At 56.2% G+C, this 106,742-nt stretch carries 94 protein-coding genes, 6 tRNA genes and 2 other RNA genes (1 of these 102 only partly in view); 58 read left to right on the forward strand and 44 right to left on the reverse strand.

Annotated elements, in window-relative coordinates; genetic code table 11:
• Together MT962_RS16635 and ypfH are read left to right on the forward strand one after the other, a co-directional pair.
• Positions 1–1,759: the 3' portion of a GNAT family N-acetyltransferase gene (locus MT962_RS16635; protein ID WP_247366080.1), read on the forward strand. 251 nt of this gene lie to the left of the window's left edge; the window shows 1,759 of its 2,010 coding nt (coding positions 252–2,010); its start codon lies beyond the left edge, outside the window; it ends in the stop codon at positions 1,757–1,759.
• 73 nt (positions 1,760–1,832) lie between these two features.
• On the forward strand, positions 1,833–2,531 hold the full coding sequence (gene ypfH, locus MT962_RS16640; protein WP_024558705.1) for an esterase: 699 nt from the start codon (positions 1,833–1,835) through the stop codon (positions 2,529–2,531).
• Between the two features lie 70 nt (positions 2,532–2,601).
• Here ypfH and MT962_RS16645 read toward each other — a convergent pair whose 3' ends face one another.
• Genes MT962_RS16645 through MT962_RS16655 form a run of 3 tightly spaced genes read right to left on the reverse strand, consistent with a single transcriptional unit; the run spans position 2,602 to position 4,307 of the window.
• Positions 2,602–2,790, reverse strand: a complete 189-nt coding sequence (locus tag MT962_RS16645; protein ID WP_024558704.1) for a YpfN family protein — start codon at positions 2,788–2,790, stop codon at positions 2,602–2,604.
• A gap of 28 nt (positions 2,791–2,818) precedes the next feature.
• Complete coding sequence (gene dapE, locus MT962_RS16650) at positions 2,819–3,946, reverse strand: succinyl-diaminopimelate desuccinylase (RefSeq protein WP_024558703.1); 1,128 nt, start codon at positions 3,944–3,946, stop codon at positions 2,819–2,821.
• 1 nt (position 3,947) lies between these two features.
• Positions 3,948–4,307, reverse strand: a complete 360-nt coding sequence (locus tag MT962_RS16655) for an ArsC family reductase (RefSeq protein WP_024561443.1) — start codon at positions 4,305–4,307, stop codon at positions 3,948–3,950.
• Between the two features lie 532 nt (positions 4,308–4,839).
• Here MT962_RS16655 and ypfM point away from each other — a divergent pair.
• Positions 4,840–4,899, forward strand: a complete 60-nt coding sequence (gene ypfM, locus MT962_RS16660; protein ID WP_100207200.1) for a protein YpfM — start codon at positions 4,840–4,842, stop codon at positions 4,897–4,899.
• Between the two features lie 116 nt (positions 4,900–5,015).
• Here the strand turns inward: ypfM and acrD are convergent, their stop codons facing one another.
• The 3 genes from acrD to narQ form a co-directional block, all read right to left on the reverse strand.
• Positions 5,016–8,132: a multidrug efflux RND transporter permease AcrD gene (acrD, locus tag MT962_RS16665; RefSeq protein ID WP_247366081.1), complete on the reverse strand. Its 3,117-nt coding sequence runs from the start codon at positions 8,130–8,132 to the stop codon at positions 5,016–5,018.
• A gap of 149 nt (positions 8,133–8,281) precedes the next feature.
• Positions 8,282–8,926 (reverse strand): nitrate/nitrite response regulator protein NarP, encoded by a 645-nt coding sequence (narP, locus tag MT962_RS16670; protein ID WP_048888575.1) that lies wholly within the window; start codon positions 8,924–8,926, stop codon positions 8,282–8,284.
• A gap of 16 nt (positions 8,927–8,942) precedes the next feature.
• Positions 8,943–10,673, reverse strand: a complete 1,731-nt coding sequence (gene narQ / locus MT962_RS16675; RefSeq protein ID WP_247366082.1) for a nitrate/nitrite two-component system sensor histidine kinase NarQ — start codon at positions 10,671–10,673, stop codon at positions 8,943–8,945.
• Between the two features lie 343 nt (positions 10,674–11,016).
• On the opposite strand from narQ, the gene napF reads away from it, so the two are divergent.
• The 8 genes from napF (at position 11,017) to MT962_RS16715 (ending at position 18,263) form a co-directional block, all read left to right on the forward strand.
• A complete protein-coding gene (gene napF / locus MT962_RS16680) occupies positions 11,017–11,499 on the forward strand; it encodes a ferredoxin-type protein NapF (protein ID WP_071788511.1) in 483 nt (160 codons plus the stop codon).
• Positions 11,489–11,764, forward strand: a complete 276-nt coding sequence (locus tag MT962_RS16685) for a chaperone NapD (RefSeq protein ID WP_024561448.1) — start codon at positions 11,489–11,491, stop codon at positions 11,762–11,764. The genes napF and MT962_RS16685 overlap by 11 nt, the downstream gene beginning before the upstream one ends.
• Positions 11,745–14,231, forward strand: coding sequence for a nitrate reductase catalytic subunit NapA (gene napA, locus MT962_RS16690; RefSeq protein WP_247366083.1), 2,487 nt, complete (start codon positions 11,745–11,747; stop codon positions 14,229–14,231). The genes MT962_RS16685 and napA overlap by 20 nt, the downstream gene beginning before the upstream one ends.
• A gap of 85 nt (positions 14,232–14,316) precedes the next feature.
• Positions 14,317–14,763, forward strand: a complete 447-nt coding sequence (gene napB / locus MT962_RS16695; protein ID WP_024558690.1) for a nitrate reductase cytochrome c-type subunit — start codon at positions 14,317–14,319, stop codon at positions 14,761–14,763.
• 8 nt (positions 14,764–14,771) lie between these two features.
• Complete coding sequence (gene napC / locus MT962_RS16700) at positions 14,772–15,371, forward strand: cytochrome c-type protein NapC (protein WP_024558689.1); 600 nt, start codon at positions 14,772–14,774, stop codon at positions 15,369–15,371.
• A gap of 107 nt (positions 15,372–15,478) precedes the next feature.
• A complete protein-coding gene (gene nudK / locus MT962_RS16705; RefSeq protein ID WP_024558688.1) occupies positions 15,479–16,054 on the forward strand; it encodes a GDP-mannose pyrophosphatase NudK in 576 nt (191 codons plus the stop codon).
• A gap of 133 nt (positions 16,055–16,187) precedes the next feature.
• Positions 16,188–17,240: a DUF1176 domain-containing protein gene (locus MT962_RS16710; RefSeq protein ID WP_247366084.1), complete on the forward strand. Its 1,053-nt coding sequence runs from the start codon at positions 16,188–16,190 to the stop codon at positions 17,238–17,240.
• A 96-nt stretch (positions 17,241–17,336) separates the two neighbouring features.
• The gene (locus MT962_RS16715; RefSeq protein WP_247366118.1) at positions 17,337–18,263 is read left to right on the forward strand and encodes a hypothetical protein; all 927 of its coding nucleotides are present in this window, start codon (positions 17,337–17,339) and stop codon (positions 18,261–18,263) included.
• 41 nt (positions 18,264–18,304) lie between these two features.
• Here the strand turns inward: MT962_RS16715 and tkt are convergent, their stop codons facing one another.
• Both tkt and tal read right to left on the reverse strand, forming a co-directional pair.
• Positions 18,305–20,299 carry a transketolase gene (gene tkt, locus MT962_RS16720; RefSeq protein ID WP_247366085.1) on the reverse strand — a complete coding sequence of 665 codons (1,995 nt, stop codon included), beginning with the start codon at positions 20,297–20,299 and terminating at the stop codon, positions 18,305–18,307.
• Positions 20,300–20,318: 19 nt separating this feature from the next.
• Positions 20,319–21,269 (reverse strand): transaldolase, encoded by a 951-nt coding sequence (gene tal, locus MT962_RS16725; RefSeq protein ID WP_024558684.1) that lies wholly within the window; start codon positions 21,267–21,269, stop codon positions 20,319–20,321.
• A 291-nt stretch (positions 21,270–21,560) separates the two neighbouring features.
• On the opposite strand from tal, the gene maeB reads away from it, so the two are divergent.
• Entirely contained in the window at positions 21,561–23,840 is a 2,280-nt protein-coding gene (gene maeB / locus MT962_RS16730; protein WP_024558683.1) for an NADP-dependent oxaloacetate-decarboxylating malate dehydrogenase, read from the forward strand.
• A 659-nt stretch (positions 23,841–24,499) separates the two neighbouring features.
• Here maeB and fepC read toward each other — a convergent pair.
• The 3 genes from fepC to fepD are packed head-to-tail and all read right to left on the reverse strand — an operon-like array spanning position 24,500 to position 27,281.
• Entirely contained in the window at positions 24,500–25,291 is a 792-nt protein-coding gene (gene fepC, locus MT962_RS16735) for an iron-enterobactin ABC transporter ATP-binding protein (protein ID WP_024558682.1), read from the reverse strand.
• Positions 25,288–26,277: an iron-enterobactin ABC transporter permease gene (fepG, locus tag MT962_RS16740; RefSeq protein ID WP_247366086.1), complete on the reverse strand. Its 990-nt coding sequence runs from the start codon at positions 26,275–26,277 to the stop codon at positions 25,288–25,290. The genes fepC and fepG overlap by 4 nt, the downstream gene beginning before the upstream one ends.
• Positions 26,274–27,281: a Fe(3+)-siderophore ABC transporter permease gene (gene fepD, locus MT962_RS16745; protein ID WP_024561522.1), complete on the reverse strand. Its 1,008-nt coding sequence runs from the start codon at positions 27,279–27,281 to the stop codon at positions 26,274–26,276. Before fepD ends, fepG begins: the two co-directional genes overlap by 4 nt.
• A gap of 107 nt (positions 27,282–27,388) precedes the next feature.
• On the opposite strand from fepD, the gene entS reads away from it, so the two are divergent.
• Positions 27,389–28,633, forward strand: a complete 1,245-nt coding sequence (gene entS, locus MT962_RS16750) for an enterobactin transporter EntS (protein WP_247366087.1) — start codon at positions 27,389–27,391, stop codon at positions 28,631–28,633.
• Positions 28,634–28,658: 25 nt separating this feature from the next.
• On the opposite strand, the gene fepB is transcribed toward entS, so the two are convergent.
• On the reverse strand, positions 28,659–29,618 hold the full coding sequence (fepB, locus tag MT962_RS16755; RefSeq protein WP_029697066.1) for a Fe2+-enterobactin ABC transporter substrate-binding protein: 960 nt from the start codon (positions 29,616–29,618) through the stop codon (positions 28,659–28,661).
• A 188-nt stretch (positions 29,619–29,806) separates the two neighbouring features.
• On the opposite strand from fepB, the gene entC reads away from it, so the two are divergent.
• The 7 genes from entC (at position 29,807) to MT962_RS16790 (ending at position 37,557) form a co-directional block, all read left to right on the forward strand.
• Complete coding sequence (gene entC, locus MT962_RS16760) at positions 29,807–30,991, forward strand: isochorismate synthase EntC (RefSeq protein ID WP_247366088.1); 1,185 nt, start codon at positions 29,807–29,809, stop codon at positions 30,989–30,991.
• Positions 30,988–32,592, forward strand: coding sequence for a (2,3-dihydroxybenzoyl)adenylate synthase (locus MT962_RS16765; protein WP_247366089.1), 1,605 nt, complete (start codon positions 30,988–30,990; stop codon positions 32,590–32,592). The genes entC and MT962_RS16765 overlap by 4 nt, the downstream gene beginning before the upstream one ends.
• A gap of 9 nt (positions 32,593–32,601) precedes the next feature.
• Entirely contained in the window at positions 32,602–33,465 is an 864-nt protein-coding gene (locus MT962_RS16770) for an isochorismatase (protein WP_247366090.1), read from the forward strand.
• Positions 33,462–34,214 (forward strand): 2,3-dihydro-2,3-dihydroxybenzoate dehydrogenase EntA, encoded by a 753-nt coding sequence (gene entA, locus MT962_RS16775; RefSeq protein ID WP_024558674.1) that lies wholly within the window; start codon positions 33,462–33,464, stop codon positions 34,212–34,214. Before MT962_RS16770 ends, entA begins: the two co-directional genes overlap by 4 nt.
• Positions 34,215–34,628, forward strand: coding sequence for a proofreading thioesterase EntH (gene entH / locus MT962_RS16780; RefSeq protein ID WP_024558673.1), 414 nt, complete (start codon positions 34,215–34,217; stop codon positions 34,626–34,628).
• 549 nt (positions 34,629–35,177) lie between these two features.
• Positions 35,178–37,283, forward strand: a complete 2,106-nt coding sequence (gene cstA, locus MT962_RS16785; RefSeq protein WP_024561515.1) for a pyruvate/proton symporter CstA — start codon at positions 35,178–35,180, stop codon at positions 37,281–37,283.
• A gap of 76 nt (positions 37,284–37,359) precedes the next feature.
• Positions 37,360–37,557 (forward strand): YbdD/YjiX family protein, encoded by a 198-nt coding sequence (locus MT962_RS16790; protein WP_024558671.1) that lies wholly within the window; start codon positions 37,360–37,362, stop codon positions 37,555–37,557.
• 7 nt (positions 37,558–37,564) lie between these two features.
• Here MT962_RS16790 and MT962_RS16795 read toward each other — a convergent pair whose 3' ends face one another.
• The 4 genes from MT962_RS16795 to MT962_RS16810 all read right to left on the reverse strand — a co-directional run bounded on the left by MT962_RS16795 (position 37,565) and on the right by MT962_RS16810 (position 40,855).
• Complete coding sequence (locus MT962_RS16795; protein WP_024558670.1) at positions 37,565–37,945, reverse strand: helix-turn-helix transcriptional regulator; 381 nt, start codon at positions 37,943–37,945, stop codon at positions 37,565–37,567.
• A gap of 12 nt (positions 37,946–37,957) precedes the next feature.
• Positions 37,958–38,218, reverse strand: coding sequence for a type II toxin-antitoxin system RelE/ParE family toxin (locus tag MT962_RS16800; RefSeq protein WP_247366091.1), 261 nt, complete (start codon positions 38,216–38,218; stop codon positions 37,958–37,960).
• A 182-nt stretch (positions 38,219–38,400) separates the two neighbouring features.
• Positions 38,401–39,645: an MFS transporter gene (locus MT962_RS16805; protein WP_247366092.1), complete on the reverse strand. Its 1,245-nt coding sequence runs from the start codon at positions 39,643–39,645 to the stop codon at positions 38,401–38,403.
• Positions 39,646–39,763: 118 nt separating this feature from the next.
• Positions 39,764–40,855: an oxidoreductase gene (locus MT962_RS16810; protein ID WP_024558667.1), complete on the reverse strand. Its 1,092-nt coding sequence runs from the start codon at positions 40,853–40,855 to the stop codon at positions 39,764–39,766.
• A 261-nt stretch (positions 40,856–41,116) separates the two neighbouring features.
• On the opposite strand from MT962_RS16810, the gene MT962_RS16815 reads away from it, so the two are divergent.
• The 8 genes from MT962_RS16815 to MT962_RS16850 all read left to right on the forward strand — a co-directional run bounded on the left by MT962_RS16815 (position 41,117) and on the right by MT962_RS16850 (position 50,416).
• On the forward strand, positions 41,117–42,622 hold the full coding sequence (locus MT962_RS16815) for a sugar ABC transporter ATP-binding protein (protein WP_247366093.1): 1,506 nt from the start codon (positions 41,117–41,119) through the stop codon (positions 42,620–42,622).
• Positions 42,619–43,614, forward strand: coding sequence for an ABC transporter permease (locus tag MT962_RS16820; protein ID WP_188724184.1), 996 nt, complete (start codon positions 42,619–42,621; stop codon positions 43,612–43,614). Before MT962_RS16815 ends, MT962_RS16820 begins: the two co-directional genes overlap by 4 nt.
• 24 nt (positions 43,615–43,638) lie before the next feature.
• The gene (locus MT962_RS16825; protein ID WP_048888563.1) at positions 43,639–44,703 is read left to right on the forward strand and encodes a sugar ABC transporter substrate-binding protein; all 1,065 of its coding nucleotides are present in this window, start codon (positions 43,639–43,641) and stop codon (positions 44,701–44,703) included.
• Positions 44,703–45,947 (forward strand): LVIVD repeat-containing protein, encoded by a 1,245-nt coding sequence (locus MT962_RS16830; RefSeq protein WP_247366094.1) that lies wholly within the window; start codon positions 44,703–44,705, stop codon positions 45,945–45,947. Before MT962_RS16825 ends, MT962_RS16830 begins: the two co-directional genes overlap by 1 nt.
• Positions 45,948–46,661: 714 nt before the next feature.
• Positions 46,662–47,888, forward strand: coding sequence for a dGTP triphosphohydrolase (gene dgt, locus MT962_RS16835; RefSeq protein WP_247366095.1), 1,227 nt, complete (start codon positions 46,662–46,664; stop codon positions 47,886–47,888).
• Positions 47,889–48,393: 505 nt separating this feature from the next.
• Entirely contained in the window at positions 48,394–49,278 is an 885-nt protein-coding gene (locus tag MT962_RS16840; protein ID WP_247366096.1) for a restriction endonuclease, read from the forward strand.
• Between the two features lie 11 nt (positions 49,279–49,289).
• Positions 49,290–50,000, forward strand: coding sequence for a HAMP domain-containing sensor histidine kinase (locus MT962_RS16845; protein ID WP_247366097.1), 711 nt, complete (start codon positions 49,290–49,292; stop codon positions 49,998–50,000).
• Complete coding sequence (locus tag MT962_RS16850) at positions 49,997–50,416, forward strand: hypothetical protein (RefSeq protein WP_247366098.1); 420 nt, start codon at positions 49,997–49,999, stop codon at positions 50,414–50,416. Before MT962_RS16845 ends, MT962_RS16850 begins: the two co-directional genes overlap by 4 nt.
• Before the next feature lie 584 nt (positions 50,417–51,000).
• Here MT962_RS16850 and mtnK read toward each other — a convergent pair.
• Positions 51,001–52,200: an S-methyl-5-thioribose kinase gene (mtnK, locus tag MT962_RS16855; RefSeq protein WP_247366099.1), complete on the reverse strand. Its 1,200-nt coding sequence runs from the start codon at positions 52,198–52,200 to the stop codon at positions 51,001–51,003.
• Between the two features lie 105 nt (positions 52,201–52,305).
• Between mtnK and mtnA the strand changes: the two genes are divergently transcribed.
• Positions 52,306–53,325, forward strand: coding sequence for an S-methyl-5-thioribose-1-phosphate isomerase (mtnA, locus tag MT962_RS16860; protein WP_247366100.1), 1,020 nt, complete (start codon positions 52,306–52,308; stop codon positions 53,323–53,325).
• Between the two features lie 28 nt (positions 53,326–53,353).
• Here the strand turns inward: mtnA and hemF are convergent, their stop codons facing one another.
• Together hemF and amiA are read right to left on the reverse strand one after the other, a co-directional pair.
• On the reverse strand, positions 53,354–54,256 hold the full coding sequence (gene hemF, locus MT962_RS16865) for an oxygen-dependent coproporphyrinogen oxidase (RefSeq protein WP_247366101.1): 903 nt from the start codon (positions 54,254–54,256) through the stop codon (positions 53,354–53,356).
• Between the two features lie 3 nt (positions 54,257–54,259).
• Positions 54,260–55,132: an N-acetylmuramoyl-L-alanine amidase AmiA gene (gene amiA / locus MT962_RS16870; RefSeq protein ID WP_024559083.1), complete on the reverse strand. Its 873-nt coding sequence runs from the start codon at positions 55,130–55,132 to the stop codon at positions 54,260–54,262.
• A gap of 213 nt (positions 55,133–55,345) precedes the next feature.
• Here amiA and MT962_RS16875 point away from each other — a divergent pair, with 213 nt between their 5' ends.
• Complete coding sequence (locus MT962_RS16875) at positions 55,346–55,771, forward strand: GNAT family acetyltransferase (protein ID WP_024559082.1); 426 nt, start codon at positions 55,346–55,348, stop codon at positions 55,769–55,771.
• Positions 55,772–55,804: 33 nt separating this feature from the next.
• Here MT962_RS16875 and MT962_RS16880 read toward each other — a convergent pair whose 3' ends face one another.
• Entirely contained in the window at positions 55,805–56,197 is a 393-nt protein-coding gene (locus MT962_RS16880) for a YgiW/YdeI family stress tolerance OB fold protein (RefSeq protein ID WP_024559081.1), read from the reverse strand.
• Positions 56,198–56,297: 100 nt separating this feature from the next.
• On the opposite strand from MT962_RS16880, the gene MT962_RS16885 reads away from it, so the two are divergent.
• From MT962_RS16885 to cysM, 8 genes are all read left to right on the forward strand, one after another.
• The gene (locus tag MT962_RS16885) at positions 56,298–56,735 is read left to right on the forward strand and encodes a DUF2919 domain-containing protein (RefSeq protein WP_024559080.1); all 438 of its coding nucleotides are present in this window, start codon (positions 56,298–56,300) and stop codon (positions 56,733–56,735) included.
• A gap of 61 nt (positions 56,736–56,796) precedes the next feature.
• Positions 56,797–57,372, forward strand: a complete 576-nt coding sequence (locus MT962_RS16890; RefSeq protein WP_247366102.1) for an RpoE-regulated lipoprotein — start codon at positions 56,797–56,799, stop codon at positions 57,370–57,372.
• A gap of 92 nt (positions 57,373–57,464) precedes the next feature.
• Positions 57,465–58,364: a Dyp-type peroxidase gene (locus tag MT962_RS16895; protein WP_024559078.1), complete on the forward strand. Its 900-nt coding sequence runs from the start codon at positions 57,465–57,467 to the stop codon at positions 58,362–58,364.
• Between the two features lie 149 nt (positions 58,365–58,513).
• The gene (locus MT962_RS16900) at positions 58,514–59,530 is read left to right on the forward strand and encodes a sulfate ABC transporter substrate-binding protein (RefSeq protein ID WP_247366103.1); all 1,017 of its coding nucleotides are present in this window, start codon (positions 58,514–58,516) and stop codon (positions 59,528–59,530) included.
• A complete protein-coding gene (gene cysT / locus MT962_RS16905) occupies positions 59,530–60,360 on the forward strand; it encodes a sulfate/thiosulfate ABC transporter permease CysT (protein WP_024559076.1) in 831 nt (276 codons plus the stop codon). Before MT962_RS16900 ends, cysT begins: the two co-directional genes overlap by 1 nt.
• Entirely contained in the window at positions 60,360–61,235 is an 876-nt protein-coding gene (cysW, locus tag MT962_RS16910) for a sulfate/thiosulfate ABC transporter permease CysW (RefSeq protein ID WP_024559075.1), read from the forward strand. Before cysT ends, cysW begins: the two co-directional genes overlap by 1 nt.
• Complete coding sequence (gene cysA / locus MT962_RS16915) at positions 61,225–62,310, forward strand: sulfate/thiosulfate ABC transporter ATP-binding protein CysA (protein WP_024559074.1); 1,086 nt, start codon at positions 61,225–61,227, stop codon at positions 62,308–62,310. The genes cysW and cysA overlap by 11 nt, the downstream gene beginning before the upstream one ends.
• Before the next feature lie 69 nt (positions 62,311–62,379).
• Positions 62,380–63,291 (forward strand): cysteine synthase CysM, encoded by a 912-nt coding sequence (cysM, locus tag MT962_RS16920; protein WP_024559073.1) that lies wholly within the window; start codon positions 62,380–62,382, stop codon positions 63,289–63,291.
• A 30-nt stretch (positions 63,292–63,321) separates the two neighbouring features.
• Here cysM and MT962_RS16925 read toward each other — a convergent pair whose 3' ends face one another.
• The 6 genes from MT962_RS16925 to cysZ all read right to left on the reverse strand — a co-directional run bounded on the left by MT962_RS16925 (position 63,322) and on the right by cysZ (position 68,771).
• Positions 63,322–63,849 carry a hypothetical protein gene (locus MT962_RS16925; RefSeq protein ID WP_247366104.1) on the reverse strand — a complete coding sequence of 176 codons (528 nt, stop codon included), beginning with the start codon at positions 63,847–63,849 and terminating at the stop codon, positions 63,322–63,324.
• A gap of 75 nt (positions 63,850–63,924) precedes the next feature.
• Entirely contained in the window at positions 63,925–64,428 is a 504-nt protein-coding gene (gene crr, locus MT962_RS16930) for a PTS glucose transporter subunit IIA (RefSeq protein ID WP_024555239.1), read from the reverse strand.
• Positions 64,429–64,471: 43 nt separating this feature from the next.
• Positions 64,472–66,199, reverse strand: a complete 1,728-nt coding sequence (ptsI, locus tag MT962_RS16935) for a phosphoenolpyruvate-protein phosphotransferase PtsI (RefSeq protein ID WP_024559071.1) — start codon at positions 66,197–66,199, stop codon at positions 64,472–64,474.
• 43 nt (positions 66,200–66,242) lie between these two features.
• Entirely contained in the window at positions 66,243–66,500 is a 258-nt protein-coding gene (ptsH, locus tag MT962_RS16940) for a phosphocarrier protein Hpr (RefSeq protein ID WP_000487600.1), read from the reverse strand.
• A 386-nt stretch (positions 66,501–66,886) separates the two neighbouring features.
• Complete coding sequence (gene cysK, locus MT962_RS16945) at positions 66,887–67,858, reverse strand: cysteine synthase A (RefSeq protein WP_024559070.1); 972 nt, start codon at positions 67,856–67,858, stop codon at positions 66,887–66,889.
• Between the two features lie 151 nt (positions 67,859–68,009).
• Complete coding sequence (cysZ, locus tag MT962_RS16950; RefSeq protein ID WP_024559069.1) at positions 68,010–68,771, reverse strand: sulfate transporter CysZ; 762 nt, start codon at positions 68,769–68,771, stop codon at positions 68,010–68,012.
• Between the two features lie 230 nt (positions 68,772–69,001).
• On the opposite strand from cysZ, the gene zipA reads away from it, so the two are divergent.
• From zipA to MT962_RS16965, 3 genes are all read left to right on the forward strand, one after another.
• Positions 69,002–69,994, forward strand: coding sequence for a cell division protein ZipA (gene zipA, locus MT962_RS16955; protein ID WP_247366105.1), 993 nt, complete (start codon positions 69,002–69,004; stop codon positions 69,992–69,994).
• A 71-nt stretch (positions 69,995–70,065) separates the two neighbouring features.
• Positions 70,066–72,084 (forward strand): NAD-dependent DNA ligase LigA, encoded by a 2,019-nt coding sequence (gene ligA / locus MT962_RS16960; protein ID WP_247366106.1) that lies wholly within the window; start codon positions 70,066–70,068, stop codon positions 72,082–72,084.
• A 1-nt stretch (position 72,085) separates the two neighbouring features.
• Positions 72,086–72,301, forward strand: coding sequence for a DUF3820 family protein (locus tag MT962_RS16965; protein ID WP_247366107.1), 216 nt, complete (start codon positions 72,086–72,088; stop codon positions 72,299–72,301).
• On the opposite strand, the gene MT962_RS16970 is transcribed toward MT962_RS16965, so the two are convergent.
• On the reverse strand, positions 72,295–73,290 hold the full coding sequence (locus MT962_RS16970) for a bile acid:sodium symporter family protein (protein WP_247366108.1): 996 nt from the start codon (positions 73,288–73,290) through the stop codon (positions 72,295–72,297). The genes MT962_RS16965 and MT962_RS16970 overlap by 7 nt on opposite strands.
• Positions 73,291–73,379: 89 nt before the next feature.
• Here MT962_RS16970 and MT962_RS16975 point away from each other — a divergent pair, with 89 nt between their 5' ends.
• On the forward strand, positions 73,380–74,309 hold the full coding sequence (locus MT962_RS16975; protein WP_048888539.1) for a LysR family transcriptional regulator: 930 nt from the start codon (positions 73,380–73,382) through the stop codon (positions 74,307–74,309).
• A gap of 2 nt (positions 74,310–74,311) precedes the next feature.
• On the opposite strand, the gene MT962_RS16980 is transcribed toward MT962_RS16975, so the two are convergent.
• From MT962_RS16980 to MT962_RS17010, 7 genes are all read right to left on the reverse strand, one after another.
• The gene (locus tag MT962_RS16980) at positions 74,312–74,632 is read right to left on the reverse strand and encodes a FlxA-like family protein (protein WP_024559108.1); all 321 of its coding nucleotides are present in this window, start codon (positions 74,630–74,632) and stop codon (positions 74,312–74,314) included.
• A gap of 141 nt (positions 74,633–74,773) precedes the next feature.
• Positions 74,774–74,900: non-coding RNA, RtT sRNA (locus MT962_RS16985), on the reverse strand.
• A 22-nt stretch (positions 74,901–74,922) separates the two neighbouring features.
• Positions 74,923–75,049, reverse strand: a non-coding RNA gene (locus tag MT962_RS16990) — RtT sRNA.
• Positions 75,050–75,071: 22 nt separating this feature from the next.
• Positions 75,072–75,147, reverse strand: a tRNA-Lys gene (locus MT962_RS16995).
• A 4-nt stretch (positions 75,148–75,151) separates the two neighbouring features.
• A tRNA-Val gene (locus tag MT962_RS17000) sits at positions 75,152–75,227 on the reverse strand.
• A 42-nt stretch (positions 75,228–75,269) separates the two neighbouring features.
• Positions 75,270–75,345 (reverse strand) — tRNA-Val (locus tag MT962_RS17005).
• Between the two features lie 45 nt (positions 75,346–75,390).
• Positions 75,391–75,466: transfer RNA gene (locus MT962_RS17010), tRNA-Val, on the reverse strand.
• Positions 75,467–75,724: 258 nt separating this feature from the next.
• Here MT962_RS17010 and gltX point away from each other — a divergent pair.
• Complete coding sequence (gltX, locus tag MT962_RS17015) at positions 75,725–77,140, forward strand: glutamate--tRNA ligase (RefSeq protein ID WP_048888538.1); 1,416 nt, start codon at positions 75,725–75,727, stop codon at positions 77,138–77,140.
• 50 nt (positions 77,141–77,190) lie between these two features.
• On the opposite strand, the gene MT962_RS17020 is transcribed toward gltX, so the two are convergent.
• Positions 77,191–77,574 (reverse strand): YfeC-like transcriptional regulator, encoded by a 384-nt coding sequence (locus MT962_RS17020; protein ID WP_024559106.1) that lies wholly within the window; start codon positions 77,572–77,574, stop codon positions 77,191–77,193.
• Positions 77,575–77,577: 3 nt separating this feature from the next.
• A complete protein-coding gene (locus MT962_RS17025; RefSeq protein ID WP_024559105.1) occupies positions 77,578–77,940 on the reverse strand; it encodes a YfeC-like transcriptional regulator in 363 nt (120 codons plus the stop codon).
• A gap of 219 nt (positions 77,941–78,159) precedes the next feature.
• Between MT962_RS17025 and MT962_RS17030 the strand changes: the two genes are divergently transcribed.
• The 3 genes from MT962_RS17030 (at position 78,160) to MT962_RS17040 (ending at position 80,801) form a co-directional block, all read left to right on the forward strand.
• Positions 78,160–78,235 (forward strand) — tRNA-Ala (locus tag MT962_RS17030).
• A gap of 43 nt (positions 78,236–78,278) precedes the next feature.
• A tRNA-Ala gene (locus tag MT962_RS17035) sits at positions 78,279–78,354 on the forward strand.
• 269 nt (positions 78,355–78,623) lie between these two features.
• On the forward strand, positions 78,624–80,801 hold the full coding sequence (locus MT962_RS17040) for an EAL domain-containing protein (RefSeq protein WP_247366109.1): 2,178 nt from the start codon (positions 78,624–78,626) through the stop codon (positions 80,799–80,801).
• A gap of 46 nt (positions 80,802–80,847) precedes the next feature.
• On the opposite strand, the gene MT962_RS17045 is transcribed toward MT962_RS17040, so the two are convergent.
• Complete coding sequence (locus MT962_RS17045; protein WP_024559103.1) at positions 80,848–82,032, reverse strand: NupC/NupG family nucleoside CNT transporter; 1,185 nt, start codon at positions 82,030–82,032, stop codon at positions 80,848–80,850.
• A gap of 353 nt (positions 82,033–82,385) precedes the next feature.
• On the opposite strand from MT962_RS17045, the gene MT962_RS17050 reads away from it, so the two are divergent.
• Positions 82,386–83,624: an Nramp family divalent metal transporter gene (locus MT962_RS17050; RefSeq protein ID WP_048888536.1), complete on the forward strand. Its 1,239-nt coding sequence runs from the start codon at positions 82,386–82,388 to the stop codon at positions 83,622–83,624.
• Between the two features lie 53 nt (positions 83,625–83,677).
• On the opposite strand, the gene MT962_RS17055 is transcribed toward MT962_RS17050, so the two are convergent.
• On the reverse strand, positions 83,678–84,025 hold the full coding sequence (locus tag MT962_RS17055; RefSeq protein ID WP_024559101.1) for a DUF2502 domain-containing protein: 348 nt from the start codon (positions 84,023–84,025) through the stop codon (positions 83,678–83,680).
• Positions 84,026–84,146: 121 nt separating this feature from the next.
• The gene (gene mgrA, locus MT962_RS17060; RefSeq protein WP_247366110.1) at positions 84,147–85,148 is read right to left on the reverse strand and encodes an L-glyceraldehyde 3-phosphate reductase; all 1,002 of its coding nucleotides are present in this window, start codon (positions 85,146–85,148) and stop codon (positions 84,147–84,149) included.
• 183 nt (positions 85,149–85,331) lie between these two features.
• Between mgrA and MT962_RS17065 the strand changes: the two genes are divergently transcribed.
• Positions 85,332–86,999 carry a thiamine pyrophosphate-binding protein gene (locus MT962_RS17065; RefSeq protein ID WP_247366111.1) on the forward strand — a complete coding sequence of 556 codons (1,668 nt, stop codon included), beginning with the start codon at positions 85,332–85,334 and terminating at the stop codon, positions 86,997–86,999.
• On the opposite strand, the gene MT962_RS17070 is transcribed toward MT962_RS17065, so the two are convergent.
• Positions 86,996–88,231 carry an ion channel protein gene (locus MT962_RS17070; RefSeq protein WP_188724198.1) on the reverse strand — a complete coding sequence of 412 codons (1,236 nt, stop codon included), beginning with the start codon at positions 88,229–88,231 and terminating at the stop codon, positions 86,996–86,998. The two genes, MT962_RS17065 and MT962_RS17070, sit on opposite strands and share 4 nt — an antisense overlap.
• 213 nt (positions 88,232–88,444) lie before the next feature.
• On the opposite strand from MT962_RS17070, the gene glk reads away from it, so the two are divergent.
• Positions 88,445–89,410, forward strand: coding sequence for a glucokinase (gene glk, locus MT962_RS17075; RefSeq protein ID WP_024558546.1), 966 nt, complete (start codon positions 88,445–88,447; stop codon positions 89,408–89,410).
• Between the two features lie 25 nt (positions 89,411–89,435).
• On the opposite strand, the gene MT962_RS17080 is transcribed toward glk, so the two are convergent.
• The 3 genes from MT962_RS17080 to MT962_RS17090 all read right to left on the reverse strand — a co-directional run bounded on the left by MT962_RS17080 (position 89,436) and on the right by MT962_RS17090 (position 93,198).
• Positions 89,436–90,167, reverse strand: a complete 732-nt coding sequence (locus MT962_RS17080) for a LytTR family DNA-binding domain-containing protein (RefSeq protein ID WP_024558545.1) — start codon at positions 90,165–90,167, stop codon at positions 89,436–89,438.
• 11 nt (positions 90,168–90,178) lie between these two features.
• On the reverse strand, positions 90,179–91,876 hold the full coding sequence (locus tag MT962_RS17085; RefSeq protein WP_247366112.1) for a sensor histidine kinase: 1,698 nt from the start codon (positions 91,874–91,876) through the stop codon (positions 90,179–90,181).
• Between the two features lie 80 nt (positions 91,877–91,956).
• Positions 91,957–93,198: a DUF1479 domain-containing protein gene (locus MT962_RS17090; protein ID WP_024561027.1), complete on the reverse strand. Its 1,242-nt coding sequence runs from the start codon at positions 93,196–93,198 to the stop codon at positions 91,957–91,959.
• A gap of 244 nt (positions 93,199–93,442) precedes the next feature.
• On the opposite strand from MT962_RS17090, the gene alaC reads away from it, so the two are divergent.
• Positions 93,443–94,681 (forward strand): alanine transaminase, encoded by a 1,239-nt coding sequence (gene alaC, locus MT962_RS17095; protein ID WP_024558542.1) that lies wholly within the window; start codon positions 93,443–93,445, stop codon positions 94,679–94,681.
• A gap of 482 nt (positions 94,682–95,163) precedes the next feature.
• Complete coding sequence (locus MT962_RS17100) at positions 95,164–95,526, forward strand: cupin domain-containing protein (RefSeq protein ID WP_024561026.1); 363 nt, start codon at positions 95,164–95,166, stop codon at positions 95,524–95,526.
• Between the two features lie 14 nt (positions 95,527–95,540).
• Here the strand turns inward: MT962_RS17100 and MT962_RS17105 are convergent, their stop codons facing one another.
• Positions 95,541–96,512 (reverse strand): magnesium and cobalt transport protein CorA, encoded by a 972-nt coding sequence (locus MT962_RS17105; RefSeq protein WP_247366113.1) that lies wholly within the window; start codon positions 96,510–96,512, stop codon positions 95,541–95,543.
• Positions 96,513–97,675: 1,163 nt separating this feature from the next.
• On the opposite strand from MT962_RS17105, the gene tssB reads away from it, so the two are divergent.
• From tssB to tssH, 7 genes are all read left to right on the forward strand, one after another.
• Entirely contained in the window at positions 97,676–98,170 is a 495-nt protein-coding gene (tssB, locus tag MT962_RS17110; protein WP_024558539.1) for a type VI secretion system contractile sheath small subunit, read from the forward strand.
• Between the two features lie 25 nt (positions 98,171–98,195).
• Entirely contained in the window at positions 98,196–99,740 is a 1,545-nt protein-coding gene (gene tssC / locus MT962_RS17115) for a type VI secretion system contractile sheath large subunit (RefSeq protein WP_247366114.1), read from the forward strand.
• A gap of 17 nt (positions 99,741–99,757) precedes the next feature.
• Entirely contained in the window at positions 99,758–101,098 is a 1,341-nt protein-coding gene (gene tssK, locus MT962_RS17120; protein ID WP_024561025.1) for a type VI secretion system baseplate subunit TssK, read from the forward strand.
• On the forward strand, positions 101,095–101,784 hold the full coding sequence (gene tssL / locus MT962_RS17125) for a type VI secretion system protein TssL, short form (protein WP_247366115.1): 690 nt from the start codon (positions 101,095–101,097) through the stop codon (positions 101,782–101,784). The genes tssK and tssL overlap by 4 nt, the downstream gene beginning before the upstream one ends.
• Positions 101,781–103,490: an OmpA family protein gene (locus tag MT962_RS17130; protein ID WP_024558535.1), complete on the forward strand. Its 1,710-nt coding sequence runs from the start codon at positions 101,781–101,783 to the stop codon at positions 103,488–103,490. Before tssL ends, MT962_RS17130 begins: the two co-directional genes overlap by 4 nt.
• Before the next feature lie 4 nt (positions 103,491–103,494).
• Positions 103,495–103,986 carry a type VI secretion system effector Hcp gene (hcp, locus tag MT962_RS17135; protein ID WP_024558534.1) on the forward strand — a complete coding sequence of 164 codons (492 nt, stop codon included), beginning with the start codon at positions 103,495–103,497 and terminating at the stop codon, positions 103,984–103,986.
• A 173-nt stretch (positions 103,987–104,159) separates the two neighbouring features.
• On the forward strand, positions 104,160–106,742 hold a 2,583-nt coding region (gene tssH, locus MT962_RS17140), incomplete at its 3' end, for a type VI secretion system ATPase TssH (protein WP_247366116.1).

A 106,742-nucleotide genomic window follows, 5' to 3' on the forward strand; every position in this document is an offset into this window, starting at 1 on the left:
AGCGCTGGCGGTACTGGCAGGCACGCTGAAGGCGGGAAGCTGGCTGGTGTTGCTCACGCCAGACTGGACGGCATGGCCTGAACAGGCGGACAGCGACGCCGCACGCTGGAGCGACAGCCCTCAGCCCATCGCCACGCCGCATTTTATTCACCACCTCCAGAGAAGCATGCAAAGCGATGCGGAGGTCGTGTGCTGGCGTCAGGATCAGCGCTTCGAACTGAAACCTTTTCCCTTACGCCCACGCTGGCAAGCCGCCAGCGGCGCTCCGCAGCAGGAGCAGGAGAGAATACTGACGGAGCTGCTCACCATGGCGCCCGGCGTGGCGGTCGTTACCGCGCCGCGCGGGCGAGGCAAATCGGCGCTGGCGGGCATGCTGCTGGCGCGTCTTGCAGGCTCCGGGCTGGTGACGGCGCCTTCCCGCGCGGCGACCGATGTTATCGCCGCGCATGCCAACGAGGCGTTCGAGTTTGTGGCGCCCGACGCGCTTCTTGCTGCGCTGCCTTCGCTTCATGCCGACTGGCTTATTATTGACGAAGCGGCCGCGCTGCCGGGGCCGGTGCTAAGAAAGCTGATTCACCGTTTTCCCCGCGTTCTGCTCACAACGACCATTCAGGGCTACGAAGGCACCGGACGCGGCTTCTTGCTAAAGTTCTGCGCCTCGGTACCGCAGTTGCGCCAGTATTCGTTAAGCGCCCCGATCCGTTGGGCTATGGGCGATCCGCTTGAGCGCTTTATCGCCGGCGCCCTGTTATTTGACGATGAAGATTTTAGCGATGCGCCGCAGGGGGAAATCCACTGCAGCGTGGTGGAACAAACGGCCTGGGACCAGCAGCCTGAGCGGGCGGCTGGGCTTTATCGCCTGCTTTCGGGCGCGCATTACCGCACCTCGCCGCTGGATTTACGCCGCATGATGGATGCGCCGGGGCAGCGCTTTATCGCCGCTGCGACGGCGGAAAAAACCGTAGGCGCGCTGTGGCTGGTGGAGGAGGGCGGATTAGGCGACGCGCTGAGCCAGGCCGTCTGGGCCGGTTTTCGCCGCCCGCGCGGCAATCTGGTCGCGCAGTCGCTCGCCGCGCACGGCGGCGATCCGCTGGCGGCGACGCTGAAAGGCTGGCGCGTTAGCCGCATTGCGGTGCACCCGGCTCGTCAGCGCGAAGGAGCGGGTCAGGCGCTGGTGGCGTTTGCGCGTCGACATCTGCCCGCCTGCGACTATCTCTCCGTCAGTTTTGGTTATACGCCGGAGCTGTGGCGTTTCTGGCAAGCGTGCGGCTTTACGCTGGTGCGTTTCGGCAGTCACCGGGAAGCCAGCAGCGGTTGTTACACGGCGATGGCGTTATTCCCGCTCACCCCTGAAGGTGAATCGCTCACCCGTCTTGCGCACCAGCGGTTACAACGTGATGCCGGGTGGCTGCAACCCTGGGTGGAGGAAGCGCTGCCTGTCAGCGGTAAAGCGTCTACCCTTAATGAGAGTGACTGGCGGGAGCTGGCGGGTTTTGCCTGGGCCCATCGTCCGCTGGAAACGTCTGTTGGTAGCCTGCACCGTTTGCTGCTCGCCAGTTCTTTGCCGTTGCTGGCGTTGCGGGGACGGCTGGAAAAGCGCCTGGCGCTAAACGTATTGTGTCGGCAGCTGCGGCTTTCCGGGCGCAAAGCGCTATTGGCGGTTCAGCGTCGGGAAGCGGCAATGGCGCTCGCTTCTCTCGATGCGGCGCGCGCGCAGGCGCTAAAAGAGTGGGTTTTGCAACTGCAATTTTTCCACTAACTCATTCAGTTAAATGGCATGGTCATTATCTCTGGCAGGCGTAGACTGCCTTCTGTTAACTAAGGAGACCGCCATGAAACCCGAACATTACATTGTGCAAAGTCCTGTCGCTCCGGCAAAACAGCTGCTGTTGCTGTTTCATGGCGTGGGCGATAACCCGGTCTCTATGGGTGAGATTGGCAGCTACTTCGCGCCGCTTTTCCCTGAAGCGCTGGTCGTCAGCATTGGCGGTCCTTGCGCAAGCGGCCCTGCGCCGGGACGGGAGTGGTTTTCGGTTCAGGATGTTACTGAAGAAAACCGCCAGCAGCGGGTTGATGCCGTGATGCCGACTTTTCTGAGCGTGGTGCGTTACTGGCAAGAGCATAGCGGCGTTGACCCCAGCGCCACGGCACTGATTGGCTTTTCACAGGGTGCCATCATGGCGCTGGAAGGCATCAAGGCGCAGCCGGGACTGGCCGCCAGAGTTATCGCCTTCAATGGCCGCTTTGCCGAGCTTCCCGAGGAGGCCACCACCGCCACTACCGTGCACCTTATTCACGGCGAAGAGGACCCGGTGATTGACCCCCGCCACGCTCAGGCCGCCGAAGAGGCGCTGATTCGCGCGGGCGGCGATGTAACGCTGGACATCGTCGAAGACCTGGGACACGCCATCGATAACCGCAGCATGCAGCTGGCGCTCGATCACCTGCGTTATACGGTGCCGAAGCACTACTTCGACGAAGCGCTGAGCGGCGGCAAACCGAAAGATGACGACATTATCGAAATGCTCTGAAATCGGAGCGCGGCAGTAATAAAAAAGGCAAGCCATCAGGCTTGCCTTTTTACGTTATCGGGCTTGCGAGTTATTTCTTTTTCGGCCAGTCGTCGTCATCGTCCCACTTGTCGTTGAAGTCGCGATGCGGCGGGAGTTCCGGGCGGTTATCCATAAATTTTTTATGGTCCACCCGCTTTAAATCTTTAATGACGTTCAGCAGGACGCCGAGCAGAAAAACCAGCACCAGCACCCACCAGTATTTAGAAAGCCATTCCATGCGCCTGTCCTCTTTGCCGAAGCGCTTGTCAGGCGACAAGCTGCTCCATCACGCGTTGATACATACGAGCCAGTAGTTGCAGATCCGACGCCTTCACGCATTCGTTGATTTTATGAATGGTGGCGTTGACCGGACCAAGTTCGACGACCTGTGCGCCCATGCGGGCGATAAAGCGTCCGTCGGAGGTGCCGCCTGTGGTCAGCAACTGCGGTTTGATTTCATTATAGTGGTGAACGGCGTTTACTACCGCATCCACCAGCTTGCCGCGGTCTGTTAAGAACGGCTGCCCGGAGAGCCACCAGTCGAGGGTATAGCGCAGCTGGTATTTGTCCAGCAGCGCCTGTACGCGTTGCTGAATAATTTCCGCCGTCACCTGGGTGCTGAAGCGGAAGTTAAACTGCACAAACAGGTCGCCCGGGATAACGTTGTTGCTGCCGGTACCGGCCTGAATATTGGCGATTTGCATGCTGGTGGGCGGGAAGTAGGCGTTGCCCTGATCCCATTCGATAGCAACCAGCTCGTTCAGCATTGGAGCGGCGCGGTGCACCGGGTTATCCGCCAGATGAGGATAGGCGACATGCCCCTGCACGCCATGCACGGTCAGGTTGCAGGTAAGCGACCCGCGACGGCCGTTTTTTACTACGTCGCCAACCACTTCGCTGCTGGAAGGTTCGCCAACGAGGCAGTAATCCAGCCGTTCATTGCGCGCCATCAGCGTTTCCACCACCTTGACGGTGCCGTTAACCGCGCTCGCTTCTTCGTCAGAGGTGATTAAAAAAGCCAGCCGACCGCGGTGATGTGGGTACTGCGCGACAAAACGCTCCGCCGCCACCACCATTGCCGCAAGCGAGCCTTTCATATCGGCCGCGCCGCGACCAAACAGCATGCCGTCGCGAATGGTGGGTTCAAAAGGCGGATTGATCCAGCGATCAACATCGCCTGCCGGCACGACGTCAGTATGCCCGGCGAACGCCAGCGTCTCGCCTTTGCCGCGCCACGCCCAGAAATTCTGCGTGTCGCCGAAGTCCATGCGCTCTACCGTAAAACCGATGGCGCGCAGACGTTCGATAAGCAACGCCTGGCAGCCTGCGTCATCAGGACTCAGGGAGGGACGACGAATAAGCTGCTGCGTCAGCTCAATTACCGGGCAAGACATATTACTGGACCTCATTGAAATACTGCTGATAAGTGGATTCGCTGAAACCCAGCAGCATAGGCTTACCGGGCGTGCAGAGCAATGGTCGTTTGATAATTGCCGGCATCTCCAGCATCAGTTCGACGGCGGAATTCGCATCGGTAATCGCTGCGCGACGGGATTCATCGAGCTTGCGCCACGTTGTACCGCGCGTGTTCAGCAACGCTTCCCAGCCCAGTTCAGCGATAAATTTATGCAGCAGTTCTGCATCTATTCCATCGACGCGGTAATCATGAAAACGATAGTCAGGCTGGTGCATCTCCAGCCAGCGGCGCGCTTTTTTGATGGTGTCACAGTTTTTTATGCCGTACATAATCGTCATGCATGAATCCTTTTGTCTTTATGAGCGTTACTTAAACAAATAATTAGAACAAAGTGTAAAATAAACCATAGCAGGCTAAATATAACGTAATTCGGGCGAGGCCGTGTAACAAATATAACCAGCTTGATACAAATTGAATAAAAGTTCGCCTTGTCAGTATTTCATCCCCTCACCAGACTTATTCAATATGCCTTAAATTAAATTTAATAATTAATCAGTTTGCTAATTAATTTTTTACAGGAAATAAGCAACATCAATATCAAACAGTTGGGCAGCAAGCGCCTTCAGAATGCGATCCAGTTTTCATTTTTCTGACAGGTTTGCAGCGCAACCCCAGAGCAGGCAAAGGCTGCAACGTATCGGGTAAATGTTTCTGAATATTGCTAAGCGTCACATTATGCCACAGCCATATTAGGCATATTAGGTTCATAACGGCGGATCATCAGGAGGAGTAATCAAAGCGATTGATTAAATTCTCTTCACACGCAGCGGCAAGTTTTGTAATATAGCAACAATAATAAGAGAGGTTGTTATGATTGAACATGAACTGGGGAACTGGAAAGATTTTATTGAAGCAATGCTTCGTAAATAATATCCAGTGAATGCACAAAGCACGTAAAATTAAAGAAAAACAGTGGTGAGTAACTCTCCCGCGATAAAACCGACAAAAAAGGCGACCTTACAGGTCGCCTTTTTATTGCTCGTTGCTCAGGCGTTGTGCGGCGGTCGTAGTGGAAAGCGGCGACGCACCAGCACAAAGAATAGTGGCACAAAGAAGATAGCCAGAACGGTGGCGGATATCATCCCGCCCATCACGCCCGTACCTACCGCATGCTGGCTTGCCGAGCCTGCGCCGCTGCTGGTGGCCATCGGCAACACGCCGAAGATGAAAGCGAGCGACGTCATTAAAATGGGTCGCAGACGCTGACGGCACGCCTCAAGCGTGGCGCTGAGCAGATCCTGCCCTTTGCTGTTCATCTCATTGGCAAATTCCACAATCAGGATGGCGTTTTTGGCGGAAAGCCCGATTACCGTCAGCAGACCGACCTGGAAATAGACATCGTTTTCAAGCCCTCGCATCCAGGTGGCGAGCAGGGCACCGATCACCCCAAGCGGCACGACCAGCATCACGGAAAAAGGCACCGACCAGCTCTCATACAGCGCTGCGAGACACAAAAATACCACCAGCAGTGAAATAGCATACAGGGCGGGCGCCTGCGCGCCGGAGAGGCGTTCCTGATAAGACATGGCGGTCCACTCCAGGCCAAAGCCGCCTGGCAGTTGGCGCACAAGGTTTTCCATAATCGTCATGGCCGTACCGGTGCTAACACCAGGCGCCGCTTCACCGACAATTTCCAGCGCCGAATAGCCATTGTAACGCTCAAGGCGCGGCGAACCCGTTTCCCAGCGCGAGGTCGCGAAGGCCGAGAAGGGCACCATGCCGCCTTCGCTGTTGCGTACGTACCACTGATTAATATCGGACGGCAGCATGCGGAATTTGGCGGCCGACTGCACATAGACCTTTTTTACGCGGCCGCGATCCATAAAGTCATTCACATAGCTTGAGCCCCAGGCGGTTTGCAGCGTGTCGTTAATATCGTCGATGGCGACGCCAAGCGCCTGCGCCTTGCGCTGGTCGATATCAATCTGCAACTGCGGGCTGTCGTCGAGGCCGTTGTGGCGCACGCGGGTCAGCTGCGGGTTTTTCCCGGCCATGTCGAGCAGCCGATCGCGGGCCTGCATCAGCGCGTCGTGACCCGCCCCGGCATGATCCTGCAGCTCCATATCAAAGCCCGCTGAACTGCCAAGGCCGCTAATGGCTGGCGGACTGTTCGCGAACACGCGCGCTTCGTTAATGCTGCGAAACGCTTTCGTCGCGCGCTCGATAATGGCATCGGCGCTGCCGGTATCCGGGTCGCGCGCGTCCCAGTCTTTCAGGCGGATAAACATGCGCGCCACGTTCTGCCCGTTGCCGCCAGGGCCGGAACCCACGGTGGCGAAGACCGAGGTCACGTTCTCTTTCTCCTGGGTAAAAAAGTAGTGTTCGACTTTTTGCACCACTTTCAGCGTCTGCTGCTGGGTGGAGCCGCTCGGCAACTGTACGGAGGTGATAAACATGCCGCGGTCTTCCTGCGGCAGGAACGAGGTGGGCAGGCGTAAAAAGAGCACCACCATGCCAACCAGCAGCAACCCGTAAATCACTACCCAGCGAAAGCTGCGATGAAGGATTTTCGCCACGCCTTTTTCGTAGCGGTCGGCGTTGCGGTTGAAGAGGCGGTTGAACCAGCCGAAAAAGCCGCGCTGGCCGTGATGTTCGCCCTTATGCAGCGGTTTAAGAATCGTGGCGCAAAGGGCAGGGGTGAGGATCATCGCCACCAGCACCGAAAGCACCATCGCCGAGACGATGGTAATAGAGAACTGACGATAGATAGCGCCGGTGGTGCCGCCGAAGAAAGCCATGGGGATAAATACCGCCGAAAGCACCATGGCGATGCCGACCAGCGCCCCCTGAATCTGGCCCATCGATTTTCGCGTCGCTTCGCGCGGCGATAACCCCTCTTCGCTCATGATGCGCTCGACATTTTCTACCACCACGATGGCGTCGTCCACCAGCAGACCTATCGCCAGCACCATGGCGAACATGGTGAGAGTGTTAATGCTGTAGCCGAATGAATAAAGCACCGCGAACGTGCCCATCAGGACCACCGGCACGGCGATTGTGGGAATCAGCGTGGCGCGAAAATTTTGTAAAAAGAGGTACATCACCAGAAACACCAGCAGGATCGCTTCCAGCAGCGTTTTCACCACGTCGATAATAGACGCCTTAACGAACGAGGTGGTCTCATAGGCGACTTTGTATTCCAGCCCGTGCGGAAAATAGTTCGACAGCTCGTTCAGCCGGTCAAGCACCCGCTCCGCCGTCGCCATTTCGTTGGCGCCCGACGCGAGCTTCACCCCCAGTCCTGACGCAGGGTTACCGTTATAGCGGCTAAGGTAGTCATATTTCTCCGCGCCCATTTCCACCGTCGCCACCTGGCCCAGCGTCACCGTTGAACCATCCTGATTCACGCGCAGCGTAATATCGCGAAACTGCTCCGGCGTTTGCAGCAGCGACTGGGCGTTAATAGTGGCGTTAAGCGCCTGATTATCTACCGATGGCGTGCCGCCAAGCTGCCCGACGGCTATCTGGCTGTTCTGCGACTCTATCGCGCTTACCACGTCCTGCGTGGTGAGCTGAAAACTGGTGAGCTTGTTCGGGTCGAGCCAGATGCGCATTGAGTATTGCGATCCATAAGCGTCGATATCGCCGACGCCGTTTATGCGGCTTAGCGGGTCCTGAATGTTGCTCGCCACATAGTCAGCGATATCCTGCTTATCCATACTGCCGTCGGTAGAGACGAAAGCGATGGTGAGGATGTTGGTGTCGCCTGTTTTACGCACCGTCACCCCCTGATTTTGCACCGCCTGCGGCAGTTTACGGAGCGCGGATTGCAGCTGGTTTTGCACCTGCTGCACTGCTTCATCCGGATCGGTGCCTGCAAGAAAACTCAGCGTCACGGTAACCTGCCCCGTACTGCTGCTCTGCGATGACATATACATCAGGTTATCGAGGCCCGTCATGTTCTGCTCGATAACCTGGGTGACGGTGTTTTCCAGCGTCTGGGCGGACGCGCCGGGATAGTTAGCGGTAATGCGAACATTAGGCGGCGCCAGCTCCGGATACTGCTCGACCGGTAAAGACATAATCGACAGCGTGCCTGTAAGACAAAGCAGAATTGCCAGAACCCAGGCAAAAATGGGGCGATCGATAAAAAAATTCGCCATCAGAATCAGTACCTCTTAATACTTCGTATCGTTATTATTGGTAGCCGCAATCACTGTAGCGTTAAGCGACGGGTCAAACGTGGAGAAATTGAGGAGAAAGTGTAAATTATCATGCGGTTTTTGCAGGCTGCTGTCAGCCTGCAAGAGGCTCACTGCGTACGGGTGTTGAGAAACAAAACGGTAGCCGCCACGCGCGAGCGCACGTTAAGTTTACGCAGCAGGTTGCGGATATGCACTTTTACCGTTTCTTCAGAGATATGCAGCGTGGCGGCAATTTGTTTATTCGACAGCCCGCGCGCCACTTCCTGCAGCACATCAAGCTCACGCTCGGTTAACAGGACAAAGGGGCTGTCGCTTTTGCTTTTATCGTTACGTTCAGCAAGGTAGCGGCGCACTTGCTCGCTGAACGCGTCGCCATGCGCTGCGCCGTGGCGAATGGCGCTAAGCAGCGCTTCCGGGTCGCTGTCTTTCAGCAGATAACCGTCCGCCCCGGCGTCTATCAGCGCATAAATATCGCTGCGGGCATCGGAAACGGTGAGCACGATAATCCGGGCGCTTACGCCGTCGCGCCGCAGGCCGTTCAGCGTATCCAGCCCGCTTAGCCCCTTCATATTCAAATCCAGCAGGATGACATCAGGCGACAGGCGGCTTGCGAGACTGATGGCCTCTACGCCGCTGCTCGCTTCGCCCGCCACGCTGAAATAACTGTCGGTTTCCAGCAGTTGCCGGATGCCGCGGCGCATCAGCGGATGATCGTCGACAATCAGCACCTGACAGGTGGGTTTTTCTGACATTGCGTGCTCCCGGGTATTAATCGTTATCGTCATTGTTGTTATCCGGCCTCCCTGCCGTTTGTTCGCCGCTAAGCGTGGTAAAACTCACGCTCACCAGCGTGCCGCCATTGCGCTGGCGGCTAATGGTCAGCGCGCCGCCTAACCTTTCGGCGCGCTCTCGCATGATAGTGAGCCCATAGTGGCCTTCAGGCTCATTCACGCTTTCGATGCCGCAGCCGTCGTCGTGAATATATACCGCATGATGCCCCTCCGGTGCGCTGACGCAGCTCACTGAAATCTCCTGTGCGTCTGCATGTTTTATCGCGTTCAGCACCGCTTCGCGGATTATCTGCAACAGATGCACCTGCTGCTGCGCATCCAGCGCCAGCAACGACAGGCGGCAGTCGAGTCGGATAGTCGCTGCCGTTTGCGCGCGCAGCGGTTCAATCATCTCTTCCAGCGCGGCGGGAAAGTCCGCCTGCTGGAGCGTCAGGCGAAAGGTGGCCAGCAGTTCGCGCAGTTGCTGGTAAGCATCATTCAACGCGCGGGTAAAATCGCCGATGATACCCTGTGCCGCGCGGTTCTCTTCCGGCACGGCCCGTCGCAGCAGGGTAAGCTGAATGCGCAGATAAGAGAGTACCTGCGCCAGCGAATCGTGCAGTTCGCGCGCAATGGTGGCGCGCTCCTCCATCAGCAGCAGTTGCTGGGTGTGCTTTTGCGCCTGGTTAAAATAAAGCCCGCGGCCCAGCATGTTCGCGACGCTCTGCATCAGTTGCGGCGAGGGTTTTTCAGCCGTTTCGCCCTGCCAGCGCAGCTCGCCGAATCGGGTCTCCTGCATCGTGATAGGCAGCGTCTGCCAGGGCGCGTCCGCCTGCGCTTCGCCCTCCTGCAAACGCCACGTCGCGCCGACCGCCATCTCTACGCTGCTTACCGGCTCGTGCTCGCGGACAAGCTGGAGGATATGGCGAAAACAGCGGCGGTCGATGGTGCCGACGTTCAGCGCCTGCGAGCAGTGAAACAGCACCTCCAGCATGCGATTCGCCTCCTGCAGGCTGAGGGTTTTCTCCGCCACGCTCTCTTCAAGCGAACGGTAAAGCTTCTCCAGCTCGCCTGACATGCGCGTGAAGGTGCGGCCCAGCAGGCCGAGTTCGTTAGTCAGGCGGGTTTCCAGCGGCGGGTGATCGAATCGCCCCTGTTCAATGCGGCGGCTGGCTTCCACCAGCGCGCTAAGCGGCGCCACCACCTGCTGGTTAATGCGCCGCAGGGTGAAAAAGACCAGCAGCAAAATAGCGCCGAAGCCCAACAGGCAGATGGCGACCACCAGCAGCATTTTTCGCTCGGCGTAGTGTTGCAAAGCCAGAACGAAGCTGTCGATTTGCGCTACGTAGCTTGCGATATTCTGCCGGTACCAGACGATGTCGCCGCGCGCCAGGCAGGCATCCATTTGCCGCCAGCGATCGTGGAGCAGGGCATAGCTTTCCTGCACCTGCATCGGCACCCAACGGTGGTGAAGCTGCTGAAAAACGGGGGAGTCAAGCGTCCGGCCATATTGCTGACGGTGCAAGGCCAGTTGCGGGTCGTTCGCCTGTAAGTCATACCCCAGTCGGTAGCTTTGCATACGTAAGGAACCCGCAATGTTGACCGCCTCGGCGTCGCGCAGGCTGCTGGCGAGCGTAAGCAGCGCTACGCCGGTGGAAAGCAGCGAAAGCAGAACGATACAGAAAAAAGCGCGTGCCAGGCTTTTCGAGACCGGACGTTTAACAATCACCGGGGAGTTCCTCATCTTTACTGTGGACGCAACCTACCAGAAAGCGAGGCCGGGGAAAATGCGTGAGGTCCGGGTTAACTCCTTTATCTACGCGATCATTGCGGCACGTCACGAACGCCGCGTCTTGCCGGGTTTTTTTTCCCCAACAGCCACCGCTTCCAGCGCGAAAGCCGGAGTTTGCGCCTGGCGCGCTGCAACCTTGATCCCGCATCGTGATTTACCCCTAAAGAGGGATGCCTGACTACTCCCTTGTAACTTAATGTTACGCCGCAATAAAAGCCGCACTTAATGCGGGGATACCCACTTTCGCGGCGCCTGCCGCAGCGCAAAACAGGGAAGGGAAATGGCGGAAATGTCGAGACGTGGCCTACTGACCGGACGCAAAGCGCCGGTTATTCGTCCGCCCTGGAGCGGGTCGGAAAGCCATTTCACCGAACGGTGCAGCCGTTGCAACGCCTGCCTGAACGCGTGCGAAACCGGTGTCCTGCGCGCTGGCGCGGGCGGCTTTCCACAGCTTGATTTTACCCATGCCGGCTGCACGTTTTGCTACGCCTGCGCCGCCGCCTGCCCGCAACCCATTTTTGCTGAGCGAAGCGCCCGCCCCTGGGAATACCAGCTTGCTCTCAGCGCACAATGTCTCGCCCTGCATCGGGTGGAGTGTCGCTGCTGTCAGGATGTCTGCCAGACGCAGGCCATCCGTTTTACACCTGTGTTGACCGGCGTCGCGATACCGCATATCGCGCCAGAAGCGTGCAATACCTGTGGCGAATGCCTGCGCGCCTGCCCGGTGTCGGCATTAAGCCTGAGGATAACGCATGACCGCTGAATGGCACGTATGTGGATTACTGGTTCAGGCTCGCCCCGATGATATCGCGGCGGCGGCAAAAAGCATTAGCGCGCGGCCTGGCTGCGAGGTCGCCGCGCAGGATGAGGCTGCGGGCAAGCTCGTGGTTGTAATGGAAGCCGCGACCAGCGCGGCGTTATTAGCCAACATTGAGTCGGCGCGCCAGCTTGAGGGCGTACTGGCTGTGTCGCTGGTTTATCACCAGCAGGAAGCATGTGAGGAACACCATGAAACTCAGTCGTCGTAGCTTTATGAAAGCTAACGCCGTCGCCGCAGCGGCAGCGGCAGCGGGCCTCAGCGTACCTTCAGTCGCCCGCGCGGCGGCGGGCGATGCGCAGACTATCAAGTGGGATAAAGCGCCGTGTCGCTTTTGCGGCACCGGTTGCGGCGTGCTGGTGGGCACGCAAAATGGCAAGGTCGTGGCAAGCCAGGGGGACCCGGACGCGCCGGTCAACCGCGGCCTTAACTGCATTAAAGGCTACTTCCTGCCAAAGATAATGTATGGCAAAGATCGCCTGACGCAGCCTCTGCTGCGCATGAAGGATGGCCAGTTCGATAAAGAAGGCGAGTTTACGCCCGTCAGCTGGGAGCAGGCCTTCGATATTATGGAAGAGAAGTTTAAAACCGCGCTGAAAGCGAAGGGGCCGGAAGCCATCGGCATGTTTGGCTCCGGCCAGTGGACCGTCTGGGAGGGATACGCCGCCGCCAAGCTTTTCAAGGCGGGATTTCGCTCCAACAACATCGACCCGAACGCGCGGCACTGCATGGCGTCCGCCGTTGTGGGCTTTATGCGCACTTTCGGCATGGATGAGCCGATGGGGTGTTATGACGATATCGAACAGGCGGATGCTTTTGTGCTCTGGGGCTCCAACATGGCGGAGATGCACCCTGTTCTCTGGTCGCGCATCGCTAACCGCCGCCTCTCTGACAGCAGCGTCAATGTTTCGGTGCTCTCGACCTTTGAACACCGCAGCTTTGAACTGGCGGATAACGGCATGGTCTTCACGCCGCAAACCGATCTCGCCATTCTTAACTACATCGCTAACTACATTATTCAAAACGATGCGGTAGATAAGACGTTCCTCAGCCAGCATGTAAATATCAAACGCGGCGCCACGGATATTGGCTATGGGCTGCGTCCCAACCACCCGCTGGAGCAAGCGGCGAAAAACCCCGGCTCCGACGCCGCCGAACCGATGAGTTTTGACGAGTACAAAGCGTTTGTGGCGGAGTATACGCTGGAGAAAACCAGCGCCCTGAGCGGCGTGCCTGCCGACCAGCTGGAAGCGCTGGCGAAGCTCTACGCCGACCCGGATAAAAACGTCATCTCCTACTGGACGATGGGGTTTAACCAGCATAGCCGCGGCGTATGGGCAAATAACCTTTGCTACAACCTGCATCTTCTGACCGGCAAAATCTCGAAGCCCGGCTGCGGGCCTTTCTCGCTGACGGGCCAGCCTTCCGCCTGCGGCACGGCGCGCGAAGTGGGGACGTTCTCCCACCGCCTGCCTGCCGACATGGTCGTGACAAATGATAAGCACCGCGACATCGCCGAGCAGAAATGGAACCTGCCAGCGGGCACTATTCCGGCGAAAGTCGGCCTGCACGCCGTGGCGCAGGACAGGGCGCTGAAAGACGGCAAGCTCAACGTTTACTGGGTGATGTGCAACAACAACATGCAGGCCGGGCCGAATATCAATCAGGAACGTATGCCAGGCTGGCGCGATCCGCGCAACTTCGTGATCGTCTCCGATCCCTATCCGACGGTGAGCGCGCTGGCGGCGGATCTGATCCTGCCGACCGCTATGTGGGTGGAAAAAGAGGGCGCTTACGGCAATGCCGAACGTCGCACCCAGTTCTGGCGTCAGCAGGTTAAAGCGCCAGGCGAGGCGAAATCGGATCTCTGGCAGCTCGTTAACTTTGCGAAGCGTTTTAAAACCGACGAGGTGTGGAGCGAAGCGCTGCTGGCGCAAAAGCCGGAGCATCGCGGCAAGAGCCTTTATGAGGTGCTGTTTGCAAGCCCGGCGATAAGCCGCTTCCCGCTGAGCGAGCTGGCGGAGGACCAGCTTAACGATGAGTCCCGCGAATGCGGGTTCTATCTGCAAAAAGGGTTGTTTGAAGAGTACGCAAGCTTTGGACGCGGACACGGCCACGACCTCGCGCCGTTTGATGATTACCACAAGGCGCGCGGTTTGCGCTGGCCGGTCGTGAACGGTCAGGAAACACAGTGGCGTTACAGCGAAGGACACGATCCCTATGTCAAAGCGGGCGAGGGTTTTAGGTTCTACGGCAAACCGGACGGCAAGGCCGTTATCTTCGCCCTGCCTTACGAGCCTGCGGCGGAATCGCCGGATAAAGAATATGACCTGTGGCTCTCTACTGGTCGCGTGCTGGAGCACTGGCACACCGGCAGCATGACGCGCCGCGTGCCGGAACTGCACCGTGCGTTCCCGCAAGCCGTGCTTTTCATTCATCCGCTGGATGCAAAAGCGAGGGGATTCAGGCGAGGGGACACCGTAAAAGTGGTCTCCCGTCGTGGCGCAGTCACATCGATTGTTGAAACCCGCGGCCGCAACCGTCCGCCGCAGGGGCTGGTCTATATGCCGTTTTTCGATGCCGCGCAGCTGGTAAACAACCTGACGCTTGACGCCACCGATCCGCTCTCGAAAGAGACGGATTTCAAAAAGTGCGCCGTGAGGCTTGAGAAAGCCTGAGGCGTAACGGCGTTACCGCGGCGCGGCGAGAGGCTGCGCCAGAGCGAGTTTCATAATAATGACAGAGGGAATTCGGGAGCTAATCATGAAGAACCATTTCCTGAAAAAGGGGCTGTTTTATTGGGCGGCGCTGTTGCTGCTCTTGAGCGGCGCGGCATGGGCGGCTGGCGGCATGGATTTTAGCCAGTCGCCGGAAGTGTCGGGCACCCAGGAGGGCGCTGTGCGCATGCCGAAGCAGCAGGAGCGAATGGCGCTGAACTATGTTAATCAGCCGCCGCTGATCCCGCACAGCGTGGACGGCTACCAGATAAACACCAACACTAACCGATGCTTGCAGTGTCACGGCGTGGAACACTACCGCGCCACGGGCGCGCCGCGCATAAGCCCAACCCACTTTATCGACAGCGAAGGCAAAGTGCTGGCGGGCGTCGCGCCGCGTCGTTATTTCTGTCTGCAATGCCATGTGCCGCAAACGGACGCGTCGCCCATTGTCGATAACACCTTTACGCCGTCTAAAGGCTTTGGTCAGTGAGGCGCGCCATGAACCCTTCCCGCAAACCTGGCGTACTTAAACGCCTGTGGCTGTGGTGGCGCCGTCCGAGCCGTCTGGCGCTCGGCACGCTGCTGCTCATTGGCTTCGCCGCCGGCATTATTTTCTGGGGCGGCTTTAATACCGGCCTTGAAATGACCAACCGTGAAGCGTTTTGCATCAGCTGTCATGAGATGCGCAATACCGTGTATCAGGAATACATGCAGACGGTGCACTACAGCAACCGAAGCGGGGTGCGCGCCACCTGCCCGGATTGCCATGTTCCCCACGAATGGGCGCCGAAAATGGTGCGTAAAATTCAGGCCAGCAAAGAGCTTTACGCCAAAGCGTTTGGCTTAATCGACACGCCGAAAAAGTTTGAAGATCACCGGCTGGCGATGGCGCAAAATGAATGGCGGCGAATGAAAAACAACAATTCTCAGGAGTGCCGCAACTGCCATAATTTCGATTTTATGGATTTCAGCGCGCAAAAAACCGTGGCGGCAAGCCTGCACGATAAAGCGATTAAAGCAGGGCAAACCTGTATCGACTGTCATAAAGGCATCGCTCATAAGCTGCCGGATATGGCTGAGGTGAAAAACGGCTTTTGAGTCCCTCTCCCCTGATGGCAGGGGAGGGGTTTCAGACGCCTTCGCGCGACAAATCCCTTCCGGCGGCTTACTATAAACGACCCGACAGTGTTGAACAGGAAGCCGCGATGTCGCTCAACATTACTCTTGTTAAAGATAAAATCCTCTCCGAAAACTATTTTGTCCTGCGCAACGTGACCTATGACCTGACGCGAAAAAATGGCGAAGTTATCCGCCACAAGCGCGAAGTCTATGACCGGGGCAACGGCGCCGCCGTTCTGCTTTATAACCGCGAAAAGCAAAGCGTGGTGCTGATTCGCCAGTTCCGCGTCGCCACCTGGTTGAACGGCAACGCCGACGGTATGCTAATAGAAGCCTGCGCGGGTCTGCTTGATGACGACGAACCGGAAGTTTGCATTCGCAAAGAGGCGATTGAAGAGACGGGCTATGAAGTCGGCAATGCGACTAAGGTCTTTGAACTTTATATGTCGCCGGGCGGCGTTACCGAAATTGTGCATCTTTTTATCGCCGAATACAGCGACGCACAGCGCGCCAGTGCGGGCGGCGGCGTGGAAGACGAAGAGATAGAAGTGCTGGAAATGTTGTTCAGCGACGCGCTGGCACAAGTAAAAAGCGGGGAAATCCGCGACGCTAAAACGGTGATCTTGCTACAGCACCTGCATGCCAGTGGAATAATGTATTGATTTCGCGAGGCAATTAAACAGGTATTTTAAATGAATCAATCCGATAAATCTGATTGAGCAGCCTGCGGCAGGCGATGAAGATAGGCGCATAAATCCTCAGTTGACCTCTTTTTGTTCAGGGTATGTGCCGTTCATGTCGTCTCGCCTTTTTCCATTGCTTACGTTTTTTTTGTTTCTGGCGCCCTGCGCTTTCGCCGCGCCAGTACAAAAAAGCTTTACCGACTGGCAAGTTACCTGCAACAACCAGAACTTTTGCCAGGCCCGCAACACCGGCGAGCACCAGGGCCTGGTGATGACGCTCTCCCGCAGCGCCGGCGCGCGGGCCGATGCGCAACTGCGTATCGACTTCGGCAACCTTAACGGCCTGAATAAAATCCCGCCTAAAACGCCGCCCATTGCGCCGCGTCTGTTGCTTGATGATAAATCGTTGACGCCTGCGGGTGATAAATGGCGCATCAGCCCTAACCGCATGGCTACCGACGACCCGACGACCATCAACGCCTTTTTGACGCAGATACAGGAAGCCTCCGCCATTACGCTTAAGGGCGGCGCAGGTAACCTTTCACTCGCCGGGCTCAAGGCGGCGTTAATGTTTATCGATGCGCAGCAAAAGCGCATCGGCAGCGAAACCGCATGGATCAAAAAGGGTGACGAGCCGCCGCTTAGCGTGCCGCCTGCGCCTGCGCTCAAAGAGGTCGCTATCACCAACCCGACGCCTACGCCGCTCTCCCAAAGTGAGCTTAACGATCTGCTTGATTACGGCGCGTGGCGCATGAACAACAGCCAGTGTTCGCTGGACCCGGCGCGGCGCGAAGTGCGCGTGTCGGCGTTAAGCGATGACAAAGCGCTGATGATAATCAGCTGCGAAGCGGGCGCGTATAACACGGTCGATCTCGCCTGGCTGGTATCGCGCAAAAAGCCTTTCGCCTCCTGGCCGGTCAGGCTGCGGCTGCCCTTTACGCCCGCGAGCGATAACCCGGATCTGGAGTTGATGAACGCAACCTATAACGAGAAAACCAAAGAGCTCGCCACGCTTGCCAAAGGGCGCGGGATGGGCGACTGCGGCGTCGCCACACGCTGGCGCTATGACGGACAGCGTTTTCGGCTGGTGCGCTACGCCGAAGAGCCAAGCTGCGACGGCTGGAACGGCCCCGACAGTTGGCCCATTCTCTGGGTAACAAAATAATCCCGTTGTTGCCGCTGCGCTTTTTTGCGTATATTTTCGCGGACTTAGCAAGACAAAAAGAGGCGGCGGCAAATGGCGGTTACTGGCAGCAAAGGGATGCGCGGCGCGGCGGCGTTGATGTTCTTTTTACCTCTGGCCTGCGCTGGCGCGGCGTTGACGCCGCAGGATGAGCAGGAAATAGGCAAGCTTATCGCGCAGTGGAACGTTTTTAAAAATCGTCCGCAGGCGGCCTCTGCTGCCGCTCTGTATGCCGGGCAGATTACGTTTTATGGCAAAACCCTGCCATTGAGCGCTGTGGTTGAGCAGAACGCGGCGTTTGTGCAGAAACATCCTCACTACACCCAGAAAATCGTCAACAGGCTGACCATTGACGCGCTTGATGAGGCGCAGCCCGCCGCGCAGGTGACTTTCGTGAAAGCCGCAGGGCTTGAGGCATCCAGCGACCGTTACTACCCGGCGACCCTGCTGGTGGCAAAACAGGCTGAAGGCTGGCGCATCCGGGAAGAAAGCGACTGGATAACCGAGTCTAACCAGCAAAAAGAAAAAGATTACCGGGTCGCGGGCGGGCGCTTTAATGGCGTGACCAAAAGCTATGCCTGGCTGAGCGCAAGCGATCCCAAAACCGGTGGCGTTTGCGATGAAAGCGGCGACTGCGAGTGCGACGTCTGGAACAGCGACCCGGCGATAGCGCCTGCGAAGCTGCCCTCCTGCATCGGCGGCGGGGTCGAAGCTCTTGCCGGGCTGGATGAGAGCGGCCGCGATCGCCTGCTCATTTACCCCCAATGGTGGACCAGCGCCTGGAGCGTGGCTTATCTCTATGACATTCAGCAAAAACAGTGGGTAAAGGCCATCCCTTCGTTTTCAATGAATACCAATGTGCAGGAAAACGTGCAGGGGAAAGAGCTGGTCGCCCGTGACGCGCGACATCCAGGCCAGGTCATCGTGGCGCAGGCGAAATGGGACGAAGAGAAAGAGGATATTGTGATTGAGAAAGCGTCCGTGCCGCTCAACGTGCTTAATTAAAAGTGTGGCGATTCAGCCCGGCGGCTGAATCGCCAGCAGCTTTACTTCTTAAGCACTTTTTTCGCTTTTTCCACCACGTTCTCCACCGTAAAACCGAAGAACGGGAAGAGTTTTTCCGCGGGCGCAGATTCGCCATAGCCAGTCATGCCGACAATCGCGCCCTTCAGACCGACATATTTGTACCAGTAATCCGCAATGCCCGCCTCTACGGCTACGCGCGCTTCCACATCGGAAGGGAGCACCGACTCACGGTACGCTTCATCCTGGGCTTCAAACACGTCGGTGGAAGGCAGCGACACCACGCGCACCTTATGGCCTTCGGCGGTCAGTTGTTCCGCCGCCTGCATGGTAATTTCCACTTCCGAACCGGTAGCGATGAGGATAACGTCCGGCTTGCCTTCGCTCTCTTTCAGCACATAGCCGCCGCGGGCAATATTCTCAACCTGCTCCGGCGTACGGTCCATCTGCGCCAGGTTCTGGCGAGAGAGGATCAGCGCGGTCGGGCCGTTATGGCGTTCCACGGCCGCTTTCCAGGCCACCGCCGCTTCCACCTGGTCGCACGGGCGCCAGCTGGTGAAGTTCGGCGTTAGCCGCAGGCTCGCCAGCTGTTCCACCGCCTGGTGCGTCGGGCCGTCTTCGCCAAGACCAATCGAATCGTGGGTATAAACCATAATCTGGCGAGCGCTCATCAGCGCCGCCATGCGCGCCGCGTTGCGGGCGTACTCGACGAACATCAGGAAGGTAGCGGTATAAGGTACGAAGCCGCCATGATGGGCAATGCCGTTGGCGATAGCCGTCATACCGAATTCACGCACGCCGTAGTGGATATAGTTACCCGCTTCGTTTTCCTTAAGCGATGTTGAACCCGACCAGATGGTGAGGTTGCTTGGCGCAAGGTCCGCTGAACCGCCGAGCAGCTCCGGCAATGACGGGCCGTAAGCGTTAAGCGCGTTTTGCGACGCTTTACGGGTGGCGATTTTCGCCGGTTCCGCCTGCAGCTTCTTAATGTAATCCTGGGTAAGCTGCTCCCAGTTCTCCGGCAGGCCGCCGCTCATGCGTCGGTTAAATTCTGCCGCCAGCTCCGGGTGCGCTTTTTCATAAGCGGCGAATTTGTCTTTCCAGCTCGCTTCCTGCTGCTGGCCTTTTTCGCGAGCATCCCAGGCCTGGTAGATCTCCTGCGGAATTTCAAACGGCGGATAGTTCCAGCCAAGCTGCTTGCGCGTCAGCGCCACTTCTTCTTCGCCGAGCGCCGCGCCGTGCGCTTCCTCTTTACCTGACTTATTCGGCGAGCCAAAGCCTATCACCGTACGGCAGATAATCAGCGAAGGCTTGTCCTTCACGCTCTGCGCCTCTTCGATAGCACGCTTGACCGCCTGCGGGTCGTGGCCGTCAATCTCATGGACCACATGCCAGTTGTAGGCTTCGAAGCGCTTTGCCGTATCATCGGTAAACCAGCCTTCGGTTTCGCCGTCAATGGAAATACCGTTGTGGTCGTAGAAGCCAATCAGCTTGCCAAGCCCCAGCGTGCCCGCCAGCGAGCAGACCTCGTGCGAGATGCCTTCCATTAAGCAACCGTCGCCCATGAAGACATAGGTGAAGTGGTCGACAATCTCATGATCCGGACGGTTGAACTGCGCCGCCAGCGTGCGTTCGGCAATCGCCAGGCCTACCGCGTTCGCCAGCCCCTGGCCGAGCGGCCCGGTGGTGGTTTCCACGCCCGGCGTATAGCCGATTTCCGGGTGGCCGGGCGTTTTGGAGTGGAGCTGGCGGAAGTTTTTCAGCTCTTCCATCGGCAGGTCGTAGCCTGAAAGATGCAGCAGGCTGTAAAGCAGCATAGAGGCGTGACCGTTAGAGAGAATAAAACGGTCGCGGTCATACCATGCCGGGTTGGTCGGATTGTGCTTCAGGAAATCATTCCATAATACTTCGGCGATATCCGCCATGCCCATCGGCGCGCCCGGATGGCCGGACTTCGCTTTTTGCACCGCATCCATACTCAGGGCGCGGACGGCGTTAGCTAACTGCTGTCGTGACATGTTTCACTCCATGGCAAAGTTAAAGTTTGGCGGCGAGCAGATCTTCCAGCGCGCGCTGGTCCACGGCGAACTGGCGAATGCCCTCGGCAAGTTTTTCAACGGCCATCGCGTCCTGGTTATGCTCCCAGCGGAACTCCGCTTCGGTCAGCGGTTCCGGACGGCGGTAGCCTTGTTTATTGGGAATAAGCTTGCGTTCCACGACGTCCTCTTTTTCCTGCAACTCTTTAAGCAGGTTAGGGGAGATGGTCAGACGGTCGCAGCCCGCCAGCGCCAGAATCTGCTCGGTACGGCGGAAGCTTGCGCCCATAACGATGGTGTCGTAATTGTGCTGTTTGTAGTAGTCGTAGATATTGCGCACCGACTTCACGCCCGGGTCTTCATCCACGACATACGGGTCCATCGGCTTACGGCTGTTGTACCAGTCGTAGATACGGCCGACGAACGGCGAAATCAGATATACCCCCGCTTCGGCGCAGGCGCGCGCCTGGGCGAAGGAGAAGAGCAGCGTCAGGTTGCACTTGATGCCCTCTTTCTCCAGCTCCTCAGCGGCGCGGATGCCTTCCCATGTTGAGGCGAGTTTGATCAGAATGCGATCCCGGTCAACGCCTTGATCCTGGTAAAGCTCTACCAGGTGGCGCGCCTTCTGCATGCTTTTTTCTTTATCAAACGACAGGCGGGCGTCCACTTCCGTGGAAACGCGGCCCGGGATGCTTTTCAGAATTTCCGCACCCACATTGACCGCCAGCTTGTCGCTCGCTTCGGCGACCTGCTGTTCCTGCGTTTTACCGCGCTGCTTGCCCCAGGCGAGCGCATCTTCGAAAAGGTGTTGATAATGCTCAAGACTTGCGGCTTTCAGCAGCAGGGAAGGGTTAGTGGTCGCATCCTGCGGCTGATAGTGCCGGATGGATTCAATGTCGCCGCTGTCGGCGACTACGGTGGTGAATTGTTTGATGCCTTCTAGCTGGTTCATGGTCAATACTCCTTGAAAAGCAAATGCTTAGCAGAGCGTTTCCTGACACGCTCCGGAAAAACTCATAGAGAACATAACTAAAAAGCATAGCAGACGAGCGTGGCGTTGCTTCTGGCGTTAGGTAACATACTCTCTATAAATTGCTAACATTCCTTACCTTACGGCCGGGAATTTTGGGAGCGTTCAAAGTTTACGGCGTCGCAAGCAGCCATACTATTCGCCTCTCAGGCGTGCCAGTGACGGTTCGCCCCTCTGACCTTACTGAAAGACAGATAAAAAAGGATCGAACAAATGGATGATCAACTGAAGCAAAGCGCCCTCGACTTCCATGAATTTCCGGTGCCCGGAAAAATTCAGGTCTCGCCTACCAAACCCCTCGCCACGCAGCGCGACCTGGCGCTGGCCTATTCGCCGGGCGTCGCCGCGCCCTGTCTTGAGATTGCGGCGGACCCGCTGGCGGCGCACAAATATACCGCCCGCGGCAACCTGGTGGCCGTTATCTCCAACGGTACGGCGGTGCTTGGGCTTGGCAACATCGGCGCGCTGGCCGGCAAGCCGGTGATGGAAGGCAAAGGCGTGCTGTTTAAGAAATTCGCCGGTATCGATGTGTTTGATATCGAAATCGACGAACACGATCCGGATAAACTGATTGATGTGGTGGCCGCGCTCGAACCCACTTTCGGCGGCATTAACCTCGAAGACATCAAAGCGCCTGAGTGCTTCTATATTGAGCAGAAGCTGCGCGAGCGCATGAACATTCCGGTGTTTCATGATGACCAGCACGGCACCGCGATTATCTGTACCGCTGCGGTGTTAAACGGCCTGCGGGTGGTGAAAAAGACTATCTCCGACGTGCGGCTGGTGGTTTCCGGCGCGGGCGCCTCCGCTATCGCCTGTATGAACCTGCTGGTGGCGCTTGGCATGCAGAAGCACAACATTGTGGTCTGCGACTCCAAAGGCGTTATCTACAAAGGCCGTGAAGCGAACATGGCGGAGACCAAAGCCGCCTATGCGATTGACGATAACGGCAAGCGCACGCTGGGCGAGGTAATTGAAGGCGCGGATATTTTCCTGGGCTGCTCCGGCCCGAAAGTACTCACCCAGGAGATGGTAAAACAGATGGCGGATTCGCCGCTTATCCTGGCGCTGGCGAACCCGGAGCCGGAAATCCTGCCGCCGCTGGCGAAAGAAGTGCGTCCGGACGCCATCATCTGTACGGGGCGCTCGGACTATCCGAATCAGGTCAACAACGTGCTCTGCTTCCCGTTCATCTTCCGCGGCGCGCTGGATGTGGGCGCGACTGCCATTAACGAAGAGATGAAGCTCGCTGCGGTACACGCCATTGCGGAGCTGACCCACGCCGAGCAAAGCGAAGTGGTCGCTTCCGCCTATGGCGACCAGGAGCTTTCGTTCGGGCCGGACTACATTATCCCGAAACCGTTCGATCCGCGTCTTATCGTGAAAATCGCCCCTGCGGTGGCGAAGGCGGCGATGGATTCCGGCGTGGCGACGCGGCCGATCGACGATTTCGAAGCCTATAAAGACAAGCTCACCGAGTTCGTTTACAAAACCAACCTCTTTATGAAGCCGATTTTCTCCCAGGCGCGCACCGATCCGAAACGCGTCGTGTTAGCGGAAGGGGAAGAGGCGCGCGTGCTGCACGCCACGCAGGAGCTGGTCACGCTTGGCCTGGCGAAGCCGATTCTGGTGGGCCGCCCGAGCGTCATCGAAATGCGTTTGAAAAAGCTGGGCCTGCAAATTCAGCCCGGGGTGGATTTTGAGATAGTGAATAACGAATCGGACCCGCGTTTTAAAGAGTACTGGAACGAGTACTACACCATCATGAAGCGTCGCGGCGTCACCCAGGAGCAGGCGCAGCGCGCGGTGATCGGCAACACCACGGTGATTGGCGCGATCATGGTTCATCGCGGCGAAGCGGATGCGATGATTTGCGGCACCATCGGTGATTATCACGAACATTTCAGCGTTGTTCAGGAGATTTTCGGCTATCGCGAAGGGGTAAAAGCGGCGGGTGCGATGAATGCGCTGCTGCTGCCGAGCGGCAACACGTTTATCGCTGATACGTATGTTAATGACGACCCTGCGCCGGAACAGCTGGCGGAGATTACCGTGATGGCGGCGGAAACCGTGCGTCGGTTTGGCATTGAGCCGAAGGTAGCGCTGCTTTCGCACTCTAACTACGGTTCGTCGAATTCACCCGCCGCCAGCAAGATGCGTGAAACGCTGCGGCTGGTGCGAGAGCGTGCGCCGGAGTTGATGATAGATGGCGAAATGCACGGCGACGCGGCGCTGATTGAAAGCATCCGCAACGACCGCATGCCGGACAGCCCGCTGAAAGGTTCCGCCAATATCCTTATCATGCCGAACGTGGAAGCGGCGCGAATTAGTTACAACTTACTTCGCGTTTCCAGCTCCGAAGGGGTGACCGTCGGGCCGGTCCTGATGGGCGTGGCGAAGCCGGTGCATGTGCTGACGCCTATCGCCTCGGTGCGCCGCATTGTCAATATGGTGGCGCTGGCGGTGGTGGAAGCGCAGACGCAGCCGCTGTGATCGGTTGTTAAACGTAACGCTCCGTTCTCTTGCTGAAGCGGCGGCTTCTCCCTCTCCCCGTTGGGGAGAGGGCGGGTGAGGGGTATCTGTGGGGGCGGTGAAAGGTGCCGTTCGCCTTTGCGTCGCGTGCACATGAAATCTCACATCCCGCGAACGGGTTAAGGGGGCTCGCCGCCGCCCCCTTAACAATCCCGGCTCGCGGCAGAAGGGCAGCCGCAGGAAACCCCCCGCATCCGCGTTGGTTGTGAATTCTGGATTTTCGTAGGATGGATAAGCGAAACCGCCTCTCTTTTTCCGACGGCGCACTGGCGGGTGGCGGCTGCGCTGACCCGCCCTACGGCAGAATCAACCTCTGAGCCGTTCTTTTGCTGGAGCGGCGGCTTTCGCCCTCTCCCCGTTGGGGAGAGGGGCGGGGTGAGGGGTATCTGTGGGGGCGGTGAAAGGTGCCGTTCGCCTTTGCGTCGCGTGCACATGAAATCTCGTATCCTGCGAACGGGTTAAGGGGGCTCGCCGCCGCCCCCTTAACAATCCCGGCTCGCGGCAGAAGGGCAGCCGCAGGAAAACCCCCGCATCCGCGTTGAGATTTGGAATTCAGGTTATCTTTTGTAGGATGGGTTAGCGCTGCGCTATCCGTTCTACATCACGAGGGAGAAGGGCGGTTAGCGCCGCCCCAACGGCACAACCAGCGGTGTACCCGCCACCGGGTCTTCGATAATCATGCAGCGCAGACCGTAAATCGCCTCAATCAACGCTGGCGTCACTATCTCCTTCGGCGCGCCTTCCGCTACGATTTTCCCTTCCCGCAGCGCAATCAGATGCGTCGCGTAGCGGCACGCCTGGTTAAGGTCATGCAGCACTGCCGCCAGCGTATAACCCTGCTCGCGGTTCAGCTCGCTCAGTAGCTCCAGCAAATCTATTTGGTGGCTGATATCAAGCCAGGTGGTGGGTTCATCCAGCAGCATGATAGAGGTTTCCTGCGCCAGCACCATGGCTATCCAGGCCCGCTGCCGCTGGCCGCCGGAGAGGGTATCCACGCCAAGATGCGCAAGCGAAGCCACGCCCGTCGCCGCCATCGCCTTTTGTACCGCGCGCTCATCTTCCTCGCGCCAGCGGGTAAACAGCGGCTGGTGGGGGTATCGTCCGCGCGCCACCAGCTCCTGCACCGTAATATCCCCCGGCGCGCTGGCGTTTTGCGCCAGCAGCCCAATGCGCCGGGCAACCTCTTTCGTGGCGTAGCGCTGGATCTGCTCGCCATCCAGCCACACGCTGCCCGCCGCAGGCTTCATCAGGCGGCTTAAGGTGCGAAGCAGCGTCGATTTGCCGCAGCCGTTCGGGCCGATGATGGCGGTAAACTGGCCGTCCGGGATTGTCACGCTGAGGTTTTCGGCAACGAGGTAGTCGCCATAGCCCAGCGTCAGGGCATCGCCATGCAGGCGCGTTAAGGTGCTCATCGCTTACGGGACTCCTGAATCAACAAGGCGATAAGATAAAGACCGCCGAGGCTGACGGTGACCACACCCACCGGCAGCTGATAAGGGGCAAAAAGGTGCTGCGCGCCGAGGTCGGCGGCGAGCAACAGTAGCGCGCCGCAGAGCGCCGACTGGAAAAGCCCCCAGCGGGCGGTGCGGCTCAGACGGCGGGCGATGTGCGGCGCCACCAGCGCGACAAACGAAATGGGGCCTGCAAGCGCCGTGGCGGCGGCGGTCAGCACGACGGCGACCAGCATCAGCAGCAGGCGCGAGCGCTCAACCGGCACGCCGAGCGCGCAGGCGCTGTCGTCGCCCATTTCTAAAAGCCGCATCCGGCGCACCAGCAGCGCGCTCGCCAGCAGACCCAGCAGCATCAGCGGCGCGGCGGGGAACGTTTTGCTCCATGTGATGCCGTTAAGCGACCCGGCGTTCCACAGGCCTGCGGACAACGCCGTCTCAAGCGAGGCCTGCAATAAAAGCCAGGTATTGAACGCCACCAGCATGGCGCGCAGGCCGATGCCGATGATAATCAGCCGGAAGGTGTCGATGCCGTTTCGCCAGGCAAGCGCCCAGACGGCAAGCGAGGTAAGGATGCCGCCCGCCATCGCCGCCGCGGCGATGGCCGTCTGATGTTGACCAAACAGCACCATCGCCACCAGCACGCCGCTCCAGGCGCCGGTATTAAAACCCATCACATCCGGGCTGCCTAAGGGGTTACGCATTAAAGACTGAAAAATCGCGCCGCTGACGCCAAGCGCCGCGCCGAGCAGCAGCGCCATCGTCACGCGGGGCAAACGCCACTCCATGACAATGAGGGATACGTTACGTGGGGCATCACCCCGTAGCGCATCCGCAACCTGAGCGATGCTCAGCGAAACGGCGCCCTGGCCCAGCGCCCATAAGGCAAACGCAGCGCTGAGCAGCAAAAACAGGCCGCTGACCAGCCATAAGCGAGGAGAAGCCTTCATAACGACACCCCGCCGCGACGGCGGCGCACCAGATAAATCAGCACCGGCGCGCCGATAAACGCGCTCACCACCGAAACGCGCATTTCACCCGGCACGATCAGCCGGCCAATCATATCGGCCAGCAGCAGCAGGGCGGGGGTGGCGAGCAGCGTAACCGGCAATGACCAGCGGTGATCCGGCCCCACCAGCCAGCGCGCCATGTGCGGCATCATCAAACCGATAAAGGCGATGGGACCGACGGCCGCCGTCGCGCTGGCGCACAGCACCGTTATCACCAGCAGGCCAAGCAGCTGCGTACGCGCCACCCGGCTGCCGAGCGCGGTCGCCGTATCGCTGCCCATGCTCAGGCTGTTTAGCGCGCGGCTTAATCCCAGCGCCAGCGCCATGCCCGACAGCACCGGCAGAACGATGATTTTAAGGGTAGAAAGCGTGCGAATGTCGAGCGAACCCGCCTGCCAGAAGCGCAGCCTGTCGTAAACCACCGGATTGAGCAGCGAGACGCCGCTGGTAAAGCCTTCCAGCACGGCGGTAAGCGCGACGCCAGCCAGCGTCAGACGCACCGGGCTGAGCTGACCGCCGCCTGCGCTGCCGGTAAAGGCGACGATAAGCGAGGCGCACAGCGCGCCGGCGAAGGCAAAACCCAGCAGGGAAAGCGAAGAGGAGGCGCCCCACAGGGCGGCGCCGATGACGATAGCGAAACTCGCTCCGGCGTTGACGCCAAGCAGGCCCGGGTCCGCCAGCGGGTTGCGAGTGAGGGTTTGCATCAGCGCGCCCGCCACGCCCAGCGCGCCGCCCGCGAGCAGGCCCGCCAGCGTTCGCGGCAGCCGCGCATCAAGCACAATGGTGCAGTCCGCGCTCCGGCACTGACCGCTCAGGGCGTCCAGCACCACCGACACCGGTATGGACTTAGCGCCCACCAACAAACTTAACGCCGCGATAAGCAGCAAAAAAAGAAAAAGGCCCAGCAGGGAGAAAGCCCGTGCTGAAAACCGTGAGGCCGACATAACGCACATCCCATAACGATAATGATAGTTATTATCACTCTTGTCGGGCTATGTTAGCATGGGCGTCCCGTTAATCGGTAAGGAAAATTCGCTCTCAAGGCCCTGTAATGAACCGACATTCGCTGTTGCTCAACCTGAGTTTATTGAAAACCCATCCGGCTTACCGCGCTGTCTTCCTGGCGCGTTTTATTTCCATCCTCGCGCTGGGGCTGCTCGGCGTGGCGGTGCCGGTGCAGATCCAGACGCTCACCGGCTCCCCTTTTCAGGTGGGGCTTTCGGTCACGCTCACCGGCGGGGCGATGTTTATCGGCCTGATGACCGGCGGCGTGCTGGCGGACCGCCATGAGCGCAAAAAACTGATTCTGCTGGCGCGCTCCACCTGCGGCGTGGGGTTTATCGGGCTGTGGATTAACGCCATGCTGCCTGAGCCTTCGCTTGTCGTCATTTACCTGCTTGGCCTGTGGGACGGCTTTTTCGGCGCGATTGGCGTCACGGCGCTGCTGGCCGCCACGCCCGCAATTGTCGGGCGAGAAAATTTGATGCAGGCGGGGGCGATTACCATGTTGACGGTGCGTCTGGGGTCGGTTATTTCGCCGCTTATCGGCGGCCTGCTGCTGGCCTCTGGCGGCGTAACATGGAATTACGCGCTGGCGGCGCTCGGCACCTTCATCACGCTGCTGCCGCTGCTTACGCTACCAAAGCTGCCTGCGCCGCAGATGCAGCGCGAACATCCGCTGCAGGCGCTGACGAACGCGTTTCGCTTTCTGCTGGCAAGCCCGGTAGTGGGCGGCGTGGCGCTTATCGGCGCCCTGCTCACGATGGCGAGCGCGGTCCGCGTGCTTTATCCGGCGCTGGCTAACCACTGGCAGATGGCGAGCGGCGAAATCGGCGCGCTTTACGCCGCCGTACCGCTGGGGGCGGCGGCAGGCGCGCTCACCAGCGGCAGGCTGGCGCACTCCACGCAGCCGGGGCGCGTTATGCTCTTCACTTCCGTGCTGGCGTTCGTCGCGGTAGGCATTTTCAGCCTGATGCCGTTCTGGGGCTTAGGGGTTGTCTGCCTCGCGCTGTTCGGCTACCTGAGCGGCATCAGCTCGCTGGTTCAGTACACGCTGATTCAGACGCAGACGCCGGACCACATGCTCGGGCGTATTAACGGGCTGTGGACCGCGCAGAACGTAACGGGCGATGCGATTGGCGCGGCGCTGCTGGGCGGCATGGGCGTTGCGCTCTCGCCAGTCAGCTCGGCGAGCGTCAGTGGAATGGCGCTGGTGGTTGCAGGCGTTGCGCTTACGCTGTTGTTAAGCGAGCTTCGCCGCCTGCGGCAGCCGCCGCCGCAAATGGTGAAGCCATAACAGAAGGGGCCGTGCGGCCCCTTTTTTACGCTTTAAATAACGTCGCCAGCCGTTCGAGTATCAGGCTCGCGCTGTAATAATCCAGGCGGAAGGTTTCTGGCCCCAGCGCATAAACGCGCTGGTTTTGCACCGCGGGCAGATGAGAGAGCAGGGCGTTGCCGGTAAGCGCCTGAGCGTCTTTTTCATCGCTGGCGAAGAGAAAGAGCGATTCGCCGTTCAGCCCCGCAGCCAGGTTTTCACCCCCCAACTGTACGATGTCATGGCGCTTGCCCATGCTGCTAAGCGCAGGCAGCAACGGCGGCGTCGCGAGGGTAAAGCCCAACTGCTGCAACAGCTGCCCCTGAGCGGACATCGGCGTAAAGAGGTTCGCCCCATGCGCGGCGGCGTTGTAGACCAGCGCGCTCACCGGCTGCGGAGGCAGCTTCATGTGCGCTTTCACCTGGTCAAGCTCTTGCGCGAAGCGTGCAATGCGCGCCTGCGCCTCTTTCTCATGGCCGGTTATCTGCCCAAGCTGGGTTAACAGCTGCTGCCAGCTTTTGTCGTCGTAATTGATGATAAGCGTGGGGGCGATAGCGGAGAGCTGTTCGTAAAGCGCCAGCGCCGAGTCGCCGCCGGTGGCGCTGATTAAAATCAGGTCCGGCATCTGCGCCGCTACCGCCTCGGCGTTCGGTTCGCCAATGTACAGGCGCTGCACGTTACGCTTTTTCGCAATCTCTCCCCACTGGCGCAGAAAGCCCTGGTCGTCCGCCAGCCGGTTGCCGGGCGTGGTCGCGCCGCTTGCCACCACGGGCGCGTCCAGCGCCAGCAGCGAGCCGGTCAGGGTTACGCTTGTGGAAACAATGCGCTGCGGCGCTTTTTCCAGCGTTTGCACGCCGCGGCTGTCGGTCACCTGACGCGGCCATTCCGCTGCCTGCGTGAGTGAGGAAAATCCTAAAACCAGTGCGCTGAAAAGCAGCAGCGCCCGTCGGGCGAAATGGGAGATCACAGCGTTGCATCCTGTAAAAAGCAAGATTAGTAATGCTTCTCATTTTCACTATTTACCGCAGCGATGCAAGCGCGCCGCTTAACGGAAAATGTGGCGTCGGTTGACATGCCCGGCGTTTCGTCTTAGGTTACGCCACCAAATACAAATGATAACAATTATCAGTTCTCTTATCATTTTTGGAGGAGCGCATGGACACGTCTTTGGCTGAGGAAACGCAAGTGGAGAGGATAACCCTTTCACCGGAAAGCTTTTTCTTCATGTCGCCGTATCGCAGCCTGGCCACTTCCGGCTGTTTCGCCCGGTTGACGACGCCTGCCGCCGATGGTGCCGATCGCAACGGAGCCTTCCAGAAGGCGTTGCAAAACCACTTCACCGCCGCCCGCGCGCAGGGCGTCAGCAACCCCATCGTCGTCGGCGCCATTCCGTTCGACACCCGCAAGCCTTCGGCGCTGTTTATTCCCCAAACGTGGCGCGTCTTTAACCGCCAGCGTTATCGCAGCAGCGTAAAGCCGCAAAAACCGCTGCAGGTAACGCGCCGTCAGGCGATTCCCGAACAGCCGCAGTTTATGGAGATGGTGGCCCGCGCCGCCGCGCTTACCGACACGCCGCGCGTCGATAAAATCGTGCTGTCGCGCCTTATCGATATCACGACGCAAGACGCGCCCGACAGCGTTGCGCTGCTGGAGCGGCTTATCGCCCAGAACCCCACCAGTTTTAATTTCCACGTGCCCCTGGAGGCGGGCGGGGCGCTGCTTGGCGCAAGCCCGGAGCTACTGCTGCGCAAATCGGGCGAGTGTTTCAGCTCGCTGCCGTTGGCCGGTTCCGCCCGCCGCATGCAGGATGAAGCGCAGGACAAGGAGGCGGGTAATCAACTGCTGCGTTCTGCGAAAGACAGGCATGAACATGAGCTGGTGACGAAAGCGATGAAAACCGTGCTGGCACCGCGCAGCCGCCTGCTCAGCGTGCCGGAAACGCCGGCGCTTATTACTACGCCCACCCTCTGGCACCTTGCCACCGCCATTGAAGGCGAGACGCAGGACGCCCGCGATAACGCGCTAACGCTCGCTTGCCTGCTGCACCCGACGCCCGCCCTGAGCGGCTTCCCCCATGAGATAGCCAAAACGCTTATCGCCGAGCTGGAGCCGTTCGACCGTGAACTGTTCGGCGGCATCGTCGGCTGGTGCGATGACCAGGGCAATGGCGAGTGGGTGGTGACTATCCGCTGCGCGCAGCTTAACGGCAACCGCGTGCGGCTTTTCGCCGGCGCAGGCATTGTGCCCGCCTCTGAGCCGCAGAGCGAATGGCGCGAAACCGGCGTCAAGCTCTCGACCATGCTCAACGTATTTGGACTGAATGAAGGAAGCCCTGCATGACCCTCCCTTATACCCGCTGGCCAGATGATTTCGCCGTCCGCTACCGTGAAAAAGGCTACTGGCTGGATCTGCCGCTCACCGATATTTTAAGCCGCCACGCCAGCAGCGACGCGACGGCGCTGGTAGACGGCGAACGCCGCTTCAGCTATCGCGAGCTGGAGCAGGCCGCCACGCGTCTTGCGGGCGCGCTGCAGCGCCGCGGGCTGAAAACCGGCGATACCGCGCTGGTGCAGCTTGGCAACGTTGCGGAGTTTTACATCACGCTGTTCGCGCTGTGGAAAATCGGCGTGGCTTCCGTTAACGCGCTTTTCAGCCACCAGCGCACCGAGCTTGACGCCTACGCCAGCCAGATTGCCCCGGCGCTGCTGATTGCCGACCGCGAGCACGGCCTGTTTGGCGACGACGCCTGGCTTGAAACGCTGAAAGCCAGAACGCCTTCGCTGCGCGTTATCGCCCTGCGCAATGACACGCTGGAAGCGCTGATTGACGAGCCGGCAGATAACGTTGTCGCCTCGCCTTCCGCGCCGGATGAAGTGGCTTTTTTCCAGCTTTCCGGCGGCAGCACCGGCACGCCGAAGCTGATTCCGCGCACGCACAACGACTACTACTACAGCATTCGCCGCAGCGTAGAGATTTGCCGTTTTGATAGCGAAACGCGCTACCTCTGCGCGCTGCCCGCCGCCCATAACTACCCGATGAGCTCGCCCGGCGCGCTCGGCGTCTTCTTTGGCGGGGGCTGCGTGGTGCTGGCGAGCGACCCGAGCGCCACGCTCTGCTTTCCGCTGATTGAACAGCATCAGATTAACGTCACCGCGCTGGTGCCGCCCGCCGTCAGTCTCTGGCTGCAGGCGGTGGGGGAAGGGGGTGCTGACGCGCAGCTCGCCTCGCTGAAGCTGTTGCAGGTTGGCGGCGCTCGCCTTTCCGATTCTCTCGCCGCGCGTATTCCGGCGGAGCTCGGTTGCCAGTTGCAACAGGTGTTCGGCATGGCGGAGGGGCTTGTGAACTACACCCGCCTGGACGACCCGGATGAGCGCATCTTCACCACCCAGGGGCGCCCGATGAGCCCGGATGACGAAGTCTGGGTCGCGGATGAAAACGGCGAACCGCTGCCGCCCGGCGAAGTCGGCCGCCTGATGACGCGCGGCCCTTATACCTTCCGCGGCTACTACAACAGCCCGGAACACAACGCCCGCGCCTTTGATAAAAACGGCTTTTACTGCTCGGGCGATCTGATCGCCATCGATGAGCAGGGCTACATCACCGTAAAAGGGCGCGAGAAAGATCAGATCAACCGCGGCGGCGAGAAGATTGCAGCCGAAGAGATCGAAAACCTGCTGCTCAGCCATGAGGCTATCGTTCATGCCGCGCTGGTCTCGATGGAAGACAGCCTGATGGGCGAGAAAAGCTGCGCTTATATCGTCACCTCCCGCCCGGTAAAGGCGGTGGAGATCCGCCGCTTTCTGCGTGAGCTTGGCGTCGCTGATTTCAAGCTGCCGGATCGCGTGGAGCGCGTCGACGAACTGCCGCTTACGCCCGTCGGCAAAGTGGATAAAAAACAATTGCGTCAGTGGCTGGCGGCGCGTCAGTCCGCATCTGAGTAAGGAGAGAACATGGCTATTCCAAAACTGAACGCCTATGCGTTGCCGACAGCGGCAGACATTCCACAGAACAAAGTCCAGTGGGCGTTTGAGCCAGACCGCGCGGCGCTGCTTATCCACGACATGCAGGACTATTTCCTTAACTTCTGGGGTGAAAACTGCCCGATGATCGAGCAGGTTGTGGCGAATGTCGTCGCGCTGCGTCAGTTCTGCAAACAGAACGGCATCCCGGTTTACTACACCGCGCAACCTAACAACCAGAGCGATGCCGACCGCGCGCTGCTGAACGACATGTGGGGCCCGGGGCTAAACAACCATCCTGATAAACAAAAAGTGGTGGATGCCCTTACCCCGGACGCAGACGATACCGTGCTGGTGAAATGGCGCTACAGTGCGTTTCACCGCTCGCCGCTGGAGCAGGCGCTGAAAGAAGCGGGTCGCGACCAGCTGATTATTTGCGGCGTCTACGCGCACATTGGCTGCATGATCACCGCAACAGACGCCTTTATGCGCGACATTAAGCCCTTTATGGTGGCGGACGCGCTGGCGGATTTCAGCCGTGAAGAGCACCTGATGGCGCTGAAATATGTCGCAGGGCGCGCTGGCCGCGTGGTGATGACCCGCGATATCGCGGCGAAAGCCGAACTGCCGCAGAGCAAAGCGGAACTTCGCGCGTTGATCCTGCCGCTGCTGGATGAATCCGACGAGCCGGAAGATGATGAGAACCTTATCGACTACGGTCTCGACTCCGTGCGCATGATGGCGCTGGCCGCCCGCTGGCGCAAAACGCATGGCGATATCGACTTCGTCATGCTGGCGAAAAACCCGACGCTGGACGCCTGGTGGGCGCTGCTCGCCCGGGAGCCGCAGGCATGAGCCTTGATTTTAGCGGCCAGACGGTCTGGGTGACCGGCGCGGGCAAAGGCATCGGCTACGCCACGGCGCTGGCGTTTGTGGAAGCGGGCGCAAGCGTCGTGGGTTTCGACCTCGCCTTTGAACAGGAAAATTATCCGTTTGCGTGCGAAACGCTGGATGTGGCGGACGCCGCCGCCGTTGCGCGGACCTGCCAGCGTTTGCTGGCGGCAGAAAAGCGCCTCGACGTGCTGATTAACGCCGCCGGCATTCTGCGTATGGGGCCGACGGACGAGCTTTCCGCCACCGACTGGCAGCAGACTTTTGCGGTAAACGTTGGCGGCGCGTTTAACTTCTTTCAGCAGACCATGGCGCAGTTTCGCGCGCAAAAGGGCGGGGCTATCGTCACGGTGGCCTCTGACGCCGCGCACACGCCGCGCATTGGCATGTCCGCCTATGGCGCGTCGAAAGCGGCGCTGAAAAGCCTGGCGCTGACCGTAGGCCTGGAGCTTGCCCCCTTCGGCGTGCGGGCGAATCTGGTTTCGCCTGGTTCAACGGATACCGATATGCAGCGTACGCTCTGGAAGAGTGAAGATGCCGAACAGCAGCGCATTCGCGGCTTCGCAGAGCAGTTCAAGCTCGGTATCCCGCTGGGTAAAATCGCCCGTCCGCAGGAGATTGCCAACGCTATCCTGTTCCTGGCGTCCGCCCAGGCGAGCCACATTACGCTGCAGGATCTCGTTATCGACGGCGGCTCAACGCTGGGGGCATAGATGATCTGGAAACGGCACATGACGCTGGAGGCGCTTAATGCCACCAGCGAAGGGACGATGGTGGCGCATCTTGGCATCGTTTACACCCGGCTTGGCGACGACCTGCTTGAGGCGACCATGCCGGTGGACGCCCGCACCCATCAGCCGTTCGGCCTGCTGCATGGCGGCGCCTCGGCGGCGCTGGCGGAAACGCTGGGTTCAATGGCGGGTTATCTCACCACCCGCGACGGTCAGTGCGTGGTCGGCACGGAGCTTAACGCCACCCATCACCGTGCGGTTTCGCAGGGCACGGTGCGCGGCGTTTGCCAGCCGCTGCACCTTGGCAGGCAGAGCCAGAGCTGGGAGATTGTGATTTTCGACGAGCAGGGCAGGCGCTGCTGCACCAGCAGGCTGAGTACGGCGGTGCTGGGGTAAAGGAGCGTGACTTGCAGGACATCCGTCTTGTTGCCTTTGCATACGTTGAGGGGGCGCAGACGGTGAAAGGTTCTGTTCGCCGGAAGGTGGTTTTTATATTTCACCTTCCATCAGGCGAACATGCTAAGGGGGCTCGTCGCCGCTCCCTTAACCATCCCGACTCCCGGCTTGCAAAATCGCCCCTCTTCGGGGCAGCCCTTCCGCGCTGTCATCTGGCTTCGGGTCGGTCATGCCGGGGCCATCCGACGTGCTCCGGTCCGCTGCCAGCACGGAAGGCGGTTTTGAAGCCGAAGAAAGCCTTCGCTGCACCGCTGATTTTTGGCTTACCTGCGCATTCGCATCAGAAATCGTGTTTAAACTCCCAGGGACAAGCAGCCGTCCCCGGGTTTTCCCTTCGCCCCTTCCCGTGATCCCGCTAGCAGACTGACGTAAATCCCTGCGCCAACCCCGCGTTTCTCCAGTAGCTAAGTTGTTAAATCTCCTGTCGTGATATAGAAACAAAATGTAACACCTCTGTTTCATTCCACCTTCACTGAAGGGACAATTCTTATGACGAATTCAGGGAAATACTTGCTGTGGGCGGGGCTCTCCGTGGCGGCTGCCTTCGCGATGGGCTACATCGCGCTTAACCGCGGCGAGCAAATTAACGCGCTGTGGATAGTGGTCGCCGCTGTCTGCATCTATCTCATCGCCTACCGTTTTTATGGTCTTTATATCGCAAAACGCGTGCTTGGCGTGGACGCCACGCGCATGACGCCCGCCGTGCGCCATAACGACGGTCTCGACTATGTGCCCACCGACAAAAAAGTGCTGTTCGGTCACCATTTTGCCGCCATCGCTGGCGCAGGCCCGCTGGTGGGGCCGGTGCTGGCGGCGCAGATGGGCTATCTGCCGGGCATGCTCTGGATCCTCGCAGGCGTGGTGTTTGCCGGCGCGGTGCAGGATTTCATGGTGCTGTTTGTCTCAACCCGTCGCGACGGCCGCTCGCTTGGCGAGCTGGTGAAAGAGGAGATGGGCAACACGGCGGGGGTTATCGCGCTGATAGCCTGCTTTATGATCATGGTGATTATCCTCGCCGTGCTGGCGATGATCGTCGTGAAAGCGCTTACCCATAGCCCGTGGGGAACCTATACCGTCGCCTTTACCATCCCACTCGCTATTTTTATGGGCATCTATATTCGCTATCTGCGTCCCGGACGCATTGGCGAGGTTTCCGTTATCGGCCTCGTGATGCTGGTCTTCGCTATTATTTCCGGCGGCTGGGTAGCGCAAAGCCCGACATGGGCGCCGTACTTCGATTTCACCGGCGTGCAGTTGACCTGGATGCTGGTAGGCTATGGCTTCGTGGCGGCGGTGCTGCCGGTCTGGCTGCTGCTCGCCCCGCGTGATTACCTCTCCACCTTCCTGAAAATCGGCACCATTATTGGTCTTGCCATCGGCATTCTGATTATGCGCCCGACGCTGACCATGCCGGCGATGACGAAATTTATCGACGGCACCGGGCCGGTGTGGAGCGGCAACCTCTTCCCGTTCCTGTTTATTACCATCGCCTGCGGCGCAGTTTCCGGCTTCCATGCGCTGATCGCCTCCGGCACCACGCCGAAGATGCTGGCGAACGAAAATCAGGCCTGCTTTATCGGCTACGGCGGCATGCTGATGGAATCGTTTGTCGCCATTATGGCGCTGGTTTCCGCCTGCGTGATCGACCCGGGCGTTTACTTCGCCATGAACAGCCCGATGGCGGTGCTGGCGCCTGCCGGTACGGCGGACGTGGTGGCTTCGGCGGCGCAGGTGGTCAGCGGCTGGGGCTTCCAGATAACGCCGGATACGCTTAGCCAGATAGCCGCTGACGTGGGCGAACAAACCATTATCTCCCGCGCGGGCGGCGCGCCGACCTTAGCCGTCGGCATGGCCTATATTCTGCACGGCGCGCTCGGTGGGCTGATGGATGTCTCGTTCTGGTATCACTTCGCGATTCTGTTCGAGGCGCTGTTTATTCTGACCGCAGTGGACGCGGGCACCCGCGCGGCGCGCTTTATGCTGCAGGACCTGCTGGGGGTAATTTCGCCCAACCTCAAGCGTACCGAGTCGCTGCCCGCTAACCTGCTGGCGACGGCGCTCTGCGTGCTGGCGTGGGGCTACTTCCTGCACCAGGGGGTGGTGGACCCGCTTGGCGGCATCAACACCCTCTGGCCGCTCTTCGGTATCGCCAACCAGATGCTGGCGGGCATGGCGCTGATGCTTTGCGCCGTGGTGCTGTTCAAGATGAAGCGCCAGATGTACGCCTGGGTGGCGCTGTTGCCGACCGCCTGGCTGCTTATCTGCACGCTGACGGCGGGCTGGCAAAAGGCCTTCAGCCCGGATAATAAAGTCGGCTTCCTGGCCATTGCCAACCGCTTCCAGGCGATGATCGACAGCGGTAATATTCCGGCGCAGTACACCCAGGCGCAATTGAGCCAGCTGGTGTTTAATAACCGTCTCGATGCCGGGCTGACCATCTTCTTTATGGCGGTGGTCGTCGTGCTGGCGCTCTTTTCGCTAAAAACCGCGATGAAGGCGCTGAAAGAAAATCGCCCGACCGCCAGGGAGACGCCGTACGAGCCGATGCCTGAGAACCTCGACCGCGTTGTCACCGAAGCGAAAAGCGCGCATTAAACCTGTAACGTAAATACGTCTCTCCCCTTTTCCTCAGCATTGTGGCTAAGGGGGAGGGGATAACGAGGATAAAACGATGTTTGATACCCTTGCCAAAGCCGGGAAATACCTCGGCCAGGCGGCGAAAATGATGATTGGCGTGCCGGACTACGATAACTACGTAGAGCATATGCGCGTCAACCACCCGGACCAGACGCCCATGACGTATGAAGCGTTCTTTCGGGAACGTCAGGATGCCCGCTACGGCGGCAAAGGTGGGGCGAAGTGCTGCTAAGCGCCGGTTAGCGGTACTGCACCAGTTGTTCCGGCTGGCAGCCATAGAGCGCCGCCAGTTTTTCGCGGGTACGTTTTTGCGGACGTGAATCAGGGGATTCCAGCTGCGAAACGGCAGACTGGCTGATGCCGAGTTTTTCAGCCACCTCCTGCTGCGACAGCCCGCGCCAGATACGCCAGGCGGCCTGTAAACTCACGTTCTGCTCGACTGTAATGCCAACCACCTCATGCGGCAGCGTGACGTCATCGTCGCTATCCGGCTCATATGGCAGTGACGCCAGCGCCTCGTCATCTTCCAGTTGCGCCAGCACAGACAGATAGAGCTCATAAGGGATGACCGCATATTCGGGTTTGCCCTGTTTATCATGAATAATTTGTGCGTTGAGCATATCGATCCCCCGTTAATTTAGGTAAGTCGTCGTGGTTCTGCGTTTCACTTCCAGAATGAGGCAGATAACCGGTACGCCTGCCACGCGCTCGTAGATAACCCGATAACTCCCCACCCGCAGCCGGTAACGGGGTTTCAGCCCCGCCAGTTTTACAATGTCCAGCCTGGTGTCTTCAGCGGCGAGCGCGGAGATCTTCTTATAGAGCGTAAGCCTGTCGCTTTCCGGTACGGCATTGAGTTGTTTGTACGCCCGCTTTGTCCATCTGATCTCCATGATGTTCCCTCACTCTATCCGCTTCCGTGTTATAAGTAAAATATAAGAATATAAGTTTTTATCTGAAAGTGATTTGCTTATATAAAGTACGCTAAACGGGGAACGGGCGGGAGGAAAGCGGCAGCGAAAGGTTTCTCGTACCGTCTCGCAAAAACGCCTTCCGGGCGGAAGGCGTTGCGTATTCAGGCGGCTTCGGGTTTCGGCTCTTCCAGCCGCTGACGCTTGCGCAGCGACGGGAAGAGACGCATCCAGAGCCCCACCACCACCAGCGTGCCGATGCCGCCTATCGCCGCGGCGGGGACGGCGCCGAGCAGCGCCGCCAGCATGCCGGACTCAAACTCCCCAAGCTGGTTAGAGGTGTTGATAAAAATAGAGTTAACGGCATTCACGCGGCCCAGCATGTCGTTGGGCGTATCAAGCTGCACCAGCGCGCCGCGAATAACCATGCTCACCATGTCAAACCCGCCCGTGGCGAAGAGCGCGATAAGCGAAAGCCACAGGTTGCTTGAGAGTGCGAACACCAGCGTCGCCACGCCAAAACCGGCAACGCAGAGGAACATAATCATGCCGACGTTCTTTTCCAGCGAATGGCGGCTCAACCAGAAGCCCACCAGCAGCGCGCCGACGGCGGGGGCCGCACGCAGCAGGCCCAAACCCCACGGGCCGGTATGCAGAATATCGTGCGCATAAATGGGCAGCAGCGCCGTAGCGCCGCCCAGCAGCACGGCAAAAAGGTCAAGGGAGATGACCCCCAGCACGTCTGGCCGCTCGCGAATAAACTTCACCCCGGCGAAGAGGGTGGCGAGGCTTGCGGGCTGGCGCTTCGGCGGCGCCTGTTCATAACGCAGGCGGCTGACCATCGTAATAGAGATGAGGTACAGCACGGCGGTCAGCCCATAGACCACATCTGCGCCAAAAGCGTACAGCAGGCCGCCCAGCGCCGGGCCCATGATCATCGCCGCCTGGCTTGAAACCGCGCTCGCCGCCGTGGCGCGGGCCAGCAGGGCGGGCGGCACCAGGGCGGGCAGCATCGACTGCAATGACGGCGCCTCCATCACTTTCGCCACCGAAATTACAAAAATCAGCCCGAGAATGATATTTACATCCGCCAGATGCATCACCGTGACGGTGGTAAGGGCGCCGATGGCCAGCCATTCCACCAGTTGTCCCAGCAGCACCACGCGGCGGCGGTCGCGCTGGTCGGCGACGTGACCTGCCCAGAGCGCAAGCGTAACAGAGGGAAGAAACTGCACCAGACCTATCAGGCCGAGATAAAACGCGCTGTGGGTGAGCGCGTAAATCTGCCAGCCCACCACAATAGACAACATCTGGAAACCAAAGCCGGAGCAGGTGCGCGCCAGCCAGAAGGCGACAAACGAGCGGTGCGCCAGCAGCGACGCCCCGCCGTCAGAGTGTACAGAAGCCATAAACCATCCCATTAACGCAAAAAAAAGGCGGCGCGAGTAAGTGGTTTATCGCCGCATCAACAAGGTTTTAAGCCTACAGGGATTTTGCGAAAAGTGGCATGGCGGCGCGTGCTTTTCCTTAGCGTGCGAAGCTTTCCACTTTTTCAAACGCCGCGCGCAGGGCGGCAGGCGTTAGCGTCACCGGCAGGTAGTGAATCGACTCGACCGGGCGCAGTGTATGGGCAATCACGCGCTCCAGATCTGCGGCGTTGCGGATATCTACCTCCAGTTCGCCAAGGGTGGTCGGCAGGTTAAAGCGCTGATAGGCGTTAATCAACTGCGCAAGCACCTCATCCTGGCCGAGCAGGGCGCTCTGCACCAGGATGCCGTAAGCCACCTTGGTGCCGTGGAGGAATTTCTCGGTCTGCGGCAGTACGGTGAGGCCGTTATGCACCGCATGCGCCGCCGCCACGCGGGTGTAACGTTCGCCAAGGCCGCCCACCATGCCGCCGCCGGCGATAATCGCATCGACCACGTCGCGGAAATCCTGGGTCAGTTCGCCGCGCTGCTGGTCCGCCAGCGCCGCTTCGCTTTGCTCAAGCAGTACGTCGCGAATGGCCAGCGCGCCGTTAATGCCCAGGCGCACGGTCAGCGGCAGGGTTTCAGGCTCTGGCGCCAGCACCACCGCTTCATACCATTTGGCGAGCGTATCGCCGATGCCCGCCAGCAGATACTCCACCGGCGCGCGCAGGATAATCTCCGGCTCCACCAGCACCAGGTGGTTGGCATCGTTGAATATCTCAAAATGCAGCGCCTGGCCTGCGTCGTTATACCAGACCGAGAGCGGCGTCCAGGCGGCGCAGGTGGCGGCGATGGTCGGTATGGCGACGACCGGCAACCCCAGGCGGCGGGCCAGTGCTTTGGCGGTATCAAGCAGCGCGCCGCCGCCCACGCCAATGACTACCGCGCGGTCCTCTCCCGCTTCCTGCGCAAGCTTCGCCACATCGCTTTCGCTGCAGTGGCCCTGAAAGAGGCATTTTTTCGCGCCCGGGGCGTTAAACGCGTCCGGCAGAAAAGGCCGGGCGGCGGCAATAGCGCGTTCGCCATAAACCCAAAAAGCGCGGGAAAGTTGTTCGGGCGTGTAAAAGTCCGCAAGGCGCGCCAGCGCGCCCGCGTGAGAATAGTAGTTAGCCGGGCCGGGAACGACGCGAATATCGGTGTTGCTGCTCATGATGGTGTCCTTGTTATGTTTTCTCTCACCCTACCACAAACAGACTTCCAGACGTCTGATGTAATCGCGGCGGCATGTTGCATTTTTTTCATGATGCAGGGCGAAGCGCGCCGATCATGAATTATTTCGATGTTACTTCTGGACATCTGGACGGCTAATACTTTTTCGCTTTATCTTATGCCGATTCGTTCATTGCCAGCAGACAGGTCTGCGTGAAAAAGTGGCAAATCATCGCGTTATTACCACCCGGAGAGCCCCGCCATGCCTGTTTCGCAGCGCCTTGAAATGCGCGCTATCTCGATTGCCTTTGCCGGGTTTCAGGCGCTCACAAAAGTCGATTTCACGCTGCGCGGCGGCTCCGTCCACGCGCTGACGGGCGCCAACGGCGCGGGGAAATCGACGCTGATGGCGGTGCTTTGCGGCACCTATCCCGATTATCAGGGCGAGATCCTCATTGACGGCGAACCGGTGGTTATCCGCTCGCCGCGCGAGGCCAAAGCGCATGGCATTCATCTGGTGCAGCAGGAAGTGGACGTCGCGCTGGTGCCGGGGCTGAGCATTGCGGAGAACATCATGCTCGACCATCTGGCGCAGCCCGGCCACTACTATCGCTGGCGCGCCATTCGCGCCAGCGCGCAGCAGGCGCTGGCGCAGCTGGATGTCGTGCTCGACGTGAACCGGCGCATTGAGCGCTGCACCCTTGCCGAAAAGCAGCAAATTTTGCTGGCGCGCGCGCTTTCCCACCGCTGCCGTTTTTTAATTCTCGACGAACCTACCGCGCCGCTGGACCAGCATGAAAGCGAGCGGCTTTTCACTGTTGTGAAGCGGCTCCAGGGGCAGGGCATCGGCGTGGTGTTTATCTCGCACCGTATACATGAATTAAACGCTATCTGCGACACCCTGACGGTGCTGCGCGACGGCAGGCTGATTGAGAGCGGCCCGATGGCGGCGCTCAGCGGCGAACAGATAGTCGAGAAGATGCTCGGCCATGAACTGGCGGATATTTACCCGCCACAGCGTCCAGCGCCAGGCGACAAGACGCTGCTGCGCATCGAGGGGCTGCATGATGAAAGCCTGCTACACGATATTTCCCTGCGCCTTAAGCGCGGCGAAATTCTTGGCATCGCCGGACTGGCGGGGGCGGGCAAAACGGAACTCTGCAAGGCGCTGTTCGGCGCGACAAAAAGCACGCTGCGCGCAGGCGAGCTGAACGGCAAGCCCTGGCGGCCGCGCGACCCGGCGCATTCGGTGGAGCAGGGGCTGGCTCTGATCCCTGAAGAGCGGCGCAAAGAGGGCATTTTTATCGACGAGCCGGTCGTCATGAACCTGGCGGTGAGCGCTGATAACACTTTCGCCCGCGCAAGCCTTTTTCGCCATCGCGAGGCGTGGCGCTGGGCGCTTGAAAGCATCGCGAAGCTTGGCGTGCGCACTACCGGCCCGGCGCAGCCGCTGCGTCGTCTTTCCGGCGGCAACCAGCAGAAGGTGGCCATCGGCAAATGGCTGCGCGGCCAGGCGGAAGTGCTGATTTTTGACGAGCCGACCAAAGGGGTGGACGTGAAAGCGAAAACCGACCTTTTCACTCTTATCGACCAGCTGGCCCGCGAAGGCAAAGGGATTATTTACGCCTCCGGCGAATTCGCCGAGCTGGTGGGCCTGTGCGACCGTATCTGCGTGCTCTGGGACGGGCGCATCGTCGCGGAGCTGGAGGGTAAACAGGCCAGCGAAGAAACCTTACTACTTTACTCCACCGGAGGAACCCCTGCGTGAGCAAAGCCGCAACCCTTAAGACGACGCCCTCGGCGCGTCATCAGCTGTTTGAATTTTTCTATAAGTGGGGAATGCTGCTTACGGTGGTGGCGCTGATTGCGCTGTTCGGCATCGCCTCCGACAACTTCCTCGACCCGTTCAATATCATCAACATTCTGCGCTCTATCGCCATTGTGACGGTGATAGCCATCGGCGTGTCGGTATCGCTCACCGTCGGCGGGTTTGACCTCTCCGTGGGCTCTACCGCCTCGCTTGCCAACGCGCTGGTGATTTCACTCTTCGTTTGGCACGGCTTCGGCACCACCGAGGCCATCGTCATCACGCTGCTGCTCTGCGCGCTGGTGGGGCTGTTCAACGTCTTTTTGATAGTGGTGCTGAAAATCCCCGATATGCTCGCCACCCTCGCCAGCCTGTTTGTGATTCAGGGCGTGGCGATGACTTATAGCTACGGCGGGTCGATTACCGAAAACATGGTGCTGCCGAGCGGCGAGATGGCGGAGGGGACTATCCCTGAAGCGTTCGGGCTGCTGGGACAGGTGCCAACCATCGTCATCATCATGCTGGTTGTCACCGTGGTGGCGCAGCTTGGCCTTTCGCTCACCACCCACGGGCGGCGCATGTACGCCATCGGCGGCAATCCGGAAGCGGCGCGCCTTTCCGGCATTCGCACTACCCGCTACAAAGTGGCGGCCTACATGATAGCGTCACTGCTGGCGGGGCTTGGCGGCATTTTACTCGCTTCGCGCATCGGCTCTTCGCAGGTGAATGCGGGCGGCGGCTATTTGATGGACGCCGTCGCGGCGGCGTGGATAGGCTTTTCGCTCGCCGGAAGCGGCAAGCCGAACGCGCTCGGCACGTTAGTGGGGGCGGTGATTCTGGGCGTGCTCTCTAACGGGCTGGTGATGCTCTCGGTGCCGTACTACGCCATGGACATTATTAAGGGGCTGGTGCTTGCTGGAGCGCTTGCCATCACGTATATCCAGCGCCGTTAATCACAGGACAGGGAATTAATCATAATGAAAAAATTTACGCTCTCTTTACTGGCGCTGGGTCTCTTTTCCGCGCTGCCGGGATTCGCCGCCACGCCTGCACCAGTGCCGGAGGCTATCGCTAACCACAGCGGGCCTGTTCGTATCGCCGTTATTCGCAACCTCGGCTCGGACGATAACACCACCCAGTTTGTGGCGGGCGCGATCCAGGAAGGGAAAAAGCTGGGCTTTAAGGTCAGCACGTTTCTCAGCAACGGCGACGACGCGAAATTCCAGGATTTCGTCAACCAGGCGATTAGCCAGAAGTATGACGGCATCATCCTCTCTCAGGGCCGCGACCCTTACTCCACTCAGCTTGTGAAACGCATTGTCGATGCCGGCATTAAAGTTTCCGTGTTTGATACCGCCGTGAACGGCGAAATCCCGGGCGTGACCGTCACCCAGCAGGATGACGCTTCGCTGACGAATCTTTCTGTTGGTCAACTGGTGAAAGATTTCAACGGCAAGGCGAATATCATCAAGCTGTGGGTCGCGGGCTTCCCGCCGATGGAGCGCCGCCAGGCGGCGTATCAAGAGATCCTTAAGCAGAACCCGGGTATTAAAGAGCTGGAATCCATCGGCGCGGTCTCCTCCGACGTGCAGGGCGACACAGCTAACAAAGTGGGCGCGGTGCTGGCGAAATACCCGAAAGGGCAAATCGACGCCATCTGGGGCGCCTGGGACGCCTTCAGCCAGGGCGCTTATAAAGCGCTGAAAGAGAACGGACGCACTGAGATTAAGCTCTACAGCATTGATGTTTCCAACCAGGATTTGCAGCTGATGCGTGAAGCGGGCAGCCCGTGGAAAGTGACCGTGGCGGTCGACCCGAAGCTGATTGGCGCCACCAACGTGCGTCTTGTCGCCAACAAGATTGCAGGCGAGCAGACACCAGCCACGTATGACTTTAAAGCCGCGGCTATCCCGCAGGCATTGCTGGCGACTCAGGGTGGGGCGGTGAACGTGGCGAGCCTTGGCAAAATCATCCCAGGCTGGGGCCAGACGGAAGATTTTATCGCGCCGTGGTTCGCTACGCTTGAAGCGAAGAACAAATAATGGCCGCCCACTTACCGCAGCCTGAATACAGCCGCAATATGCGGCTGATTGGCCACTCCGACCAGGGCGGCCGCCCGGACGGCGTGCAGCTGATGGTCCACCGGGGCTTTGCGTACATCGGTCATATGGTGTCGCAGGGCTTTTCCATTGTGGACGTGCGTGACCCGAAAAACCCGAAGGCGGCAGGCTTTGTTGCCGCGCCGCCGGGCACATGGAACGTGCATCTCCAGGCGCATGACGATCTGCTGTTGGTGATCAACGCCCGCGACCTCTTTGCCGATGCCCGCTTCGCTGACGAGAAGGTTTATTACACCCGCTCGGTAGGCGACACGGTGCGCGATGTACAAGAGAAAGGCTGGAGCGCCGGGCTGCGGGTGTTTGATATCTCCACGCCCGATAAACCGCGCGAGATTGGCTTTTTGTCGCTGAGCGGCATCGGCATCCACCGTATCTGGTATGTGGGCGGGCGCTGGGCCTATGTTTCCGCGCTCATTGACGGCTTTACCGACTACATCTTCCTGACCATCGATCTGACCGACCCGCGTAAGCCTGAAGTGGCGGGGCGCTGGTGGCTGCCGGGTATGAACGAGGCGGCAGGCGAGCAGCCCGCGTGGCCTGAAGGCAAGCGCTATGCGTTGCATCACGCGATTATCGCGGGCGATACCGCCTACGGCAGCTGGCGCGACGGCGGTCTGACTCTCCTGGATGTGAAAGACCGCAGCCAGCCGAAGCTCATCGCGCATCGCAACTGGAGCCCGCCGTTTGGCGGCGGCACCCATACCGCGCTGCCGCTGCCGGACCGCGACCTGCTGGTGGTGCTGGATGAAGCGGTGCTCGACAACCAGCAAGACGGCGAGAAATTTATCTGGCTGTTTGATATTCGCGAGCCGTCGAACCCGGTGAGCATTTCGACCTTCCCGCAGCCGGATGAAGCGGATTACGTGGCGAAAGGGGCGCACTTCGGCCCGCATAATTTGCATGAAAACCGTCCCGGCAGCTTTATCAGCTCGACGTTGATTTTCGCCACTTACCAGAACGCGGGCGTGCGGGCTTATGATATTTCGAATCCGTATCGTCCGGTGGAGGCCGGCGCGCTGGTGCCTGCTGCGCCTGCCAGAATGATGGACACGCGGCCAGGCCGCCCGCAGGTGATTCAGTCCTGCGATGTGTTTGTCGACGCGCAGGGCATTATCTACAGCACCGATTACAACGGCGGGCTGTCGGTGATTGAGTATCTGGGGTAGGCGTTGGCGCTTTTGTTATGACCTTTACTCTCACTCTTTTCCAGGACGCTACCGGGTTAAGTCCCGTGTCCGTCGCTGAAAATGATTGTGAACACGCCTCTAAGCGTCAGCAACAAGCTGCCGTCGAAATCACGCGCTTTACGTCACAAGCGCTGTAAAGCCCGCTCGCCGGGGTTAAAAGAAACTACCGGGGCTTCTTCATTGCTGGCAGCAGGTTTGGGCTAATCAGGGCGGGGATTGGCCAGGCTGAATATTTGGTATTGCAACCGGCTACGTCGGGCGGACGGCGCTTTTCAGCCACGGAGTGACAGGCAATATTATCTGGCGCTTCTGTGCCGCTAGCGCAGCATGCAGAGGCAGGCTGCGCACTGCAGTAATAAGGAATGTCAGCTTTGTGCCAGGAGCGGAAATCGTTAACTCAACAAATTTTCAAAATTAGGGCAGCTCACCAGAACAATAGAAAATCTCTCAAATCCCGTTCTACACCGATGTATCAGGCAATCGTATACGCAAAACATGGCGATAAAACTGATTCTTAGGGCTAATTGCTGGGCTTTGGGCTGACCGCATACAAAAGAGCACAAAACGCAGTTGATAAAAATATAAAGAATTATGTAAAACACTCATTATGCATTTCAACTTCACCCGCCACCCTTTTCGAACAGAGAGGGGAAGTTGTCTGTTGAGATTTTTCAAATACAGCAAGGATGTAATATGTACGATGACGAAACAATAGATTTTGCGAAGAAGCAAGAGCAAAAACTGATTGATGCGCTGGGACATAGCCGTGAGCATACTGATGTCAGCTCTGAAGCCCGAAACAGAGACGATTACCAGCGAGACTATGCACGAATTCTTTACTCATCCTCATTCCGACGGCTTCAGGGGAAAATGCAGCTTTTTGAAGTAGATCCTGAGAAATTTAACCGAAACCGCTTAACCCACAGCCTTGAAGTCGCACAGATAGCACGCAGTATTGCATCAGATCTTAAATTGCAATTCCCCGTGGTTGTTGAGCTGGCAGCACTGGCCCATGATATTGGGAACCCTCCATTCGGGCACTCAGGGGAAAAAAAGCTTAACAACTTATCTGCTGAAATCGGCGGATATGAAGGAAATGCCCAAGCGCTTCGTATCTTGAGAAAACTCGAGAAAAAATATGCCCGCTGTGCAGGCTTAGATCTCACCTACCGCAGCTTATTGGCTGTCATCAAGTATCCATATACAAAATCCACTTCAGATAAATTCATTTATGATGATGACTACGCCTTCTATACGCAGTTGCTGAAAGATAAGCAACTAGACATGAAGGCGGGTGAAAAAACCATTGATGCGCAGATTATGGATCTCGCCGATGAAATCGCCTATGCAGCGCATGACCTGGAAGATGCGTTGAGCAGGAACATGGTGACTATCGAAGATATTGAGTATGAATTTCTCAAGTCACCAGACTACAACGTTGCTCTTAAGCACTTCAATGAGATTGTCAGTACGTCCAAGAAAACTGCATCTGAGGCAACATTACTGAAGTCATCAGAAGAATTTGCCATAATTTTTCGAAAAGAGCTGACGTCCAATATCGTTAACCGCTTGGTCAGGGATATTGGCGTCGTTGAAAGTAAAAATGGTTATGAAGAGCTTGGGTACAAAACGTTACAGGAACTTGCTGAAGGTCTCAAAAAGCTACTCTTCAGAGTCATCATGCGCAAAAGAAACATACTGACTTATGAGTTTGAAGGAAATAAGATCATCAGTGATTTATATGCGTTTTATAATGCCGGTGACAACTATAAGTTTCTGTCACCTGAGCTCAAGTCTTCGTTATCTGAAACAGAGCCGGATGAGTTAAAAACCAAAAAAGCGCGGGCTGTGGTTGACTACATTTCAGGCATGATGGACACATTCGCTGTCAAGGAATGGGAAACTCATTGTAAGAAATAACACCAACGATAGATGTCTATATTGCATGGATTACTTTCAACTACAGTGCAGCGTTCTGTTTTCAGACCGTTTTGATAGCCTGCCGGAACAGCATCTTTTGCATTCTGGCAGGCTTTTCAATATGTTTGGTAACCGCTTTTGTATTACCTCACGCTGATTTTTAGCCTGACAGTCGCTAAGCCCGTAACATATGTTCTTAGTTAATGGCGGAGGATAATGGATAGTGCATTTAGTCAAAACGATCCGTCCTCTGGGGCAGTTTAAAAGGAGCGTCACGAATGAGAGTAATGACTGCTGTGTGCCAAAAGCGGACATACATCGTCCTCAGAGTGCATAGCTAATGAGCTACTGTTTAAACTAACAGATTTAAAAGTTGATGTTGAAATTCAATTTTATTATGGTTAAATTGAAAAGGTGCGTATAAATTAAAGTTAGCAGGGTTAGCTTAAATTCCTTGATACCGTAGAGAATACGGTAAGAGCAAATATCCCTTAGAGGTAGTAGAATGGAACTCCTGAGCTTATCTCCAACAAAATTCGAAAATTTAACTTTTGATGTCGTCACGGCCTTGGGATTAAGAAATTCAGTTTGGAGAACACCTGGTAGTGATTTAGGTCGTGATATAGAAGGTGATTATTTTATATCAGATTTATCTGGGCAGTATCAAAAACAAAGATGGTATATAGAGTGTAAACGTTACACCTCCTCTGTTGATTGGCCTACTATTTGGAATAAAATTTCTTATGCTGAAACTCATGTTGCAGATATACTGCTATTTGTAACAAGTTCTTCACTGTCACCGCAAGCAATAGATCAAATTAGGCTTTGGAATAAAGCAAATAAAAAACCACTCATTAGATTTTGGGGGGCAGTAGATCTTTGTGCAAAGTTGAATTTACATCCACAAATAGCAAAAAAATATGGTCTAAAGCCTGAGATAGACTCGAATATTGAAATTTTTGCCCCATCAATAGATCTTCTTCTTAGGATAACAAATTCTTTATCCCCCGAAATTGGTGAAGTGTCACAGGCAAAACTATGGCTATTACACTCGTTTAGTGAGCTAATTTCTCAAAGAATATTAGATGCAAATACAGGCTATGGATTCTATTTTAAAGAACATACCGCAATTGATTACTTCGATTGGATTGATGTAACCAAAGTAAACTTACAATGCTTTGATAAATATTCTACTAGGGTGCTTTTAGCATACCTATTCTTTGTTCTTAAAGAAGCCCCAACAATCGTTCAAAAAACACCACGTTTGATCCATTTACTACTACCCAGAGAACTAAGAGAGTCAGAGGCAAACCATATTAAGATAATTTCTGATTTATCTAACTACACCATAAGCACAATACAAAAAGAAATTGTTTTAGAATTAATTTAAAAGGTCAATAAATGGACAATAAAGAAACGTTGTTTTTAATTCAGAACATTACTCATCAAGCAATTAACCCAATGAGTGGAGTTATTGGTGCACTTGATAATCTAATCGATGGTGTTGTTCCAGAACATAAAAGAGAACAACGTTTGCGCCGAGCTAGATCACAATTAGAATATACAGTTTCACTAATACGAAATCTTTCTTATTTTGCAGAATATGCTTCTGGAAATACAGCATCAATATCACACTCGTCTCTCAAAACCACAGTCATACCTCAAGCAATTATTGAGTCCGCACAATTTTTTCAAGATCATGGGCAGCATGATCATATTAGAATTGAGTTAGAAAACAGAACAGTTCAGAACTGTGTTAATGGAGACCCTAATTTATTAAAGCAAGTGTTCATGAACTTAATTGATAACGGTGTGAAATATGGGAAGCCAAATACCACATTAGTAATAAAAAACAATATACAAAAAAAATCAAATGATCTCATCATCACTTTTGAAGGTCACAGTGAGCCTTTCTCCAATGATGAAGACTTATTTGAAATTGGATATAGGGCTAAAAGCGCAAAACAAAGAACATCATCTGGTTCAGGCCTCGGACTTCACATATGTAAGTTAATTATAGAAAATGCATTTAAAGGGTCAATCTCAGCTCATCATTCATTAGCAGGGATGACAAAATTCGAAATTAGAATACCAAATGGGTTTTTAAAATGAAAAAAATATTCATACTTGATGATGAACCAATGTTTCTTGATTGGATAGAGGATTTTAGCGAATCATTAGGTTTTTCAGTTAAATTTATAACATCAGTTAATGATGCCTATGAAGAAATCAATAATGCTAACATTAATGAATACTCGGCCTTAGTTTTAGACTTAAACGTACCTGTTTCACCAGAGCTTGAAGCCTCAATAAAACAAAAAGAAAATGTCTTTCAGGAATTCAGAGGGTTGTTTATAGCTCAACAAGCCAGAACCAAAGGCATTAGCGGAAGGAAAATTATAGTTTACTCAGTGCATGATAACGCTGAAGTTGAAGAAATATGTAAGCGTCTAAATGTTTCATACATACCTAAAGGTAGAGCTAAGGTTCTGAAAGACAAACTACAATCAATATTATCTTTTTCTTAATTTTTAACCAAAAAGCACAAGCTATATAATTTCAGCTTGTGCTTTTAAAAAAAACATAATTTTTCATTGATACTCATCTAGTAAAGTAATATTGGATTGCTTATTTTCATATTGCAAATTGAAAAAAGGGTGTTTTGAGGTCTGCTTCTCGCTCATAGCAGACCTTCACACTTGCCCGCTTCGTGCCAGGAGCTGACATTACCAGATCCGTACTGCATTGATTTTCAGGAAGCAGATCGCAATGGGATGCAAGTTAGAGTGATTCAATGCCGCCTCTAAAGGCGGCATTTTGTCCCAACTGAGTACCAGACTTAAAAGTCTTTTTCATTACGTTCCGCTTAACCGAACACCCTGTAGACCGCTCACTCCCGACTGGACCTTATTAAAGAACTTTTATTCCGATTTTAACTGTGCCATCAGCTGTGTCGGACAGACGATTACCGCTTCCCCATAAATGATGGGGGGTGGCAGAAGCGTAGCGGGTAGTTAGTTAACTACAAGGGAGAGGGGACCGAAAAGCGCGGTTGGCAAGGGCGGAGGATTTTCCCCCTCTCCCCGTTGGGGAGAGGGGAAGGAGAAAACGCTTAACCGTACTGCCGCACCCGGGCGACCAGCTCGTCGGCGCTGTCGATGCGCGGGGCCAGCACAATCAGCGCTTTGCCAAGCTCAATGGCGTGGCGCAGGCAGGAGAGCTTCATCTCTTTATCCTGAATGGTGTCGATATCCGCCACGTGGGAAAGCCCGACGCTTCGGCGAATCAGCTCCGTGCCAGCAAAGCCGATAGCGTCTGCCCAGACTTTCTTCAGAAACTCGCTGGCGTAGCCGGGGAAGGTGAGCGCCGCATCGCGGGTCTTCTCCCGCGCAAGCCACTGGAAGCGCTCGGCGAAGGTGTTCCACAGTTCGACAATATCCGCAAGACGCTGGTCGCGGCCGCTTGCCGCCTCGCGAATGCCAAGCTGTCCCGGCAGGCCGCAATAGTTCAGCAGCAGGTTGCCGATGGCGGTGCCGACGTCAAAACCGACCGGGCCAAAATAGCCAAACTCGGCGTCAATCGCCTTCAGGCTGCCGTCAGCGACAAAAATCGAGCCGCTATGGATATCGCCGTGCAGCAGCGCTTCGGCGTGAGAAAAAAAGCGGTGCTTGAGCGCGGCGACGGCGGTTTTGAGCTGCGCATCGTCACGCAGCGCCGCGACTTCCGGCTCCAGTTCTGCCGGGTAGTTATTACGCTCATGAATCTGATACGGGTCGTTGAAGAAAAGATCTTCGGTGATTTCGCACATCTCGGGGTTGATAAAGCGCGCCACCTGGGCTTTTTTCTCGTGGGGATGGAGATAAAAATCGCTGGTATGAAACAGCGTCTGCGCCAGGTATTCACCAAGCTGGCTCGCCGCTTGCGGGTAATAGACGCCGCTTATCAACTCGCCGCGCCAGATGCGGTGGCTTGAGAGATCTTCCATTACCATCACCGCCAGCTCCGCGTCGTAATGGTGAATTTTTACCGTATGCTGCGGGCAATGTTTGTAGTGTTCGACCAGCGTCTGCGCTTCAAGCCGCGCGCGGTCGAGCGTCAGCGGCCAGGATTCGCCTACGCAGCGGACATAAGGCAGCGCCTGCTTGACGATAATGCGGCTAACGCCCTGGGTATCAAAAATTTTAAACACCAGATTGAGGTTGCCGTCGCCTACTTCCTGCGCTTCCACAAGGCTGGCCGGATCCGCCAGTCCGCCAAACTGTTGCGCGTAAGCCACTGCGTCGTGGGCCGTGAAGGTTCGGTAGTGCGACATTGCGAATATCCTCATGCAATCAGGTTATAAAGCCGTTCAGACGTCTATACATCCGTTCCGCATCCTGACACAATACGCCACAATAACGCAACAGGGATTTAACTCATGCAGACACTTCAGACAACCAGCCTGCGGGTGGTGGACAATAAGCTCTGGATCCTCGACCAGCAGGCGCTGCCGCAGCAGAAAAACTGGCTCCCCGCCGACAGCGTAGAGGCGCTGGTCGGCCATATTCATGCGCTGCGGGTGCGCGGTGCGCCGCTGATTGGCCTGTCGGCAAGCCTGCTGCTGGCGCTGCTGGGCGAACGCGGCCTGAGCCGGAAAGAACTAACCCATGCCCTCGAAACGCTGCGCGCCGCGCGGCCCACGGCAGTTAATCTGATGAATAACCTCGACCGCATGAAAGAGGCGCTTGCGCAGGAGAACGTCGCCGCCGCGCTGGAAGCCGAAGCGGTTCGCCTGGTGCAGGAAGACCGCGAACTGTGCGACCGCATCGCCCGGGCGGGCAGCCAGCTTGTGAAGCCAGGCAGCCGCCTGCTCACCCACTGCAATACAGGCGGGCTGGCGACAGCGGGCGTGGGCACTGCGCTTGGCGTTATCGCCCAGGCGTTTGATGAAGGTAAGGTCGCCAACGTCTGGGTGGATGAAACCCGACCTTTGTTGCAGGGTGGTCGCTTAACGGCGTGGGAGCTTGGCGAGCTCGGCATCCCTTATCAGCTGATTACCGACTCGATGGCGGCGAGCCTGATGGCGCAGGGGCTGGTGGACGCTATTTGGGTGGGCGCGGACCGTATCGCCGCCAATGGCGACGTGGCGAATAAAATCGGCACTTACAGCCTCGCGGTGCTGGCGAAGTTTCATCATATTCCGTTTTATGTTGCCGCGCCGCAGACCACGCTTGACCCGGATTGTCCGAACGGCGCGGCTATCCCCATTGAGCAACGGGCACCAGCCGAGGTGACGGGCGTGGCGGGCAGCTTTGGCGCGGTGCAGTGGGCGCCGGAAAATGCGCGGGTTTACAACCCGGCGTTTGACGTTACGCCAGCGGCGCTGATTAGCGGCTGGGTGCTGGACAGCGGGGTCGTGACGCCGGATGACGTGGCGAACGGACGATTCAAAAAATAACGGCGCCTTTTCACGGGCGCCGCGGTAGTTATACCCATTCGCGAACCGGCAGGAAATCGCGGTAGAGGGCCGCTTCCGGGCTGCCCTCTTCAGGCTGGTAGTTGTACTCCCAGCGCACCAGCGGCGGCATCGACATCAAAATAGATTCGGTGCGCCCGCCGGTTTGCAGGCCAAACAGCGTGCCGCGATCCCACACCAGATTGAACTCCACATAGCGCCCGCGACGGTAGAGCTGGAAGTCGCGCTCGCGCTCGCCCCAGGGCTGCGCCTTGCGACGTTCGACGATAGGCAGGTAAGCGTCCAGATAGCCGTTGCCCACCGCCTGCATAAAGCGAAAGGCGTGGTCGAAGTCAGGCGTATTGAGGTCATCAAAGAACAGACCGCCAATGCCGCGCTGCTCGTTGCGGTGCTTAAGAAAGAAATAATCGTCGCACCACTTTTTGTAACGCGGGTAAACCTCTTCGCCAAAAGGCTGGCAGAGATTACGCGCCGTTCGGTGCCAGTGCACGGCGTCTTCTTCAAAACCGTAAAAGGGCGTTAAGTCAAAGCCGCCGCCAAACCACCAGACCGGGTCGGCGCCCGGCTTCTCGGCGATGAAAAAACGCACGTTGGCGTGGCTTGTCGGTACATAAGGGTTGCGCGGATGCACGACCAGCGAAACGCCCATCGCCTCGAAGCTGCGTCCCGCCAGCTCCGGGCGGTGCGCGGTGGCGGACGCGGGCATCGCATCGCCATGAACGTGCGAAAAGTTAACGCCCGCCTGTTCGAAGACGTTTCCTTCGCGCAGAACGCGGCTGCGACCGCCGCCGCCGCCCTCGCGCTGCCAGGCATCTTCAACAAACGCGGCGCCGTCGATAGCCGCCAGCTGCTGGCAGATGCGGTCCTGCAAATCGAGCAGGAACGTTTTTACTAACTGAATGTCTGGTTGCATCGGTTAGCCTCGCTTCGAATGGGCTTTATGGTTATCGAACCAGTTGAAATAGCTGATGACGCCGTTGGCGATAGCGGTAGCGATTTTCTGGCGAAACGCATTGGTGCCGAGCAGCTTTTCCTCTTCCGGATTGGTAATAAAAGAGGTTTCTACCAGCACGGAAGGGATGGAAGGCGATTTGAGCACCACAAACGCCGCCTGTTCGGTCGACCGGCTGTGCAGGCGATGCACCGGTTTAATCTGGCGCAGGATATGCGAGCCGAGCGTAAGGCTGTTTTTAATGGTATCGGTCTGCACCAGGTCGAACAGCACCTGTTGCAGATAGTGATCTTTATTTTTTACCCGGCTGCCCGCTACGTCGTCGGCGGCGTTTTCGCGATCGGAGAGGTATTTCGCCATGGCGCTACTCGCCCCGCGGTTAGAGAGCGCAAAAACCGACGCGCCTGCGGCGGTGGGGCTGGTGAAACCATCGGCGTGAATTGACATAAAGAGATCCGCGCCATGCTGGTGGGCTATCTCCACCCGGTCATAGAGCGGAATAAAGGTGTCGTCGCTGCGGGTAAGGCGGGCGTCGATACCTCGCGCGCGCAGAATAGCGCGCACTTTTTTGGCAATCGCCAGCACCACGTGTTTCTCTTTTGAGCCGTTATGGCCAATAGCGCCGGTATCGATGCCGCCGTGGCCCGGGTCGAGCATCACCACGCGCTTCGCGCCCGCTTTTTTGGCTTTCGGCTTGCTGTGGCTGTTACTGGTGGCGAGCGGTTTCTCTTCTTTAGCAAGGGCTTTGTTAATGCCGGTAACCGTCAGGGCTGCGAGGCCCGTAAGCAGCAGCTGACGGCGCGATGTGAGTTTTTTTAAGGGCTTAATAGTGCTCATGCGTCCTGACTTCTGTTTTTATGGTCCCGCAGTGTTATAGCGTATCGCTCTTCAGGGGACGACATTCCGTAGCGGGAAAAGTTTTACTTTTCATTTCAAGGCGAGGCGAAAGGGTAGTATGCCATTTTTCGCGAAGTTTTGCCGGGGATATTGGCTATTGCAACAGATAGCGCCATAATCACTGTTTTTATTGCGCAAAAGATGGGTAATACCATGGAGATACGTGTTTTTCGCCAGCCAGATTTCGAAGAGGTCATTACCCTCTGGGAGCGTTGCGACCTGCTGCGCCCCTGGAACGATCCGGAAATGGACATTGAGCGCAAGCTGAACCACGACCCCGATCTGTTCCTGGTCGCCGAAGTGAACGGCGAAGTCGTGGGTTCAGTAATGGGCGGCTACGACGGGCATCGCGGCTCGGCGTACTACCTGGGCGTACACCCGGAGTTTCGCGGACGCGGCATCGCCAATGCGTTATTAAGCCGTCTTGAGAAAAAACTCATCGCCCGCGGCTGCCCGAAAATCAACATTCAGATCCGCGAGGATAACGACGTGGTGCTGGGTATGTATGAACGTCTGGGTTACGAGCACCAGGATGTGATAAGCCTTGGCAAGCGGCTGATTGAAGACCAGGAATATTAATGGTCACCCGGCGCAGGGCCGGGTGAAAAGCGCTTAGCCTTTGGTCACTTTTTTCACGTCGATTTCAACGGAGTTCCAGTCTTTATCCACTTCCCCCTCGATACGCACTTTGTCGTTCGGGGTGACAGTGACGCCGTTCCAGACGTGATCGTCAATTTCCACATTGACAGAGCCGCTTGCGTCGCGGAACTCATAAAGCTCTTTGCCAATCTTACGCACGATGTTGCCTTCCAGCGCCACCCAGGCGTCATCGCGCAGGCTTTTTGCCTGTTCCACCGTCGTGCTGGCCGCATCCGGCCCAACGAAGCCGCCTTTCGCGGCGGCGGTGGTGTTATCCGGACCGCTAAACCCTCCCTTCTGGGCGATAGCCGGGGCCGCCGTCAGCGCGGCCGTCGCAAATAACAACGCAATGCTACGTTTTTTCATCTCAATCTCCTTTTGGTTATCTCGTGCGAAGCGCTTTCTTCGCACCCTTACAGGGTGACATAATTCTGCCTTTTATGACGGCGGATCCCGGAATTTATACATGTTTTTACCTTCCGACTACGACAGCCAGGGGCTGCTGAAGCTGCCCGCGCTGTTCTGGGGCGTGCTGCTGTTGCAAGCGCGCACCTGGGCGCTGTTTGTGCTGGCGGGCGCATCGCGGGAGCAAGGAGAAGCGCTGCTCGCGCTCTTTTACCCCGACCGCGCCGCCTTCTGGCTCGGCTTGCTGACCGGCGTGCCGGCGGCGCTGGCTTTTCTGCTAAGCGGGCGACGGGAGCGCTTCCCACGGCTATGGCGCGCCTGGCGCTGGGTGCTTATCGTTACCCAGGTCTGGCTGCTAACCTCACAGCTGTTTATGCTGGCAAACAATGAAGGGCAGAGCGGGGCGGCGATGATTCTGCTGGCCGCCGACCTCTTCGCGCTCTGGTGGCTTGGGTTTAACGCCCGGTTGCGTGCCTGCTTTACGCCCGATACAGATTAACCGGCACTTTTTTCGGTTTAGAGGTTCCAACAAGCGATAATGCTTAAGAAAGGGATAAAAAATGAAAAACCTGCGTTTGCTGCTCTGCGGTCTGCCGCTCGTGTTGACGGGCTGTTCCACGCTATCGAACGTACACTGGTCCGCCGCCGCGCCGTGGAACTGGTTTGGCTCGTCGCTTGAAGTGACCGAAAACGGCTTAGGGGATATCACTGCCGACACGCCGCTGAAAGAAGAGGCGATCGCCGACGCGCTGGGCGATGATTATCGCTTGCGCAGCGGGATGAAAACGCAGGGCGGCGCGGTGGTGCGCTATTTCGAAGCGCTGAAGGATGACAAGCTTGCCGTAGTAATTAACGGCGAAAACGACAAAGTCAGCCGTATCGATGTGCTGGATAACGATATTGAGACCGACAGCGGCGTTAAGATTGGCACGCCTTTCAGCGATCTGTATGACAAAGCGTATGGCGCCTGTAAAAAAGCGCTGGATGACGACAGCGACGGCGTGGAGTGTCAGGCGCCCGGCAGTCATCATGTCAGCTACGTTTTTACCGGCGAATGGCGCGGCCCTGAAGGGTTAATGCCTTCTGACGATGCCCTGAAAAAATGGACGCTGCACAAGATAGTCTGGCGCCGTTAACGGCTTGTTTTAGCGCAACGCGCCGGCAAAAAAATCGGGTACAATAGCCCGATTCATGCCACCTTCGTGGCATCGTTTTTGCTGGAGGAGAGATGTCTCAGGTTCAAAGCGGCATTTTGCCGGAACATTGCCGCGCCGCCATTTGGCTGGAAGCGAAAGCGCAGGGCGATCGCGACGCGCTGCGTCAGGGCTGTAAAGCCTTCGCTGATAAAGTCGCGACCTTTCAGGCGCAGTTCCCGGAAGCCAGCCTCGGGGTGGTGATAGGCTTCGGCCATGACCTCTGGCGTGAATTAAGCGGCGGGGTAGGGGCGCAGGAGCTGAAAAACTTTACCCCGCTTGGTAAAGGACTGGCGCCCGCCACCCAGCACGACGTGCTGATACACATCCTTTCTCTGCGCCATGACGTGAACTTTTCCGTTGCGCAGGCCGCACTGGCGGCCTTTGGCGACACGCTCAACGTGCAGGAAGAAACGCACGGCTTCCGCTGGGTGGAAGAGCGTGACCTGAGCGGCTTTGTCGATGGCACCGAGAACCCGGCCGGCGAAGAGACGCGTCGCGCCGTTGCGGTGATTAACGACGGCGTGGACGCGGGCGGCAGTTATGTCTTTGTGCAGCGCTGGGAGCATAACCTGAAGCAGCTTAACCGCATGAGCGTGCCGGATCAGGAGATGATGATTGGCCGTACCAAAGTGGCCAACGAAGAGATTGACGGCGATGCGCGTCCGGTTACTTCCCATCTGACTCGCGTTGATCTCAAAGAAGAGGGCAAGGGCCTGAAAATTGTGCGCCAGAGCCTGCCTTACGGCACGGCAAGCGGGGTGCACGGTCTCTACTTCTGCGCCTACTGCGCGCGTCTTTATAACATTGAGCAGCAGTTGCTGAGCATGTTCGGCGATAAAGACGGCAAGCGCGACGCCATGCTGCGCTTCACAAAGCCAGTTACTGGCGGCTACTATTTCGCCCCCTCTCTCGAGAGGCTTTTCGCGCTTTAACCCCCTCGCGGCGCGGCTTTCCGTCGCGCCGCTGGCTTATATCCTTTCGCAATTGCAAATCGCTAAACGGTATATAAAAGCGTTACAGCTTTAATGCCCGTTATAAATAAACTGATGCCTGATCGTCATCACATTTATAAGGGTGCGCAATGGCCGTTAAAATCACTAGAAAAGCATGGAGTGCAATCGCCATCTCTCTGTTAATGGCAGGACACGCTCAGGCAACCGAGCTGTTGAACAGCTCTTACGACGTTTCCCGCGAGCTTTTTGCCGCCCTTAACCCACCTTTTGCGCAGCAGTGGGAAAAAGAGAATAACGGCGACAAGCTGACCATAAAGCAGTCGCACGCAGGCTCGTCCAAGCAGGCGCTGGCCATTCTGCAGGGCTTAAAAGCAGACGTTGTAACTTATAACCAGGTGACCGACGTTCAGATCCTGCATGATAAAGGCAAGCTCATCCCGGCCGACTGGCAAAGCCGTTTGCCGAATAACAGCTCGCCGTTGTATTCCACCATGGCTTTCCTGGTGCGTAAGGGCAACCCGAAAAATATTCACGACTGGAGCGACCTGGTGCGCCCGGATGTGAAGCTTATTTTCCCGAACCCGAAAACCTCCGGTAATGCCCGTTACACCTATTTAGCCGCCTGGGGCGCCGCGGACAACGCCGACGGCGGTGATAAAGCCAAAACCGAACAGTTCATGACGCAGTTTTTGAAAAACGTTGAGGTGTTCGATACCGGCGGTCGCGGTGCGACCACCACCTTTGTTGAACGTGGCCTGGGCGACGTACTGATTAGCTTTGAGTCGGAAGTGAACAACATCCGCAATCAGTACGAAAAAGAGGGTTACGAGGTCGTCGTGCCGAAGGTCAATATCCTGGCGGAGTTCCCGGTGGCGTGGATTGATAAAAACGTTAAAGCCAACGGCACCGAGAAGGCGGCGAAGGCTTATCTGAACTATCTCTATAGCCCGACGGCGCAGCAGATCATCACCAACTATTACTACCGCGTGAACAACCCGGCAGTAATGGACAAGCTGAAGGATAAATTCCCGCAGACCGACCTTTTCCGCGTGGAGGATAAATTCGGCGGCTGGCCGGAAGCGATGAAAACCCACTTCAACAGCGGCGGCGAATTTGACCGGCTGGTCGCGGCGGGGCGTAAGTAATGTTTGCAGTCTCTAAGCGTGTGTTGCCGGGCTTTACCTTGAGCCTTGGCACCAGCCTGTTGTTTGTTTGTCTGATTCTTCTGTTGCCGCTTAGCGCGCTGGTGATGCAGCTCGCCCAGATGAGCTGGGAGCAGTACTGGGAAGTGATTACCAACCCGCAGGTAGTGGCAGCGTATAAAGTGACGCTGCTCTCCGCGGCGGTGGCCTCGGTATTTAATGGCGTATTCGGGTTATTGATGGCGTGGATCTTAACCCGCTATCAGTTTCCTGGCCGTACGCTGCTGGATGCGCTGATGGACTTGCCTTTCGCCCTGCCGACGGCGGTGGCGGGCCTGACCCTCGCTTCGCTTTTCTCCGTGAACGGGCTTTACGGCGAATGGCTGGCGCAGTTCGACATTAAAGTGACCTATACCTGGCTTGGCATCGCCGTGGCGATGGCGTTCACCAGCATTCCCTTTGTCGTGCGTACCGTGCAGCCTGTACTGGAAGAGTTAGGCCCGGAATACGAAGAAGCCGCGCAGACGCTCGGCGCCACCCGCTGGCAGAGCTTTCGTAAAGTGGTGCTGCCGGAACTTTCTCCGGCGCTGATGGCTGGCGTGGCGCTCTCGTTTACCCGCAGCCTTGGCGAATTCGGCGCGGTGATTTTTATCGCCGGCAACATCGCCTGGAAGACCGAGGTCACCTCGCTGATGATTTTCGTACGGTTGCAGGAGTTTGATTACCCGGCGGCCAGCGCTATCGCTTCAGTGATCCTCGCCGCTTCGCTGTTGCTGCTGTTTGGCATTAACACTCTGCAAAGCCGCTTTGGCCGGCGCGTGGTAGGTCACTAATGGCTGAAGTTACTGAAGTGAAAAATTACGATCGCCCCGGCGTGAACTGGGGCAAATGGTTGCTTATCGGCACAGGCGTGCTGGTTTCCTGCCTGATCCTGCTGGTGCCGATGATTTCTATCTTCGCGCAGGCCTTTTCGAAGGGGCTGATGCCGGTGCTGGAAAATATCGCCGACCCGGACATGCTGCACGCCATCTGGCTGACCGTGCTGATCGCGCTTATCACGGTGCCGGTGAACCTGGTGTTCGGTACTTTACTCGCCTGGCTGGTGACGCGCTTTGACTTTCGCGGCCGCCAATTATTGCTGACGCTGCTTGATATTCCGTTTGCCGTCTCGCCGGTGGTGGCGGGCCTGGTGTATCTGCTCTTTTACGGCTCTAACGGCCCGCTCGGCGGCTGGCTGGATGAACATGATATGCAGATTATGTTCGCCTGGCCGGGCATGGTGCTGGTGACTATCTTCGTCACCTGTCCGTTTGTGGTGCGCGAGCTGGTGCCGGTCATGCTGAGCCAGGGCAGCCAGGAAGATGAAGCGGCTATTTTGCTTGGCGCTTCCGGCTGGCAGATGTTTCGCCGCGTAACGCTGCCGAATATCCGTTGGGCGTTGCTGTATGGCGTGGTGCTGACTAACGCGCGCGCTATCGGCGAGTTTGGCGCGGTGTCGGTGGTATCCGGCTCGATTCGCGGCGAAACGCTTTCGCTGCCTTTACAGATTGAATTACTGCAGCAGGATTACAACGCGGTGGGTTCGTTTACCGCCGCCGCCCTGCTGACGTTAATGGCTATTTTGACCCTGTTTTTGAAGAGTGCGTTGCAGTGGCGCCTGAATAATCAGGAAAAACGCGGGCAACAGGAGGGAAATCATGAGCATTGAGATTGCCAATATTAAGAAGTCTTTTGGTCGCACCCAGGTGCTGAATGATATCTCACTGGATATCCCTTCCGGCCAGATGGTAGCGCTGCTGGGGCCTTCCGGCTCCGGTAAAACGACGCTGCTGCGTATTATCGCGGGGCTTGAGCATCAGACCAGCGGGCGCATTCGCTTTCACGGCACCGACGTGAGCCGCCTGCATGCCCGCGACCGTAAGGTGGGGTTTGTGTTTCAACACTATGCGCTGTTTCGCCATATGTCGGTGTTCGACAATATCGCGTTCGGCCTGACCGTGTTGCCAAGGCGCGAGCGCCCGAACGCGGCGGCTATCAAACAAAAAGTGACGCAGTTGCTTGAGATGGTGCAGCTTTCTCATCTGGCGGACCGCTATCCGGCGCAGCTTTCCGGCGGCCAGAAACAGCGCGTGGCGTTGGCTCGCGCGCTGGCGGTGGAGCCGCAAATCCTGCTGCTCGACGAGCCTTTCGGCGCACTGGACGCCCAGGTGCGTAAAGAGCTGCGCCGCTGGCTGCGCGAGCTGCACGAAGAGTTAAAATTCACCAGCGTTTTCGTTACCCACGATCAGGAAGAGGCGATGGAAGTGGCCGACCGCGTGGTGGTGATGAGCCAGGGCCATATCGAACAGGCTGATGCGCCGGAGCAGGTGTGGCGTGAACCCGCCACGCGCTTCGTGCTGGAGTTCCTTGGCGAAGTTAACCGGCTGAAGGGCACCGTGCGCGGCAGCCAGTTCCACGTCGGCGCACACCGCTGGCCGCTTGGTTTTTCTCCTGCGCACCAGGGGCCGGTTGACCTGTTCCTGCGCCCGTGGGAAGTGGACGTAAGCCGCCGCACCAGCCTTGATTCGCCGCTCCCGGTGCAGGTGCTGGAAGTGAGTCCGAAGGGACACTATATGCAACTGGTCGTGCAGCCGCTCGGCTGGTATGACGAACCGCTAACGGTCGTGCTGCGCGAAGACTATGTGCCGCACCGCGGCGAGCGTCTCTATGTGGGCCTGCAGCACGCCCGTCTTTACAACGGCGATGAGCGGATCCAGAGTGTTGCTCTGGCTGAGACGGCCTGATAGGTTAACGTCCTACACGACGAGCAAGCGGCCCCGTGGCCGCTTTTTTTATGCTTTGGACAGACTGACGTGAACACATTAGAACAGACTATCGGCAATACGCCTCTGGTGCGGCTGCAGCGGACCGGGCTGACCAACGGCGCCGAAATTTGGGTCAAGCTCGAAGGCAACAACCCGGCGGGTTCGGTGAAAGACCGTGCGGCGCTCTCGATGATTACCGAGGCGGAAAAGCGTGGCGAGATTAAGCCCGGCGATGTGCTGATTGAGGCGACCAGCGGCAATACCGGCATCGCGCTGGCGATGATAGCGGCCCTGAAAGGCTACCGTATGAAGCTGCTTATGCCGGACAACATGAGCATGGAGCGCAAGGCGGCGATGCAGGCTTACGGCGCGGAACTGATTCTGGTAAGCCGCGAGCAGGGAATGGAAGGCGCGCGCGATCTGGCGAAAGAGATGGGCGAGCGCGGTGAAGGTAAGGTGCTGGACCAGTTTAATAACCCTGATAACCCTTACGCGCATTACACCACCACGGGGCCTGAAATCTGGCGGCAAACTGAAGGGCGCATTACGCACTTTGTTTCCAGCATGGGGACAACGGGCACTATTACGGGCGTGAGCCGCTTTCTGCGCGAACAGGCGAAAAAGGTGACAATTGTCGGCCTGCAGCCGGAAGAAGGCAGCAGCATTCCGGGAATTCGCCGCTGGCCCCAGCAATATCTGCCGGGCATTTTCAACGCGTCGCTGGTGGATGAGGTGCTGGATATCAGCCAGCTTGATGCGGAGAACACCACCCGCGAGCTGGCGCGTAAAGAAGGACTTTTCTGCGGCGTGAGTTCCGGCGGGGCGGTAGCGGGCGCGTTGCGCGTTGCGCAGGCAAACCCCGGCGCGGTAGTCGTGGCGATTATCTGCGATCGCGGCGACCGCTACCTTTCGACCGGCGTATTCGGGGAAGAAAGCTACAGCCAGGGCGCAGGCATTTAACCGTGGCGGCGGACGCAAACGTCCGCCGGTTTAGATTTCACGTGGAATTGTCGCCGCCGCGTCCTCAAGCAGCCTGTCCAGGCTCTGCTGCGAAAGGTAACGTTTTACGGGCCTACTTACCCGGTGCAACGCTTTACCCGGCAGGGCAGGCATCGCATAAATGCTGACTACACCGGGAAGATGCTCGTAAATAAGCAATCCATCCACCTGATAGCCATCTTTATCTTCAAACGCCGCGAGTTGTTGCTGCATCCGGTTACGGGCATTTTCATCGCCTCTGACGGCAAGGCGCAGCGCGTCTGCTGACAGACCCGGCGGCAGACGATAAAGATAGAGCACCTCAACCTGAGCGCTTTCCTCGCATAAAAAACAGGTTTCTCTTTCCGCTACTGATGGCGCTTTACGCAGCGCGGCGGTAAGGGCCTGGCCGTCGTTGAGCGGTGGGGCGGAAATGTCGATAAACGCCAGCACGTAAGGGCCGGGAGAACCCGCATAAAGCCATGGGGCGGGCAGCAGCAGGGCAATGAAGCACAGCCAGAGGGAACGCCAGCGGCGCATAGTTCAGAGTCCGATAAGGGGCCGAAGGATAAAAAAATGGCGCCTTGCGGCGCCATTTTCGAATACGAGTCAGTCTTACTTCTTGATACGGATAACCGGCGTTTCGCCCACGGTTACGCTACCAGAGAGTTTGATCAACTCTTTGATTTCATCCATATTGGAGATAACGACCGGCGTCAGCGTAGATTTCGCTTTTTCTTCCAGCAGCGGCAGGTCGAACTCGATAACCGGGTCGCCTTTCTTCACACGCTGGCCTTCTTCAGCGAGACGCTTAAAGCCTTCGCCTTTCAGTTCGACGGTGTCGATACCGAAGTGAACGAACAGCTCAATGCCGCTATCGGATTCGATAGAGAACGCATGGTTGGTTTCAAAGATTTTGCCAATGGTGCCATCTACCGGCGCAACCATTTTGTTGCCGGTCGGTTTGATAGCGATGCCATCACCAACAATCTTCTCTGCGAACACTACATCCGGCACGTCTTCAATGTTAACGATTTCACCGGACAGTGGAGCAACGATCTCAATGGTTCCGGTGTCGCTATTGCCTTTATCACCGAACAGCTTACTAAATAACCCCATTAGCCTTCTCTCCTAAGCAGTAATTTGGGCCGCATCTCGTGGATTAGCAGATTGTTTTTTCTTCAATGAACTTGTTAACCAGCGTCATTAACTCGTCCGTTGTCGGTTGAGCAAGAGCCTGCTCTGCTAAAACCTTCGCATCTTCGAAGTTCGTGTTACGAATAATCTTCTTAATGCGCGGGATAGAAATGGCACTCATACTGAATTCATCCAGACCCATCCCCAGCAAAAGAAGTGTAGCACGTTCATCGCCAGCAAGCTCACCACACATGCCCGTCCACTTGCCTTCAGCATGAGATGCATCAATTACTTGCTTAATCAGGTTCAGCACAGACGGCGACATCGGCTGGTAGAGGTGGGAAATCATATCATTACCACGGTCAACTGCCAGGGTGTACTGCGTCAAATCGTTAGTGCCGATACTGAAGAAATCGACCTCTTTCGCCAGGTGACGAGCGATGGTCGCCGCCGCCGGGGTTTCTACCATCACGCCAATTTCGATCGTTTCGTCAAACGCTTTGCCTTCATCGCGCAGCTCTTGTTTAAACGCTTCGATCTCTTTTTTCAGCGCGCGCACTTCTTCCACTGAGATGATCATCGGGAACATGATGCGCAATTTGCCGAAAGCGGAGGCGCGCAGAATGGCGCGCAGCTGGTCACGCAGGATCTCTTTACGATCCATAGCGATACGAATCGCGCGCCAGCCGAGGAACGGGTTCTCTTCTTTCGGGAAGTTCATGTACGGCAGCTCTTTGTCGCCGCCGATATCCATGGTGCGAACGATAACCGCCTGAGAACCGCAGGCTTCCGCCACGGCTTTATAAGCCTGGAACTGCTCTTCTTCAGTCGGCAGCGAGTCACGGTCCATGAACAAAAATTCGGTACGATAGAGGCCTACGCCTTCCGCGCCGTTACGCTCGGCGCCCGCGACGTCGCGCACGGTACCGATGTTGGCGCAAACTTCAACCTGATGGCCGTCAAGCGTGATAGCCGGCAGATCTTTAAGCTTGGCGAGCTCTGCTTTCTCTTCAGCCACCTGGGCTTGAGTGTTGCGCAGCGCTTCGATCTCTTCGTTGGTCGGGTTAACGTAAACTTTGTTGTTAACCGCATCGAGGATCAGGTAATCGTCGTTTTTTACCAGAGAGGTAACGTTACCGGTGCCCACAATCGCCGGCAGCTCAAGAGAGCGCGCCATGATAGAGGTGTGGGAAGTGCGGCCGCCCAGGTCGGTGATGAAACCGAGCACCTTTTTCAGGTTCAGCTGTGCGGTTTCCGACGGGGTCAGGTCAGCGGCAACCAGAATAACTTCATCCTGAATCGCGCTTAAATCGATGATGGCGAGGCCAAGGATATTGCGCAGCAGACGCTTGCCGATGTCGCGCACGTCAGCCGCACGCTCTTTCAGGTACTCGTCGTCAAGCTCTTCCAGCGCGGTAGCCTGACCTTCGATAACCTCGTGCGCCGCGGCGTCCGCGGTAACGAGCTTATCCTTAATCAGGGCTATGATTTCCTGCTCCAGCTCTTCATCTTCCAGCAACATGATGTGGCCTTCGAAGATAGCTTCCTTTTCTTCACCGAAAGTCTCACCGGCTTTCACCTTGATCGCTTCCAGCTGAGAAGAAGCCTTAGCGCGCCCGCTCAGGAAACGCTCAACTTCCTGATCAACCTTGTCGGCAGAAATTTTTTTCCGGTCGATGACAATTTCATCTTCCTTCAGCAGCAGTGCTTTGCCAAAGGCGATACCCGGAGATGCTAAAATGCCTGAAATCATAACCCTACCTTACTTGTGACTGATTTTGAAAAGAACCCGGAATTTACTCGAGTTCAGCCATCAGTTTTACCAGATGTTCAACTGCCTTCTGCTCATCTTCGCCTTCCGCAGAAATGGTCACAACAGTGCCCTGAGTCAGACCCAGAGTTTGCAGCTTGAACAGGCTTTTCGCGCTGGCGCTTTTGCCGTTGGAAGTCACAGTGATCTCAGAGGTGAAGCCTTTCGCTTCTTTTACAAACTGAGCAGCAGGGCGGGTATGCAGACCGTTCGGAGCGGTAATGGTAACTTCTTGCTGGAACATTGTATTTCCCCAACTTATAGGTTTAGTGTTGTGGAACTAAAGTCTAGCCTGGCGGCCAGACTTTAGCCTGTATTGTTAGCGCCGACGTAAACGGAACGCAGCACAGGATGCCAGAACGACGAAAATCGCACGGCATCGATTCCATGCGGCACGCGTTTCGCTCGTCATTAATCATTATGCCGCGAATAAAGCGGCTTAACCAAATCATTAAATCGATTCAGCAAACACGAATGGTGCCAATGATTAATTTCACGCATCGAAATAATTTGCTGGTTAAATACCAGACCCTACAGACTGAAGCAATGCCAGGGGAGGTAAAACTTTGACGTACGCCACAAAAAAGCACCCTCAAGGGTGCTTTTTTAGCCAGATTTAACAATCTGGTATCACTGTTGCAGTTCTTTCTCGGTAAAGAGATCGGCAAACAGCGCAGTACTAAGGTAGCGTTCGCCGGAAGAGGGGAGAATGACCACGATATTCTTATTGCTGAAGGCTTCATCTTCCTGCAGTTTGAGGGCTGCCGCGACGGCCGCACCTGAAGAGATACCGGCCAGAATGCCTTCTTCTTCCATCAGACGGCGGGCGGTGGAAATCGCTTCTTCGTTGGTGATGCCAATGACTTTATCAATCAGCTTGAGGTCCAGGTTGCCAGGAATAAAACCTGCGCCGATGCCCTGAATTTTATGCGGACCTGGTTTCAGCTCCTGGCCTGCCAGCGCCTGGGCGATAACCGGAGAATCGGTCGGCTCAACCGCTACGGTGATAAGGTCGGTTTTGCCTTTGGTGTTTTTGATATAACGCGTCACGCCAGTCAGCGTACCGCCAGTACCGACGCCTGCGATAAACACGTCAACCTGACCGTCAGTATCTTCCCAGATCTCAGGCCCAGTGGTTTTTTCATGAATTTCGGGGTTAGCCGGGTTGCTGAACTGTTGAAGCAGCAGATATTTTGACGGATCGCTCGCCACAATCTCTTCAGCTTTCTGGATTGCGCCTTTCATGCCTTTCGCGCCTTCAGTCAGCACAAGGTTAGCGCCCAGCGCTTTAAGCAGCTTACGGCGTTCAATGCTCATGGTTTCTGGCATGGTCAGCGTGAGCTTGTAACCGCGGGCGGCGGCGACATAAGCCAGCGCGATGCCGGTGTTGCCGCTGGTCGGTTCAACCAGTTCCACGCCCGGCTTCAGTACGCCACGTTTTTCGGCATCCCAAATCATATTGGCACCGATACGGCATTTGACGCTGAAGCTCGGGTTACGGGACTCGACCTTCGCGAGGATGCGTCCATTACCGATACGGTTCAGTCGAACCAGAGGCGTATGACCAATAGTCAACGAGTTATCTTCAAAAATCTTACTCATGGCCTGTCCTTAACTGTATGAAATTTGGGAACCGCTCCAGCATACCCGCTCAGGTCTTATGCGGAAGTAAGGAATTCGCATATCTATATACTGTCGCGAAATAATGCTTATCAGTATGGAATAAGAGGCGGCATATGCCACCTCTGCAGGGTTACTTCCAGAGCGCATGTTGGGTGCGGTAGCAATCCACCCACATGGCCGTTGCGCCGCATACGGCGACAGGCATGATGAACAGGTTAAGTACTGGTATGAGGGTAAAGAGGTTAACCAGCGCGCCAAATTGCATATTGGTTATTTTTTGTCGGCGCAGCGCCTGGCGCATCTCTTTAAACGGCACTTTATGATTGTCGAACGGATAATCGCAGTACTGAATAGCGAGCATCCATGCGCTAAATAAAAACCACAGCACCGGCGCTACGGTCTGGCCGATGCCGGGAATAAAATAGAGAATCAGCAGCACTACAGCGCGCGGCAGATACCAGACGAACTTTTGCCATTCCCGCTTCATGATGCGCGGCACATCTTTCATTATGCCGACGATACCGGTATCTGGCGGGGTAGCGCCTGTCAAGCGGGCTTCAAGCTGTTCAGCCAGCAATCCGTTAAACGGGGCGGCTATCCAGTTCGCGAGCGTCGAGAAGAGATAGCCGAAAACGAGCAAAATGGACAACACGGCGATGGGCCAGAGCAGGTAGCTTAGCCATTGCAGCCAGTCAGGAACGGAGGCCATTAACTGCGGTATCCAGCGATCGAGCTGTGTAAAAAGCCACCAGAACGCGCCGCCCATGAGCAGGATATTCACCAGAAGCGGTAAAAGGACGAAGCGTTTTAATCCCGGCTGGCTTAACAATTTCCAGCCTTGTGAAAAGTAATAAAGGCCGCTGCGCGGGGCTGTACCTGTATATGAAACCATATCTCTTACTGTGCTCCTGAATATCGGCCCGAAAAGGGGCAGGATTATCTTAACCGAGCCGGTTAAATGCGCCAGTTCGGAAATGGTCGAAAAAACAGCAAAAAGCAGTTTTTCTTACATCTTTATGCTGAGAAAACCGAGTGCGCACTTGCACTTGAGCAGATGGGCAAATACTCTTAGTGAGTAAATGTTTGCCGTGGTGGCAAGGTGTTAGAACAACAGAGAATATAATGATGCAGGATTTGCGTCTGATATTAATCATTGTTGGCGCGATAGCCATAATAGCCTTACTGGTTCATGGACTCTGGACCAGCCGTAAGGAGCGTTCTTCCGTGTTCCGCGATCGTCCGCTTAAGCGAATGAAATCGAAGCGTGACGAAGAGGATTTTGATGAAGACGCCGAGGACGATGAAGCGGAAGGTGTTGGTGAAGTGCGTGTACGCCGCGTAAATACGCCCCAGGACAACGCGAACTGGGAACAGGAAACGCCGCGTCAGCCACAGCACAACTACCAGCCGCCTTATGAGTCGGCCCAACCGCGCCAGCCAGCTCAACAAGCGCCTGAACAGTCGCCTGTCGCTGCCCCGCGCCCGCAAGCGCCCGTGCAACAGCCTGCACCGCAGCAATCCGTAGCGCAGCCGCAACCGCGCGCGCCGGTTCAACAACCTGTTCAGCAGCCCGTGCAGCCCGTCGCGCCGCAATACGCTCCGCCGCCTGTGCAGCAGCCAGCGCCGCAACCTGCGATGCAACAACCCGCGCCGCAGCCTGTTGCTGAGCCTGTCGAGACGCCAAGGCCGCAGCTTAAAGAAACGGTTATTGTCATGAACGTAGCGGCGCATGCTGGTACGCAAATCAACGGCGATGTCCTGCTCAACAGTATCCAGCAGGCAGGCTTCAAATTCGGCGATATGAATATCTTCCATCGCCACCTGAGCCCTGACGGCAGCGGCCCGGTCCTGTTCAGCCTTGCCAATATGGTTAAGCCTGGCTCTTTTGATCCTGAAATCATGACCGACTTCTCCACGCCTGGCATTACCATCTTTATGCAGGTGCCCGGTTTTGGCGATGAGTTGCAGAATTTCAAACTGATGCTGCAGTCGGCTCAGCATATTGCTGATGAAGTGGGCGGCGTGGTCTTAGATGACCAGCGTCGTATGATGACACCGCAGAAGCTGCGTGAATATCAGGACCGCATTCGCGAGGTCAAAGAGGCTAACGCCTGATATCATCCTGGCCCCCCGAACCTTATAACAGCCCCCGCATGTCGGGGGTTTTTTATCATTGATGGTGCGATATGGACTCAATCGAAGAAAAACTGACTCAACTGCGAACCACGCTTCGCCATCATGAATTTCTCTATCACGTCATGGACGCGCCCGAAATCCCGGATGCGGAGTATGACCGCCTGATGCGCGAACTGCGCGCCATGGAAGAGGCGCACCCGGAACTGATTACCCCCGATTCGCCCACCCAGCGCGTGGGCGCTATGCCGCTTACGGAATTCAGCCAGGTGCGTCATGAAGTGCCGATGCTGTCGCTGGATAACGTTTTCGATGAAGCCAGCTTTTTGGCCTTCAATAAGCGCGTGCAGGACCGACTGAAAAGCGCCGACGCGCTGGTTTATTGCTGCGAGCTGAAGCTTGACGGGCTCGCGGTCAGCCTGCTGTATGAAAACGGCCTGCTGGTGCGCGCCGCCACGCGTGGCGATGGCACGACAGGGGAGGATATTACCCTGAATGTGCGCACCATCCGCGCTATCCCGCTTAAACTGCACGGCAAAGATATTCCCTCGCGCCTGGAAGTGCGGGGCGAAGTTTTTCTGCCTCAGGCGGGCTTTGAAAAAATCAACGAAGAAGCGCGCCGCAATGGCGGTAAAGTGTTCGCCAACCCGCGTAACGCCGCTGCGGGCTCCCTGCGTCAGCTCGACCCGCGTATTACCGCAAAGCGTCCACTGACCTTCTTCTGCTATGGCGTAGGTCTGCTGGAAGGCGGCGAGCTGCCGCGCAGCCATATGGCGCGCCTGCAGCAATTTAAAAAATGGGGGCTGCCGGTCAGCGACCGCATTCGCCTGTGCGGGACGCCGGAAGCGGTGCTGGAGTTTTACCGCAAAGTAGAGGCGGACCGCCCTGGACTTGGTTTCGATATCGACGGCGTAGTCATCAAAGTTGATTCGCTGGAGCTGCAGGAACAGCTGGGCTTTGTCGCTCGTGCGCCGCGCTGGGCTGTGGCCTTTAAATTCCCGGCGCAAGAACAGATGACTACCGTGCGCGATGTGGAATTTCAGGTTGGGCGCACCGGGGCTATCACCCCGGTGGCGCGTCTTGAGCCGGTGCAGGTCGCGGGCGTGCTGGTAAGCAACGCCACCCTGCATAATGCCGATGAAATTGAACGTCTCGGCCTGCGTATTGGCGACAGAGTGGTGATTCGCCGTGCGGGCGACGTTATTCCGCAGGTCGTCAACGTTGTGCTTTCCGAACGCCCGGAAGAGACGCGCCCGGTCGAATTTCCCGCGCATTGTCCGGTTTGCGGTTCTGATGTCGAGCGCGTTGAAGGCGAGGCGGTGGCGCGCTGTACCGGCGGACTGATTTGCGGCGCTCAGCGTAAAGAATCGCTCAAGCATTTTGTCTCCCGCCGTGCGATGGATGTTGATGGCATGGGAGATAAGATAATCGATCAACTGGTGGAAAAAGAGTACGTGCACACGCCAGCGGATCTGTTTGGCCTTGGCAAAGAGACGCTTGAGCGTCTTGAGCGGATGGGACCCAAATCGGCGCAAAATCTGGTGGACGCGCTGGAGAAAGCGAAGCAAACCACGTTCGCCCGCTTTTTGTACGCCCTCGGCATCCGTGAGGTTGGCGAAGCGACGGCGGCCGGGCTTGCCGCTTACTTCGGTACGCTCGACGCGCTGATGGCCGCCTCGATTGAAGAGCTGCAAAAAGTGCCGGACGTCGGCGTTGTGGTCGCCACGCACGTCTTCAACTTCTTTGAAGAAGAGAGCAACCGTGAGGTTATCCGGGAGCTGGTTGAGCAGGTAGGCATCAGCTGGCCTGCGCCGCTTGTCGTTAAAGCGGAAGAGATAGACAGCCCGTTTGCCGGGAAAACCGTCGTATTGACCGGCTCTTTAAGCCAGATGTCGCGTGATGACGCTAAAGCTCGTCTTGAGGCGCTTGGCGCTAAGGTGAGCGGCAGCGTTTCAAAGAAAACCGATATGGTCATCGCTGGCGAAGCGGCGGGTTCTAAGCTTGCCAAAGCGCAGGAGCTGGGCATAGAAGTTATTGATGAAGCGGAAATGCTGCGTCTGCTTGGAGAGTGAAATGGAAAAGGCCCAGCTCATTGAGATAGCGAATACCGTGATGCCGTTTGGCAAATATAAAGGGCGGATGCTTATTGATTTGCCGGAAGAGTATCTGCTCTGGTTTGCCCGCAAGGATGAATTTCCGACGGGCCGTCTCGGCGAACTGATGGCCTTTACGCTACTGATTAAAAGCGAGGGGCTGACACATCTGTTGCAGCCCCTGAAGCGTCACTGAGCCTGGACGGCGCGGGCATCCGCCTGCGCTTTCGCGGTCTGGCGCTGATAACGACGTGCCAGCGCCGCACATACCATCAGCTGGATCTGATGAAAAATCATCAGCGGCAGCACCATCACCCCAACCGCGGCGGCAGGAAAAAGAATATTCGCCATTGGAATGCCATTAGCGAGGCTCTTTTTCGAACCGCAGAATACGATAGTGATTTCATCCGCCTTATTAAAGCCGAGACGGCGGGCGACTACCGTGTTAACAATGATAACTATCGCCAGCAGCACCAGGCTTACCGCCACGATAAACAGCAGCGATCCCGCGCCCACCTGATGCCATATGCCGTTAACCACCGCCTCGCTGAAGGCGCCATAAACCACCAGCAGAATGGAAGCCTGATCGGTCTTGCCTATCCATTTTTTATGCTTTGCTACCCAGTCGGCAATCCAGCGGCGGGAAAGATGGCCCAGTACGAACGGCAACAGCAGTTGCAACATAATGGTGCCGACTTGCTCAAGGCTGCCGCTGGCGCCGTTAAGGTGCATCAACAGACCAACCAGTAAAGGGGAAAGGAATATTCCCAGCAGGCTTGATGCAGAAGCGGAGCAGACCGCCGCCGCCACGTTGCCGCCAGCAAGCGAAGTAAAAGCAATAGCGGATTGCACGGTGGCGGGCAGAATGCACAGATAGAGGAAGCCGGAATAGAGCTCGGGGCTTACCGGCACCGGCGCCCACCAGGCAAACAGCACGCCCAGCGCGGGAAAGAGGATAAATGTGCTACACATCACCCACAGGTGCAGGCGCCAGTGACTGCCGCCTGCGATGATGGCTTCTCGTGATAGCTTCGCGCCATGCATAAAAAAGAGCAGGGCGATGGCCGCATTGGTCAGCCAGTCGAACCAGGTGACCCATTCTCCACGAACCGGGAAGAAAGAAGCCAGCAGAACCACTGCGATTAGCGTGAGGGTGAAAGGGTCGAGGATGCGAAAAAGTTTCATAACCGTTCCTGCCATAAGAAAGCTTCATTGTGCTCAAGGCGGTTTAAGAAATAAAATTGATTTATTGCATCCATTGATGAATAAAACAGATGAATTATACCTTACGCCAGCTTCGTATTTTTGTCGCCGTCGCGCAGGCGGGCAGCTTTAGCCGCGCCGGCAGCCAGATAGGGCTGAGCCAGTCCGCTGTTAGTCATAGCATTAAGGAACTGGAGATGCAGACTGGCGTGCGGCTGCTTGACCGTACCACGCGTGAAGTCGTACTGACTGAGGCTGGTCAACAGCTGGCGGTGCGTTTGCAAAGGCTCCTTGATGAGTTAAGCAGCACGCTGCGTGATGTCGGCAGGCTGGGGCAACAGCTCTCGGGTACGGTGCGGGTAGCGGCCAGCCAGACTATCTCCGCTCACCTTATTCCTCAGTGCATCGCCGAAGGAAATCAACGCTATCCGGATATCGACTTTGTCCTTCACGATCGCCCGCAGCAGTGGGTGCTGGAAAGTATTAGGCAGGGCGATGTGGATTTTGGCATCGTGATCGATCCGGGACCGGTAAACGATCTGACGTGTGAAGTCGTGCTCGCGGAGCCGTTTCTTCTGCTTTGCCAGGAAAATGCTCCTCTGGCTTCCCTGCCGCATGTCACATGGCAGGATTTGCAAGGGGCTAAGTTGGTGCTACAAGATTATGCTTCCGGCAGCCGTCCGCTGATCGATGCTGCGCTTGCCGCCCAACAGGTGCAGGCGATGATTGTGCAGGAGATAGGACACCCGGCAACGCTGTTTCCGATGGTAGAAGCGGGAATCGGCATCAGCGTGTTGCCTGCACTGGCGCTGCCGTTGCCGCAAGGAAGTCGTCTTACGGTACGACGTTTAACGCCTGTCATTGAGCGTAAACTGATGCTGGTGCGCCGTAAAAACCGCTCACTATCGGGCGCTGCCCAGGCTATTTGGGACGTGGTGCGTGAACAGGCCCGGCAGTTAACCGAGGCCCGACGTGGCGACCCGCTGTTTGAGGAAGAATAAACTTAAACGTAGATATCAATCTGGTGATCGCCAGAGGCAGCCTTAATTTCATTGGCCATATCTGCTTTCTGCTGTGCGGCCTGCGCTTTTTGTTGTTGCTGTTGTTGCAGTTGCTGGAGTTGTGCTTCCAGCATCTCTATTTGCTGCTGAACAAGCTCTTGCTGACGCTTCTTTTGTTCAGCGCTGCCGCTGCCGCTGGTTATTTCTTTAAGCTGTTGCGTCAGTTTTATAATTTTTTGCGTAATTTGCTCGATTTGGGACGATACGTTGCTGCTATTGCCTGCAGAAGGTGAAGAGCTGGTGGCGCTGATGGTAATAGACATTCGTTTCTCCAGACGGAAATGGTACGAATGTTATCGGCAGAGAAAATAATATCTTGAGCAAAGCAGTTTTTGATGAATGAATGGGCTTTGTCAGCATGACACTAAAAAGCGAAAAGGCGCCTTTAGGGCGCCTTTTTACATTGGTGGGTCGTGCAGGATGACTTCGCCCTTCGGGCCATTGCCGCAAGCGGCAATGTTGCCTCGCTAAAGCTCGGCTCGAACCTGCGGCAGGTTCGAATCATTGACAACTGCGCATAGCAAAAAGGCGCCTTTAGGGCGCCTTTTTACATTGGTGGGTCGTGCAGGATGACTACGCCCTCCGGGCCATTGCCGCAAGCGGCAATGTTGCCTCGCTAAAGCTCGGCTCGAACCTGCCGCAGGTTCGAATCATTGACAACTGCGCATAGCAAAAAGGCGCCTTTAGGGCGCCTTTTTACATTGGTGGGTCGTGCAGGATTCGAACCTGCGACCAATTGATTAAAAGTCAACTGCTCTACCAACTGAGCTAACGACCCGAAGTGGTGGGTGATGACGGGATCGAACCGCCGACCCCCTCCTTGTAAGGGAGGTGCTCTCCCAGCTGAGCTAATCACCCACTTCGGTACTTCATATATAAGAAATTTCGCTGGCGAGAAAGTGGTGGGTGATGACGGGATCGAACCGCCGACCCCCTCCTTGTAAGGGAGGTGCTCTCCCAGCTGAGCTAATCACCCACTTCTCAATTTCTTATCTACACTGCGGAAGCCACTTGTTTAGAGTGGTGGGTGATGACGGGATCGAACCGCCGACCCCCTCCTTGTAAGGGAGGTGCTCTCCCAGCTGAGCTAATCACCCCCGCTGTGTGGAGTCGCATTATAGGGAGAGTTGAAAATGAGTCAACGCCTTTTCCAAAGTTTTTGTTTGTTCGTCGTAAAATTAGCCAGGGTGATGGTTTGTTAAGCTTTTTCGCCTGAATTCGCGCCAAAATCATGCTTTGTACCGCTGAGCTCAGGCGGCAACATTGAGGATTCAATTCAGGGTGGTAGAATATTGCGCACTGAAATTCCCTGGCATTTGCCGCTTTTCGGCACTGTTCAACACTAAGGCCACTTAATGAAAATCAAAACCCGCTTTGCGCCGAGCCCGACTGGCTATCTTCACGTCGGCGGCGCTCGTACTGCTCTCTATTCCTGGCTTTTTGCGCGTAATCAAGGCGGCCAGTTTGTGCTGCGTATTGAAGATACCGATCTTGAGCGTTCCACACCGGAAGCAATCGAAGCCATTATGGATGGTATGAACTGGCTGAGCCTGGAATGGGATGAGGGTCCGTACTTCCAGACTAAACGTTTTGACCGCTACAACGCGGTTATCGATGAGATGCTGGAAGCGGGTACTGCTTATAAATGCTATTGCTCGAAAGAGCGTCTGGAAGCCCTTCGCGAAGAGCAAATGGCGAAAGGCGAAAAGCCGCGTTATGACGGCCGTTGCCGCCATAATCATGAGCATCATGCTGACGATGAGCCTTGCGTCGTGCGTTTTGCTAACCCGCAGGAAGGCTCCGTCGTATTTGATGACCAGATCCGCGGACCTATCGAGTTCAGCAACCTTGAGCTGGACGATCTAATTATTCGTCGTACAGATGGTTCGCCAACCTATAACTTCTGCGTCGTGGTTGATGACTGGGATATGGAAATCACGCATGTTATCCGTGGTGAAGACCATATCAACAATACGCCGCGTCAGATTAACATCCTGAAAGCGCTGGGTGCGCCAGTGCCGCTCTACGCACACGTCTCTATGATCAATGGCGACGATGGCAAAAAGCTTTCTAAACGTCATGGCGCGGTGAGCGTGATGCAGTATCGCGACGACGGTTATCTGCCGGAAGCGCTATTGAACTATTTAGTGCGCCTGGGCTGGTCTCACGGCGACCAGGAAATTTTCAGCCGCGAAGAGATGATTCAACTCTTTGCCCTGGGGGCGGTCAGCAAGTCCGCCAGCGCGTTCAACACCGACAAACTGCTGTGGCTGAACCACCATTACATCAACACCATGCCAGCGGAATATGTGGCAACGCATCTGCAGTGGCATATTGAGCAGGAAGGGATTGATACCCGTAATGGTCCGCAGCTGGCGGAGCTGGTGAAACTGCTGGGCGAACGTTGCAAAACGCTTAAAGAGATTGCCCAGACCTGCCGCTACTTCTATGAAGAGTTCGCTGAGTTTGATGCTGACGCCGCGAAGAAACACTTGCGTCCGGTTGCTCGTCAGCCGTTGGAAGTGGTTCGCGATAAGCTGGCTGCTATTAACGAATGGACGGCGGAAAATGTTCATCACGCCATTCAGGCTACGGCCGATGAGCTGGACGTCGGCATGGGCAAAGTTGGCATGCCGCTGCGTGTCGCGGTGACCGGGGCAGGTCAGTCCCCTGCGCTGGATGTTACGGTACATGCTATTGGCAAATCCCGCAGCGTAGAACGCATTAATAAAGCGCTGGCTTTTATTGCAGAGCGTGAAAGTCAGCAATAATAAGCGGCAGGAAATTGTCAGTTATAAAAAGCCGGTCTTGTACCGGCTTTTTACTCTTCTTCTATCCCGAGCCGTGAAAGCAAACCACTGACGCCTTCATTTTCCAGTAATTCGCTAAGCCTGTGCTGCTCACTTGCTGTCATCATGCTGAGCGCTTCCTGTAACTGGAGGGCTAAATCGCTGGTAGAGGTGCTGTAATCGGCGGGCGTTTCCTGCGCGTAAGTAATTTCACCAGCAAAGTAACGCAGCTGCTTTGTACTGAGAAGATACTCGCGTACCGCGGCATTAACGAAAATCTCAAGCTGACGCTTGCTGCCTTTCAGCTTTCTTCTTTTCCAGTTTTGCGCTCGCGCCCAGCGACTAATCGTCTGCGGCGTAGTGGCCGCCAGTGCTGCCAGCTCCGCAGAGGTCATCCTTGTTTTAAACTTAATCATTCTCTATTCCGCGCTTCGAATACCCAAACGCAGCAACAGCCCGGAAATGCCTTCTCGCAGCAATAGCGAAGTCATTTGCTTTTGTTCCGACGCTGTCATCTCTTTAAGGGAATTTCGCAATAAGATCTCAAGGGGCGTGTCAGGAACGGCCGCGATGTAAACGCCGGTGTTATCTGCCGCCCGCTGCGTGCTGCGGATGAAATTTCTGACCTGTTCATCAACGTGGATCAGCCTGGCTTTACCACCCTGTACGCCGGGTTTAGGCGAGGTTTCCCATCCTTCTTTACGAACCCACTTATTGATTGTTTGACGGCTATAACCCGTCATCATCGCCAGTTCTTCAGGCGTCATTCGTTCCTTGAGCATGAATAGTCCTGCTGACAGTGTGTTTATTAGGGCTTCATCTTAACGCGTAATTTTACTGGAAACTGTGATGTGAATAACTAGCGGATTCGGGAAAGCCGCTTCTTTTCAGATAAGTTGCTGGCTTTTTCAGCGTTTGAAAAGGGATGATAAATTTGCCGTTGACAGTATGGAAGGGAATTCTTATTATGCCGCCCGTCAACACGACAGAGTGTTTACGTTGGGGCTATAGCTCAGCTGGGAGAGCGCTTGCATGGCATGCAAGAGGTCAGCGGTTCGATCCCGCTTAGCTCCACCAAATCTCATCCCACAAGATTTGGTTACGTAACACGACATTCCGTGGGGCTATAGCTCAGCTGGGAGAGCGCTTGCATGGCATGCAAGAGGTCAGCGGTTCGATCCCGCTTAGCTCCACCAAAATTTAAACCCTCGCCAAACGGCGGGGGTTTTTCATTTGTGCTATTCCCTGCCACAGAACGTTTCTTAAACGGTGGCTAAATAACGCTTTAAGTAACAATAAATATATATAATTATTTGTTGTTTATTTTTATTTAATTCAATTGGTGAATGTAATTTTACTAAAAAGGTAATTCATCTTTTGCCGCCTTGTCACACCGGTGAAAGGTATTTACCATTGGCAATGAATTCCCTTTCTTTTAAACAACAGAAAAATAACATTCATTGCTATGAAATATTACAATCAGCTGCGGAAATCAGGCATCGCTCTTGGGTTATGTTTTCTGTTAATGCCCTTATCCCGCCTGTTATCTCCTCAGGCTGAGATCGATGGCGCTATGCTTTATCTCGCTTATTTGCCCTTAAGCGTAGCTATAGCCATGATGTTTATTTTTGGACGGTTCGCCTTACTTCCCCTTTTTATCAGCTTTTATTTCTGGTATTGGCAACAGTTGTCGCTGGAAACACTGCAAAATCTAACGCTGGTATCATGTTTTATTATTTCGCTTATTGCCGGGGGACTCGTTTGTCGACGCTTACTTGGCCCGCGCTGGCGCTATGCTCTGCCGGGTAAGGGGGTGGGGATTCGGCTGTTTGGTTTTGGTTTGATAACGCCTTGCGTACTGAAATTATTGATGCTGCTGGCAGGGCTTTCTCTTGGTTATCCCACTACCATCGCTTCTTATTTTGGTGAAAGCTCGCTATTTTACAGTGTGGTGGATTTCCAAAACCTGTTTCTTACTGCCTCGGCTTTTACCGTACTTTTTTACTATCCTTTGCGAATAATATTGAGCAAGGTCGTTGCCAGAAATTTTTGGCGACGCTGCGTGCTCCCTGCGATAGCGCCGGACAAAATTATCTTTACCCTTGGCTGGTTATTTACCGTTGTTGTATTAACTTCGCTTTTTTGCTTGCCTTATAAGGCAGTGATTATCTCCGGCTATATGGTTCCGGTTGTTTTTATCTTATTTACTATGGGCGTATTCCATCTGGGACCCCGGCTGGTAACACTGTGCTGGGCGCTTGTGGCGTTATCGCTTCTTTCCTGGTACAGCGGTTTTATTCCAGATGAAAATGCGCAATTCATGCTTTGCTTCGTGCTTTCCATTTTTATCGCTTTCACTGTCTCTATGCTTTTTATGACGGTGATATTTCAGCGTAATGCCTGGATGCAGCGTCGTTATCATACGCTTGCTCAGACCGATCCGCTGACCCAGTTGCCTAACTTACGCGCGCTGGAACTCCACCTGGAACGGGAACGTGCCGGCACGCTCTGCTGTCTGCGCCTGGGAAATCTGGAGATTCTCAGCCGCCATTATGGCTTGCAGATGCGCATTCACTGTAAAAAGACCGTCGTTCAGGCTCTGCAACCCTGGCTTGGTGTTAACGATAGCGTGTTCCATTTGCCGGGCTGCGATTTGTTAATCTTTCTCGCCGGGCCGGAGCCTGCATCCCGACTGCGGCATATGGTCGACATGCTTAACAGTAAGCGTATCCACTGGCATAACACGGTGCTTGAACTGGATTACGGCGCTGCCTGGGCGAGCGTAGAAAACAATAAAGATCTGCTTTACCGGCTTATCGGCCAACTTAGCTATCTGGCTGAGCAAACGCAAATGAGCGAGCCGGTGCTGGCGCTGAACGAGCGTGAAGCTAACGTTTCAGGTCAAATCACTGGACAAGTGCTTATGCTGCAAAGCGTGAAGCGCGCTCTGGATGAAAACCAGATAATGCTCTACGCCCAGCCGATCGTTGACGGGAACGGCCGGGGATATCATGAAATCCTTTCCCGTCTTTACTGCGACGGGCAGGTTATTGCGCCAGATAAATTTATGCCCATTATCGCTCAGTTTAACCTTAGCGCCTGCTTTGACATGCTGGTGCTGCAAAAGCTGCTTCATTACCTGAGTGAGCGTCCGCAAGCTGACAACGAGGCGCGCTTTTCCCTCAATTTAATGCCGATGACGTTGATGCAAAAGGGGATTGCGAGACAAATCGTTTCGCTCTTCAACCAATATCAGGTTTCGTTCAGCGCAGTGATTATCGAAGTGACCGAAGCGCAGGCCTTTTCAGATTCGGAAACCAGCCTGAAAAACGTCGCTCTGTTGCGCCAGAGCGGGTTGCGTATCGCCATTGATGACTTTGGTACAGGTTACGCTAACTATGAGCGTCTGAAGCATATTGAGGCGGATATCATCAAGATTGACGGCTGTTTCATTAAAGACATTATCAACGATCCGGTTGATGAAATGATTGTGAAATCGATCTGCGAACTGGCGAAGGTCAAATCTCTGACGGTGGTGGCGGAATATGTTGAAACACAGGCGCAGCGTGAAATGCTGCTTCGTCTTGGGGTGAATTATCTGCAAGGTTATCTGCTCGGCAAACCCGAACCACTGCAGTTCTGATATAAAAAAACCGGAGCCTGAGCTCCGGTTTTTTATTTTTTATCTATTACAGCACCAGCGCGGCGATAGAAGCGGAAAGCACGCTGACAAGCGTTGAGCCATATACCAGCTTCAGGCCAAAGCGGGAAACCACGTTACCCTGTTCTTCGTTCAGGCCTTTAATCGCACCGGCGATGATGCCGATGGAAGAGAAGTTAGCAAATGAGACCAGGAACACGGAGAGGATGCCTTCGGCGCGGGGTGAAATTTGGCCAGCCAGTTTCTGCAAATCCATCATGGCGACGAATTCGTTAGAAACCAGTTTAGTCGCCATGATACTGCCCACCTGCAGCGCTTCGCTTGCCGGAACACCCATCACCCAGGCTATCGGGTAGAAGATGTAGCCCAGAATGCCCTGGAAAGAGATGCCAAGCACCGCCGCGAACAGGGCGTTAAGACCAGAAATCAGCGCGATAAAGCCAATCAGCATTGCGGCGACGATAATCGCTACTTTAAAACCTGCCAGAATGTACTCGCCCAGCATTTCGAAGAAGCTCTGACCTGCGTGCAGATCGGACATCTGCAGATCTTCTTCATTTTCAACACGGTACGGGTTAATGATTGAGAGGACGATAAAGGTGCTGAACATGTTCAGAATCAGCGCTGCCACCACATATTGTGGTTTCAGCATGGTCATGTAGGCGCCGACAATCGACATGGAGACCGTGGACATCGCCGTTGCGGCCATCGTGTACATGCGGTTGCGCGACATTTTGCCCAGGATATCCTTATAGGCGATAAAGTTTTCTGATTGTCCCAGAATCAGCGAGCTTACCGCGTTGAAGGATTCGAGCTTGCCCATACCGTTAACTTTAGAAAGCACAGTACCGACAGCGCGAATAATAATCGGCAGCACGCGAATATGTTGCAGAATACCGATCAACGCAGAAATGAAGACGATAGGGCAGAGCACTTTCAGGAAGAAGAACGCCAGGCCTTCATCGTTCATTTTGCCGAAAACGAAGTTAGTCCCTTCGTTAGCGAAGCCAAGCAGTTTTTCAAACATGTCGGCAAAGCCTTTTACGAAGCCCAGGCCGATATTCGAGTTCAGGAAGAACCAGGCCAGAAGAACTTCAATGACTAATAACAGACCAATATAAGGCAGACGAATTTTCTTGCGGTCATGGCTAACCAGCAAGGCAAGCAGCGCAACAACAGCAAGCGCCAGAATAAAGTGCAGAACGCGGGACATGTTTGCTCCGAATATGAGGCAGGTTTAATTTCCGTGCACATTCTATGCAACAAACATTTAGAAAACGAGAGTAAACGCACACTATAGTAAGGTCCTGTGACGGAACGCAAAAAAAGTGATCCATCATACAATTCTGATATGTTAAGTAAGGAAGTGAAAAGTTACGTCATACTGCTACACTTGCATAACAACCGGGTCGCCAGAGCCGTTGGCTGTGACCGGACGCCATAAACCCCACCTTGCATTGTTTTCAGCTATCAGAGAAATCACGATTACCTTTCTTTAATGCACTTGATAATCATTCTCATTTTGTTAGCATGAAACATAGCAAAGGCTATATTTAGAGGCAAAGCATGAACAACAGTCGCGTTGAGAGTGGCAGTGGGCGTACAGCGCGTAAGTTAAGGCTGGCGCTAATGGGGCCGGCATTCATTGCGGCCATCGGCTATATCGATCCAGGCAACTTCGCTACCAATATCCAGGCGGGGGCCAGCTTTGGCTATAAGCTGCTGTGGGTCGTAGTCTGGGCGAACCTGATGGCCATGGTTATTCAGGTGCTTTCCGCCAAACTCGGTATCGCCACCGGTAAAAACCTCGCAGAACAAATCCGCGACCATTACCCGCGTCCGGTAGTCTGGTTTTACTGGGTGCAAGCCGAGATCATCGCTATGGCGACCGATCTCGCTGAGTTCATCGGCGCCGCCATTGGCTTTAAGCTTATCCTTGGCGTTTCGCTATTGCAGGGCGCGATATTAACGGGTATCGCGACCTTTCTGATTCTAATGTTGCAGCGGCGTGGACAAAAGCCGCTGGAAAAAGTGATCGGCGGCCTGCTGCTCTTTGTCGCAGCGGCCTATATCGTTGAGCTCATTTTTTCTCAACCCAAAGTCGCCGAGCTGGCGAAAGGGATGATTATCCCAAGCCTGCCCACTTCTGAAGCCGTCTTTCTTGCCGCCGGGGTGCTAGGGGCGACTATCATGCCGCACGTTATTTATCTGCATTCTTCATTAACGCAGAACCTTCATGACGGTTCACGCAAAGAACGTTACTCCGCCACCAAGTGGGACGTCGCCATAGCGATGACAATCGCAGGCTTTGTTAATCTTGCGATGATGGCGACCGCGGCGGCGGCTTTCCACTTCAACGGCCACAGCGGCGTGGCGGATCTCGATCAGGCTTACCTGACGCTTGAACCGTTGTTGAGCCACGCGGCAGCCACCATTTTCGGCCTGAGTCTGGTCGCCGCAGGGCTTTCCTCGACGGTAGTCGGCACGCTGGCCGGGCAGGTGGTGATGCAGGGTTTTGTGCGTTTTCACATTCCGCTGTGGGTACGCCGCTCTATTACCATGGCGCCTTCCTTTATCGTTATCCTGATGGGGCTCGACCCAACTCGTATTCTGGTCATGAGCCAGGTATTGCTGAGTTTTGGCATCGCGCTGGCCCTCATCCCGCTGCTTATCTTCACCAGCAACCCGAAGTTAATGGGTGAGCTTGTCAATACCACGCTGGTCAAACGCACCGGTTGGGCAATTGTTACCGTGGTGGTGGCGCTGAATCTCTGGCTTCTGGTGGGGACGGCGCTGGGGCTGTAAGTGCATCGTCAGGTAAGAAAAAAGCAGGCTTTATGCCTGCTTTTTTTGTTCGGTTAGTGATGGTGATGGTGGCCTTTTCGCCCCCAGCCATGGCGGTCGCTGCGGTCTTCCCAGCCGGCGCGGTAGCCGCGCTCATAGGCCCGGCGATTATCCCAGCCGCGTTTTTTATCCCAGCCGTGGTGCCAGCCATTATCATGGCGCCACCAGCGGCCATCGCGTCGTTCATAGTGACGATGCCAGTAATCACGGTCGCGCCAGCGGCCGCCGTCCCAGTAGTTACCGTAATTGTCACGATCGCCAATTTGTAATTTTATCGATGGCAACAGGGTGATTTCGCCAGCACTGGCGATAAGCGGCGTACCAGCGAGTAATACTGCCGCAAGAATCAGGGACCTGAACATACTCTTCTCCTTCACGATCGGGGCCATAAGGGCCTGTTACGAGAATATTACGGTCAGGTAAAGAACTCCTTTATCGCTTTAACTCCTAAATCCTGCGGCATAGCACTTTTTGCAAAATGTTTCAGACGAGCTCGCCGTTGAGTATGGTTTCGATTTCCTGCCGTTCTTCCTGCGTAAACTGCCGATTTGCCAGCATGCCAACAGCATCCTCAAGCTGGCTGGTCTTGCTTGCGCCAATCAACACCGAGGTTACTTTTTCATCACGCAGCACCCATGCGAGCGACATTTGCGAAAGCTTCTGGCCGCGGCGCTCCGCCATCGCGTTGAGCTGACGCACCTTCTTAAGCTTCTCTTCGGTAATCTGATCCGGATTGAGGAAGCGGCTGCCGCTTGCCGCGCGGGAGTCTGGCGGAATGCCGTGCAGATAACGGTCGGTAAGCTGCCCGCCCGCGAGCGGTGAAAAAGCAATGCTGCCTACCCCTTTTTCTGCCAGCACATCCAGTAATTCCTCTTCCACCCAGCGCTCAAACAGAGAATATTTGGGTTGGTGAATAAGGCAGGGGGTACCGAGCTCGTTCAAAATATCAATTGCCTTGCGGGCAAGCGGCGCCGGGTAGTTGGACAGGCCGACATAAAGCGCTTTACCCTGGCGCACCGCATGATCCAGGGCGCGCATCGTTTCTTCCAGCGGCGTCTCCGGGTCTGGCCGGTGGTGATAAAAAATATCTACGTACTCAAGCCCCATACGTTGCAGGCTCTGGTCGAGACTGGAAAGCAGATATTTACGCGATCCCCAGTCGCCGTAGGGGCCGTCCCACATGGTGTATCCCGCCTTCGAAGAGATGATTAATTCATCCCGATAAGGCAAAAAATCTTCCCGTAAAATGCGGCCAAAGTTGCTCTCCGCTGAACCTGGCGGCGGCCCGTAGTTATTGGCAAGGTCAAAATGCGTAATGCCCAAATCGAAAGCGCGGCGCAACAGCTGGCGGCTGGTTTCCAGCAGCGTGGCATCGCCAAAGTTATGCCAAAGGCCAAGAGAAATAGCCGGAAGCTTCAGCCCGCTGCGGCCGCAGCGGCGATATTCCATCGTCTGGTAACGAGCCGGATCTGCCTGATAAACCATGAAGAAAGCCTCAGTGTGAAGGTCTGCAGTAAGTGTATGCGTTTACACAAAAATGGTCGATCATCAGCCTACACCGCAGCACGCCGTAAATCCTGCTTTCCAGTCTGAATTGCTGCCGCATTCTGGACAGCGATCACACTTCTTCGATACTCAAATCAGGCCCTTATTAAAAGGATGGCTGTTATGTCTGCTCATTACAGCGTTGCGGATTATCTTCTCGACAGGCTGGCAAGCCTCGGCATTTCTCATTTGTTCGGCGTGCCGGGAGACTACAACTTACAGTTTCTGGATAATGTAATTAGCCACCCGCAGGTCAGGTGGGTCGGATGCGCTAACGAACTCAACGCCGCGTATGCAGCAGATGGTTATGCCCGCTGTCAGGGCGCAGGGGCGTTGCTGACAACTTTTGGTGTCGGCGAACTCAGCGCGCTTAACGGCATTGCCGGAAGCTATGCCGAATATGTCCCGGTTTTACATGTGGTTGGCGCGCCCTGTCTTGGCGCTCAGCGCAAAGGAGAATGTCTGCACCATACGCTGGGTGATGGCGACTATTCTCACTTTCTGCGTATTGCACGCGAAGTATCGGCAGCGCAAGCGTTGCTGAAGCCGGATAATGCCTGTGCTGAAATCGATCGGGTTATCCGCGAAATGCTGACGACCCGGCGACCTGTTTATGTGTTGTTACCTGCCGACGTGGCAAAAATGCCTGCCACTGCTCCTGTAAACGTTCTCACTGAGGCCGCTATTCCTTCCGATGAAAACGGACTGGCGGCTTTTAGCGAAGCGGTTAACCAGCGGCTGGCGCAAAGTCGGCGGCCTGCGCTACTCGCTGATTTTCTGGCGCAGCGCTTTGGGCAACAAAAAGCGTTACAGCAATGGCTGGATGATACGCCGATGCCGCACGCTTCGCTGTTGATGGGCAAAGGATTGCTGGATGAAAGCCAGCCTGGGTTCGCAGGCACCTACAGCGGCGCGGCAAGCGTTGACCGCGTACGCGAAGCCATCGAAGAGGCGGATTTGGTCATCTGCGTGGGCGTACAGTTTTCCGACACGATTACCGCCGGCTTTACCCAAAAGCTCTCTTACAGCCAGACTATCGACATCCAGCCGCAGGCCGCGCGCATCGGCGACCAATGGTTCAGCCCTTTACCGATGGCGCAGGCGGTGGAGATCCTGCATCAGGCCTCTAAGCGTCATGTGCAGCGCTGGCCGCAGCCCGATATCAAACCGCCCCGTCCCGAGCGGGGAGAGGCAAAGGGGCTGGACCAGGCTGCTTTCTGGTGCGAAATACAAAGGTTCCTCCGCCCCGGCGACATCGTGGTCGTGGACCAGGGAACCGCCGCTTTCGGCGCGGCGGCGCTGCAGTTGCCCGCAGGCGCGACGTTTCTTGTGCAGCCGCTTTGGGGCTCTATCGGTTACGCGCTGCCCGCCGCCTTTGGTGCGCAAACCGCCTCGCCGAACCGGCGCGTAGTACTGATTACCGGCGATGGCGCGGCACAGCTTTCCATTCAGGAACTGGGTTCAATGCTGAGGGAAGGGCAAAAGCCTGTCGTGATTATCCTTAACAATGACGGCTATACGGTTGAGCGCGCCATTCACGGCGCGGAGCAGCGCTACAACGATATTACCCGCTGGGACTGGACGGCGCTGCCGCATGCCCTGGACGTCAGTCATCAGGCGCAAAGCTGGCGCGTCTGCGAGCCGGTGCAGTTGCGGGGGGTGCTTGAACGCTTAAGCCAACCCGCGCAGTTGAGCCTGGTGGAAGTGGTGCTGCCGAAAGAGAGCCTGCCTGCGCTGCTCGGCGCCGTCAGCGCGGCGCTTGAGGCGCGCAACGCTGGCGGCGAAGGTTAGCTATCGTCGCGCGAAGCCATCATCAACGGTTTGCCCGCCAGCAGCAGCCAGGCGGGCAGCATAACGATGCACAGCAGCGGCAAAAGATTGAGATCCGGCACTATCGCCGCCGCCATAAAGAGGCTAAGCCAGCCGTCGCGTGTGACGACCAGCACCATTCCCAGGACCGCGCAGGAAAGCGTAATGGCGGCGGGCACCGCTTCTACATGTTCATGCAGCATGAACCCAAGCGACACGGCGACGAACACCGCCGGAAAAATTCGACCGCCGCGAAAGCCGCAGGCGGCGGCGATGACCAGCGCAGCCAGTTTTACAATCGTAAATAGCAGATAATCCGCCACGCTGTAGGTCTGGCTGAAGGCGAGTTGCTGCATCTCATCCAGCCCTTTGAATAGCGTAACGTGCCCGCCGATAATGCCGAGAAGGCCCAGACAGAACCCCCCCACGCCCAGGATCAGCACCGGGTGTTTTAGCCTGTGCATGAGTTTGTGCAGGCGCGGCAGGCACCAGACGGCGACCATTCCAAGCGCGATGGCGATAGCCGCCACCACCGCCCCGCTGAGAATGTCCACCAGACGCATCTGGCCATAAGGTGCGACAGACAGCGAAAAATGGGGATGGAAAAAGAGGCTGGTGGTTATTCCGCCAGCGGCGGCGGCCATTAGCGGCGCGAAAAGTTTATCCCACAGCGGCGCATCGTTGCTGCTGTTAAGGGTTTGCGAAAAGATAAGCGCGGCGGCGACCGGCGTGCCAAACATCGCGCCGATAGTGCCCGCCGCGGCAAGTATCGTCCAGTCCAGCAGATGGACGCGAGGCAATACCCGCGCGCCAAGCGCTACGGCAAGCGCAATATTCAGCGCCATAATCGGATGCTCTGGCCCAAGACTCACGCCGCCCGCCAGTCCCAGCACCAGCGCGATAATAAGACCCGGCAGCGCGAGCGGCGATACCGGCGCGCCGATAAGCGGTTCCAGCGCCGGGTCTGGCCCGCCGTGGCCGGGCAGATAGCGAATCACCAGCCCTACCGCCACGCCGGTCAGCGTCAGCATTAATAAAATCCAGAAAGGGGAATCGAGAGACACCCCAAGCCGGGAGGGAAGCGACTGCCATAACAGCGTTTGCAACGCCGCCGCCATCTTCATAACGCATAACAGGACGAGGCTTGAACCCACGCCAATCATCAGGGCAGGGAAGGAGAGCAACAGCATGGTTCGGGCTCGCGGATGGAGCATGATACCTTCCTTAACATATTGTACCGTTGTCTTATTCAGACCGCGCGCGCCCCTGTGCCATAATCGCATGACAAAAGGTGCTGAAACGGTAAAGGTAATCTGTGACAGCAGTCAATAAACCTGGGGCACTTATGCTATGACCATTGTTGTTCTGGCGCCGGGAAATTACAGTGTGCCAGGGACCAATTCTGAATTTAGCGGAGCAGTGAAATAATGACAAAATATGCTTTGGTGGGGGACGTCGGCGGCACCAACGCACGCTTAGCGCTATGCGATGTGGACAGCGGCGAAATTCTGCGGGCGAAGACCTATTCCGGGCTGGATTATCCGAGCCTTGAGGCGGTGGTGCGTGTCTATCTGGATGAACATAACGTCACTGTTACCGACGGTTGTATCGCTATCGCCTGCCCCATTACCGGCGACTGGGTGGCGATGACCAACCATATCTGGGCTTTCTCCATCGCAGAGATGAAAAAGAACCTCGGCTTTGCGCATCTGGAGATAATCAACGATTTTACCGCCGTGTCGATGGCCATTCCGATGCTCAAACAAGAAGAGCTGATCCAGTTTGGCGGCGGCGCCGCTCAACCGGGCAAACCTATCGCCGTGTATGGCGCAGGAACCGGGCTTGGCGTAGCGCATCTGGTACATGTTGATCGCCGCTGGGTGAGCCTGCCGGGCGAGGGCGGGCATGTGGACTTCGCGCCTAACAGCGAAGAAGAAGCGATTATTCTTGAACAACTGCGCGCCGAAGTGGGCCACGTTTCCGCCGAACGAGTGCTCTCCGGCCCGGGTCTTGTGAACCTTTATCGCGCGATTGTAAAAGCCGATGGCCGCCTGCCGGAAAACCTGCAACCGAAAGACATTACTGAACGGGCTCTGGACGACAGCTGCACCGACTGCCGCCGCGCGCTTTCGCTGTTCTGCGTCATTATGGGCCGTTTTGGCGGCAACCTGGCATTGACGCTGGGAACCTTTGGCGGCGTTTATATCGCAGGCGGCATTGTGCCGCGCTTCCTGGATTTCTTCACCGCGTCAGGTTTTCGCGGCGGGTTTGAAGACAAAGGCCGCTTTAAAGCCTACGTGCAGGATATTCCGGTTTACCTCATCGTGCACGACCAGCCAGGGCTGCTCGGCGCAGGCGCACACCTGCGCCAGACGCTGGGGCAAATCCTCTAATCTCAGGCGCCGCAAGGCGCCTTTTTTATAACCGCATCAGCAGGCGAAATTCTTTTACTTTGCTTCGGCTCACCGGCACCTGAAAGTCGAGATCCCGCAGGCGCAGAATATACGTGTTGTTAAACCACGGCTCTATTTCGCGGATTTTATTCAGGTTAACGCAGTAGGAGCGATGGCAGCGGAAGAAATGCGCCTCCGGCAGACGGCTGCAAAACTCGGTGATGTTTATGGGCATCACATAAGCTTCGCGGCGGGTATAGACGAAGGTCATTTTTTCATGCGCTTCGGCATAATAAATATCGTTAATATCGGTAACGATAATTCGCTCATCTTTAACGAGGTTTATCGTCGCGTTTTCGCGGTTTGCCGGGGCTGCGGCATGCGGGCTCGTCTGCTGTGAAAATGCCGCCTCCAGCTTCTGCAGCATGCTGATGATGCGCGATTCCTGATAAGGCTTAAGAATGTAGTCAAACGCCTCCAGTTCAAATGCTTCCACCGCATGCTCTTTCCAGGCCGTGATAAAAACGATAAACGGCTTATGGGCGAATTTACTGATGTTCTGCGCCAGCAGCACGCCATCCAGCGAAGGAATATTGATGTCGAGAAAAATGGCGTCCACGCGGTTGTGCTGTAAAAATTTCAGCACGTCCAGTCCGTCGTCGAAGATGCCGACAATTTCCATCTCGCTGTGTTCTTTGATAAGCCAGCTCAACTCCTGCTGCGCCAGCACTTCATCTTCAACAATGATGACTTTCATACGGCTCACCGTTACGGCTGAAGGGCGGCAGACGCGGCCAGCGCCTGCGGCTGATTAGGAACATAAAAAGCAATTTCAGTGCCCGGGTCGAGGCGGCGGATAAGCAGCCCTTCGCCATAAAGCAGTCTGACGCGGTGGTGCACGTTCAGAAGACCTATCTTATTGCCCGGCATTTCGTTCGCTTCCACCCGGTCGATAACCTGCTGGTCGATGCCGTGGCCGGTATCACGTACAGCGATGCGCACGCGGTTGCCGCTCTCCGTGACGCTAATCGTCACCACGCCTTTACCCTTGCGGGGCTGGATGCCGTGCACGATAGCGTTTTCCACCAGCGGCTGGATAAGCAGACTGGGCACTACGCAGTTAACCTCTTCATCGATGTCGTAGATGACGGTCAGCTTGTCGCCGAAGCGCGCCTGCTCAATAGCGATATAATCTTTTATCTGATAAAGCTCTCTTTTAATGTCTATCTGCTCATCATCGTTGAGTTCAATGTTGTAACGCAGGTATCGAGAAAGATTAAAAATCAGCTGGCGCGCGGTATCCGGATTCAGGCGAATGGAGGAGGAAATCGCGTTCAGCGCATTGAATAAAAAATGCGGGTTAATTTTACTTTGCAGCGCACGCAGCTCCGCTTTGTTCGCCATTTCGCGCAACTGTTCGGTGCGGGAAACCTCAAGCTGAGTAGAAATGATTTGCGACAGGCCGATAGCCATCTCCTGAAGAGAAGAGGTTATCTGGTGCGCGTGACAGTAATAGATTTTTAGCGTCCCGGTCACCACCCCTTTTTCCCAGAGCGGAATAACGAGCATAGAGTGAATTTCCGGGGTGCGGTGCGCTTCGTCATTGTTTTTAATAATGATCTTGCCGTAGCGGATCGCCTGTAGCGTTGTAGGACTAAGTTCGTCGTTATTGTCCCGATAGTTGTGCTCGCCCACGCCTACATAAGCCAGCACCCTTTCATTGTTAGTGATGGCAACGGCGTCGGCCTTAATATCCCGACAGATAATCGCGCACACCTGGCGCAGCGATTCGCTGTTGACCTGACGAAACAGCGGCAGCGTTTTGTTGGCGATATCCAGTGCGAGTTTCGCCTGGCGCGCGGCGCTGGCCTCTTTTTCGCCTTCCACGCTTCTGACCAGCAGCACAATAAAGCCAATCGACACCGTGCCGAGAATCATCGGCACGCCGATTTTCGACACGATATCGAGCCCAAGCGACAGCGTCGGCGCCCAGACGATCACCAGAATCATTGTCAGGGTTTCACACGCCATCCCGGCAAGAATACCGATGCGCCAGTGCTGCGCTTTCGGCACCCGCTGGTGGATCCAGCCTGAAAGGCAGCCCGCCACGATGCTGGTAATAAAACAAGGAATAGAGGTAATGCCGCCCATATCAATCAAATAGCGGTGAACGCCTGCGATAAGCCCGGTAATAATACCCACCCAGGGGCCAAAAAGGATGCCGCCGGACATGACCGCAATTATTCGCACGTTAACCAGCGAGCCTTCCACCGGTACGCCGGACCAGGTGCTGAACAGCGCGAACAGAGAAAAGATGGCGGTAACCGCCAACAGCTCTTTGGCGGTGTGAGCGCTTTTATGCAGCAACTCGCGGAAAAGGCGGATGCGAATCAAAAAGAAGAGGCAGATAAGCATTAATGCCGCGCGGTCAAACACCGCCAGCAGCATGTTGAAAATTTCGTGCACGTAATACTCGGGTTGTCATCAGGGAGAAAGGCCATAATAGAAAACCTGGCGGCAGATGACCAGCCGCCAGGTGTGCTGCGTTATTCGCCTTTCAGCTGTTCACGGCCGGCCGGGGTGAGACAGGCTTCGGTAGCGCGGCCAGTAAAATCCACTTCAAAGTCGTCGGCGGCGAAATCGGGCGGGGATCTGCCTTCAACAAACGCCGGCCACTGGCGCTTGAGGTAGGCGGCGTTTTTCTCACACCAGGGTGCGGCGGCGATATACATTACGTTGCTGTCAAACTCGCCCTGATGTTCGTTTTCCACGGCGTGTATAACATCACAGTGCCAGAAAACCGTGTCGCCCGGCTCCATATCAGGAATTGAGGAAATCCCAGTCAGTAAAAGGGGATGCCACTGTTCGTTAATAGATAATGCGCGGCCAGGCTTCGCCTCGCACAACGACTCCTCCGGCACATCATCCTGAAGGGCGCGCAGCAGGATGTAAGCCATGGCGTTGGCAATGGGCAGCAGCGTCAGCGTGCCGCCGTGTTTGCGCTGTTCGCTGAGCGCCGTCCAGCCCTGGAAAGTGCGGAACATAGAGCAGACCGCCGGGGAGGGGATTTCCCGCGCTTCAGTGCGTCCTTCAGCCTCAAAGGGATTATAACGACGCCATTCGCCGCTAAAGACATGACGATAAACGTGGCGGAAATTTTCATCCAGCCAGCGTTCCACCGAGCCGCCATCCACATGCGGCGACAGGCCCAGCGAAGAGGAGCGCGGCGGGCGGCGGCGGGTGCGGTCTGCATAAGTCACTACGCGGTTCGGATCGAAATGCTGCTTGCCCTGGCTTTCCGTCTGCCAGAGGTTATTGAGAAACACCTGCGCGGCTTTCATGCGTTCGTGCTGACGCGCTTCTACCTGTGGCTTCGACCAGTAGATGCCGTAGATCTGCGGTTTACTGTCGGCAAGCGTTCCGAAGTAGTTATCTTCAGCGGCGTTTTTCAGTTTTTCGACGAAGTTATTGCGTTCCAGGTAGTCGCCGATTTCCTTATTCCAGGCGCGCGCCTGGTTTTCTGCAAACACGCCTTTAATCACGCAGCAGCCGCGCTCGCGGATTAACGCTTTTTGTTGGTCGCTGATGCGGTTATGCAGAATATCTTCGGCGTGGATTTGCGGAACCGGGCTTTCGCCGCGCTCCATCTCTTCGCGGATAGCCTGGATTTGGCGCTTCATGTCCGCTTCCAGTTCGTTAAACACCGCTTTGTAATGAGGTAAGTCGCGGCGAAGCTTCTGTTTAACGTCACGAATAGCGGCGGGCAGATCGTTGATTTGCAGGGTCATCGCGGTAACTCCATAAGTGAGAGGGAAGAGGTTATAGGTTTGTTGCGACAGAGTTAATATAGCGCCTGGCAATCGGATAAAACAGGGATATCTTTCAAATGAAAGTTCCCGTTTTTCCTGACGTCAAAAATTGTTTGTTTTGCCTCTCGACAGAAGAAAATTTTTCAGGCTATTTTGTATACATGCCACAATCGTGGCGGCGTCGCTCGGACGGTCCGGGCGCTAACGTAAACCTGAGGAACCTATGGCTGACTCCAGCGCTATCCGTCGTTTTTCCCGTATCGATCGTCTTCCCCCGTACGTTTTTAATATCACTGCTGAACTGAAGATGGCTGCGCGTCGGCGCGGCGAAGATATTATCGACTTCAGCATGGGGAACCCCGATGGCGCTACGCCACCGCATATTGTGGAAAAGCTTTGTACCGTTGCGCAACGTCCCGATACGCACGGCTACTCAACCTCACGCGGTATTCCGCGCCTTCGCCGCGCCATTTCGCGCTGGTATCAGGAGCGTTACCAGGTAGATATCGACCCTGAAAACGAGGCGATTGTCACCATCGGTTCGAAAGAAGGGCTGGCGCACCTGATGCTGGCCACGCTCGACCACGGCGATACCGTGCTGGTGCCTAACCCGAGTTATCCCATCCATATTTACGGGGCGGTCATCGCGGGCGCTCAGGTGCGCTCAGTCCCACTGGTGGAAGGGGTGGATTTTTTCAACGAGCTGGAGCGGGCTATCCGCGAAAGCTATCCGAAGCCGAAGATGATGATTCTGGGCTTCCCCTCAAACCCAACCGCGCAGTGCGTAGAGCTGGAGTTTTTTGAGAAAGTGGTGGCGCTCGCTAAACGGTACGACGTGCTGGTTGTGCATGACCTCGCTTACGCCGATATCGTCTATGACGGCTGGAAAGCGCCTTCTATCATGCAGGTGCCGGGCGCGCGCGACGTGGCAGTAGAGTTTTTCACGTTGTCCAAAAGTTACAACATGGCGGGCTGGCGAATTGGCTTTATGGTCGGCAATCAGCAACTGGTGAGCGCGCTGGCGCGTATTAAAAGTTACCATGATTACGGCACGTTTACCCCGCTGCAGGTGGCGGCTATTGCCGCGCTGGAAGGGGATCAGCAGTGCGTGCGCGATATTGCAGAGCAGTACAAACGTCGCCGCGACGTACTGGTAAAAGGTCTTCACGAAGCTGGTTGGATGGTGGAGTGCCCGAAAGCGTCTATGTATGTCTGGGCGAAAATCCCGGAGCAATACGCCGCTATGGGGTCGCTCGAGTTCGCCAAAAAGCTGCTGCAGGATGCGAAAGTCTGCGTTTCCCCAGGCATCGGTTTTGGGGAGTATGGCGACACGCATGTCCGCTTCGCGCTGATTGAGAATCGGGATCGCATTCGACAGGCTGTGCGCGGCATTAAGGCGATGTTCCGGGCGGATGGTCTGCTGCCCTCAGGGAGTAAAACCGCAAGCGAAAGCGCCGAATAAAACAAAACAGGAGCCCAATGGCTCCTGTTTCACTCAGGTGTTTTGCTAAATCATCAGGGCAAACGTGCCGGCCCACAACAGCAGAATCACCGATACGCCCATAAAGAAGTATTTCACGTCACATCGCTCCGCATACTCTATTGTATGCTTAAAAACTCTACGCAAGGTCTCAGTATAGAGAGATAAAACCGCAGCCAGAGTACTTTGAGATTTTTCCCGTCCTGACCTGTCGATTCCCCCGAAAACGTTGACTATTCTGGGGCGCCAGCGGCCGCTAATGTACCCCTAAATTTTGAGGGAGACAAGCGGCTGCCGACCCGCTAAAAATTATTTTTTTATGGCTCTGCTTAATGATGTTATCCCATTAAAAATACTAGAAAAAAGATAATTTCCGGTGAGTAACTATTCACTCGCTTCCCCTTGCCTGACAGCCGCCAGGTATGTAAATGTAAGTAATTTGTTGTATCAGCAGAGCAGGATAAATGGTCATCAGTAAAACTAACGCAGAACACTACCTGTGGGGTGGGGACTGCGACGGCTGGCATCTGGTAAAAGCCCAGGATTTAAGCGTCATTCAGCAGCGTATGCCGTCGGGCCGGGGAGAGCAGTGCCACTACCATGAAACAGTAAGGCAGTGCTTTTTTGTCATCAGCGGTGAAATGACGGTCGAGCTTAACAACACGGTTTTTGTACTGAAACCGGGCGAGTCACTCGAAGTCGCCCCAGGGCAACTTCACCAGATTCGTAACGAGGCCAATCCTGATACCGAATACCTGGTTATTTCCCAGCCTATGACGCGCAACGACCGTCACGATTTTGCGGACAAGTCAGGGGCGAAGCGTTAAGCGTCAGGCCCCGCTTAAAGCCAGCCCGTTTTCCGCAATTTGCGATAAAGCAGGTAACAGGCCAGGAAAGTGCCGCCAATCGTAACCGGATAGCCATAAATCGATTTTATTTCCGGCATGTGTTCGAAGTTCATGCCGTACATACTAAAGACTATGGTTGGGATAACCAGGATAGCACCCCATCCCGCCAGCCGCTTGGTCACTTCGTTTTGCTGTACTGTCACCAGCGCCAGGTTTACGTGCATGGCGCTGGTCAACATTTCATGCATATTTTCCGCATCCATTACCGCGTGATGAGCATGGTCCTGCACGTCTCGCAGATAAGGCCGAAGCGATTTCGGAAAAATATCTTCATGCAGGCGAATTAGCTGATTGCAGATTTCGTTAACGGGTAGCGCGGCATTGCGAATTTCCAGCAACTGCCGACGGAGTGTATAAACCTCCTGCATCGCCTGCTTATCGAATTCGCTGCGGAACATTTTTTCTTCAAGCTTTGTAATACGTTCTCCAAGCGAAGCGGTAATTTCCAGATAATGATCGACAATAAAATCGAGCAGGCAATAAAGCGAGTAACCCGGGCCGCCTTCCGTCAGCATTTCCGGTCGCTCCTGAGCCCGCATACGGACTGGCGCATAGCTTTGCGAAGGGCCATGACGTACGGAAACCAGGTAATTTTTGCCAACAAAGAAGTGGGTTTCGCCAAAGTCGATGCGGCCGGCATCAGACATATAGGCGGTTTTCACCACAATAAAAATCGACTCGCCATACTGATCGATTTTAGGGCGCTGGTGCGCCGTCAGGGCGTCTTCAATAGCCAGTTCATGCAGGCCGAACTCTTCCTGCATGTTTTGCATAAACGGTGGATCGGGCTGCCAGAGACCGAGCCAGACAAAGTTATCCGGCGATTTTAGCGCGTCGCTGATGTCTTCGACATTAATCACTTCAAACTCGCCGCCAGGACGATAAACCATACTGTTAACAATCATATTTCTTCCCTGCGCACGCATAGTAATAGGGTAACTATAGCGACCGTTATGCTGCGTTTCCTGTTTAGTTTTCTGAATGTTGCGAAGGGCTGCTGACCTTTTTTTTGAAATAGCCAGTCTTGCTAGATTCATCTTCATGGCGTTCTGTCAGCGTAGGCGCGCTTTTATGTCCCTGCAGGCGTCGGATGAGATTAACATGCGTTTAAGTGGCCAACTCTTCATGTTGCCAGTAACAGGCAAAACGCAAAACCCTCCCTCAGTCATACCTGACCCGCCCTTCGTTAACTCTCTTACCTAAGGATTGCTGGAGATATCCAACTTATAGTCGCGCCACGGGCTCTTAAATACGCGTTCAACTATTTCCTCTTTACGTTGATGCAGTAGCATAAAGTATCGTGAACAAAGATGCCTTATCGATGCGTCGGGAGGGCTTTACGAAAGTGAAGGCATAATGGATCCGGTGCCAGGGATAAAGGTAACTTTTGCGTCTCAAAATACTTTCCAGGTTGATATTATGCTTTTGGTTTATCAATTTATCGTATACATAATCCAGAGAGTAATATTAACCATAAAACTCTTCTCCTTTATTTTCTACGCTAAATAAGCATGACGTGAGGAAAGGGTATTTTCTCCTCCATGGCAAGTGCTTAACTTAAGTGCCAGGAACGGGCGTATATTTCCTCGCGTAAACAAAATGGCCTCATCATATCAATTTGTCAGGTAAATCTTTTTTTGTTAATTCATTCTGGGATTCAATGCAATATTGATTTTTAACGGTGTTCTTCCTGGAATTATTAATATTTTCCTAATAGATTTGGAATTGAATTGTTACCGTGTAGAAATATTTTTCAACAGAAAATAACTGAGAAAAAAAGGTCGGTATATATTTCCTGGCGCCGGAATATCTGCCTTAACCGAAAATAATTAGAAATCCATTTGCTCTGGCATTGCGGATTTCTCGTAGCGCTCAGATCATGAGTATTTACATTTACGCTCTATTCCCCTCTTGTTCGTGCATGCAATTCGCGTAGCATTTCTAACGTAACTGTCTGTTTTATACATTCTATTTCATCGCTGTGGATGCGGCGAGGTGCTGTCCGGAAGATGTGCCAGAGGTTTCCGGTAATCAGCCGTCTGAAGCACGTCATATGAAGGAACATTGCATGTCCGGTTCATTCCAGGAAGAAATTCCAAAAGCCCGTATTAACCTCAAATTGAACCTGCACACAGGAGGCGCTCAGAAAAAAGTGGAGCTGCCGCTTAAATTGCTGGTGACCGGTGATTTCAGTAACGGACAAGAGAACCGTCCGCTGTCTGAGCGTACCAAAATCAACGTTAATAAAAATAATCTGGGTAGCGTTTTAGCTGAGTTTTCACCGTCCGTTAACCTCACTGTTGAAAATACCCTCGCTGGTGATGGCAGTGAAGAAAACATCCGTCTCAGCTTTAAAGAAATGAAAGATTTTGAGCCGGAGCAGGTGGCCCGCCAGATCCCTCAGCTTAAAGCGATGCTTGCCATGCGTAGCCTGTTACGCGATCTCAAATCCAATCTTCTGGATAACGCCACATTTCGTAAAGAGCTGGAAGCCATTTTGCGCGATCCGACGCTCAGCAATGAATTGCGCGCTGAACTCAATGCCCTTGCTCCGAAAGCCTGACGGAAAAAATTAAAGGAAAATGTTGATGTCTGTACAGAATGAAACCGCTGTGCCAGCAGGTGAGACGCTTGTCCAGGAACGTTCCGCAACTGAGGGGATTTACGCCTCCTTGTTTGAAAAAATCAATCTGAAACCCGCTTCCAGTCTCAGCGACCTGTCAGTCTGGCAGGATGAAACTGCCATGGCGGAAGCCGGTGCTAACGAACGCATTACTGCAGGTGTGCAGGTGTTCCTGGAGCGTCTGCGCCAGTCGGGTCAAAGAGTGGAGAAGCTCGATAAGACGCTGATTGATCATCATATCGCCGAGCTGGATCACCAGATTAGCCGCCAGTTGGATGCTGTCATGCACCACGAGGCGTTTCAAAAAGTTGAGTCATTGTGGCGCGGCCTGAAACATCTGGTGGATAACACAGATTATCGCCAGAACGTGAAGACCGAGATCCTGGATGTGTCCAAAGACGATTTGCGCCAGGATTTTGAAGATGCGCCGGAAGTTATCCAGAGCGGGCTGTACTGGCATTCTTACGTTTCGGAGTACGACACCCCAGGGGGAGAACCCATTGCGGCGGTAATCTCGGCGTATGAATTTGATGCCAGCCCGCAGGACGTAGCCCTGATGCGCAATATCTCTAAAGTGTCAGCGGCGGCGCATATGCCGTTTATCGGTTCTGCCGGTCCGAAATTCTTCCTCAAAAACTCAATGGAGGAGGTCGCCGCCATCAAAGATATTGGCAACTACTTTGATCGCGCCGAGTACATCAAATGGAAATCCTTCCGCGAGACTGACGACAGCCGCTATATGGGGCTGGTGATGCCACGCGTCCTGGGCCGCTTGCCGTATGGTCCGGACACCGTGCCGGTGCGCAGCTTCAACTATGTTGAGCAGGTGAAAGGTCCGGACCATGAGAAATACCTGTGGACCAGCGCCTCCTTTGCCTTTGCGGCTAACATGGTGAAGAGCTTCATCAACAACGGCTGGTGTGTGCAGATCCGTGGCCCGCAGGCCGGGGGCGCGGTGAACGATCTGCCGATCCATCTGTATGACCTCGGCACCGGCAATCAGGTGAAAATCCCGTCGGAGGTGATGATCCCGGAAACCCGTGAGTTTGAATTCGCCAATCTGGGTTTCATCCCCCTGTCGTATTACAAAAACCGCGACTACGCGTGCTTCTTCTCAGCCAACTCCACGCAGAAACCGGCGCTGTACGATACCCCGGATGCGACGGCCAACAGCCGCATCAATGCGCGTCTGCCATACATCTTCCTGCTGTCGCGTATCGCGCACTACCTCAAGCTGATTCAGCGCGAAAATATCGGCACCACCAAGGACCGCCGTTTGCTGGAGCTGGAGCTGAACACCTGGGTACGTGGGCTGGTCACTGAAATGACCGATCCAGGCGATGAGCTGCAGGCGTCTCACCCGCTACGTGATGCGAAAGTGATTGTCGAAGACATAGAAGACAACCCGGGCTTCTTCCGCGTGAAACTCTATGCGGTACCGCACTTCCAGGTAGAAGGGATGGACGTCAACCTGTCGCTGGTTTCCCAGATGCCGAAGGCGAAATCATAAGCTAAGGCAGGAAGTCAATGAAAACGGAACAACCGTTATGGGGCAGGGGCCAGATGGTCTCTCCCCAGCACTTCCAGCAACAGGCCGCTTATGCGGCCTGGTCTGCGGAATGCATCGCCCGGCTGGGCCTCAGCCAGCCCTGGGGAATAATTGACGCCACCTTCGAGCCGGATGCCCTGAAGCTGGGCCGCCTGCAGGCCCGCCATCTGCACGTCCGTTTCCCCGACGGCACGCTGATTGATACCGATAATGCGGATGCCCTGCCTCCGGCGCTGGCGCTCGACAGTGAATCGCATGAAGTGGTGGTAGTTCTGGCGCTTCCGCTGCTGCGGGCGAACGGCGGCAACTGCCTTAAACCTGATGAAGTGGCTGAACGTCCGGTGCGCTATCGCCAGCGCTGGCGGGATGTCCGCAACACCTTCGGGGACGATACCCGTCAGATTGCGGTGATGCAGCCGGAGCTGACATTGCGCTTCGCCTGGCAGAACAACAGCGATTACCTGACCTGCCCGGTCGCCCGTCTGCAGCAGGATACGCAGGGCGCATGGTTACTGGACGAAGCTTTTCTCCCGCCGCTGCTGACCATTCAGGGTAGTCGCTGGCTGGTGACCCAGTTGGAACAGCTGATGACGCAACTGCGTGCCCGGCTGAGTCGCCTGATGGCAATGCGCCGGGAAAGCAACGAACGTATGGCGGATTTTGCTGTGGCCGACGTGTCCCTGTTCTGGTTGCTCAATGCCCTGAACAGCGCCGAACCTGTGCTCGGTCAGTTTCAGCGCAACCCACAAAGCCCGCCTGAGCGTTTGTATCCGGAGCTGGCCCGGTTTGCGGGCAGCCTGCTTACCTTCTCACTGGAACACCAGGTGAGTGCTATTCCTGTCTGGCAGCATGAGCAACTGAATAACGTCTTCCCGCCGCTCTTTGACCTACTGGGCGACCTGCTGGAAGCCAGCCTGCCGTCGCGGGTGGTAGCGATTGAGCTTGAGCATGATGCCCGGCTTCACTTCTGGCAGGCCCGTCTGCATGACCCACGCCTGCGCGAAGGGGCGGATTACTACCTCTCCGTGCGTTCGCCGATGCCGGTGGCACAGCTGCAGGAACAGTTCCCGCGCCAGTGCAAGGTGGGCAGTCCCGATCATGTCAGGAGTATCGTCAATTCATCACGGGTGGGTGTGCCCCTGATGCCCCTGCGTCATGTGCCGGCCGCCATCCCACTGCGTCTGGAAAACCAGTATTTCAGCCTCGATGTCTCTCATCCTCTGGCCAGCGAAATGCTACAGGGCGGCACCTGTATGTTTTACGTTCCGGGCATGCTCGGCGAGCCTGAACTTGAACTCTTTGCGGTACTGAGAACATGAGTGAGCCTAAACGCAGCGCTGCTGCGTCCATTGATATTGATGCCCTGCTGCAGGACACCTGGTTGCAGGTCATCAGCTTGCGCCACGGTCCGACGTTTCAGGATGGAGAAGGCCGGCTGCTGTGGGAGCGCTGTATCGCCGATGTGGAGCGCGTGCAGCGTGAGCTGAAAGCGAGTGAACTCGATGAAGCCAGCTGTCAGCATATTCTCACTGCACAGTGTGCGCTGCTTGATGAAGCCGTCAAAGGTCGCGGTGTGGAGGATGACGCCTGCGTGCAGTGGTATGACATTCCCCTGCAGGGACACTTCCTCGGCACCATGGACGCGGGTGATACGCTGTGCGATCGGATGCGTGATGTGCTGCGTGAACCAGCGCCTGACCATGCTGTCTTGACCTGCTTCCAGCGGGTCATGATGCTGGGATTCCTCGGCAGTTTCCGATCGCTGAACGATCCGGATCGCCAGAAACTCGTCAACGCGCTCAGTGAACATGTCACGCCGTTCAGCTATCCACAAACCCATCCGATCCTGGCGGAAAGCCGTACCGGGCGTGGAATGGGCGGCTGGCTGGCGTCATGGCCCGTGCGTATTGGCCTGAGCGTGGCGGTGGTGGCCGCGCTGTGGTGGGGACTGAGCCACTGGCTGGATCAGACACTGCTGACCCTGCTACCGGGGGCTGTGAAATGAGTCCTGCACAACAGCGCGGGCTTGCGCTGTGGGCCGCCCTGCTGAGTGCAGTGGTCTGCCTGGGTTTCCTGCCGGTATCCAGACTGGTTTCTGTGCTTCTTCTGCTTACCGTTCTGGGGCTTATCCTGGCGTTCTGGTATGTAGCCAGTCGTCGTGCGGAGCATGACGTCATCCTGCGTCAGGATGACCTCCCGGAAGCCACTTACCGTCAGCCTGTGGTGCTGGTCTGTGGCGATCTGCCGCTGGCCTGGCCACAGCAGTCACCGGTGCTTACGGTCACACAGGGATGCTGGATCCGGGTGGAAGACCATCAGGATCCGGAGCAGGTAGCCCGACAGGTGCTGTGGCTGCGCCCGGACTGGGGACGTCAGTTGTCGGTGATGGTCAGCGTCTGTCCGCAGAAGCATGCAGACATCGAGGCGCTGACCAGTCGCCTGCTGGCCCTGCGCTGGCAAATCAGCCAGCTGCGTAAAGTGACGGGTCATTCTGTGCCGCTGGTTCTGAATGGTCAGGTGGGCAGTGCGATGACGAATGATCTGCTCTGGCAGGCGGCTATCCCGGGGGAAGGGGTGAGGGTCTGGCGTGAGTCTTCAGCGCCGGGTTCAATCGCTGCATGGGTCACCACCGGTGGGTCGCCTGCGATGCAGCAACAGGTGCTGATGAACAGCTTGATGAGCTGGTTCCAACAGCACGTCCAGGCTGTCTTTATGGATGAGAACCCCGACGTTCCTGTCATTGCTCCTGTCTCGGTGCTGTGGGGAATGAGGCCGATCCTTGCCGGAAGTCTGGCCACATCAGCCTGGACTGCGTGGCTTTCGCATCACACTGCGATGCAGCAGGTAGCGGGCTGGCAGCCGTCAGGAACGGACAGTACGGTTATCTCCCCCTTTCCGGATTTTATTCTGCCGCTGCTGCCCGAAGGACGAGGCCTGACGCCGCGTGGGCGAACCTGGCGTTGTGCGCTCGGGCTTTTCACGCTGGCGGCGATTGCAGCGCTGCTCAGCAGTGGCTGGAACAATCGCCAGTTGCTGCAGCGTGTGAGCTTCGATATCGCCCGCTATGACCGTATTCCGATGCATGATTTCGGACCAAAAGCCGATGCCGTTGCTGTACTGCGTGACGATGCGGCTGAGCTGGATGACCAGGCGCGCAATGGCGTACCGGCGCGCATGGGCCTAGGTCTGTATCAGGGGGAGCGCCTGCGAATGCCTGTGCTGGATGCGATCCGTTCGTATGTGCCTCCACCGCCGCCTGAACCACAGCCGAAACCCAAACCGGTGCCGAAAATTGTCCGCCTCGACAGCATGTCGCTGTTCGATTCCGGTAAATCCGTGCTGAAGGCTGGTTCCACCAAAATGCTGGTGAACTCACTGGTCGGTATCAAGGCGAAACCGGGCTGGTTGATTGTGGTGTCAGGTCACACCGACAACACCGGCAATCCAGTGCTCAATCAGACGCTATCCCTGAAACGTGCCGAAGCGGTGCGCGACTGGATGCGTGATACCGGTGATGTACCGGAAAGCTGTTTTGCGGTGCAGGGCTATGGCGAAAGCCGTCCGATCGCAACCAATGACACCCCGGATGGGCGTGCGCTCAACCGCCGTGTCGAAATCAGTCTGGTACCACAGGCCAACGCCTGTCAGATACCGGGCCACACCCAGGCGTCATCGCAGGATGATGGCGCATCACAACACAATGGAGAGTAATTCCATGGCAATTCCTGTTTATCTTTGGCTGAAAGACGACGGCGGCGCAGACATTAAAGGTTCTGTGGACGTTCAGGATCGTGAAGGCAGCATCGAAGTTGTCGCTCAGGAGCATAACCTGTACATCCCGACCGATAACAACACCGGCAAACTGACCGGTACCCGTATCCACACTCCGTTCCTGTTCACCAAGGAAATCGACTCGTCCAGCCCGTACCTGTACAAGGCAGTGACCACCGGTCAGACCCTCAAGTCTGCGGAATTCAAGTGGTACAAAATCAACGACGCGGGCCAGGAAGTGGAGTACTTCAACACCAAACTGGAAAACGTGAAAGTGGTGAAAGTGAATCCTGAAATGTATGACATCAAGGATCCTTCTAAAGAGAAGCACAACCACCTTGAGCGCATTGAACTGCGTTACGAAAAAATCACCTGGACCTATAAAGACGGCAACATCATTCATTCCGACTCCTGGAACGAACGCGCTACCGCGTAAGCCCGATGCGGACGGGGTTTCCTGTCCGCAGTTTTTTGCTGAGGGCCTGTCTGAAACGGGCTTTCAGCAAAGAAACCCACAAACTGCCAGCCCGACCGTATGCGCTTTGGTCCCCATCCCAGGAAACAGCGATGGGCGGTAGCGTGTCCTGGAACCGACAAAGAGAGAGATTCATGGAAAATCCAGCCATTCTGTTACGCCGTCTGAACCCATACTGTGCCCGTGCGATGGAAGGCGCCGCCTCTTTATGCCAGACCCGGGCGCATGCGGAGATCTTACCCGAGCACTGGTTACTGAAACTGCTGGAGCAGGGAGAGGGTGACCTGACCGTACTGGCGCGCCGCTATGAGTGGGATATGGACAGCATCTGGCAGGATTTACTCAGTTGGCTTGACAGACAACCCCGCTCGGTGCGCCATCGACCCAATCTTTCTGAACTTATTCAAACACTTATGCAGCAGGCATGGCTGATTGCTTCACTCAACGGTGAAGAACAAATCCGCAGTGTTCATCTGTTGATGGCGCTGGTTAAGAAACAGGGCCTGGTCCGTTGTGATGGTTTGTGGCCGCTGCTGACGCTGGGACAGCGCCAGCTGGAACGTCTGAGGCCACTACTTGATGCGCAGTCGGATGAACGCCCGGATGTGCAGCTCGAGGCTGAACTGGCTCAGAGCCGTGGCGGGGACGTGGAGTTTATCGGGCGTCCAGTCGGAGCTGAAGTGAAAGAGGGCGAACTGAGCCAGGCTCTGCAGAACGCGCTGGATAAATTCACCCTCGATGTCACCGCCAAGGCCAAAGAGGGCAAAATCGACCCGGTCTTTGGCCGTGACACTGAAATTCGCCAGATGGTGGACATTCTCTCCCGCCGTCGCAAGAACAACCCGATCCTGGTGGGGGAACCCGGTGTCGGCAAAACCGCGCTGGTGGAAGGTCTGGCGCTGCGCATTGCCGAAGGCAACGTGCCGGAGTCGCTCAAGCCTGTGGCGCTGCGTACCCTTGACCTCGGCCTGTTGCAGGCAGGCGCAGGCGTGAAGGGCGAATTTGAGCAGCGCCTGAAAAACGTCATCGATGCGGTACAACAGTCTCCGGCGCCTGTCCTGCTGTTCATCGACGAAGCGCATACCATCATCGGTGCCGGCAACCAGGCTGGCGGTGCCGATGCGGCTAACCTGCTGAAACCTGCCCTGGCGCGTGGCGAACTGCGCACCATCGCCGCCACCACCTGGTCCGAATACAAACAATACTTCGAGCGCGATGCCGCGCTGGAGCGTCGTTTCCAGATGGTTAAAGTCGATGAGCCGGATGACGACACCGCCTGTCTGATGCTCCGAGGCCTGAAATCCCGCTATGCGGAGCATCATAACGTCCATATTACCGACGATGCGGTGCGCGCCGCGGTCACGCTTTCGCGCCGCTATATAACAGGCCGCCAGTTGCCGGACAAAGCGGTCGATTTGCTTGATACCGCCGCAGCCCGCGTGCGCATGAGCCTTGATACAACGCCAGAACCGTTAACCCGCATTCGCTCGCAAATTACGTCGCTGGAAACGGAGAAGCAGGCGCTGCTGGAGGACATTGCTGCAGGCAGCCAGAACCATGACGAACGTCTAATGGCGATTGAACAGGAAGAAGTACGCCTGATTGTTGAACTCGACGAACTGGAAACCCGGTATGGCCAGGAGCTGGCGCTCACCGGGCAACTGCTGAAAAGCCGCCAGGATATCTCCCGCCAGAGCGAGATTCACGCGTTACAACAGGAACTGAATGGTTTGCAGCACAGCAACCCGTTGCTCTCCGTGGATGTGGATGTACGCACCGTCGCCAACGTAATTGCCGACTGGACCGGCGTGCCGCTCTCCTCGCTGATGAAAGACGAGCAGACCGAACTGCTGACCCTTGAAAACGAAATCGGCAAACGCGTGGTGGGCCAGGACGCTGCTCTGAACGCCATCGCTCAGCGCCTGCGCGCGTCAAAAACAGGTTTAACGTCAGAGAATGGCCCCCAGGGCGTGTTCCTGCTGGTCGGCCCGAGCGGGGTCGGTAAAACGGAAACCGCGCTGGCGCTGGCGGATGTGCTGTACGGTGGTGAAAAATCGCTGATTACCATTAATCTCTCCGAATACCAGGAGCCGCACACCGTTTCCCAGTTGAAAGGCTCGCCTCCGGGCTACGTGGGTTACGGTCAGGGCGGCATTCTGACCGAAGCGGTACGCAAGCGACCGTACAGTGTGGTACTGCTCGATGAAGTGGAAAAAGCGCACCGGGATGTGATGAATCTGTTCTATCAGGTGTTCGACCGCGGCTTTATGCGCGACGGTGAAGGGCGTGAAATCGACTTCAGAAACACGGTTATTCTGATGACCTCGAACCTCGGCAGCGACCACCTGATGCAGTTGCTCGACGAACAGCCGGAGGCCACCGAAGGCGACCTGCACGAACTGCTGCGCCCGATACTGCGCGACCACTTCCAGCCGGCACTGCTGGCGCGTTTCCAGACCGTGATTTACCGTCCGCTGGCAGAAACGGCAATGCGCACCATCGTCGAAATGAAGCTGTCACAGGTCAGCAAGCGCTTACATCGTCACTACGGTCTGACCACGCACATTGATGAGAGCCTGTATGACGCACTCACTGCCGCCTGCCTGCTGCCGGACACTGGCGCACGCAACGTCGACAGCCTGCTGAATCAGCAAATTCTGCCGGTACTGAGTCAGCAGTTGCTGAGCCACATGGCTGCGAAACAGAAACCACAGTCG

The sequence above is a fragment of the Franconibacter sp. IITDAS19 genome, assembly GCF_023079515.1.
Classification (GTDB): Bacteria; Pseudomonadota; Gammaproteobacteria; order Enterobacterales; family Enterobacteriaceae; genus Franconibacter; species Franconibacter pulveris.

Bases quoted from the DNA above. Each gene is read 5' to 3' on its own strand.
- ypfH (WP_024558705.1), top strand. From the start codon at position 1,833: ATGAAACCCGAACATTACATTGTGCAAAGTCCTGTCGCTCCGGCAAAA.
- MT962_RS16645 (WP_024558704.1), bottom strand. From the start codon at position 2,790: ATGGAATGGCTTTCTAAATACTGGTGGGTGCTGGTGCTGGTTTTTCTG.
- dapE (WP_024558703.1), bottom strand. From the start codon at position 3,946: ATGTCTTGCCCGGTAATTGAGCTGACGCAGCAGCTTATTCGTCGTCCC.
- MT962_RS16655 (WP_024561443.1), bottom strand. From the start codon at position 4,307: ATGACGATTATGTACGGCATAAAAAACTGTGACACCATCAAAAAAGCG.
- acrD (WP_247366081.1), bottom strand. From the start codon at position 8,132: ATGGCGAATTTTTTTATCGATCGCCCCATTTTTGCCTGGGTTCTGGCA.
- narP (WP_048888575.1), bottom strand. From the start codon at position 8,926: ATGTCAGAAAAACCCACCTGTCAGGTGCTGATTGTCGACGATCATCCG.
- napF (WP_071788511.1), top strand. From the start codon at position 11,017: ATGGCGGAAATGTCGAGACGTGGCCTACTGACCGGACGCAAAGCGCCG.
- MT962_RS16685 (WP_024561448.1), top strand. From the start codon at position 11,489: ATGACCGCTGAATGGCACGTATGTGGATTACTGGTTCAGGCTCGCCCC.
- napA (WP_247366083.1), top strand. From the start codon at position 11,745: ATGAAACTCAGTCGTCGTAGCTTTATGAAAGCTAACGCCGTCGCCGCA.
- napB (WP_024558690.1), top strand. From the start codon at position 14,317: ATGAAGAACCATTTCCTGAAAAAGGGGCTGTTTTATTGGGCGGCGCTG.
- napC (WP_024558689.1), top strand. From the start codon at position 14,772: ATGAACCCTTCCCGCAAACCTGGCGTACTTAAACGCCTGTGGCTGTGG.
- nudK (WP_024558688.1), top strand. From the start codon at position 15,479: ATGTCGCTCAACATTACTCTTGTTAAAGATAAAATCCTCTCCGAAAAC.
- MT962_RS16710 (WP_247366084.1), top strand. From the start codon at position 16,188: ATGTCGTCTCGCCTTTTTCCATTGCTTACGTTTTTTTTGTTTCTGGCG.
- MT962_RS16715 (WP_247366118.1), top strand. From the start codon at position 17,337: ATGCGCGGCGCGGCGGCGTTGATGTTCTTTTTACCTCTGGCCTGCGCT.
- tkt (WP_247366085.1), bottom strand. From the start codon at position 20,299: ATGTCACGACAGCAGTTAGCTAACGCCGTCCGCGCCCTGAGTATGGAT.
- tal (WP_024558684.1), bottom strand. From the start codon at position 21,269: ATGAACCAGCTAGAAGGCATCAAACAATTCACCACCGTAGTCGCCGAC.
- maeB (WP_024558683.1), top strand. From the start codon at position 21,561: ATGGATGATCAACTGAAGCAAAGCGCCCTCGACTTCCATGAATTTCCG.
- fepC (WP_024558682.1), bottom strand. From the start codon at position 25,291: ATGAGCACCTTAACGCGCCTGCATGGCGATGCCCTGACGCTGGGCTAT.
- fepG (WP_247366086.1), bottom strand. From the start codon at position 26,277: ATGAAGGCTTCTCCTCGCTTATGGCTGGTCAGCGGCCTGTTTTTGCTG.
- fepD (WP_024561522.1), bottom strand. From the start codon at position 27,281: ATGTCGGCCTCACGGTTTTCAGCACGGGCTTTCTCCCTGCTGGGCCTT.
- entS (WP_247366087.1), top strand. From the start codon at position 27,389: ATGAACCGACATTCGCTGTTGCTCAACCTGAGTTTATTGAAAACCCAT.
- entC (WP_247366088.1), top strand. From the start codon at position 29,807: ATGGACACGTCTTTGGCTGAGGAAACGCAAGTGGAGAGGATAACCCTT.
- MT962_RS16765 (WP_247366089.1), top strand. From the start codon at position 30,988: ATGACCCTCCCTTATACCCGCTGGCCAGATGATTTCGCCGTCCGCTAC.
- MT962_RS16770 (WP_247366090.1), top strand. From the start codon at position 32,602: ATGGCTATTCCAAAACTGAACGCCTATGCGTTGCCGACAGCGGCAGAC.
- entA (WP_024558674.1), top strand. From the start codon at position 33,462: ATGAGCCTTGATTTTAGCGGCCAGACGGTCTGGGTGACCGGCGCGGGC.
- entH (WP_024558673.1), top strand. From the start codon at position 34,215: ATGATCTGGAAACGGCACATGACGCTGGAGGCGCTTAATGCCACCAGC.
- cstA (WP_024561515.1), top strand. From the start codon at position 35,178: ATGACGAATTCAGGGAAATACTTGCTGTGGGCGGGGCTCTCCGTGGCG.
- MT962_RS16790 (WP_024558671.1), top strand. From the start codon at position 37,360: ATGTTTGATACCCTTGCCAAAGCCGGGAAATACCTCGGCCAGGCGGCG.
- MT962_RS16795 (WP_024558670.1), bottom strand. From the start codon at position 37,945: ATGCTCAACGCACAAATTATTCATGATAAACAGGGCAAACCCGAATAT.
- MT962_RS16800 (WP_247366091.1), bottom strand. From the start codon at position 38,218: ATGGAGATCAGATGGACAAAGCGGGCGTACAAACAACTCAATGCCGTA.
- MT962_RS16805 (WP_247366092.1), bottom strand. From the start codon at position 39,645: ATGGCTTCTGTACACTCTGACGGCGGGGCGTCGCTGCTGGCGCACCGC.
- MT962_RS16810 (WP_024558667.1), bottom strand. From the start codon at position 40,855: ATGAGCAGCAACACCGATATTCGCGTCGTTCCCGGCCCGGCTAACTAC.
- MT962_RS16815 (WP_247366093.1), top strand. From the start codon at position 41,117: ATGCCTGTTTCGCAGCGCCTTGAAATGCGCGCTATCTCGATTGCCTTT.
- MT962_RS16825 (WP_048888563.1), top strand. From the start codon at position 43,639: ATGAAAAAATTTACGCTCTCTTTACTGGCGCTGGGTCTCTTTTCCGCG.
- MT962_RS16830 (WP_247366094.1), top strand. From the start codon at position 44,703: ATGGCCGCCCACTTACCGCAGCCTGAATACAGCCGCAATATGCGGCTG.
- dgt (WP_247366095.1), top strand. From the start codon at position 46,662: ATGTACGATGACGAAACAATAGATTTTGCGAAGAAGCAAGAGCAAAAA.
- MT962_RS16840 (WP_247366096.1), top strand. From the start codon at position 48,394: ATGGAACTCCTGAGCTTATCTCCAACAAAATTCGAAAATTTAACTTTT.
- MT962_RS16845 (WP_247366097.1), top strand. From the start codon at position 49,290: ATGGACAATAAAGAAACGTTGTTTTTAATTCAGAACATTACTCATCAA.
- MT962_RS16850 (WP_247366098.1), top strand. From the start codon at position 49,997: ATGAAAAAAATATTCATACTTGATGATGAACCAATGTTTCTTGATTGG.
- mtnK (WP_247366099.1), bottom strand. From the start codon at position 52,200: ATGTCGCACTACCGAACCTTCACGGCCCACGACGCAGTGGCTTACGCG.
- mtnA (WP_247366100.1), top strand. From the start codon at position 52,306: ATGCAGACACTTCAGACAACCAGCCTGCGGGTGGTGGACAATAAGCTC.
- hemF (WP_247366101.1), bottom strand. From the start codon at position 54,256: ATGCAACCAGACATTCAGTTAGTAAAAACGTTCCTGCTCGATTTGCAG.
- amiA (WP_024559083.1), bottom strand. From the start codon at position 55,132: ATGAGCACTATTAAGCCCTTAAAAAAACTCACATCGCGCCGTCAGCTG.
- MT962_RS16875 (WP_024559082.1), top strand. From the start codon at position 55,346: ATGGAGATACGTGTTTTTCGCCAGCCAGATTTCGAAGAGGTCATTACC.
- MT962_RS16880 (WP_024559081.1), bottom strand. From the start codon at position 56,197: ATGAAAAAACGTAGCATTGCGTTGTTATTTGCGACGGCCGCGCTGACG.
- MT962_RS16885 (WP_024559080.1), top strand. From the start codon at position 56,298: ATGTTTTTACCTTCCGACTACGACAGCCAGGGGCTGCTGAAGCTGCCC.
- MT962_RS16890 (WP_247366102.1), top strand. From the start codon at position 56,797: ATGAAAAACCTGCGTTTGCTGCTCTGCGGTCTGCCGCTCGTGTTGACG.
- MT962_RS16895 (WP_024559078.1), top strand. From the start codon at position 57,465: ATGTCTCAGGTTCAAAGCGGCATTTTGCCGGAACATTGCCGCGCCGCC.
- MT962_RS16900 (WP_247366103.1), top strand. From the start codon at position 58,514: ATGGCCGTTAAAATCACTAGAAAAGCATGGAGTGCAATCGCCATCTCT.
- cysT (WP_024559076.1), top strand. From the start codon at position 59,530: ATGTTTGCAGTCTCTAAGCGTGTGTTGCCGGGCTTTACCTTGAGCCTT.
- cysW (WP_024559075.1), top strand. From the start codon at position 60,360: ATGGCTGAAGTTACTGAAGTGAAAAATTACGATCGCCCCGGCGTGAAC.
- cysA (WP_024559074.1), top strand. From the start codon at position 61,225: ATGAGCATTGAGATTGCCAATATTAAGAAGTCTTTTGGTCGCACCCAG.
- MT962_RS16925 (WP_247366104.1), bottom strand. From the start codon at position 63,849: ATGCGCCGCTGGCGTTCCCTCTGGCTGTGCTTCATTGCCCTGCTGCTG.
- crr (WP_024555239.1), bottom strand. From the start codon at position 64,428: ATGGGGTTATTTAGTAAGCTGTTCGGTGATAAAGGCAATAGCGACACC.
- ptsI (WP_024559071.1), bottom strand. From the start codon at position 66,199: ATGATTTCAGGCATTTTAGCATCTCCGGGTATCGCCTTTGGCAAAGCA.
- ptsH (WP_000487600.1), bottom strand. From the start codon at position 66,500: ATGTTCCAGCAAGAAGTTACCATTACCGCTCCGAACGGTCTGCATACC.
- cysK (WP_024559070.1), bottom strand. From the start codon at position 67,858: ATGAGTAAGATTTTTGAAGATAACTCGTTGACTATTGGTCATACGCCT.
- cysZ (WP_024559069.1), bottom strand. From the start codon at position 68,771: ATGGTTTCATATACAGGTACAGCCCCGCGCAGCGGCCTTTATTACTTT.
- zipA (WP_247366105.1), top strand. From the start codon at position 69,002: ATGATGCAGGATTTGCGTCTGATATTAATCATTGTTGGCGCGATAGCC.
- ligA (WP_247366106.1), top strand. From the start codon at position 70,066: ATGGACTCAATCGAAGAAAAACTGACTCAACTGCGAACCACGCTTCGC.
- MT962_RS16965 (WP_247366107.1), top strand. From the start codon at position 72,086: ATGGAAAAGGCCCAGCTCATTGAGATAGCGAATACCGTGATGCCGTTT.
- MT962_RS16970 (WP_247366108.1), bottom strand. From the start codon at position 73,290: ATGAAACTTTTTCGCATCCTCGACCCTTTCACCCTCACGCTAATCGCA.
- MT962_RS16975 (WP_048888539.1), top strand. From the start codon at position 73,380: ATGAATTATACCTTACGCCAGCTTCGTATTTTTGTCGCCGTCGCGCAG.
- MT962_RS16980 (WP_024559108.1), bottom strand. From the start codon at position 74,632: ATGTCTATTACCATCAGCGCCACCAGCTCTTCACCTTCTGCAGGCAAT.
- gltX (WP_048888538.1), top strand. From the start codon at position 75,725: ATGAAAATCAAAACCCGCTTTGCGCCGAGCCCGACTGGCTATCTTCAC.
- MT962_RS17020 (WP_024559106.1), bottom strand. From the start codon at position 77,574: ATGATTAAGTTTAAAACAAGGATGACCTCTGCGGAGCTGGCAGCACTG.
- MT962_RS17025 (WP_024559105.1), bottom strand. From the start codon at position 77,940: ATGCTCAAGGAACGAATGACGCCTGAAGAACTGGCGATGATGACGGGT.
- MT962_RS17040 (WP_247366109.1), top strand. From the start codon at position 78,624: ATGAAATATTACAATCAGCTGCGGAAATCAGGCATCGCTCTTGGGTTA.
- MT962_RS17045 (WP_024559103.1), bottom strand. From the start codon at position 82,032: ATGTCCCGCGTTCTGCACTTTATTCTGGCGCTTGCTGTTGTTGCGCTG.
- MT962_RS17050 (WP_048888536.1), top strand. From the start codon at position 82,386: ATGAACAACAGTCGCGTTGAGAGTGGCAGTGGGCGTACAGCGCGTAAG.
- MT962_RS17055 (WP_024559101.1), bottom strand. From the start codon at position 84,025: ATGTTCAGGTCCCTGATTCTTGCGGCAGTATTACTCGCTGGTACGCCG.
- mgrA (WP_247366110.1), bottom strand. From the start codon at position 85,148: ATGGTTTATCAGGCAGATCCGGCTCGTTACCAGACGATGGAATATCGC.
- MT962_RS17065 (WP_247366111.1), top strand. From the start codon at position 85,332: ATGTCTGCTCATTACAGCGTTGCGGATTATCTTCTCGACAGGCTGGCA.
- MT962_RS17070 (WP_188724198.1), bottom strand. From the start codon at position 88,231: ATGCTCCATCCGCGAGCCCGAACCATGCTGTTGCTCTCCTTCCCTGCC.
- glk (WP_024558546.1), top strand. From the start codon at position 88,445: ATGACAAAATATGCTTTGGTGGGGGACGTCGGCGGCACCAACGCACGC.
- MT962_RS17080 (WP_024558545.1), bottom strand. From the start codon at position 90,167: ATGAAAGTCATCATTGTTGAAGATGAAGTGCTGGCGCAGCAGGAGTTG.
- MT962_RS17090 (WP_024561027.1), bottom strand. From the start codon at position 93,198: ATGACCCTGCAAATCAACGATCTGCCCGCCGCTATTCGTGACGTTAAA.
- alaC (WP_024558542.1), top strand. From the start codon at position 93,443: ATGGCTGACTCCAGCGCTATCCGTCGTTTTTCCCGTATCGATCGTCTT.
- MT962_RS17100 (WP_024561026.1), top strand. From the start codon at position 95,164: ATGGTCATCAGTAAAACTAACGCAGAACACTACCTGTGGGGTGGGGAC.
- MT962_RS17105 (WP_247366113.1), bottom strand. From the start codon at position 96,512: ATGATTGTTAACAGTATGGTTTATCGTCCTGGCGGCGAGTTTGAAGTG.
- tssB (WP_024558539.1), top strand. From the start codon at position 97,676: ATGTCCGGTTCATTCCAGGAAGAAATTCCAAAAGCCCGTATTAACCTC.
- tssC (WP_247366114.1), top strand. From the start codon at position 98,196: ATGTCTGTACAGAATGAAACCGCTGTGCCAGCAGGTGAGACGCTTGTC.
- tssK (WP_024561025.1), top strand. From the start codon at position 99,758: ATGAAAACGGAACAACCGTTATGGGGCAGGGGCCAGATGGTCTCTCCC.
- tssL (WP_247366115.1), top strand. From the start codon at position 101,095: ATGAGTGAGCCTAAACGCAGCGCTGCTGCGTCCATTGATATTGATGCC.
- MT962_RS17130 (WP_024558535.1), top strand. From the start codon at position 101,781: ATGAGTCCTGCACAACAGCGCGGGCTTGCGCTGTGGGCCGCCCTGCTG.
- hcp (WP_024558534.1), top strand. From the start codon at position 103,495: ATGGCAATTCCTGTTTATCTTTGGCTGAAAGACGACGGCGGCGCAGAC.